The following is a 115,343-nucleotide window of genomic DNA, read 5'->3' on the forward strand; positions in this document are numbered from 1 at the left end:
CGCGAATGTCATCCAGCGCAAGATGCGTGCTGCCCTTCTTGAACTTGAGCTCGGGGGACCAGCGAGCAGCCAGTTCCTTGAGGGTCGAGACGTCGAGGTTGCGGTAGTGGAAGTAGTTTTCGAGCGTCGGCATGTGACGATAAAGGAAGCGACGATCCTGACAGATGCTGTTACCGCAGATCGGCGAACTGCGCTCGGGCACCCACAGCTTGATGAATTCCAGAGTCTGCGCCTCAGCGTCAGCCATGCTGATGGTGCTTTCGCGCACGCGCTGGGTCAGGCCAGAACCGCCGTGCTGGCGCGTATTCCACTCGTCCATCTTTGCCAGCGTCTCGTCGCTTTGATGCACGGCGATCACCGGCCCTTCGGCCAGTGTGTTGAGCTCACTGTCCGTGATAATCGTGGCCATTTCGATGATGACATCGGTATCAGGGTCCAGACCGGTCATTTCCAGATCGATCCAGATCAGGTTCTGCTTGTTCTGCATGTGTCGACTCCTCAGCGTAGGCGCGCAGTTTAGCTCACCCTGCCGTGCTAGACTCCTGCCGATCCAACGTACTGCTTAATTCATCGGTTACATCACATCGGAACACCCATGGCCAAACGCCAACTCAATCGACGTCAGAACTGGCGCATCGAAAAAATTCAGGGCGAGCGTGCTGCACGTGCAGCAAAACGCGAGTCCGTTACACTCGAAACACTGGAAGGCGGCGACCTCGGTCCCGAGCAGACAGGCCTGGTCATTGCCCACTTCGGCGTACAGGTTGAAGTAGAGGCCCAGGAAGGCGAGACAGCCGGCCAGATATTCCGCTGTCACCTGCGTGCCAACCTGCCTGCATTGGTTACTGGCGATCGCGTGGTCTGGCGGGCCGGCAATCAGGGCATCGGCGTGATCGTCGCGCAACTGCCCCGCTCCACCGAACTGCGCCGTCCGGATTCCCGCGGGCAGCTCAAGCCCGTGGCCGCCAACGTCGATCTGATTGTGATCGTCTTTGCGCCGATGCCCGAGCCGCATGCCAACCTGATTGACCGTTACCTTGTCGCCGCCGAGCATGCCGGGATTCATCCGCTGCTGCTGCTAAACAAAGCCGACCTCATCGACGAGCAGAACGCGCCGGCGCTGAATGCGCTGCTCGCGGTCTATCGCACGCTGGGCTATCCGGTGCTGGAAGTGTCCGCGCACCAAGGCGATGGCATGCAGAAGCTGCAAAGCCAGCTTGATGGCCATATCAGCGTATTCGTCGGGCAGTCCGGTGTCGGTAAGTCCTCGCTGGTCAACAGCCTGCTGCCGGAAACCGATACGCGGGTCGGGCCTTTGTCCGAGGTGTCCGGTCAGGGCACGCACACGACCACCACCGCACGCCTGTTTCACTTCCCGCGTGGTGGCGACTTGATCGACTCACCCGGTATTCGTGAGTTTGGCCTGGGCCACGTCAGCCGAGCCGACGTCGAAGCCGGTTTCATCGAGTTCAATGACCTGATCGGCACCTGCCGCTTCCGCGACTGCAAGCATGACCGCGAACCGGGTTGTGCCTTGCTCAAGGGTCTGGAAGACGGCCGCGTGCAACAGCAGCGCATGAACAGCTATCGCTCGATCATTGCCAGCCTGCCGCAAGACAGTTACTGACGGCTGAAACCGCACACACAAAAACGCCGCGATGATCGCGGCGTCTTTGTATCTGTGCGGATCAGTTCTGGGCCGGCTCTACTCGCAGCTTGCCATCATCGAAAATGTTCAGCTTCTGCCGAATCTCGTGCGGCTGAGCATACGCCTGCGGGTCGGCCGGTGTTGCTGTGGAAGCCCCCGGAATACCCGGAATACCCGGAGCAGCAGGCGCTGCGGGCGTAACCGGTGCTGCTGGCGCAGGCTTGGCTGGCGCTCCACCGGAGTTCTGATCACCTTCAATACGGTGCTGGGCCTTTTTGGTCAGGACCACGATATCGATGCGGCGGTTGACCGGATTGGTTGGGTTCTCGTGGTCATAAAGCGCCGACGAGGCATAACCCACCACCCTTGCCACCTGTGCATCCGGGTACGTCCCGGCGACCAATGCCCGGCGTGCAGCGTTCGCGCGGTTGGCCGACAGCTCCCAGTTGCCGAAGCCGCCACTGCCCACAAAAGGCGTTGCATCTGTATGACCGCTGATACTGACCTTGTTCGGCACGCTTTTGATGGTGTCGGCCAGCGCCAGCAGAATGTCCTCGAAATACGGTTTGAGCCGGGCGCTACCCGAGTCGAACATGGGCCGATTTTCGGCATCCATGATCTGGATACGCAAGCCGTCCTGCGTGATCTCGAACAGAATCTGGTCCTTGAACTTCTGCAGTTGCGGGTTTTCCTCGACCTTGTTCTGCAGTTCCTGCAGCAGCATCTCCAGACGCTCCTGCTCGACCGCTTCGGCCTTGGTCTCGGATGTCTCTGCCTCAATGGGCACAGTGTCCGGCGAAGGCGTGGTCTGCACCTCGGGATTGAGGGTCTGGTTCGGCGACATTTCCGGCGAACCACCCAGGTCGATCACATAGGGCGAACCACTGTCCGAGAAGCCGACCGGGTCCTTGAAGTAGCCAGCGACCGCGAGCAATTGCTCGGGCGTGGCAGACGACATCAGCCACAGCACCAGAAAGAACGCCATCATCGCAGTCGCGAAGTCGGCAAAGGCGATTTTCCAGGCGCCGCCGTGATGTCCGCCACCGAAGCGCTTTACGCGCTTGATGATAATCGGCTGATTATTTTCCATGACTTAGCGACCGCGAACCGCTTGTTCCAGCTCGCTGAAGCTGGGGCGATGCAGTGGATAAAGAACCTTGCGACCGAACTCGACGGCCAGCGAAGGCGGCATGCCGGAAGCCGAAGCCACCAGCGACGCCTTGATGCTTTCATAGACGTTCATTTCTTCCTTGGCATCGTGCGCAAGGCTGGTGGCCAGCGGACCGAAGAAGCCGTAAGCCGCGAGAATACCGAAGAATGTACCGACCAGCGCCGCACCTACGTGCATACCGATCGCAGCCTTGTCGCCCGAACCCAGCGACGCCATCGTTACTACGATACCCAGTACTGCCGCCACGATACCGAAACCGGGCATGCCATCTGCGACACCGGTGACGGCATGGGATGGATGCTCGAGCTCTTCTTTCATGCTCAGCAGTTCCATGTCGAACAGGCCTTCCAGCTCGTGGGGCGCCATGTTGCCGGACGACATGATGCGCAGGTAATCGCAGATGTACGCGGTCATGCGCTCATCTTTCAGGACACCCGGGTATTTGGTGAAAATCGGGCTGGAGGCGGCGTCTTCGATATCCCCTTCAATCGCCATCATGCCTTCACGACGGCTCTTGTTGAGGATCTCGTAGACCAGACCCAGCACCTCAAGGTAATAGGCGTGAGTGAAGCGACTGCCGAACATCTTCAGCGACTTCTTGAACACGTGCATGAACATGTAGCCAGGGTTGGCCTGGAGGAATGCGCCCAGCGCAGCACCGCCGATGATCAAGACCTCATAGGGCTGGAACAGCGCCATGATCTTGCCATGGGACAGCACGTATCCGCCGAGGATGCTCGCGATGACGACAATGATGCCGATGATTTTAGCCATAGGAGAAAATACTTTACTAAGAGTCGGGTTCAGGGACAGTGCGGAAGTTCATGAATCTCTTCTTCTCCTTATCGGCCCATCTGGGCCAGACTATAGCCGGTTCTCGTGAAAAACCCATTTCGCCTGCCGAATCAACAGGTGAAAATGGCCGTTCCACCCAGCACACTGGCAGTCTTCCCGCCCGGATAATCAGTCGCACAGGCCATCCAATGCCGACAGCACATACATCGCATCATCTTGTTCCGAAGACGCTCGACGCCTGGGTCAAACAGCTTGACGGTATCGCGTTGCCAGTCCCTGCCGCCAATCACGCGCATGTGCGTTCCGCACTCAACGACAGCCGCCGTTCGCTGCGTGACATTGCCGAGATGATGCAGGAAAGTCCTGCACTGGTGCTGAGCGTGATGCGCGAGGCAAACCATCACACGCACGGCATGACCGAGCAGGCCGAGAGCCTGGAAATCGCGATCAACCGTCTGGGCCTGGCGCGCACCGAAGTCCTTTTAGGACGCCTGCCGGCCAAACCACCTGAAGAGATTCCTGCCGCTTACCGCCAACTGATACTGGTCAGCCAACACGCCACGCAACAGGCCAACGGGCTGTTTGCCAGCCGTCTTGCGCGGCTGTGGCAGGACATCCATCTGGGCAGCCTGTTGTTTCTCGCGCCGCTCTGGCCAATGGCATTGGCGTACCCGAAACTGCTGGAAGAGCTTGAGTTGCGAGTTATCCACAAGGGGCACTCCAGCGTTGCAGTAGAAAAAGAGCTGTTCGGCGTCAACTTGCTGGAACTGTGTCTGGCGCTGGCCGAATTCTGGCGACTGCCGGTGTGGGTCACACGTGGCTACAAGTTGCTGATCAACGAACGTCACGAACTGGCCAGAGCGCTGCGCATTGCGCGCGAGGGCCGCAGCCCGCTGGAACAGCAACAGCTGATGGACGCCGACCCCAATCTTCGACGCTGGCTTAATCAGCCCGCCAATACCGTGCTGCTCGGCAACGGCCTGGCGCTGGCAGCACAACAGGCCTGGAACAGTCCGCATTGCCTGCGCTGGGAGCGCCTGACCAGCCTTTATCTGCAACAACCGCTCGATGAGGTGCAGCAACAGGCGCACCAGAACGCGGCTGGCAGTGCCCGCATTCATGCGGAGAACGATCTATGGCACCCTGCCGAATCATTGATCTGGCCCTGGGATGCGCGTCGCGTGAGACGCGATAACGAGCCCGCCCCGCCGCCCTCGGCAGACGCCTTGCAATTGTGGCGCAAGAACTGCGCAGAACTGCTCCAGGAGCCGACGCCGTTCATTAACGCCATGCACCTGACAACCTCGGCTCGCGATGCCTTCATGGCCTGCGGCATGGAGCGAGTCATGCTGTTGATGCTGGACAAGACGTCATCCGTGCTGCGCGTCAATCAACTTGCCGGCCTGCCCCAGGAAACAGCCGCCTTGCAGCTTTTCGTCAAGGAAAGCACGGTGTTGCAACGCCTGTTGACTCAGCCGACGCAACTGCGCATGACACCTGCCAACAATGCCCAATTCGCAGCGCTGCTGCCTGCATCGCTCAAGGCATTGTTCAACGGCCAGCACTGGTTGATTCGTTCGCTGAGCAACAATGGCAAAGTCATGCTGCTGGTCGTGGCCGATCAGGGCGGCGGCGCGCTGTCGGAAATTTCCGTTCAGGCGTTCGGAAAAACCGCGCAATGTATTGAACGGGCTCTTGGCATCTTTAGTCATCGCAAAGCATGAGGCCTGGCGTACAATTCGCGTCTTTCTATTCATCGGAGGCTGCAAATGTCCGAATTCACTGGCTTGTCGCTGGTCATCGAACCCAACGATCTGCTTGAGCGTCTCGACGCCCCAGAACTGATTCTCGTGGATCTGACCAGCAGCGCTCGCTACGAAGCCGGGCATATTCGCGGTGCTCGCTTCGTCGACCCCAAACGCACCCAACTGGGCAAGCCGCCCGCCCCCGGTCTGCTGCCTGACACGGCCGGGCTGGAGCAGTTGTTCGGCGAGCTGGGGCACAATCCCGATGCGGTCTATGTCGTCTACGATGACGAAGGCGGCGGCTGGGCCGGCCGTTTCATCTGGCTCCTTGATGTCATTGGCCATCATCGCTATCACTACCTGGACGGTGGCGTTCTGGCCTGGGAAGCAGAATCGCTGCCCATGAGCACCGAGACTCCGCCTGCCGCAGGCGGCCCGGTCACACTGACGCTGCACGATGAGCCAACCGCCACCCGCGAATACCTGCAGAGTCGCCTTGGTGCAGACGACCTGGCGATCTGGGACGCGCGCGCGCCCACCGAGTATTCGGGCGAAAAAGTGGTCGCAGCCAGAGGCGGCCACATACCTGGCGCAGTCAATTTTGAATGGACCGCCGGCATGGACAAGGCGCGCAACCTGCGTATTCGTCAGGACATGCCGCAAATCCTGCGTGATCTGGGCATCACTCCCGACAAGGAAGTGATTACCCATTGCCAGACCCACCACCGGTCGGGCTTTACCTATCTGGTGGCAAAAGCGCTTGGCTATCCGAGGGTCAAGGCCTACGCAGGCTCTTGGGGAGAGTGGGGCAACCTGGCAGACACGCCGGTCGAAGTGCCAAACGCGGTTTCGGCGCCCGTTGACACAATTGATCTCACCAAACCAGCGGCACCTGTGCAGCCAGCCGAAACCGTCGAGCCTGTGCGCTCCAGTGAACCGGGCCGGACCTCTCAGAAATTTTCAGGGCATTCCTCTTCAGGACACTCTTCTTCAGGGCTATCAATGAAAGACCGTTTGTTTATTCTCAGTCAGTACCTGCTGCCACATCATCTGTTGTCCCGACTGGCCGGCTGCGTTGCCGAATGCCGAGTGCGCTGGTTCAAGAATGCCTTCACCGCCTGGTTCGCCCGCCGCTATCAGGTCGACATGTCTCAGGCGCTGGTCGAGGACTTGACGTCGTACGAGCACTTCAATGCCTTCTTCACCCGCGCACTGAAAGCCGATGCCCGTCCGCTGGACACTACACCCGGCGCGATTCTTTCCCCGGCCGACGGGGCAATCAGCCAACTGGGCCCGATCGACCACGGTCGCATCTTCCAGGCCAAGGGCCACAGCTACAGTGTCCTCGAGCTACTGGGCGGCGATCCAAAACTGTCTGCGCCTTTCATGGGCGGTGAGTTCGCCACTGTTTATCTGTCGCCGAAGGATTACCACCGCGTACACATGCCGCTGTCCGGCACGCTGCGCGAAATGGTCTACGTCCCGGGCCGAATCTTTTCGGTCAACCAGACCACTGCTGAAAACGTTCCGGAGCTGTTCGCCCGTAACGAGCGCGTGGTTTGCCTGTTCGATACCGAGCGCGGGCCTATGGCTGTAGTGCTTGTGGGCGCGATGATTGTGGCATCGGTCGAAACGGTCTGGGCCGGTTTGGTGACGCCGCCCAAGCGCGAATTGAAGACATTCAGCTACGATGAAGCAGCGCGTGCACCTATCCATCTGAAGACTGGCGAAGAAATGGGCCGCTTCAAACTTGGCTCCACGGTCATCGTGCTGTTTGGACCAGACCAGGTGAAATGGGCAGAACAACTGAAGGCCACTTCCAAAGTGCAGATGGGTCAGGCACTGGCGTTCCCAAAGCAAGCCTGATACCTGGCACCTGCCTGGAACTGAAAAATACATGGGCGCTGTCTGGACGGCAGCCCCATGCAAGGTCAGACTGGAAAGGGTGGCACAAAGCCACGCCTACTGCGCGACTGCAATGATGCTGGTAAAGTCACTCATTCGGTGCTGTAGGATACCTCGCACAATTGTGGCGTACCTCTGACATATCTGTGCGGCACGATGATGTCGCTTGCCCACTTTTTGTCGCCGCCCGTTCCAGTGAGTCGTTGGAGTCAGCCTTTCACATGAGTAATTTTAGCCTCCCACTGTTGTTGCGTGCCCCCACGCCAGCGCAGTCGAGCCTGACATTCTGTGAAGCCACGCCCCGCGACCTCAAACGCTGGATATCCAGGCTGCCCAAGGCAAACCTGGGGGAAATGGCACGTCAGCTCTATCAAGGGCTGACCGAGCTGAACCAGCTGATCACACCGAGCGAGAACCGTTTGCAGTTGCTGGAGCTGCTGCGGCCCGAGGTGTATTTCGTCTGTAAACACCTCGAACGTCATTTTCTCAATCAGGCCATCGTGCTCGACGAACGGCCACGCAAGGTCGCCAACCTCTGCCAGGCCCTGCAAAACCATCTGGCCACCGGTTACAAACAGATCATCCAGCAGGTAGCGTCTCGCTACACAAAAGATCAAGCCACACTGTTCGGCACCGCGCTGCAAAGAGCACTGCACGGGCTCAACGGGCCGTTGATTCGCGCCAATCAGCTTTACTGTCCGGTTCAGGACGGCCTCTGGCTCGAGCTGCATCAGATCTACCAGATCGCTCGCCAATACCAGTTGCACAACACGCTGATCGACGAACCGATGGCGCATCACACCAAAGCATTGAGCGTCGAGCAGACGTATGTAATCGCGCTGCTGATGGGCTGCTCGCGCTGTAATCAGATGCGCCAATTGAACATTGGCAAACTGGCCGACGCGCTGGAGGCCTGGAGCCCGCTGGTCAGGCTGCAATCGCCTGCGCAGGAAAGCAGTCTGTTCGCACTCGACCCGACGGTCGACAAGCCGCCGTTGTACCGCACCCTGTTCACGGACGAGCAATCCCAAGGGCTGCTGGGCATCAACACTCAGGCGCTGGCGGAAGCGATCAACCAGTACCTGGCCCTGCCCGACGACCAGCGCTCCCCTTCCAGGCTGCTGATCCCGACCGGTATCAATACCGACCTGTTGCAGCATCTGGCGGCGGCATGGGGTGACGTGGCAGAGCGTACGTTTCAGCGCACCGCAGGTCAGGGTACGCTCAAGCTGTGTATCGGCATGAGCGCGCTGCATTTTTATGTCGCAGGCCAAAAGTCATTCAGCGAACTGCTGCAACTGAGCAATACCACCAGTGCTGCGGACTTTTCGCTGAAGATTGTCAACGAGGCCGAGGAAGATCCCTGGTCTTCCGCTTTTGACACGCAGCGAGGCAATACCTCATCCGTCCTGTTGCCATACGAAGAGATCGAGTACCCGAAAAACGACGGCGACAGCGAATCCTCGTCCAACAGCCAGCACTCATTCCCCACGTACGACCTGAATATCGTCAACCATAGCCCGGGCGGTTATTGTCTGGCGTGGCAGAGAGAGGTGCCGCAACAGTTGCAGGCTGGCGAGCTGGTGGGTATTCAGGATGATTCGGGCCATGGCTGGAGCATCGCCATCGTGCGCTGGGTTCGCCAGGTGCGTAGCGGCGGCACGCAAATGGGCATCGAGCTGATCGCCCCGTTCGCCCAGCCATGCGGCATGCAACTGATTCGCGAGCAGCAGAACAGCCAGTACCTGCGGACCCTTATGCTGCCGGAAGTGCGCGCCATGGAAAAACCGCCCACCGTACTCGCACCGCGCCTGCCGTTTATGGAAGGCAGCAAGGTGATGATCAACGTCAACGGTGAAGAGCGCCGTGCCTCACTGAGCAACCGGCGCATCAGCAGCGCCAGTTACAACCAGTTCGAGTATCAGATTTACGAGGCGCCCAAGGCAGCCGTCAACGAGAAGTCGAAGCCCGGCCAAGAGTTCGACTCGTTATGGGGCACGCTGTAATCGTCGCAACCTATTGCGGTGTCACGACGATCTTCGGCGCCCGACTCAGCGCCGCCCTTCGCGATCGCGAAAGCCCAGTAGGTACAGCACCCCGTCAAGCCCCAGTGTCGAGATTGCCTGCCTGGCCGACTGTTTGACCAGCGGCTTGGCCCGGAAGGCCACACCCAGCCCGGCAATCGCCAGCATAGGCAAATCATTGGCCCCGTCGCCGACCGCGATGGTCTGCTCCAGGCTCAGGCCTTCCTTGTGCGCCAGCTCGCGCAGCAAGTCTGCCTTGCGCTGGGCATCGACGATGGGCTCGATAGCAACCCCGGTGACTTTGCCGTCGACCACTTCAAGTTCGTTGGCATACACATAATCGATGCCCAGCTTCGCCTGCAATTGTTTGGCGAAGTAGGTAAACCCACCTGACAGAATCGCTGTTTTATAACCCAGACGCTTGAGCTCGGCGAACAGGGTTTCAGCGCCTTCGGTCAGCCGCAGCGAAGCGCCGATGTCATCCAGCACGCTGACGTCCAGCCCCTTGAGCAGCGCCAGGCGCTCCTTGAAGCTTGCGCTGAAATCCAGCTCGCCGCGCATCGCTCGCTCGGTAATCTCGGAAACCTGTTCGCCGACGCCGGCGGCCTTGGCCAGTTCGTCGATCACTTCGGCTTCGATCAGGGTCGAGTCCATGTCGAACACCGCCAGACGGCGGTTGCGACGGAACAGGGAGTCCTGCTGGAAGGCGATATCGACGTTCAGCGCCTGTGCCACTGCCAGAAACTCAGCCTGCATGGCTTTCGGATCGGCCGGCTCGCCGCGCACCGTGAACTCGATGCAGCCTTTGCCTTTGTCGGCAGGCGTATCGAGCGGCATGCGACCGGACAGGCGATCGATCTGATCGATGTTCAGCCCGTACTTTGCCGTGATGGCGCTGACAGACTGCAATTGCTCGGCAGTCACTTTGCGGGTCAGCAGCGTCACGATATGGCGCGCCTTGCCCTGGCCGTCGACCCAGTGCTGGTAATCCTTTTCGGACACCGCGGTGAAACGCACCTGCTGATCCAGCTTGTAGGCTGTGAACAGGATGTCCTTGAGCACGGAAGAACCTTCGACGGTATCCGGAATTTCAACCAGGATGCCGAAAGACAGAGCGTCGTGGATCACCGCCTGACCAATATCGAGAATGTTCACGCCACCCTGAGCGAGGACGCCGGTAATGGCAGCGGTGAGACCGGGACGGTCTGCACCAGTGATGTTAATCAGGACGATTTCGCGCAAGGCGCACCCCCGCAGTGGAAAAAAACCGCATTCTAACCACTTTCAACGACCATCGGGCACAGGCAGCGCTTTGCCGCCACTGGGTCGCTCGTTATACTGCGCGACAACTTCACCGAAAGAGCCGTGCTCTGTGAACCGGCCCACGCCTGTTAAAACCGATAATTTCTTCCTGCTCATCTTTCGTGCCCTGCGTCATCGCCGTGTACCGATCGCTTTGCGCATTGCCAGCCATAACGTGATCCTGGTCGCTTTGGCGTTGGTGATCTACGCCGGTGTCATGGGTCTGCAGTTCAAGCAGGCCATGCATGAACAGGCTGACGCACTGGGGCAGGCCCTGACCACGCAGACGGCCACGTCGGCTACCGAACTGCTGGTGTCAAACGACATCCTCAGTCTCAACGTGCTGCTGGGCAATCTGGTCAAAAACCCGCTGGTGGCGCATGCCGCCATCTACAGCGTGGATAACCGCATTCTTGCGGAAGCCGGCCAGCGCCCGAAAAACGGGATTCTGGGTGAGGCTCAGGGCCTGTATGAAATCAAGATCACGTTCCAGGATGTGATGGCAGGGCACCTGCGCATCAGCCTCGACATGTCGCAGTTCCAGCAGCCAATGACCATCAGCCTGCAAAGCATGGGCATTCTGGCCGGTATTCTGCTGGCACTGGCGCTGGCCCTGAGCCTGCGTCTTGGCCGTCATATCTCTACGCCACTGATGCAGATGCGTATCTGGTTGCGCAACATTGACCCGTACACGCCGGCTACCGATCGTCAGGATGAAATCGGCGATCTCGCCCGGCAGTTGCGCAGTTCGTTCGCACCACCGGAACCCGAACCGGCGCCTGAACCCGAGTACGACGAAGACGAAGGCGACGACCCGTATCTGGAGCCTGAAGAAAGACCTGCACCGCCAGTGACGACACGCACCTCGACAGTCAGCGAGCCAAAGCCTCGTTTGCCGGCGCCGCCTGTGCAGCGCCGCATCGTTGCCGAGGAGGATGAAGAGGACGAGGAAGACCCGTTCGCAGACCTGCGCGACACGTCCGGCAATTCGCCAGCAGAGCGTCCGGCGGCTGCTCCGGTTGTTCAGCGCGAACCGCATGACAGCGCCGTGCTGGCCGTGCAGCTTGGCTCACAGGATCAACTGCGCCGCCTGCCTCGTGCGCGACTGAGCGAATTGCTGCAACGTTACCGCGACTGCCTCGATCAGGCCGCCTCGGTGTATGAGGGTGAGCTGCACACCTTGAATGACGGCAGCACCTTGATGCTGTTCCACAGCCATGAAAGCGGCGACGATTACCTGACCAATGCAATCTGCTGCGGTGAGTTGCTGCGGGCACTGAGTCACGCCTTGCAGATCGAAGTGGCGGACAGCGGCATCACTCTGCAATTGCAGCTGGGCCTGACCCTGGGTGAAAACCTGAGCGACCTGAGTCAGATCGACCTGTTGCTGACCGAAACCGCGCAGGACGCATTGGCGCTGTCTCAGCACAGCCGCAATCTGCTGCTGGTCGAACGCCGCATCAACGATGACCCGCTGATCCGCCAACGCGCCCGCATCCGTCCCATCGCCAGCCCCGAAGGCGCATGCTGCGTGGAACGTCTGATGGAGCCCTACCCGTCAATGCTCGAACGCCAACTGGCGCGCATGCACGACGCCAACAAAGCCTGACACCGACAGACGCCCACCTGCGTGGGCGTCTGAAACTCAGCGTTGTAACAAACCTGACTGACTCTCGTGCCGCTGCTCTGCGGAGGCACGACAGCATGCGCAGATCAGCCCCCCGCGCGATGTCCAACAGCCCCGCCCTTGTGGGAGCGGACTTGTCCGCGAATGGACTGTCAGCCCCCAAAAAAAAACACACATCAAAACCAAGACATGTCCCCAACAAAAAGCCCGCATCGCTGCGGGCTCTTTTGTCTGTCCGGTGCTAGAAGCGGAACACTTCAAGATCGGTACGTATCGGCGATGCCATCGGGATCCGTGGCCTGTCAGGCTCTTTGGCCTTGGCGACCGGAGCCTTTTTCGGCTCTTCGAGCGGCTGCCATGAGATCGGCTTGATCGCGGTGCTGACCTGATCGGCCAAGCGTTGCAGCAGCATGCCTTGCGCTTTGACCTGATCAGCAGAACTGCCGGCGTGAACCTGCTCGAGGTGCACCAGCCGGCTGTCGCGCACATGGCCCTTGCGATCCAGAAGGCGCCATTGCGCATCCAGAACAGCAGGCTGTTTGGCGCCGGAGTCCAGTCGGGTGATCGATAGCACGACCTGGACATCCGGTGTGAAATTGGCAACCGCAGGCGCCATCACAACGCGCTGGCTGTCCAGCTTCCAGGCCAGTTGACGCAGAAGCAACTGGTCGATATCCGAAGACAGATTGCCCGCCCACCGCCCGTCGGACGATGCAGTCAGGGTGCCGTCAGGCTGGCGTTGCAGAAGGGTTTCGCGTTGCAGATAGTCGGCCACCGAAACAGGACCCAGCAATACTGCCAGACCACTACTCTGTTTCGGCTGACCAGGCTCACCGCTATCGAGCTGATAAAGCGCGGTCGGCTGGCGCATACTGCAACCAGCCAGACCCAGGACGCCTGTCATCAGCAAGATCAGGGGAAGGCGTAGAAAATTCATCATCCCATCCAAGTGGCCGCCCACGGACTGGCCACGGTATAAGTGCTTTCAAGACGCATGCAGGCACTGAGCCACGCATGCACCCCAAGACCCCATATCATCCGTGAATATGCCATCTGACTCCAGCGATTATGCATCGTACTTCATGGCAAAACGAAGAACGCTGGTGCCAGATCAATGTTTTCAGCTATTTTCCACCAATAATGCGTCGACCCGCTGGAAGCCCCTTGGCAGTTTATTACCACGACGACCGCGCTCTCCCTTGTAATGTTCAAGATCTTCGGGCTTGAGCGACAGGGTTCGTTTGCCCGCCTGAAGTACAAGCGTAGCGCCCTGCGCGATCACCGCAAGATCAGTTACATATTCCTCGCGACTGGCGACCCGCTCGCCCGGAATACCAATGATCTTGTTGCCCTTGCCTTTGCCCAGCTGCGGCAAATCACTGATCTTGAAGACCAGCAGGCGTCCCTCGGTGGTCACTGCTGCCAGCCAGTTCTGCTCGCGGTCAGGCACAGGTCGCGGCAGGATGACCTTGGCACCGGCGGGCAGGCTCAACAGCGCCTTGCCAGCCTTGTTCTTGGCTTGCAGGTCTTCGCCCTTGACCACAAAACCGTAGCCTGCGTCGGAAGCGATCACGTACAGCGCGTCGTCTTCCGGCATCAATACACACTCGAACGTCGCGCCCGGCGGCGGTTGCAGCTTGCCCGTCAACGGTTCGCCCTGGCCGCGTGCGGACGGCAGGGTGTGGGCAGGCACCGAATAACTGCGACCGGTCGAGTCGATGAACACGGCAAACTGGTTAGAACGCCCTATCGATGAGGTTTTGAAACCGTCGCCCGCCTTATAGGAAAGCCCAGTGGCATCGATGTCATGGCCCTTGGCGCAGCGTACCCAGCCTTTTTCCGACAACACGACGGTCACCGGCTCGGTCGGCATCAGTTCATTTTCGGACAGCGCCTTGGCTTCGGCGCGAGCAACGATAGGCGAACGGCGATCATCGCCGTACGTTTCGGCATCAGCGATCAATTCGGCGCGCACCAGCTTGCGCAGCTTGGACTCACTGCCCAGCAGCGCCAGAAGCTTGGCTTGCTCCTTGCGCAATGCATCCTGCTCGCTGCGCAGCTTCATTTCTTCCAGACGCGCCAATTGGCGCAGTCGGGTGTCGAGGATGTAATCGGCCTGGATTTCGGTCAGGCCGAAACGCGCAATCAACTCGGCCTTTGGATGCTCGGCAGTACGGATGATATGGATCACTTCATCCAGATTCAGGTACGCCGTGAGCAAACCGTCCAACAGGTGCAGGCGATGCTCGACCTTGTCCAGACGGAACTGCAGACGCCGACGCACTGTACCGATGCGGAAGGTCAGCCACTCACTGAGCAGAGTCTTGAGGTTCTTGAGCTGCGGCTTGCCGTCCAGGCCGATGATGTTGATGTTCACCCGGTAGCTGGATTCCAGCTCGGTGGTGGCGAACAGATGCTGCATCAGCTCGTCCAGTTCAACCCGGTTGGAACGCGGGATGATCACGATACGGCAAGGGTTCTCGTGGTCCGACTCGTCACGCAGGTCGGCGACCATCGGCAGTTTCTTGGCCTGCATCTGCGCTGCGATCTGCTCCAGCACCTTGGCACCGGAAACCTGATGCGGCAGAGAAGTCACGACAATATCGCCATCTTCAATGCGATACACAGCCCGCATGCGCACCGAGCCACGACCGGTTTCGTAGATTTTCAGCAGGTCCGCGCGCGGCGTGATGATTTCTGCTTCAGTCGGGTAATCAGGCCCCAGAATGTGTTCGCACAGTTCTGGAATCGTGGCCTTGGGCTCATCCAGCAGGCGAACGCAGGCGCTGGCCACTTCACGCAGGTTATGCGGCGGCACATCAGTAGCCATGCCGACTGCAATGCCGGTAGTGCCGTTGAGCAGGATATTCGGCAAACGAGCAGGCAAAACTGCAGGTTCATCGAGGGTGCCGTCAAAGTTCGGCACCCAGTCAGCCGTGCCCTGGCCCAGCTCGCTGAGCAGCACTTCGGAGTAGCGCGAAAGGCGCGCCTCGGTATAACGCATGGCGGCGAAGGATTTGGGATCGTCCGGCGCACCCCAGTTCCCCTGCCCGTCAACCAGTGTGTAGCGATAGCTGAACGGCTGAGCCATCAGCACCATCGCTTCATAGCAGGCGGAGTCGCCGTGCGGGTGAAACTTGCCGAGTACGTCACCGACGGTACGCGCCGACTTCTTGTGCTTGGCGTCGGCGCCCAGACCCAGCTCGCTCATCGCATAGATAATGCGTCGCTGCACTGGCTTCAGGCCGTCGCCAATGTGCGGCAAGGCACGGTCCATGATCACGTACATGGAATAGTTGAGGTAGGCCTGTTCGGTGAAGTCAGCCAGCGATCGGCGTTCTACGCCGTCCAGGCTGAGGTCAAGGGAGTCGCTCATGCGGGCCTCATCATTTCGTTGACTGGCGCAGCAGCAAGTTACCGCCACGCTGTGTGAATTCGAGTTGTTTCATTGCGCTCATGCCCAGCAGCACCTGCTCGCCATCAAGGCCGGGGGCTATCAGCGCGCGTACGTTGTTCAGGACAATATCGCCCAGCTGCAAGCGGTCCAGCGTGGTGCGAAAACCCTGGCTATTACCGTTGGCGGTACTGACCGTAACCGGCAGACCGCGCTTGAGCCCCATGCGGTCAGCCATGTCGCCGGGTACGGCGACATCGGTCGCGCCGGTATCGATCATGAACTCCACCTCTCGGCCATTGATCTGGCCAGTACTGACGAAATGCCCTTGGCGATTACCCATCAGCTGCACTTCGATATAGCCGTCTCCGTGTTGCGAGGTCACGACAGCATTAGGGTTTTGCTGCCTGTCTTCCCAATCGCCGAAAAAGCGTGTCGCCAGAAACAGGCCAGCCGCCCAGGCCATGATCATCAATACCTTGCCAGCGCGCTTGCCGGGCTGTATCTCGCTCACTGACCTGCGCTCCAGCCGTCCTGTGGCGCCGCGAAGCGCCAGACAATCGGGCGCTTCTCGCCATCGGCGCGGGCACCAAAATTGTTGTCTATGCCGACCCATGCGCCGGTCGCATCAACCACCAGCGCCTCCGTCAGGCCATAAGGCTGATCGTAGCGTCGAGATGGCACCATCGCTTCATCGGCGAACGACCAGCAGCGTTCGACTTGACCGCTCTGAAGGTCACGCCGACAGATTCGGTACACTGCGCGCTCCAGCGTGAAAAGCTTGTCGTTGTACAGCGACAGGTCGGAAAAGTCCGTGGATACACTCTTGCCCCCCTGCTCTGCCGGCAGCCTGTCCTGGCCTGACTCGGAGAGCAACACGCAGCTCTGCCCACAGCTCCATTGCCGCCCATCAAGCCGCGTCATGAGCAAGCCGCGCTTCTCGCGTTCAGCAGCCAGCCAGATGCGGTCACCGGCAGGGCTCACGGCGATCCCTTCGAAGATGGCGTTGAAATGCTGCAGCATGCCTTGAGCGCGAGCCTGTTCGACCAGATCCTCGGGCAACGGCAGCCATGACGGCGCACCGCTGACCGGTACTTTGAGGACCGTGCCATAGGCTTCGCTGACCAGGTAGCGATTACCGGCAGAGTCACAACTGACACCTTCGAAATCCAGATCGCCGCCGCGCACCAGCGCCGAAACACGAGCGAGCACGCGCAAATCCAGCGGCAGAAAGCTTTGCGGCGAAGGCACGTCGATGCTTTGCGGCTCGGCTTTCCAGGTGTTTTCAGAGACATCAAGGCTGTAAAGCAGGCTGTCGTCACGGTCCGAAACGGTCCAGAGCCGACCGTTGCACATGGCCAGGCCCGAAAGGTTACCACCCACCATGCCGTCCACGGGATGCTCGGATTGCAGCTTCAGGACTTCAAGAGGGGCGGCGAAAACCGGCGCGACCACAAGAACCAGAAGAGCGAGCCAGGCTCGCATCAAGTCAGAACCTCGGCGAGGTTGCCCTTGGATTCGAGCCAGGACTTGCGGTCACCTGCACGCTTCTTGGCCAACAGCATGTCCATCATTTCCGACGTTGCCGCGTAATCGTCCAGCGTGAGCTGCACCAGACGCCGCGTATTTGGGTCCATGGTGGTTTCGCGCAGCTGCGGCGGGTTCATTTCACCCAAGCCTTTGAATCGGGTGACCTGTGGCTTGCCGCGCTTCTTCTCGGCTACGAGACGGTCGAGAATCCCGTCGCGCTCGCTTTCGTCCAGCGCGTAGTAGATTTCCTTGCCCAGATCGATCCGGTACAACGGCGGCATGGCGACATAGACATGGCCAGCATCGACCAGCGGACGGAAGTGCTGGACGAACAGCGCGCACAGCAACGTGGCGATGTGCAGCCCGTCCGAGTCGGCGTCGGCAAGGATGCAGATCTTGCCGTAACGCAGCTGGCTGATATCGGCAGCCCCTGGGTCGACACCGATGGCGACCGCAATGTTGTGCACTTCCTGACTGGCAAGCACTTCGCCGCCGTCCACTTCCCACGTGTTCAGGATCTTGCCACGCAACGGCAGGATCGCCTGGAATTCCTTGTCGCGCGCTTGCTTGGCCGAACCGCCTGCGGAATCACCTTCGACCAGAAACAGCTCGGAGCGCGCCGGGTCCTGACCGGCACAGTCGGCCAGCTTGCCGGGCAGCGCCGGCCCTTGAGTGATGCGCTTGCGTTCGACTTTCTTGCTGGCCTTGAGGCGACGACCGGCGTTGTTGATCGCCAGATCGGCCAGTTGCAGGCCAAGTTCCGAGTGAGTGTTGAGCCACAGACTGAAGGCGTCCTTGACCACGCCCGAGACGAACGCTGCCGCTTCACGCGACGACAGACGCTCTTTGGTCTGGCCGGAAAACTGTGGCTCCTGCATCTTCATCGAGAGGACGAAGGCAATGCGCTCCCAGACGTCTTCCGGCGCGAGCTTCACGCCACGCGGCAGCAGATTGCGGAACTCGCAGAACTCGCGCATCGCATCCAGCAAGCCCTGGCGCAAACCATTGACGTGAGTACCGCCCTGCGCCGTCGGGATCAGGTTGACGTAGCTTTCCTGAACACTGTCGCCCCCTTCCGGCAGCCAGAGCAGTGCCCAGTCGACAGCTTCCTTGTTACCGGCAAAACTGCCGCAGAAAGGCTCATCCGGCAGACGCAGGAAGTCTGTGACCGAGTCCTGCAGATAAGAGCGCAGACCGTCTTCGTAATGCCACTCGACTTTCTCGCCGCTGGATTTGTCTTCGAAACTGACCAGCAGGCCCGGGCAAAGCACAGCTTTGGCCTTGAGCACGTGTTTGAGACGGCTGACCGAGAATTTCGGGGTGTCGAAATACTTGGGATCAGGCGCGAAATACACGCTGGTGCCGGTATTGCGCTTGCCGACGGTGCCGATGACTGCCAGCTCAGTGGCCTTGTAGCCATCAGCGAAAGTCATTTCGTATTCGTTGCCATCACGCTTGACCCGCACCCGGACCTGGGTGGAGAGCGCGTTGACCACCGAAATCCCCACGCCGTGCAGGCCGCCGGAGAATTGATAGTTCTTGTTGGAAAATTTGCCGCCGGCGTGAAGCTTGGTCAGGATCAGTTCAACACCGGACACGCCCTCTTCCGGGTGTATATCCACCGGCATGCCACGACCGTCGTCGGACACTTCGAGCGAATTGTCGGCATGCAGGATGACCTGCACCGAGCGCGCGTGACCGGCCAGGGCTTCGTCGACGCTGTTGTCGATGACTTCCTGAGCCAAGTGATTGGGCCGCGAGGTGTCGGTGTACATGCCCGGACGTTTACGAACCGGATCGAGGCCCGAGAGGACTTCGATGGCGTCTGCGTTATAAGAGCTAGCGCTGGGATTGGCCATGGGTTCTCGTTATCAAGCTTTCATGAAATTTCGGGATTCAATGTTCTTGCATTCATGTGACCGGGCATCGATCACCTACAGTGCCGACAGGTCGATCGTCTGCAGTAGATCGGGTGCAAAGCCGGCAAAACTCAACAGCGCAGGCAGCCGCTCGGCAAACCCCTGAAAGCTGTGGTCACCGCCCGCCTGAATGCGCAGGGCGCAGGCCCGGTAAAACTTCTCGGCGCGACGGTAATCGAGCGTCTCGTCACCGGTCTGCAGCCACACTTGAAAGCGCTGCGGGTCTTGCGGCGCCGGGACTTCCAGCTCCGCCAGCGCCTGAATATGGTCTTCGGTCAGCTGCCATTGTTCGCCGGTGTACAGGTTCTGCTGCGTGCCGAGAAACCCGTCGAACAGCTGATGCGGGTTAACCGCCGGGTTGATCAGCACGGCCCTGAGGCCATGGCGCTGCGCCAAGTGAGTCGCATAGTAGCCGCCGAGCGAGCTGCCGACCAGCAATGGGCGGCCCAGTGTCTTTAGGGCGGACTCGAGTTGAAGCATGGCCTGACGCGGATGGTGATGCAGTTCAGGCACTTGCAGGCGATCTGCCAGGCCCAGCGATTTCATCAGCGCCACCAGCTGGCAGGCCTTTCTCGACAGGGCCGAGCTGTTCAGACCGTGGATATACAGCAATGAAGGTGTGTCGCTGGTCACGCTATCGCTCCAGGGTGCAGGGCAAAGCCGTGTAGTTTACAGGGAGTCACGCTACAACACCCCACCGGAAACGTGTCGACCTGCGCATTCTTCAATACCCTGTGCCGCCGTAGTCCACTTCGAACGCCATACCGGTCACGCGCGAAACTGCGGTTTCCAGGCGTCCATCGTCATGCAGCCGCAACCAGCGATAGCCCGGCGCCGAGGTATCCACCTTGAAGTCCACGCTGCCCGGCGCGAACTGAATGCAGGTAGAAGGAGATGCCAGCAGACGCAAGCCATTGCGCATCTCGTCGAACTCCTGATGCACATGCCCCCAGAGCACGGCCTTCACCTGCGCAAAGCGATCCAGCACCGCAAACAACGCATCGGCGTTGCGCAGGCCGATGGGCGCCATCCATTCACAGCCGATGGCCACCGGATGGTGATGCAGGCAGACCAGATGATGCCGGTCAGGCGCTTCGCTCAGCGATTTTTCCAGCAGCTGTAATTGTCCGGCAGCCAGAAAACCCGGCACCGAGCCAGGCACTGCCGAGTCCAGCAGTGTTATCCGCCATTGGCCGATATCAATCACAGGGTCCAGCAGGCCGTCGCGCTGTGCAACATGCTCCATCTGCGGCAATTCGTCGTGATTACCGGCGAACCACCGCGCAGGGGCAGCAATTTTCCCGCTTATCTGGCGAAACGCTTCGTAAGACTCGACGCTGCCATCCTGAGAAATATCTCCGCTGGCCACGACCAGATCAATCTGCGGCTGCTCAGCCAGCACCCGCTCAACGACTTTTCCCAGACTGTCTCGGGTGCTCATGCCCAGCAACGCCCCGTCCGCCTCGGCGAACAGGTGGCTGTCGGATAACTGGACCAGCAGGACTGACGATTCGGGGGCTGCGCTTGGCAAGACCGTCTCCCAGAGAGGATTCAGCGCGATTATGTGATGTGCCAGCGGGCGGGTAAACCGGGAATGTGGGTGCGAGTGATGATTGGTTCACATTTGTTGAGGTGCCCGGAGTTTAAGAGCAACACAAACAACCAGCAAAGCCGCCACTGTGCCTGCCAGTCCAGCACCCAAGAGATGACCCAGCAAGTATTCATAGGGCATCTAGGGCCGGATACATCCCGCAAACACTAGAACCAAAGCGATGCTGAGAACCATTCCTGCCAAATGGACGGTCCACGGAATGAGCCTTAGCGAAAAAATGCCGATGACCGTGCCGACAATGGATGCACATATAAAGTGTTCCCGCCGCAGGGCGCTGCCGATAAGGGACATCAATCCAACATAAAGGAAAAGTTGAAAATAACTCCAGAGAGAGAGACGCTATCCGGGCCCGAAGTCACCCATCGTGATGTCACGACAAGCGAATCAAGCCAACAGCCATTCAGGTAAGTTTCCACATAATGCACAAGTGCCGCCCGACTATAAGTTCAGGATAAATATAGGCCGTGACATTTAAAATTAAATGCTGACAAGGTAAGTGCGAGGCATTTTCAGAAATAGCCTACCTATCCGGCGCAGGGTATCTGTCATGTGTAGATGACAGACAAGGACCATATGCTGCGATCCGGCCTATTCTTTTCACTTTGAAACCCAGCCGGCAATGGGTAAAGCCGGGTTATTGCTTACACAACGTAACCCACACCTCATCCAGGTCATCCTCAAGTATAAGCCTTGCTTCGAAACCCGAGTCAGAAAATTGTCGATTCAGCTTTGTATTCCAGCAGTCACGTATTACCGCACCTAGCTCGACTGCGTCTTCATAGCTAATATCACCTAACAAACTGGTAAGCTCAACCATATTAACCCAGAAAGCAACTCCAAGAGTACCTACCTCACCCAGCAAGATTTCCTTTCGTTTCAAATCAGTGTAATTTTCTTCAACAAAATACTCTCCCTCTCGGCAAAACAATGTCGGATTAAACAAAGCGGCAAAGCTCATAACAAAATCATCACTCAAGCCCTCATGGACTCTGATCATGTAAAAATAATCAAACCGCGAAAGCCCATTTTTATTAACAGCCAAATAATCTTCATAACTATTCTTAAGCATGGAATCACTCACCTTGGATACTCTTCATCTGTAGGATATCGGACAATTGGGCTATTGAGAGAGCGTAGACCGTCGCTGTGCTGATTAACTTTAGTAAACTTAACATTGGGTCGTTCATATGAGCCATGCGGCTTACCCGAGCCTCGATATTGTTTGAAGGTGCCATCTTCATGAGAGAAGTAATCTGTGCGCAGTCCGAGGGGCTGAAAACAGGGGAGCGAGTCTAAGGACTGGCGCTACGACGTCGAGCCTTGAACAGTGTCGGAGTATTGCCAGACAGGCAGTTGATACGGCCCTGCTGCAATGCCACCGGCGTCGGCGGCTGTCGCAAGCAATACGTGTTCAGAATGTTGCAGGGGGGTTTTAACGAACTGCTTCAAACTCATGCCCGCACGCCAGACAATGGCTCAGCCATTCGCCCAGAAACAGATTGAGCTGGGCTTTTTCGTCTGGCTGATGCATGTCGGCATTGGGGTATGGATAGATGCCGCGGAAGCGCCGTGCATGTTCGGCACCAATGACTTCGGCCATGCGTGCATCGTGATAGACCTGCACTTCGAGCACCGGCACCGGCAGCCAAGGCAGGCTGTGTTCCTGGCGGACTTGCAAGGTCGTGGTGTATGGGCAGTCGAGCAGCACTTCGACAGCCAGAACGCCCAGCATCTGGTCGCCCTGGGTGACTGCGACCCGGCGCGAACGCTGTTCGTTGCGCATGTCGGGCAGCAGGCGCATCAGGCGCGCGTAGTTCGCCTCGCACGCTGCCTGCAGCCCGGCAAGATCGACACGATAGCGGTCACGCAACAGATTCAAGACCATAGACCCCTTATCTCGGCACGGTTCAACGCCAGCCATTGCAAAGCGATGATCGTCGAAGCGTTTTTGATTCTTCCGTCCTTGACGGCTTCCAGTGCATCATCGAACGACCAGATCGTAACCCGGATGTCTTCGCCCTCAGATTCAAGGCCGTGCAATCCACCCGCCCCTTCGCTGCTGCAGCGCCCCATGAACAAGTGCACAAATTCATCACTGCCGCCCGGAGACGGGAAATATTTGGTGATCGGCCACAGAGCGTCGAACACCAGTCCAGCTTCCTCTTCTGCCTCGCGATGAGCAACTTCTTCCGGCTGTTCGTCCTTGTCTATAAGACCGGCGACCAGTTCTATCAGCCAGGGGTTTTCAGTCTTTTTCATGGCGCCGACGCGGAACTGTTCGATCAGCACCACCTCATCACGCTTGGCATCGTAAGGCAGCACGCAGACGGCATCGTGACGAACGAACAGCTCGCGGCTTATTTCCTTGCTCATGCCACCTGCAAACAGCTCATGGCGCACGTGCAACTTGTCCAGCCTGTAGAAGCCTTTGAAGCAGTTTTCACGGCTGATCGTTTCAAAAGCCGTGGGTGCAGTTCGTGTGGTCTGGGTCATGGAATTCTCGCTTGCCGCCATTTTTGACATCGGGCCATCCTAACGCGCATCGACGGTCGGATGCAGCCCCCTTGAACATGCAGGGTAGACGGTCGGGGCATAAAACAATTCTAATCTGCCACCTGGCGAACCGAAGTCGCCGTTTAGAGTCAAACCAGCCTTCACACGCACAACGCAACCGCCTTTTTTGACACTGCCAAGGATCAACATGTCGTTATTGAGGATCACTTCACTGGCTTGCCTGGCCCTTTTGCTCGGCGCCTGCCAAAGCCTCTTCACGCCCAACATGCGCACACCGCTGCAAGTCCAGCGCGATGCGTCCGAGCTGATCAAGCCGGGCTGCACAACCGCAGACTGCCCGCTGGTGAACATCGATACGGTGCATTTCCCCGATGAGCCGCGTCTGGACGCTATCGTCCAGAAGACGCTGCTGCAACTGACGGTCGGTGATACCAGCACCTCGGCGCCGCCATCAATCAAAGCCTATCAGGAGCAGTTTCTGAGCCAGGCCCAGGGTAAAAATGCCAGCTACCTGCAAGCCAAGGTACGCGAGCAGCATGACGGTATCGTGGTTGTAGAACTGTCCAGCTACTTGGATAACGGCGGCGCTCACGGCAATCCTGGTCGAGCGTTTATCAACTATTCGCGTCAGCAGCAGAAGGTCCTGACGCTGGCCGACATGATCATCCCGGGCAAGGAAAGCGAGTTCTGGCAGAAGGCCCAACTGGCCCATCAGAGCTGGCTGCTCTCGACCAAGATGAATGAAGACAGCGAGTTCATGAAGACTTGGCCCTTCAAGCGCACGCCGCATATTGCGCTGACTTACGGGGCCGTGATCCTCAAGTATCCGGTGGATACCATCGCGCCGTATTCGATGGGGCACATCGAGCTGAAGGTTCCTTATCCTCAGCTCAACGGCATCCTCAAGCCGGAACTGTTTCCCGGTCGGGGTTGATTGATAAGCCGATCAACAGCTGCAACACGCCAGCGACGATGAGCGCTGGCAGTGTTGCGCCCACCTCAGGCCAGAGATTGGCCAACAGGTGATAAGTGCTGATACCCCCCAGCCACGCCAGCAGGCTCATCCAGCGTAGCTCGTCCTTCCCGACCTGACCCGTGCGACGACACAGGATGAAATGGTCGACCAGCACGACGCCGAACAGCGGCGCAAACACCGAACCGATCAGCAACAGGAAATTCTGGTACTGGGCCAATGGCGCCAGACAGGCGATCAGGGTGCAGGTGATGCCAATGACCAAGGCCAGGTATTCGACCTTGATGCGTGACAGCAACGCACTGGATACCGCAGCCGAGTGAATATCGGCAAATGCGTTCTCGGTTTCATCCAGCAAAATCAGCAGCAAGGGGATCCCCATGCCCGCGCCAGCCAACGCCAACAACAAGGCATTGACCTCGCCACTCGGTGCGAACGCCAGGGTGTAGGCGACACCGAGGCTCATCAGCCAGAAATTGCCCATAAAAAAGCCTATTGCGGTGCCACCGAATACGCTTTTTGCGCGTCGGCCAAAACGCGAATAGTCGGCGATCAGTGGCAACCAAGACAGCGGCATGGCGATGGCAATGTCGAACCCGGAGGCAAACGGCATCGAACCGTCACCGGACGTTGCCCACAGCGCAGCCAGATCAGCCTTGGCGAGCAGGTTCCAGGTCAGCCATGAGCAGGCTGCCAGCAGAATCCACAGGCCCCATTTGCGCAAAAACCGCCGCACGAAGGTCAATGGTCCACTGACAGCCAGCAGCGTGGCCAGTGCGCCGAAAACCAGCGTCCAGAGCAGCGGGCTGGCCCAAAGGCTGCCGTCTGCAAAGGCCCGAGCGCCCAACAGACTGGCAGCATCGCGCATGACGATGATCTCGAACGAGCCCCAGCCGATCAGTTGCAGCAGGTTCAGGACCGCTGGCAGCGATGCACCTTTGCTGCCCAGGCTGAGTTTGAGCGCTGCCATGGATGACAAACCAGTGTCGCTGCCGATCACCGCGACACTGGCGAGCAGCAGAACCCCCACCAGCGTGCCGAGAAAAATCGCCAGCATCGAGCCGGACATGCCCAGACCCGGCGCCAACAAGGCCCCGGTTTGCAACACCATCAGGCCGATACCAAGGGAAAACCAAAGGGAAAACAGATCTCGCCCGCCGAATACCCGCTGGCTCGCGGGAACGGGAATGTCAGGTGAATAGGTGCCGGGTGTGTTCACGTTTGTGTCTCGTGCGAGGTGTTGATTCGGTGATTCGGGATCGGACGCAGAGCGTCCAGAACAGCGCTACCACGCAGAGCGTGGGAGCGATAACCGCTAGCGGTGTTCTGTCTGCACCTGTCGTTCCCTACACTTTCTTGTACAACTGGCTGCCTTCCTGTTTGAAGCGCTCGGCCTGTTCGGCCAGGCCTTTGGCAACATCTACATCCACTGCTTCAATCCGCTGGTTGGCGGCGTATTCACGCACTTCCTGGGTGATTTTCATCGAGCAGAATTTCGGCCCGCACATGGAACAGAAATGCGCGACCTTGGCAGAGTCCTTGGGCAGGGTTTCATCGTGATAAGAGCGCGCGGTATCAGGGTCCAGGCCGAGGTTGAACTGGTCTTCCCAGCGGAACTCGAAACGCGCCTTGCTCAGCGCATTGTCGCGAATCTGTGCGCCCGGATGACCTTTGGCCAGGTCAGCCGCATGGGCAGCGATCTTGTAGGTGATGATCCCGGTCTTCACGTCATCCTTGTTCGGCAACCCCAGGTGTTCCTTGGGCGTGACGTAACACAGCATGGCGCAACCGAACCAGCCGATCATCGCCGCACCAATGCCCGAGGTGATGTGGTCATAACCCGGCGCGATATCGGTGGTCAGCGGGCCGAGGGTGTAAAACGGTGCTTCATCGCAGCACTCCAGCTGCTTGTCCATGTTCTCTTTGATCAACTGCATAGGCACATGGCCCGGGCCTTCGATCATGGTCTGCACGTCGTGTTTCCAGGCAATCTTGGTCAGTTCGCCGAGGGTTTCCAGTTCACCGAATTGCGCCGCATCGTTGGCGTCGGCAATCGAGCCCGGACGCAGGCCATCGCCCAGCGAGAAGCTGACGTCGTAAGCCTTCATGATTTCGCAGATGTCTTCGAAATGCGTGTACAGGAAGTTTTCCTGGTGATGCGCCAGGCACCATTTGGCCATGATCGAACCGCCACGACTGACAATACCGGTCACACGCTTGGCGGTCAGCGGCACATAACGCAGCAGTACACCGGCGTGAATAGTGAAGTAATCGACGCCCTGCTCGGCCTGCTCGATCAGCGTGTCGCGGAACAGCTCCCAGGTCAGGTCTTCGGCGGCACCACCGACTTTTTCCAGCGCCTGATAAATCGGTACAGTGCCAATCGGCACCGGCGAATTGCGGATGATCCACTCGCGCGTTTCATGAATGTGCTTGCCTGTGGACAGGTCCATGACCGTGTCCGAACCCCAGCGAATGCCCCAGGTCAGTTTGGCGACTTCTTCTTCGATGGAAGAACCCAGCGCACTGTTGCCGATGTTGCCGTTGATCTTAACCAGGAAGTTACGGCCGATGATCATCGGCTCCAGCTCGACGTGGTTGATGTTGGCCGGGATGATCGCGCGGCCACGGGCGATCTCTTCACGCACGAACTCGGCGGTTATTTCCTTAGGAATGCTGGCTCCGAAGCTGTGCCCGGCATGCTGCTGGGTCAGCAGACCCGCGGCGCGGGCTTCCTGAAGCTTCATGTTTTCGCGGATGGCGACGTATTCCATCTCGGCGGTGATAATTCCCTGACGCGCGTAGTGCATCTGGCTGACGTTGGCGCCGGCCTTGGCGCGGCGCGGGTTGCGCACATGTGCAAAGCGCAGCGCGGTCAGCTCGGCATCGCTCAGGCGTTGCTGACCGAAGTTGGAGCTCAGGCCAGGCAGACGCTCGGTGTCATTGCGCGAGTCGATCCAAGGCGAACGGACGTCGGCCAGACCTTTGCGCACGTCGATAATCACGTTGGGGTCGGTGTAGGGGCCTGAGGTGTCGTAGACAGTTACTGGTGCGTTGATTTCGCCACCAAAATCGGTCGGCGTGATATCCAGGGTCACTTCGCGCATCGGCACGCGGATGTCCGGGCGTGAGCCCTGAACATAGATTTTCTGCGAACGGGTAAACGGCTGTACCGATCCGGAATCGACCTGCGCCGACTCGCTCAAATGGGCTGTGTTTTTTGGTTTTGTACTCATCACGGGCTCTCCAGACATCCGGTTGCGGATTTATTGTCGGAGTAACCTGAACATGACGGACGGACGCACCAGTGCTGGTGCCGAGTATCTAAAGGAGGCGAAACTGTTCATTATTTGAACAATCGACCCCGGACGATACTCAAGAGGACTCGCCGGGAGACGAGAAATCTTGTTCCCTACGCAGGCGCTAACCTGATCAGGTTCAACGGGATCCGGTTTAACCGATCTCAGCCTCATAGCAAGGCACCCCGACAAGAACGCGGCCAGTCTATGCCGGGGCGCGGTCGTAATGCCAGCCTATTTGCAAGGGGCTCGATAAATGGCGTAAATCGCCGATTGTTGAGTAAAGCGTCTGGCTCTACACTCGCTAACCCGGTTTTTCTTCAAACTGTGATTACTTTCTTCATGAACAGGGAATGCCTCATGTTGCGCAAACTTTCGTTGGTCGTGGCTGTTTCGTTTGCGTCCAGCGGGCTGACCTGGGCTGCCGACTTGCCAATGCCGACCAGGACTGGACTGTTGAACGTGTACCAGCAGGCGGTGGACAACAACGCAGACCTCGCTGCTTCTCGCGCCGACTACGACGCCCGCAAGGAAGCCGTGCCGCAGGCGCGAGCCGGTTTGCTGCCGAATATTTCCGGCAGCGTCCAGAACACCAACACCCGCACCAGTATTGACCGGCCCAGCGCCGTAGCCACCCGCAGCGGCACGGTTTACCAGGCCACCCTGAGCCAGCCGATCTTTCGCGCCGACCGCTGGTTCCAGCTGCAGGCTGCCGAAGCGGTCAACGAGCAGGCAGCGCTGGAGCTTTCGGCCACCGAACAGAACCTGATCCTGCAATCTGCACAGAGCTATTTCAGCGTTTTGCGAGCGCAAGACAACCTGGCGTCGACCAAGGCTGAGGAAGCAGCGTTCAAACGCCAGCTGGATCAGGCCAACGAGCGTTTCGATGTTGGTCTGTCGGACAAGACCGACGTGCTGCAGGCGCAGGCCAGCTATGACACATCACGCGCCAGCCGTTTGCTCGCCAAACGTCAGGTGGACGATGCCTTTCAGGCACTGGTGACGCTGACCAATCGCGAATACAACTCCATCGAAGGCATCGTGCATACCTTGCCGGTGCTCGCCCCCACACCCAATGACGCCAAGGCCTGGGTCGACACCGCCGCGCAGCAGAACCTCAACCTGCTGGCCAGCAATTACGCGGTCAGCGCTGCCGAAGAAACTCTGCGCCAGCGCAAGGCCGGGCATGCGCCGACACTCGATGCGGTCGCTACCTATCAGCGTGGCGACAACGATTCACTGGGTTTCAACAACCCCAACTACACTGGGCAGAATTACGGCGGTGATGTCGAGCAGCGCAGCATCGGCGTGCAGTTGAACATCCCGATCTACAGCGGCGGGCTGACCAGTTCGCAAGTGCGTGAGGCCTATTCGCGGTTGAGCCAGACTGAGCAACGCCGCGAAAGCCTGCGCCGTCAGGTGGTGGAAAACACCCGCAACCTGCACCGTGCAGTGAATACCGATGTCGAGCAGGTACAGGCTCGCAAGCAGTCGATAATCTCTAACCAGAGCGCGCTGGAAGCCACGGAAATCGGCTATCAGGTCGGTACCCGCAACATCGTCGACGTGCTGGACGCGCAGCGCCAGTTGTATGCCTCGGTGCGCGATTACAACAACACGCGCTACGACTACATCCTCGACAACCTGCGCCTGAAGCAGGCCGCAGGCACCCTCAACCCAGGCGATCTGCAGGACTTGTCACGCTACCTCAAGCCGGACTACAACCCGGACAAGGACTTCCTGCCGCCGGATTTGGCGACTGCGGCGCAGAAAAACTTCGAGCGGCCTGCACAGCGCTGACAAGATGGCGCAGAGCGTCACGGAATGCACTCCCACGCTGGAGTGAGGAATGAGAATCTCAACTATCGTGCCCATGCTCCGCGTGGGCACGCAGTTCTGGACGCTCCGCGTCCTTGCCGATTCAGCGCTTGGCCATCAAACGCCCGATCCCGTCCAGCAAGCGCTGCAAAGCGCCCTGATTGGCTTTCATCACCGCAAGCCCGGCATCGGCCATGCTGCGGGCCTGTTGTGGCTGGTCGATCAGGCGCTGCACCGCAGCGGCCAATGCGGTCGCATCGCTGACCTCTTGCAAGGCACCGGCATTGCGCAGCATTGCGGCTATCTCAAGGAAGTTGAACAGGTGCGGGCCGCTCAGTACCGGTTTGGTCAGTGCCGCAGGCTCCAACAGGTTGTGTCCGCCGTTGGGCACCAGGCTGCCGCCAACGAAGGCAATGTCGGCCAACGCATAGAGAAACAGCAATTCGCCCATGGTGTCGCCCATCAGCACCGAAACCTCCGGAGTGACAACCTGAGCGGATGAACGCCTAACGGTGACAAAACCCTGCTGGTTACACAGCGCATGTACGCTGTCGAACCGTTCGGGATGTCGTGGGACCAGAATCAGCAATGCATCGGGGTGCGTGGCCAGTAACCTACGATGCGCGGCCAAGGCAATTTCGTCTTCGCCTTCATGAGTGCTTGCCGCAATCCATACCGGACGCTGCGCTGCCTGCCATTGCTCGCGCAATTGCGCGGCGCGTGCCAGCAATTGCGGATCGACGCTCAGGTCGAATTTGATAGAACCGGTAACAGCCACGCACTCGGGACGCGCGCCCAGATCACGAAAACGCTGTGCTTCCACTTCGGTCTGCACCGCGAACCAGGCCATTTCCGCCAGCATCGGTCGCGTCAGTTTCGCAAAACGTGCATAACCCCGCGCCGACCGCTCGGACAGCCGCGCATTGGCAAGCACTACGGGGATCCCGCGCCTGGCGCACTGATGAATATGATTGGGCCACAGTTCGGTTTCCATGATGATGCCGAGCCGCGGCTGCACATGGTCAAGGAAACGGCCGGCGGCCCACGGCAGGTCGTATGGCAGGTAACAGTGCTGAATGCGCGGATCGCTGGCGAACATCGCCTTGATTCGCTCCGAACCTGTGGGCGTCATGCAAGTCACAGTGATCGGCAGTTGCGGATAGTGCGCCAGCAGCGCACGAATCATCGGCGCTGCAGCGATACTTTCGCCCACCGACACCGCATGCACCCATATCCCGCCGCGCTGCATGGCAGGCAAGCCACTGGCGAAACGCTCGCCGATGCGCTGGCGATACGCAGGGGCCTTGCGCGCACGCAGCCAGAGGCGCAGGGCCACTAGCGGCAGGCCAAGATGAAACAGCACGGTATAAAGGGTTCTATTCATGGCGCGGAGTTTATCAGCCCGCCATCACAAGCCGCTAGAATGCGCAGCCTGACGAAAAGGAATGCACCATGAACGCTTACTACCTGTTGGCTATCGCCGTCTGCGCGGAAGTCATTGCCACCACGTCCATGAAAGCCGTCAAGGGATTCAGCACACCCTTGCCCTTACTGTTGCTGATCACCGGCTATGCAATCGCGTTCTGGATGCCGATTCTGGTGATGCGCACTATCCCGGTCGGTATCACCTACGCCATCTGGTCGGGCATGGGCATCGTCCTGGTGAGCATCGCAGCGTACTTTATCTACGGCCAGAAACTCGACCTGCCGGCCCTGCTGGGCATGGGAATGATCGTGGCTGGTGTGGCGGTCATCCAGCTGTTCTCGAAAACCGCCGGGCATTGAAAACCTGATCCTTTATAATGCTGGTACTTTTTGCTCACTGAGGTGCTCATGCCATCGGTTATTTCCACTGACGTGCTGATTGTTGGGGCTGGCGTAGCCGGTCTCTGGCTCAATGCCAGGTTGCGTCGTCAAGGGTTCTCGACAGTGCTGGTAGAAAGCGCCAGCCTGGGTGGCGGGCAAAGTCTAAAGTCGCAGGGGATCATTCACGGCGGCGCCAAATACGCCCTGCACGGCGCGCTGTCCGGTGCCTCCGAGGCCATTGCCGACATGCCCCGCCGCTGGCGTGAAGCGCTCGACGGCAAGGGCGAGCTGGACCTGTCGGGGGTGCGCCTGCTGTCCGAAGCCCATTACCTGTGGTCGCCTGGCACCCTTGCCGGCAACCTGACCAGTTTCTTCGCCAGCAAGGCAGTGCGCGGCCGCGTGGATCAGGTCAAGGGCGAGCAATTGCCGCCCGCCCTGCAAAACCCGAAATTCAAGGGCAAGGTCTATCGGCTGGCCGAACTGGTGGTCGATGTGCCCAGCCTCATCGGACGACTTGCACAGCTGGCAGATGACAGCCTGCTGGCGGGGCAGAATATCGAGCCGCTTTACGAGACAGACGAGCTGGTCGGCCTGCGTGTCGATGGTCGCGCCATTCATGCCCAGCGCATTGTGCTCAGCGCAGGCGGAGGCACTGCCGACCTGCTGAACGCGCTTGGCGTGTCGCAGCCACAGATGCAGCGCCGTCCGCTGCACATGGTGCTGGTCAAGGGGCCCACCCTGAAACCGTTGTTCGCTCATTGCCTGGGCGGCGGCACCAAGCCACGCATCACGGTGACGACCCACCCCGCAGCCAATGGCCAATGGGTGTGGTATCTGGGTGGCGATCTGGCCGAAGCCGATGGCGTGGCCCGCGAACCGGACGCGCAGATTGCCGTCGCCCGCAAGGAGCTTGAAGCCTTGCTGCCGTGGATCGACCTGAGTCAGGCGCAATGGGCGACCCTGCGAGTGGACCGAGCCGAACCTGCCCAGTCAGGGCTAGTCCGCCCGGACAACGCCTTTCTCGACAGCCAGCATCGTCTGATGGTGGGTTGGCCAACCAAACTGGCGCTGGCTCCGGACTTCGCTGACCGGGTTCTGTCGCAGCTGTCGAGGGACGGCATCCACCCAACGCCACAAGCACCGCTGGTGGACGTGCCACGGCCGCCAATGGCCATACCTGTCTGGGATGAACTGCTGCCATGAGCCTGAAGACCCTGCACGACCTGCATCGCCCCCTCGGCAGCACCGGCCTGAGCGTCTCGCCGCTGGGCCTGGGCACAGTCAAACTAGGGCGCGACGTGGGCGTCAAATACCCCAGCGGTTTCAAAATTCCCGATGACCAGCAGGCGCAGATGCTGTTGCGCATGGCCCGCGACATGGGCATCAACCTGATCGACACCGCACCGGCTTACGGCACCAGCGAAGAACGCCTAGGCCCTTTGCTGCGTGGTCAACGCAATGACTGGGTGATCGTCAGCAAGGTTGGTGAGGAATTCAACAATGGCCAGTCCAGTCACGATTTCAGCGCGGCACACACCCGCAAGTCAGTCGAGCGCAGCCTGAAACGTCTTGAAACTGACTTTCTCGACCTGGTTCTGGTGCATTCGGACGGCAACGACCTGGCGATTCTCAATGAGGCAGAGGTGTACCAGACGCTCGCCGAACTCAAGCGCGAAGGCAAGATCCGTGGCTACGGTTTTTCTGGCAAAACGGTCGAGGGCGGCCTGCTGGCATTGCGCGAAGGCGACTGCGCGATGGTCACCTATAACCTCGCCGAACAGCACGAAAAACCGGTCCTGGACTACGCTGCCGCCCACGGCAAAGGCATTCTGGTCAAAAAGGCGCTGGCCAGCGGTCATGCCTGCCTGACGCCCGGCACCGACCCGGTGCAGGCCAGTTTTCAACTACTGTTTGAACACCCGGGAGTTGTCAGTGCTATTGTCGGGACCATCAACCCGCTGCACCTGGCGCATAACATTGCCACCGCCGCTGCCGTAATTTGCCGTCAAGCCTGATTTAAGGCGGCCGACCCCAACGCAAGAAGGAGCCGTTATGCCGCGAACACTGATCCGGAAAAACCCCAGCAACTTCAAGACTCTACCGCTGTTTGTCGAAGCCACTCCCGAAGGCCTGAGCTATCAGAGCGTCGGCATGCCGATGAACTTCGCCCAGACCTTGCAGCGGCGGCGCAAGATCGAAGTGCCGGACACCGAGCGCTTCTCTGCCGAACTGGCCAACCTGGGGGTTTCGGTGCGCCTGACCGTCAGTTGGCAGAATCGCGATTACTGGGTGCTGGTCCGTCAGCGTCGTCAGGACCGCGGTGACGTGGTACTCAAGCTGATTTCGGGCTACGTACCGGCCCACGAGCTGGCATTGCCTCTGCACACAGCTATTCAGGAAGTGGCCGAAGAATGCCTGATCGAAACGCCTCAAGGCTGGCTGAACGGCCTGTTCAAGGAAACCTGGCTGCCTGCGCCTTACGCTGCGGCGCTGCATTATCGTGATGCCCTGCCCTTTCGCCTGAGCCCGCTGTCCGGTGCCGCTCGCCCGGTACGCAGCGGCAACCTGACACTCATCGAACGGCCTCGGGCCTACGTGCATCTGCCCACGGCGTCACTGCAGCTGATTTACGACATGCGCCTGGAAATCCCCAAAGAGGCGCGCCCGATCAGCTTGTTCCACGTCGATGAGGCGCTGGAAAACAATGAACTCGTCGCCCGCTTGAACCGCAGCAAACCGGACCTGTACCTGATGCCGCTGGAAAACGGATCGCCGCTACCCGAGCTGTACACGCTGAAACGCGACAAGCTGAGCCCTGCAGGAACTCGCGGGCTGTATCTGGCAGAGAGTTTCGCTGCCCAGGATGGCTGGGTGGTGAGAGAGGAGCGGATTCGCTGGAAAGACTGGTTGCGCCAGCAAGGCATGGCCCCGCCACCAAAGAAAACCGGCTTCAAACGCCTGACCGTCAAGGCTCGGGAACTGTTGCAGATGGCTCGGGGCAGCCTGAGCAAGTAGCTGCAAGCTTGCGGCTTGCAGCTATATATTGCCGTTACTGACTGCGTATCTTCTCGACGATGGCCGTTGTCGAGCTGTTTTCTACCAGACCCAACACCCGCACCTCGCCGCCGTAGGCCTGAACGATATCGGCGCCGACCACCTGATCGACTCCGTAATCCCCACCTTTGACCAGCACGTCAGGCTTGACGTGAGTCAGCAGGTTCTCGGGCGTGCCTTCAGGGAAACTGATCACCCAGTCCACCGCGCCCAGCCCGGCCAATACGGCCATGCGCCGGTCAACGCTGTTGATCGGACGCCCCGGCCCTTTCAGGCGGCTGACAGAAGCGTCGTCATTGACCGCCACAATCAAGCGATCGCCCAGTGCCCGCGCCTGTTCCAGATAGGTTACGTGACCGGCATGGAGAATGTCGAAGCAGCCATTGGTGAAGACGATTCTTTCCTTGTGCGCACGCGCATCATCGACCGCCAGCAGCAACTGCTCCAGGCCCAGCACGCCACGCTCGGAGCCTTCTTCGCGCTGGATGGCACGGCGCAGCTCAGGGGCGCTGATTGCAGCAGTACCCAGCTTGCCAACCACGATGCCTGCCGCCAGGTTGGCCAGCGCAACGGCATGGGGCAATTCTTCGCCCGCCGCAATCGCCGCTGCCAACGTGGAAATGACGGTGTCGCCCGCGCCCGTCACGTCGAACACTTCGCGGGCTCTGGCGGGCAGGTGCAGCGCCTGTTGATCAGGACGCAGCAACGTCATGCCATGCTCGCCGCGAGTCACCAGCAAGGCGCCTAGATCGAGTTCCTGCATGAGTTGCGCCCCTTTGGTGACCAATTGGGCTTCATCGACGCAGTGACCGACAATGGCCTCGAACTCGCTCAGGTTCGGGGTGATCAGGCTGGCACCACGATAAATCGCGAAGTCCTTGCCCTTGGGGTCGGCCAGTACCGGGATGCCACGCTTGCGGGCGGCCTGAATCAGCGCCTGATGGTTTTTCAGTGCGCCCTTGCCGTAATCGGACAGGACCAGCACCTTGATGCCGTCCAGCAAACTGTAAACTTCTGCGCTCAGCGCCAGCGGGTCGGTGTTGAAGGGTTCTTCGAAGTCGATACGCAGCAACTGCTGGTGGCGACTCATGACGCGCAATTTGACGATGGTGGGCTGGTCGGCGATGCGCTGAAAACGCGCCAGAACGCCAGCTGCCTTAAGGCTGTTGGCTAGACTTTCGGCGGCCTCGTCGTCACCGGTCACACCGACCAGAGACGCCGGCGCGCCCAGCGCAGCGATGTTCAGGGCTACGTTGGCGGCACCGCCCGGACGGTCTTCGATCTGATCGACCTTGACCACAGGCACCGGCGCTTCAGGGGAAATACGCGAGGTACCACCATGCCAGTATCTGTCGAGCATGACATCACCGACCACCAGGACAGGGGCCTGATCAAAGCGCGGCATGGTTAGCTTCATGGAACAACCCGTACTAGAAAAATGGACAGGGGCGGAATCTTAGCACAGGGGTTTGCAACCGACAGGCTGTTGAGTTTCGCCGCCAAAAGGCAGGCGGGCTGCATCAGCCCGCCCGATAGTGAGGTCAGACAGCGCCGACAGGAGCAGGCTCATCCAGCCCCATTGCATGCAAACGAGCGTAGTAGCCGTTCTGCGCAAGCAGCTCTGCATGAGTGCCCCGCTCGACGATCTGCCCGGCGTCCATGACCAGGATCAGGTCGGCCTTTTCGATGGTCGAAAGGCGATGGGCGATGACCAGCGTGGTACGGCCCTTCATGACGTGATCCAGCGCCGCCTGGATGTGCCGCTCCGATTCGGTATCGAGGGCGGAAGTCGCCTCGTCGAGAATCAGCAGTGGCGCATTCTTGAGCAAGGCGCGAGCAATCGCCAGACGCTGCCGTTGACCACCGGACAGCAACACGCCGTTTTCGCCCACCTGAGTGTCGAACCCTTGCGGCAGTTGGTCGATGAATTCCTTGGCGTACGCATCGGCGGCAGCGGCCTCGATATCGGCACGCGGCGCCCCTGCCAGGTCGCCATAAGCGATGTTGTTGGCGATGCTGTCATTGAACAGCGTGACGTTCTGGTTGACCTGAGCAATATGCCTGCGCAGGTTGCGCAGCCGGTAATCATTGATCTCGACGCCATCGAGCAGGATATTGCCCAGATCGTGACCATAAAACCGCGGGATCAGGTTGGCCAGCGTCGACTTGCCGCTGCCAGAACGGCCTACCAGGGCGATCATCTGCCCCGGCGCCGCCGAAAAGCTGATGTCGTTCAGGACCTGACGCGCAGTTTCCGGATAGAAGAAGCTGAGGTTCTTCACCTCGAGATGGCCGGAGACACGCTCACGCTCGATAGAGCCGGTGTCGACCTCTTCTTCGACATCCAGCTGCTCGAAGATGCTTTCGGCACCTGCCACGCCCTTCTGAATGGTCGAACTGACTTCCGACAACTGACGGATCGGCTTGGGCAACAAGCCCGCAGCCGTGATGTACGCCACCAGATCGCCTGCGGTTGCATCGCCACGCAGAAACAGCACCAGAAACATCAGCACCGCCATGGCGGTGTAGATCACCAGTTGCAGCATCGGCGTATAGATTGCGCCGGTCTTGGTCATGCGCAGTTGTTTGCGGGTATTGCTGTCACTGGCCTGAGCGAAGCGCGCCTCTTCGTAGGACTCGCCGCCGAAACTGCGCACCACGCGATAGCCATGAATGGTTTCCGACGCAACGTGGGTCACGTCGCCCATCGCCACTTGAATCTTCTTGCTCTGCTTGCGGAATTTCTTGCTCGCACTGCCCACCATCACGGCAATCAGCGGCAGGATTGCCAGCATCACCAAGGTCAGCTTCCAGTTCATCATCAACAGGTAGATGAACAGGAACACCACAGTCAGGCCTTCGCGAATCACGACCTTGATAGCATCGGTGGCAGCACCGGTCACCATGGTGACGTTGAAGGTGATTCGCGAGATCAGGTGGCCAGAATTGGTCGTGTCGAAATAGCGGTTGGGCAGGACCAGCAGTTTGTTGAACAACTCGACCCGCAGATCATGCACCAGCCCCAGCGAGACCTTTGCCAGGAAATAGTTACCCAGAAACGAGCCAAGGCCCTGCCATGCGGCAATCAGAACGATCAGCAGCGGCACGGCCTGCAGCAGTTGCAGCTCCCGCAGGTAAGGCACATTGGGAAACAGCACGGCCTCGGGATTGGTCAGGCCATCGACAAAGTATTTCAGGATGCCCGCGAGCATCGGCTGGGTCGAGGCGAAAATCACGAAACCAATGATACTGAGCAGGAAAATGCCCACATACGGACGCACGTAAGACAACAGACGGAAATAGATTTTCACGCTGGAGGTTGCGGACGATTCGGAAGTTGTCATGAGAGTCCGTCGTGTTAAAAAGAGGCCGAATTGTATCACAGCAGTTTTCGTGGCTGCCTGCTGCGGTAACATAGGCAGCCCGTCCATTCCCGGGGGCTTCTGATCGCTGCCCGAAGCCTGCAAGCCTGGCTTCTGCCCGAAGGGCCAGAATCGAAGGCAGGCTTATGTATGACGATCATTGGGCCCTTGGGGCGTAAAAACCGGAGTATCGATGCAAGCGCTTGACCACGCCCACTACCTTGACCTGGTTCAAGGTGCCGAAGTGCTTGAAGCCGACGGCACGGGCGATAAAGTACTACGTCTGCGTGACGGGTCGATGTTGAAATTGTTTCGGCGCAAGCGCCTGGTCAGCTCGGCAGCCTGGTATCCCTATGCCCAGCGCTTCGCAGACAACTGCGTGACACTGGCCAATCGTGATATCCCCTGCCCGCGCGTACTCACGGTCTGCCGAATTGCCGAGATAGAGCGCGACGCCGTCCATTACGAACCGCTGGCCGGTTACACCCTGCGCCAACTGCTGGGCAGCGCGCTCGCCGACGACAAGCTGCGCACGCAACTGGGCCGTTTCATTGCCAGCCTGCACGAGAAAGGGGTGTACTTTCGCTCGGCCCACCTGGGCAACGTGATTCTTACGCCAGAGGGCAACCTGGGCTTGATCGATATCGCCGACATGAAGACCTACCGCCACTCTTTGCGCAAAAGCCTGCGCCTGCGAAATTTCAAGCACATGCTGCGCTATCAGGAAGACCGTCAGTGGCTGCTGGACAATGGTAACCCGGCATTTCTGGAAGGCTACATGAGCGCTCAGACCCTGTGTCGCACTGGTGAGCTTACCCAGGCAATGATCTGAAAAAAATGGCCGCTCAAAAGGCGGCCATTTTTCATCAAGCGCTGATATCAGACAGCCGCAGCACGTTCCAGTCGATACGTCTGCACCACACGTCCCAGCACCATGGTCGCCGGCAGCAACACCAGCACCCAGAGTTCGTCGGGGTTGCCCACCAGCTGGCCGCCGTCGAAATTGAGCATCACCAGCGCGCACGCCAGGTAGAGGCCCCACGCGTCGCCCTTGCGCAAGGCGTTCCACAGCGTCATTGCCATCACCACCAGAAACATCACCAGCGAAGCGGCACCGGTATAGAGCCCCAGCGACACAAAGATGTTGTGCGGGTGCTGGATCGGTATGCCGCCAGTCAGTGTCTGAGTGGTATAGAAATCGACACCACACCCTAGCAGCCAACCGCAGCGACGCCATTCGCCGGTCATGATTTCAAACAGCTCGATGCGGTAGGAGTCGCCTCTGACCATCAACAAGGTCACCCACTGCTCATCCTTCACGAACCAGAAACCTGCCGTCGCAACGATGCCCAGCACCACCAGGGCCGCGACGGTGCGCAACGGGAAGCGGTAGATCGAATACACAGTGCAGGCAAAAAACAGGAACCCGGCACCCACCAGAGCGGTGCGCGTCTGGACGACGAACGCCGTTATCACCAGCGTAAAAATGACGCCGCAGACCGCCTCGGCCCAGCGTTGCTCTCTGGCCCAGAGTGGCAGGGCCAGTGCAAGGCTGCACACCAGCCAGGCGCTAGCGTAAATCACGTTTTCCATGCGCCCCGGCAGGATCGCCACGCGCTGACCGAAGATGAACTGCCCGGTCACCCAGCTGTGAATCGAGCTGAGAAGGATGTACAGACCGACGGCCCAGAACATGCCGCGCACGAAAAGCCCGCGCCGGAAGAAGCCGTTGTCTGCGATACCGGCAACGACGAAGACAAACAGGCTGACGTATATGATGTGCTTGTAGTACTGAAACTCCTGCGCCTGCAGCGCCGGGACCAGAAAGCACGCCATGAACACAACCCAGGCAATGCCCAGCGGTTTGGCAAATACACCCGCGCCACGGTACTTGATCAAAAAGAACAAGCCCGGCAAGGCCGTGAGTGCATAGAACAGGTTATTTGTGATCTTGGCTGACGAGTTGAGGATAAAACTCAGCAGAAAGACAACAATCGCTGCGGTGAAATACGCTTGTACTTTGCTGCTGGGGATTCTGATACGGTCAACTGACATTATTGAGCAACCAACCTGCTACGAGACCTGCGAACACCGCCACGATCAGCTTGACGCGATCCCGGCGCTTGCGACGCTGTTTATCCAGCCGCTCCTGCGGCACCACCACATGCTCACCGAAACCGGTGTGCAACACGGCATCATTTTCCAGAATCAGAGCGTAACGGTTTTGCGAAGCGAATAATTGTGAAAGTTTCTTCTCTCCACCGTGGCCAGAATAAGGCGCATGCTGCCGGTAATCGGCCAGCCGACGCAACCCGGGGTTGAATGAAAACCCCTGCCATTCGGGCTTGCTCGAACCGAGCCGGTAAAACGGAATACCATCGACCACTTCGCGCTCATTCAGGTAGACATAAGGGCTGTGAATGCGCAGGTCGTGATTGTAGCTGCGCAACCAGACCTGCAGCGCCTGCGGGTCATGGGTGAGCAGGGTCATCGACTCTTCGATGAAATGCGGACGGTAGAAATCCCAGTCATCTTCGCAATGGAAAACCCATGACGTCTCGACCATCGAATAGGCGCTATCGACCGAGCGCATCTGCCCCAGCTTCGGGTTGTTGATGATGAACCGAGTGTGAGGACGCCAGTGTTCCGGAATGCACGCCTCGACCTGAACATCACCCGAGTCTTCGGTAATCAGCACCTGGCGCATGGGCGCAGTGTTGAAACGGTCGAACGTCTCCAGAGTGCGCTTCAACAAGTCGAAGCGACCACAACTGGTTACGACCAGTGTGATGTCGCTGTTTTCGCTGAAAACCATCATTCGTTCCCGCTCATTGAATATTCATAAAACATCACCAGCCCCAACGTGACCGCAAGCGATCAACCCAGCTGGCGGCTGGCATGCTGCGCAATGGCGCACGCATGGCCTCCACAATCGCATTGCCAAGGGCATGGAATGTAAAGCGTTCCTGAACCAAAGTCTGCCCGTTACGCGAGATTTCGCTGGCAAGTTCGGCGTTATCCCGCAATTGTGCCAGTTTTTCACGCAGTTCGGGAATGTCGCGGTAGAGCACGATATTGCGCATATCCTCAAAACCCAGTGCGCGGTTTTCTTCAGCACCCTGGTCAAAAGCGAACAGCACACACCCGCAGGCCATGGCTTCGAAATTCTTGATCATGTATTCGCCCATGCCGACATCGGCACTGACGAAAAAACGGATCCGGTTCAGGGTGTCGCAATATTCTTCCCCGGACTTGGTGCGCGTTACCAGCAGGTTTTCGACCTGCCCCAACTCATCCAGCAGAGCCTTGCGGCCACTGTAGGCGACGCTGTTGGTGCTGCCGACAAACGCCAGCTCGATGTCGCGCTCGCGGCTTTGCAACTGCAGCAGGCTCTGGTCATAGCCCTTAGGCACAAAGACTGCGTCGAAGCCCTCTTCACGCAGGCGTTCGCTGACCATGAACCCCGAGCAGATAACTCTGACCCACGGCAGCTTGCGATAGTGCGCGCTGAACTTGCCGGTGTATTTGCAAGGGATGTAGTTCTGGTAAGCGTCGTGCTCGAGGATGACCAGATTGGGAATCGTGCGGATGAACGCGACCTGGCGCACTTCCTGTTTGAAACGCAGAAAAAACACGATCCGGTCGTAACGGCCGACGTCCACTTCGCGACGGAAATAGCTGCGCAGGTTGCGCTGCTCGTCGGAACTCAGCCAGCGCACATCGCATTCGCAATGGGCGGCGATGCCCTCGTAAAGACGGTCCAGAATGGCACGCTGCTCTTTCTGGACCAGAAGTAGGACTTTCATGGTTTTCCTTGCAGTACTGCGCCTGCTGAATCAGATATCACGGCTGCACCAGAACAGCTCGTGTCGTCGCACAGCTTTACGGAAGAATTCGTTTTCACCTTCGGCCGGCCAGCGCCGCCCCGCCAGAACGCGCTGTAATGCACGGCGCATGCGGCGCTTGAAAGGCATGCGCGGCAGCAGGTCATGCATCATGCCCAGCGCCATCGCCTTGTCCCGTTGCGTCGCCACCGACAGCTGAAGGCTGTAAGGCACCAGCGGCAATCGGGCATCGAACACCGGGGGCAGGCTGATACCTGTGTACGCATCGCCCATCGGCCAGCGGTCATTGTCATGCAGGTGGTTGGCGTAACCGAGTATCAGCTGCGGCTGCCACTCAAGGCCGACCAGCGCCTCACGCACTGCTGCCTGGGCGCAGATATGATCGGGGTGTGGATCAATGGCCGGATGCGGCATGACAATTACTTCGGGACGGGCCTTGAGGATCAGCGCGCGCAGGTCGGCGAGCAGGTTGTTCCAGGTCGGCTGGCCGTCGTCGCCGGGCAATGGCAGTGTGTTGAATTGGCGGAATAACCGGGTATCGGTCAGATCAGCCTCTCGCGAGCCGACAGGCACATCCGGCGCCGCCTGCATGGCAGGCAGTTGCAGGCAGAAATAGCCCAATTGCACACACTGCGATTCCGGCACGCCACCCCAACGGGCAACGCCGATACTGTCCCATGCCCGCAAGCGGCCTTTCATGCGCGCAGCCTCGGCGCGCTCCATACCCATCTGCTGATAATGTTCGGCTTCAATTTCACCGGCAGTCAGCGTGACAATCCACGCTTCCTCGGCTTGGCTGTACAACCCGAAAGCGGCAAGTTCGGCATCGTCGGCGTGCGGCGCGATGACCATGACACGCTGTTTGCGTGCATCCGGCTGACGAAACAGCCAGAGACGCGGCGTGCCGGTCAAACGGCAGAAACGCCCACGCAGGTGCAGCGCACCGCCAGCCAGTGAATCCCCCAGACCAGTCAGGTTCAGGTACCGAACGCCGCCGACGCCGCGCTCGAAAGCCTGCCGGTCCTGCACATCAAACCCGCGAAGCTCGACGAACGGATCGAGAAAACGGCCCAGCCACGTACTGTCGATTGTCAGCGCCAGCACCAGCGTCTCGTCGCCGGTCAGTGACAGCGGCGCTTCCAGCAACAGCTTGCCACCCTGCAGGCGTACGCCGGGCACTTCGGCATCGGCCGGAAAATTGTACTGATAGTCATCGGCTGGCGAATAAAACAGATGGTCGGCGAACCACGCCTCGTGTGCGACCCATGCGCAAACGGCCAGAAGCGGCACCAGCCACCAGGCCACCAGTGCGCCAAGCACGATAAGCGCCAACAGCCCACCCAGCAGCACCAGCCGTTTGTTACGGCGATGGCGCTTGAGCAATTGCTGCTTGCGGCTCAAATCTGGAACACCGGAACGGGATTGCACCATCGATCCTTATACTCGCGGTCGGCACGGCCAAAGGAAAAACGTAGCGACTTGCCCAAGGCGCGAGCGTCTTCCCAGGCGGACTGGGTGTTGACGAAGCTCAGCACGCTGCCCGGACTGAAATCCCGGGTTTCAGGATCTACGCCGCCATTGACGTACTCGACGCTGACCCACTGCGGCGCTTCAACGCGATACACCAGTTGAATGGCGACCGGGGCATCGTTGAGAAACACCACAGAGCCGATCAGCAGTTCGCGCAGCAGTTCGATAACCTCGGCCTTGTGCCGGGCGCCAGTGGCCGCAAAGCCCCAGCGACGCTGAAACAGATCGCAATACATGCTTGCCAGTTCGGCACTGCCGAACTCGCTGACCGGCCGCACCGTACCACCCGCCTCTTCCAGCAAACGCAGTTCGCGACGCTGGTTGTAACGAAACTTTTTGGACAACTCTTCAGGCGTACGCGCCATCGCCAGCGATTCGGCCTGCGGCTTGAAGGTGCTGACCCGGCCTTCGTTAAGCGCGGAGACGTAGCGAGCCTGGTGGCGAACCGGCACCTGAACGTCTTCAGCCATCGGCAGAATCAGCTCGGCATTGCCCAGATCGAACAGACCTTTCTTGCCGTGACGTTTCAGCTCGTCCTTGGACAGCGCCATTGAGCGCCCCCAGGTAGCAATTGCTGCCTTCAACTCACCGCCCTGCTCCCACGCCAGATAGCGCACGGGTATACCGGCAAGCCCTGAAAGACGCTCAACCACCAGCGGGTGCGTGGCGACACTGCCGCCAAAACGTTGCCATGCCTGCTCGTAGGCGGCCGCATCGATTTGCACCCAGCCACGTTCACGCCAGCCTCTGAACCGGTTGAGCATCAGACCCCCGCCGTCAGGCTGGAGACTTGCGGCAAGCGCCAGAACACGTCGCGCACGGCATGGTCGGAAAACCGCTCGCGCAGACGCAGCAACATGCGTTCGGCACAATCCTGACGCTGCTCGGCATCCAGGCCAGCCATATGTACCAGGCCGTTTGCCAGGCTATGAATATCGCCGAGCGGGAACAACAGGCCGACATCCTCGACCACTTCCTTCGCGCCACCGCACGAGGTCGCCACCAGTGGCACACCGGCGACCATCGCCTCCAGCAAAACCATGCCGAACGGTTCGTGATCCGAGCTCAGGGCGAAGACGTCGAACGCCTTGAAGTAACGGCGTGCGTCAGCCACCTGTCCGAGAAACAGCACCTGCGCGCCGATGCCCAGCTCCAGGGCGAGTGCCTTGAGGTCTTCTTCAAGACGACCCTTGCCGAGAATCACCAGTTGGCTGTTCTCGGGAAGATTGGGCAACGCCTCGGCAAAACCGCGCAACAGCGTGGCCTGATCCTTGTCGGGATGCAGACGGCCGACGTTGGCCACGATCCACGCAGAAGGTGAAAGCCCCAGCTCGGCACGCGCATCTTCCGGGGAAAACTGGCTGCCTTGCAGTTGCTCGATATCAATACGGTTGTATAAGGTCTGAATACGCTCGGCCGGCCACTTGGGCAGGCTGCTGCGCATGTCGTCACGAACGGCGTCAGACACCCCGAGCAGGCTCAGGCGCTTGCGAAACAGCGTGGCGAACAGCTTGCGCGAACGGCGCTTGTAGTCGCCAAACGCATGGTGCACGCCGATCACCGGCAGACTCGTGGCCAGCAGTGCGATGTAGACCGGCTTGAAGCGATGCGCAATGCAAAAGCTGAAGCTGCGCGTGGCGGCGATCTTGCGCAAGTCACGGATGGCGCCCAGCTTGAGGCCACGAATGGCACTGGAGCTGTACTCCATGAACAGCACTTCGTCCGAACCGCAATCAGCGACCACATCGGGGTCGGCGGCACCGGTCAGAAATACCGTTGTGACCCGATATCCCTTGCCGGCGAACAGGCTGGCGTATTGCCGTGCGCAGTCCAGAAAAGGCCCGTCATAGCCATGACAGAACTGCAGTACGTGACGTTCAGCCGAGCGTGTCATAGGTTTCGACGCCCTCTTTGACCACCAGGATGTCTTCCATGATCAGGTACTCGAGGTCCGAGCCGAAGAACATGTTCAGGGCATCGGTGGGCGAGCAGATCATTGGCTCTCCTCGGCGGTTGAGCGAGGTGTTCAGCGACACGCCGTTACCGGTCAGGCCTTCCAGCGCCTTCATCATGTCGTAGTAGCGCGGGTTGTACTCGCGCTTGAGCACCTGAGCGCGAGAAGTCCCGTCTTCGTGGACGACTTCCGGCACGCGGGTCTTCCATTCTTCTGCGACTTCGAAGGTGAAGGTCATGAACGGCGCAGGGTGATCGATCTTGATCATCTGCGGCGCAACGGTGTCGAGCATCGACGGGCAGAAAGGCCTCCAGCGCTCGCGGAACTTGATCTGATGGTTGATGCGGTCGGCCACACCGGTCACGCTCGGGCAACCGATGATCGAACGACCGCCCAGCGCGCGCGGGCCGAACTCCATGCGCCCCTGGAACCAGGCAACCGGGTTGCCCTTGACCATGATCTCGGCAATACGCTCTGGCGTATTGTCGATCTGACGCCAGACCGGCTTGCTCGGGTGACGGGCGCAGGCCGCGATCACGTCCTCGTTGCTGTACGAGGGGCCGAGGTAGACGTGTTCCATCTTCTCGACCGGCACACCACGGGCATGCGACACATAGGCTGCAGCGCCCACTGCCGTACCGGCATCGCCCGAGGCTGGCTGAACGAACAGCTCCTTGACCTCGGGACGGGCAATGATGCGCTGGTTCAACTTGACGTTTAGCGCACAGCCACCAGCGAAAGCGATCTTGCCGGTTTCTTTGAGGATGTCACCCAGGTAGTGGTCCATCATCTGCAACGCCAGCTTTTCGAACAGCGCCTGCATGCTGGCGGCGTAGTGGATATACGGCTCATCAGCCACATCGCCGACACGCTTGGGGCCAAGCCATTCGATCAGCTTCGGCGAGAAGTAGAAGCCCTTGCCGTTCTCTTTATAGCGACGCAGGCCGATGACGTTGGCCAGTTCGGTATTGATGATCAGCTCGCCGTTTTCGAAGGTAGCCAGACGCGAGAAGTCGTACTTGCTGGCATCGCCATACGGCGCCATGCCCATCACCTTGAATTCGCCGTCGAGCATTTCGAAACCGAGAAATTCGGTGATCGCGCCGTACAGCCCGCCCAGCGAATCCGGGTCGAAGAATTCCTTGATCTTGTGGATCTTGCCGTTTTCGCCGTAGCCGAAGAAGGTCGTGGCGTATTCACCCTTGCCATCGATGCCCATGATCGCGGTTTTCTCGGTAAAACCGGAGCAGTGGTAAGCGCTGGAGGCGTGGGCCAAGTGGTGTTCGACCGGCTCGATCTTGATCTTTTTCGGATCGAAACCCAGTTGCTCCAGGCACCAGACGATCTTGTTGCGATAACGCTTGTAGCGGCGATTGCCCATCAGCAGCGCATCAAGTGCGCGATCCGGGGCGTACCAGTAACGCTTGGCGTAGTGCCAGCGTGCCTTGCCGAACAGGCTGATAGGGGCGAAGGGAATAGCCACCACATCGACGTCCGACGGCTTGATGCCTGCCTGTTCCAGACAGAACTTCGCCGACTCGTAGGGCATGCGGTTCTTTGCATGTTTATCACGAACGAAACGCTCTTCCTCGGCCGCTGCTATCAGCTTGCCGTCGATGTAAAGCGCTGCGGAAGGATCATGGCTAAGGGCGCCGGACAGGCCAAGGATCGTCAATGCCACTAGGGTCTAGCCTCTTTGTCTGCACACAGGCGCATCGCGCCCGAGAAAAGGTGTGCCCCCGCACAGCGGGCTGAGGGCAGCTAAAGGGCGGGATTATAACGTAATGGCCGAGGATTGGCTCGGCGGCCTGAAATGTCGCCGCTGACTCCCGCCAGGCGGTGTACGAAACGTCTCTTTCACTGCACTCAATATTTATCTACGACGTGCCGCCGCTTGCTTCTGATTAATTGAGGCCTTTAGTCGCTGGCCACGAAGGCCGCGCATCAAACCTCAGCGCATCAAGCGCAATGGAAAGCCTGTCATGACGCAAACGCTGCCCCTCTCATTCCCCGATCCATCTCCCCTGACGCCCGTTCCGCTTAAGCCCGCCGGCACCTGGCCTGCTGCTGCCGCTGCACTGCAAAGGCTCGATGAGCTGCGCACCGTTCTGGCCGGCGAACTGCAAGCGCTGCCCACACCTGCCGATTCCTTGCTGATCGCCCTGGAGGGCTCTGACGTTTCGGAGCGCGAGCTGGAAATCTTCAGCCTGCTGCAACAGGTCGATGACTACTGGACAGCCTCTGGCGAAACCGGTGAAAGCCGCCGCGAGCGGCTTGTACCTGCCTTACAGCGAGCCCTGCGCGATGAAGCCTGTGTGCGCATCCACGAGCGCGATATTGAGAGCGGCTACCTTGTTTGCCTGCCCGACTCGCCCGATAACCCGCAAGGCGCAGCGCTCACCTATTCCTCACTGCGGCTGCAGTTGCATGATGACGAACAGGTCGAAATGGCTGGTGTGCTGGCAATATCCAAGGAGCAAGGGCTTACGCTGCTCATGCTGCCAGGCCTTGGCATCATGGGGTTTGCCACGCAACCCATGATGCTCGCAACCCTCGCACGCTGGCTTAACACGCCGACCCTGCGGGATGCGCTGCTGAACAATGTGGAGAAACATCATCAGGATCGACTGGCCGAGATAAACCAGGACGCCGACCTGTTTCTGGAACCGTTCATTGCCGACGACGTGCATTTACAGCCCGTTACAAACGCACCCTTCACTCATGCTTTCGACAGGCTGCTCGACAAACAGCGCAACGACATCCGTTACGCCTGCGAACAGCCAGGCATCGCAGATAGCCAGACGCGCCAGTCGCTGATCAACGAGGCTATCAGCATGCCTGGCCTTTTTGGCCCTGCAGCAATGCTCGAACTGCGGGAGCTGACCAACACACAGCGTCAGTACCATCGGGCCATGCCGGAATGGATGAAGATTGCCAGCGAGGCCGACCTGCAGACTTATGCCGCACACCTGCAACGCTATGACGAAGCTCATACAGCGATGCTCAGTGTAATGGCCGGCGCTGCGTCCCCAGAGCAGTTTGCCGACATGCAATTGCGTGCGCGGATTGCCGATGACCTGGGCCATGACCTGGACCCACATGCGTTGACCATCGATACACTTCGCACAATACCGGCAACGAGCGAGACCTACCGCGTGAAACTCACGCTGGTCAAACTGGCACTCTACGGCCTGCATCCGGGTGACGAGGTTGCAGGTTCGAACTTCCTCGATCAGACCGTCATCACCCTCAATAGCCAACCGCTGGACACCGCGTACTCGTCCTTGAGCCCGGCCTACCTTGCAGAATTGATCGATGAACTCGACCTGCGGGCAAGTTTTGGCGATTTTCAGCGCACTGTCTGTCAGCAAGAGCACAGCCGGAAGACTCTACGCGCACTGGCGCGCTCCCGACTGACCACGCTTGGCTGGGCGGCCAGGATGCAGGGGCATATCCAGCCTGCTGATTTCACCATTGTCGCAGCGCTGACAAGCCCCACAGAGCGGGCTTCTGATCCCGCATTAAGTGTGCAGCAGATCCGATTGAACGACAGCAGCTTGATGGCCAGGTTATTGGTGTTTCGCAAGCAGGACGCCCAAGGCCAGACGCAGCGGCTGATCCTGGTCGCAACCGATGCACCCGGGCAGCAGTATTTCAAGGCCTTCGACACTGAAACCCAATTGCTCCACGAAGTGGTCGGCTGGACCGCATCGCCCTCAATGACAACCTATCTGCTCGATCAGGTAGAGGTCGCTGCCCGACCAGCCTTGGCAGAGCGGCTGACGGCCCTTGCGCTCAAGCCCCAGCCTTCGACAAATTTCATCCGGTTCATCGATCATGCCGACTGCGACTCGGCCCTGCTCGGTTTCATCGACGAACAAACTCGCGTGCTGCTCTCCGAAACCGCCCGCCACACCCCGGACTGGTATCTGCACGCCAGTCGCGCTCAGCGCCGTGAACTGCTGGCGCTCGAGCAAGCCATCGGCGGCGCACTCTACAACTATCAGGCCCAGCCGCACACACAGGTTCAGCCGTTCAAGGACTATGTACACCAGCGTGCCAGCCAGCAGATCGGCACCCTGTTGAACGTGCCTTCAGGCACGGTAGATCCCGACCTGATCGTGATCACCAGCGAGCGCGAAACACTGACTTACACACAAATGCTGCTCAATGGTTATGACGACAGCATCGACCCAATCCGCGCTGGCGCGGCCACCCACGCGACCTTCAGTGGCCCGACAGGCATCGACCTGAGCGCGCTGTCACCAGCAGCCGTAGCAGGTTCGGTACGCGGCCAGTGGCTGGCCGACGACTACATTGCCTTGATCAGAGGCACACTGCTGAACAGTGAAAGCGCTGGCTATGCCTACCGGCGGCAGTTCAGCGTGTTGATCACCCAGCTGCAGATGAAGGCTGCGGCACTGCGTAGCGTACTGAAGGGCCATATCGAAGCGGCGCACTATGCCTGGCTGAAACAATCGCTGGATAACGCCCACCTGAGCGACCCGGCATCACGCGAGCAATATCCGCTCTACCCCTTGCAAGTGCATGTGGATAAACCCCTTATTGGCTCGGGATTGAGCGATATAGACCAACTGGTTATCCCCAGCCCGCTACTCACCCACATAGAAACCGTTCAGGGCTGCCTGATAATCCTCCCGACCCGGATCCGACACGCTGCACTGCTCTACACGCCGCAGGCGCCTGACGGGATCGAGTTTCGTCTGTTCAGCGACTTCGTACGCTCGCTGGGCAGCGAAGGCATGATCGATTACTACAAGGACCGCTGCCGGATCAAGGCACGCAGGACGCTGGCTTTCTTCCTGCGCGACATGCAGCAAGGCAATGCCAACAAACCACCGGTCATTCCCAAGGCATTCATTTCAGACATGGCCGACACCTGCTTCAACCGGCCGCTGGAGCGCCGGTTGCGTGACGTGGAAGAGACCACCACTGGCCGCAACGACATGCTGGCCAGGCTGATATGGATCAGTGTCGAAATCATCGCCACCGCCCTGACCCTGCCCTTCCCGCCAGCAAGCTTTGCGGTTGGCAGTGTGCTTTCACTGCATGACAGCGGGCGGGCAATTGCCGCGCTGGCCGCCGGCGACCAGGAGCGCGCCACAACCTACATCCTGTCGGCACTGTTCAACGGCATCGGCGCGGGCAGCGATTTGCTGGTTGGCCTGAAAGGCTTTGGCGGCGTGCTGCATAAGCTTGAGCGCGGTAAGGGGCCGGCGTCGACAAAACGCGCGATCCAGCGGCGGCCTTCTCTGCCGCGTTACGAGGACTTGTACCCGGCAGAGCTGCAAGAACAGGTATTTCTGATCGGCAAGCCCAACACCAACGGGCACGCGGCTGTTTTCCACATACCCCACGTCACTTCGGCGCCCCCGATTGCGACCGGCCAGTTCGCCTTGCGAGAGGCTGGTGGTGCCTGGCAGCCCCTTCTCCCCATCGCTGACGCCAGGCCTCGTGCGCCATCCGGGCTGCGTATCGAGCTGGCCGTGAATGTTTCACTGGATAACGTGCCACGCATCGCCGACGGCCACGCGAAAGGCCTGTATGCAATAGACGGCAAACGCTACATCAGGTTGTCAGACAGGACCTTTCAGGTTCAATACGATGCGCAGCTGCGCTGCTGGCAAATCATCGACCCGGCCAACCCATTCGCGTTTTTCGGCAAACAGCCGGTCAGGCTGGGTGATCAGGGGGAGTGGCTGCTCGTCGAGCGGCAGCGTCTGCCTGGCGGGGGCCTGGACGGGCCGGCGAGCTACCGGCCACTGCCTGAAGAGCCTGCTGGAAACTCGATCGACCTGCTAAGCGATTACGAGATGCCACGCGCCATGCGGGCACATCTGGACATCATTATCAGCAAGGACGTTTTTGACCCGACCGGCGTAGGCCTAGAAGCCTATTTCGAGAGCTATTTCACGCAAGTGCGTGAGACTTTCGCAGCACGTCGGGAAAAACTCTATCAGGACGCTCAGGCATTTTTTGCCCGATTCTCTCCGCCGCCCAAGCCACCACTGCCCACCTATGACCTGCCCGGTAGCGTCGACACACTGATCAAACACGTGTTCGCCCACAACAACGGGCTGATCTTCAGCGAGGCACCTAAATCGGTGTCCAGCAAGCGTCTGCTCCTGTTGAACATGCCTTTGCTGGCAGAGCAGCGTGTCGAGATCCTGTACATCGAACACCTGCTGACAGACAAGCACATGCCCAAACTGGCTCGATACCGTCAACTGGGCAAGAAGAGTCGCTCAGGCTCCCATGAGCTCAAGTACTACCTGCACGACACCAATCGCGGAGCCCTGAATAATTCAAGCACCGAGTACGATTACTACCATCTGGTCAAGGAAGCCCATCGTTGCGGCATTGAGGTGCGTCCGTTCAGTTCGTCGATCAGCTACCCGTTTCTCGGCCACACGGTGCAGGCCGCTGCTGATGATCCAGCGGCCACCATAAAGATGAGCAACTTCTTTGGGCACAGGCTCATCAGCCACGACATCCCGCCCGGCGCCTCGAAGCGCTGGGTGGCTTTGCTCGACCAGAAAATAGCCACAACGCATGATCATGTGCCCGGCATTGCCGAAATGCACGGTGCAGTCAGTGTGCACGTACAGGACATCCCGGCAGGACGCCCGACCCGCATCAGGCAGGACGCTGGCTTGCTGCAGAGCGAAAACACCCCGAATCGCTGCGACTTCATCATTGCATTTGCCGACCCGGCGCTTACCGCCCCCCTGCCGTCGCCTGCCACCCCTCTGGACAACATGCTCATGCGCGAGCTTGGTAGCCCGACCGCTATCGCCGAAGGTGAGCAATGGGCAGGCGAGTACGGGTTCATCCTGAACGAAAACAATGCCTGGCAGCGCGTGGACCCGGAAGACTGGGGTGCCGACCGGCCAATGACAGCAATCCAGCAATCGTTGACTGACGCAACTTACGACATGCCACCGGATACCCGAACAACACTGCATACACTGGCGAACTTCGAAAAGAAGGGCCTCGATATGGAGTACTTCTTTGAAAACACCAAATTCGACACCGTTCGCCACACGTTCGGTCTGCGTCGCAAGAACCTGCAACAGGCCGCAGCGAACATCAGCGCAACAGCACTGCCACCTCGCCCGACATTGCCAGTCATACAGCCTCGGATAACCACTGCGGGGCTGCTTGAAACGCTCTTTCAGCACACCGATGGAGTTGTGGTAGGCGAGTCGCATTTTTCGGTGGCCAGTAAGAAGCTGATCATCGACAACCTGCCTCTGCTGTCGCAACAAAACGTCAAGACGCTGTACATGGAGCATCTGTTGACTGACCTTCATCAGGCGGACCTGGACCGTTTCCTCGAAACCGGGCAGATGAGCAAAACCCTGCTGCATGACCTGAAAACCCTGGACCGGGGGCATCTTACCGATCCGGACAAGGTGTATACCTTCGAACAGCTGATCATCAAGGCGCGGCAGCAAGGCCTGGAGATTCGGGCAATCGACTGCGCCAGCAGTTACCACCTCAAAGGCATAGCCAGTGAGGAATCCATCACCCGCCAGCAAATGATGAACTACTTTGCATCGCGCACGATGCGCAAGCATCAGGAGGTCATGGGGTCACACAAGTGGATCGCCTTGGTTGGCAATAGCCACTCCAACACCTATCAGGGCGTCGTGCCCGGTATTGCGGAACTGGAAGGCGGCATCGGCTTGCGGGTCGTGGACGTAGTGCCTGGGCAGTCCAAGGGCGTGATGGTAGACCCTGGAGAACTTGTTTCAGGGGATATCGCGACTTCCAACGTGTATCTAAAAGCCGATTATCGGGTGGAAATGGAGGTGCTGCGCACTCGGACGACCAGACCGCAGAGCATCGAACAACGCCTGTTCAAACCGGGAATGTTCATGGTGCAGCAAGGTGAAGACAACCTGCAGACCATCCTGCATCGTGCGCGCGACACGTGGGTTCACCGCACGCCGGTACACATCAATGCGGAGGGCAAACTGTATATCGAGCGTGTGCGCTGGCCGCGCCTGCATCTCAAGCCCTTCGAGGACATGGATGCACTGGTGAAAGCACTCGAGGCGATGAACCTCACCCGGGTCGACTGAGGTAGCACGCCGCCCGAAATGGGGCAGGCTCAGTCCGGTGCGATCTTCGGCAAGCGCTGCTCTAGCATCTGGTGCAGCGCGCTCTGCGCCGACCAGTTGCGCATGAAGCGCGCCCGGTCACGGGCATAGGCCGAAGCGAATGAAGATTGCGACCCGTGCTGCTGCATGGCATCCAGGTCGATCAGTGCCCAGCGATCGTTGTGCCAAAACAGGTTGTGCCCCTTGAGATCACCGTGACTGATGCGCTCCTCGATGAGCTGTGCGAACAGTTGATCCAGCGCCAGCAACTCGACCTCCGGGACATCGGCGGTGTCTACCCAGGGAGCAAAACGCTCGATGATGTCTGGCCCGTCGAGAAACTCGGTCACCAGCCAGGCCTTGCTGCGCAAACCCAGAAAACGTTGCTCCTGCACCGCCAGCGGTTTTGGCGTGGCGATGCCGAGGAACATCAGACGATTGCCTTCACGCCATGAATGCCAGGCACGGCTGGGGCGCCAGAAGCGCTTGAGCCAGTGGCTGAAATTCTTGATGTTGTAACGCTTGATGACCAACGCACGACCATTGACGTCGACACGGCCGACACTCGCGGCGCCACCCGTCTTGTACAGGTGCCCTTTGTCGAGCAAGGCATCAGCCTGAGTCAGCACGGGCAACATGGCGGCCTCTTCCTCGCGGCGACTGGCGCGAAACACCGAAGCGTCAGCCTTGACGCTGAAAAGGCTGCAGTCACGCACGGTCTTGCCCATGAAGTCCTTGAGCCGCCAGCTGCGAAAGCGGTCGATCTGCTTTTGCAGCGCCTCCATCGGCAGGCCATGCTCGCCATTGCTCAGGAGGTAATACACCAGCAGTTCTTCGGTGAAGGGCGCATAAGACCGTGGCAACTGGGCAAAGAAAACGCCCAGATTTTCCAGCACCTTTTGCCGGGACAGCGGTTGTCCGGCTTGTTCGGCACGAATGCCCGCACCGTCGATCAGGTACAGCTGGCCCTTGTGACGCAGCAGGTTGTCCAGGTGCAGGTCTTCCTGCCACAAGCCCTTGGCATGCTGCAGGGCGATGGCGGTCAACGCTTCGCCCAGCACCGCCTGCTGCTCATCTGCCAGCGGCGGCAGGTCCTTGACCGCATTCCAGGCATCGCCAAGACTCGATGACTGCTCCAAATATTCGAACAGCAGCCAGCCACCCTCACCTTCCTCCAAACCGTCGGCCAGTAATAGCGGCGTGGTCAGACCTTGCTCGGCAAGCAGACGTACCCCGGCCAGTTCACGTTGAAAGTGCCGTGCAGCCTTGTCGCCCACCAGCAGTTTCGCCAGCACCGTCCGCCCTCGCCATACGCCTGCGCCCACATACCGCTGCCCCGGCAGTACGCGCAGCAAGGTCAGCAATTGCAGCTCGGCCAGACCAGCAGCATCGGCCAGCGTCAGGCTGATCGGCAACTCGGGGTTACGGCCGACGTTCTTGAGTTCAGACAAGCGCATCAACGAGTCTCTTTATCATTGCGGTGTTGAAGGTCACGTTTATGGTCGCTGCGCCTGCCCAGCCGTACGCTCCAGGCATCGACCAGAGCGCTTTCCGGGCTGGCTTGCAGGTAGGCGGCCAGCAGCTCGCGCCGCTCGCTTTCATTCCATACCTGCGCACGCCGCAGCAGCGGTTCCAGATCGCGGGCAAGGTCACGTTTGCCGAAGATCACCGGCCGGGTTTTTTCCAGGTCGATCAGTTGCGCCTGATAGCCCGCGCCGCCCGGCCGGAGGAAGATATGCTTGGGGTAGAAGCAACCGTGCACCTGGCCTGCACCGTGCAGCGTATGCGCCAGTCGGCCGCAGGCCTGAAGGATCGCCAGGCGCTCACCCGCCTCAAGGCTGCTCCATTGCAACAGCAGCTCATCGAGATCGGTCCAGCCGTCCAGCGCCCGGGTCATCAGAATGGCGCGGTGCTCGCCTTCGACCTTTTGCTCGCCGTAGAACACCGCTTGCAGGGCCGGAATGCCCAGCTTGCGATAGCGGCTGATGTTACGAAACTCGCGAGAAAATGACGGCTCGCCAAAAGGGTGATGCAACGTATGCGTCAGGTAGTTGCTCTGGCGTTTGAGGTAAAAACCTTGTCCGTCCAGGTCAAGGCGAAACACACTGCTCCACCCGCCCCGCCCGGTGTTCGGCTCATCGACTGCATCGAGCCTGATGTTCCAAAGCGATTCAAAATCCGCCAGATGATGACGCGCCAGTAACGGCTGGTCGGCACTGGCAATAAAAACGCTCATTCACGGCCCTCGAAAAAGCTGACGATATGTCGAATACGTTTTTTGTCGGAGGCATTCAAACGCGTTCGCTGACGGTAAAGCAGATAGAAGCGCAGGCGCTGGGTGGCCGACAGGTGATACTTGGCAACCTTGTCCAGGCACGCCAGGTCCTTGGTGATCCGGTAGCGCAGCATGAAGCTCCACCAGAACGCACCGTTGGGGCAATCGATGAAGAACAGCCTGCCCTCGTCATCGACCAGCAAATTGCGCCATTTCAAATCGTTATGGGTGAAATGGTGGTCATGCATGATTCGGGTATAAGCAGCCAGCTGGCGGCTGATGCCTTCGACCCAATGCCTGTCGGCCAACCGGGAGTCCTTGCGCTGCGCAAGCGCGGACAGGTCTTCGGTGTTCGCCAACTCGCGAGTGATCAGCGCCCCGCGATCGTAGGCGGTGCCGTTGCGTTCAAGTCCCCAGGCCACGACCTCGGCTGTAGGGATGCCCCACTTGGCGAAACGCTTGAGGTTCTGCCACTCGGACCTGACCCTGGGCTTGCCCATGTAACGGCGCAAGCCTTTGCCCGCGCCCACGTAGCGCTTGACGTAATAGTTGACCCCGGCGCGCTCGACGCGGATCACTTCGGAAAGCGGGTCACGGGTCAATCGATGTCCTTCCAGAGCAAACACGGCATCCAGACTGCCGAAGTCCTGCGTCAGGAAGGCGTACTCGGGCTCCAGGTTCCAGCCCGCCATCAGAGCGCGTCCCCGTAGCGCACTTTGCGCTGATACAACTTGTCGGCTTTTTTATCCAGCCAGGTGAGTAGCTTCGCTTCCCTTAGCAGAATTTCGCGCAACGGTTTCTGGAAATAGACGTTGAGAAATCGCAGCTTGTCGCGCCGGGTCAGGCCGATGTCCAGCGCTGAAAAATACAGCGCGGCCAGGTCCTTGTTGCGCCAGCGTGGCGTAATCGCGCGCCGGGTCTGGGCACGATGCAGATCGATGACCGACAGCCTGAAATCATCGGCCGTCACAGGCTTGTCGGTGTGCAACAGAAAATGACAGATGTAACAGTCACGGTGGTTGACGCCCGCTCGGTGCATCATCCCGACCAGTCGGGCGACTTCGGCAATAAACGCTCTTTTCAGCCGTGGCTCGGGCGGCTCGTTACGCCAGTTGAGGCTGACATCTTCCAGGCTGGTGGTCGGTGCCAATTCTTCGGTAACGATAAACGAATGCTGCGCGGCGGGGTTGCTACCACATTCGCCATAAGCCACAGCGGTCATGGTCGGAACACCGACCTCGTGAAGACGCTCGATAGCGTCCCATTCCTTGCCGGCACCCAGCACTGGTAGCTTGGCGGTCGCCAGGTTCTTGGCAATCTCGCCCCAGCCGATACCCCGGTGGATCTTGACGAAGTAGCCGCGCCCGTCGACTTCGGTGCGCAGCGTGCGACGCCCTTCCAGCTCGCGATAGACCTCACCGCTCAGGCCCTCGACCTCGGCGAATGCATCGCGCCCGGCCCACAGGCTCTTGAACGGTTCAGCAAGGAACAGCTTCATCAATAGTGCTCCGCCAGAATCACATCCGCAGCGCGTTGCGGCATGCTGTAAAGGTCCGCCATGTCCGCAAAGGCCAGGCCATTGCGGCTCCAGGCGCTGCGCGCGGCATCGTCCTCGAGCATGCTCGCCAGGTAGCGATTGAGTTGTGCCTGATCGAACGGCTCATCCAGAACCCGCCCGCAATCGGCTTCGGCAATGTAGTGAGCGTAACCGCATACAGCGCTGACCAATACCGGCAAACCGGCCACCAGCGCCTCGAGCAGCACGGTCCCGGTGTTCTCGTTGTAGGCCGGATGGATCAACACGTCGGCGCCCAGCAGAAAACGCGGAATGTCACTGCGCCCTTTCATGAACGTCACTTGATCGCCCAAGCCCAGCGCGGCGCTCTGCAACTGGAATACTTTGGGGTCGTCCTGGCCGATTACAAACAGGCGCGTGCGTTTTTTCATGTCTGCAGGCAAGGCCGCCAGGGCTTTCAGGCTGCGATCTAAGCCCTTTGTCTTGAAACCGGAGCCGATCTGCACCAATAAAAGGTCATCATCGGCAAGACCAAACTCTTTGCGAAAGTCTGCGCGGATCTGCGGCGCATTGGGGGGCGCACGGCGATCCTGGGAAATACCCGGTGGCAGCAGGTGAAAACGCGACAGCGGCGTATCGTAATGCTTGATGAACAGCGGCTGCTGGACTTCAGAGATCATCAATACCTGGGTTTTCGAGTTCCTGGCGAATACCGCTCGCTCATAGTCGGCAAAATGACGATAACGCCCCCACTTGCGATACAGCGGGCTGCGCAGGTTCTGCGCCTTGTCCTCGAAGCAGCCATCGGCGGCGTAATACACATCCAGACCCGGCATCTTGTTGAAGCCGATCAGACGGTCCACCGGACGCTGGGCCAGGTCGGCTTCCATCCACGCCATGAGCTTCTCGTTGCGCCGATGATTGAAGAAAGCCTTGACCGGCGCAACCAGCACTTCAAAACCCGGCGGCACGTCGCCTTCCCAGATCAGGGTGTAAACACGAATCTGATGGCCGCGCTGCTGGCACTCCAGCGCGATGCGCATGAAGTCGCGTTGCAGACCGCCGAACGGGAAGTATTTGTAGAGCACGAAAGCCAGTTGCATCAGCCAGGTTCCTTTGCCAGCAACAGCGCGCCCAATTGGCTCGCTACTCGCTCGGGATTCAAACGAGTGAAGCACAGCGGCCACTCGCGTTTCAGGTCGAACCGGCGCTGATCATCGGCGCTCGGTTGGTAAGTGCATTTCTTTTGCAGGCAAGGCGCACAGGCAGGGTAATCGCTGGCCAGGTGCACCTGTGATTTGCCGTAGGCCCCGGTCAGCCCCGGGTTGGTGGGGCCGAACAGGGAAATGGTCGGCACGTCCAGCGCTGCCGCAAGGTGCCCGATTCCGGTGTCCACCGCAACGCAAGCCTGCGCACTGGCCAATATTCGCGCAACACCTGCCAGGTTCAGCTTAGGCAACACATGGGCGCTGTCCAGACCGTCGGCGATGCGCTCAGCTCGGGCCTTTTCCATCGGGTTGCCCCACGGCAACTGCACCTGCAAGCCGCGTGCAGCCATCAATTCAGCCAATTGCCGCCAATACAGCTCGGGCCAGTGCTTGGTGTCCCAGGTCGTGCCATGCAGAAACATCACAAAGGGCGCGCGCGGCGTATCGTCGAGCCCGGCCAGCAGCTTGAGACCGTAATCGCCCATGCCGGCGGGCAACTGATAACCCAGCGCCTGAGCGAACAACTGGCGCAACCGCTCGACTGCATGCTGCCCGCGCGCCACCGGCAAGGCGCGATCATAAAAGCGGCTGGCAACCGGCTCGCGAGCAGAGTCACGGTCCAGACCGGCCACCGGCGCATCGACGTAGCGTGTCAGCCAGGCACTTTTGAACAGGCCTTGAGCGTCGATCACCAGATCGTAACGCTGCTCGCGCACACGCTGCTTGAAGCGTCGCCATTCGCCTGACCTGACGGTCTGCCAGAGATTCTTGCGCCAGCGACGGATTGCCACCGGGATGACCGTATCGACCGCCGGATGCCAGCCGGGAATTTCAGCAAAACCTTCTTCCACCACCCAGTCGAAACGAATGCCGGGCAGCGCCCGTGCAGCGTCGGTCAGTGCGGGCAAGGCGTGAATCACATCACCCAGCGAGGAAGTCTTGATCAGCAGTACCCGCAAAATCAGGCCACCTCGACCGGCGTGCCACTCAGGCGAGCAAGCGCCTCAGTGACGGCGTCCGGCTCAAGCAGACGCATGCAGTTGTAATGGCCGAAACGGCAAGTGCGGTCGAAACACGGGCTGCATTCTATGCCGAGGCGCACCACTTCAACCTCGTCGGCCAGCGGCGGTGTGAAGCCTGGCGAAGTCGAGCCGTAGACCGCCACCAGTGGGCGGTTCAATGCCGCAGCAACGTGCATGAGGCCTGAATCATTGGAGACGACGGCATCGGCACACGACAGCAGATCAATGGCTTCGGCCAGCGAAGTTTCGCCGCTGAGGTTCACCGACTCCTCTCGCAAACCGGGGATCAGGTCTTGACGAATGCTTTCACCGACCGGGTGATCCTTCTTCGAACCGAACAGCCAGACCTGCCAGCCTTCACGAATCCTGGCTTCGGCGACCTGCGCGTAATGCTCGGCGGGCCAGCGTTTGGACTCGCCGAACTCGGCACCAGGGCAAAGCGCCAGCACCGGGCGATCAAGCATCAGGCCGAACTTGAGCAGTGCGGCATCGCGAGTCACAGGGTCGATACGCAAGCTCGGTTTGGGATAGGGCTGCGGCAGCTCGGCGCCCTTGTCGAAAGCCAGCGCCATGAAGCGTTCGATCATCAGCGGGTAGCGCTGTTTGTCGAGGCTGCGCACGTCGTTGAGCAGACCATAACGAAACTCGCCACGCCAGCCGGTGCGCTTCGCGATGCCGGCAAAGAACGGCACCAGCGCGGATTTCAGTGAATTGGGCAGCAGAATTGCCTGATCGTACTGGCCAGCGAGGGACTTGCCGATGCGCCGCCGGGTCGCCAGCTCAAGGGCGCCATGACCGAGCGGAAAGCTGAGCGCGGCACGAACCTCGGGCATGCGCTCCAGGATCGGACGGCTCCATTCCGGCGCCAGCACGTCGATTTCGCACTCGGGGTGACGCTGCTTCAGGCACTGGAACAGCGTTTGCGCCATCACCATGTCACCGACCCAGCTAGGCCCAACGATCAGAATTTTCATGTTCTATCCAAAAACGACCGGAAACGATCAGGGAGGCCGATCAGACTGCGTGACGTTCCCACACAACCCGTCGCCTCCCTGTCATAGCTTTATATAGTGTGCATAGGAGCATTGCGCAGCCTTGTGGCTCAGCTCAACCCCATCTGCGTCCAGATCCGCATCACCTCACGCCGCTGGGCATGAAACTGATCACCACTGACTACACCCGCCTGCTTCTGCAAAGCCTGACGGTGCGCCGCCGAGCGGTAGGCCTTGTAGGCTTCACGCAGCAGGCTGGCGTCCGCATCAGGCAACAGTCCGGCTTCTTCCAACCCTTCGAGAATCCGGATGTTATCGGTGTAGCGCAGCAGCGCAGGATGCTCTCTGGACCATGCCAAAGCGGCGTATTGCACCATAAATTCGATGTCGACGATACCACCGGCGTCCTGCTTGAGGTCGAATGGCATTGATGCTTCGAAGGCATTGGCCGCCCTGCCTGCGGCTGTCAGGCGGGTGCCGAGGTTGTCGCGCATCTTGGCACGCATCTCGCTGACTTCAGCCCGCAACGTGTCCGGATCGCGCTCGCGCCTCAATACATCGGCACGCACTTGCTCGAACTGCTCGCCCACATCGCGGCTGCCCGTCAGCACCCGGGCGCGTACCAGCGCCTGATGCTCCCAGGTCCAGGCTTCACCGGCCTGATAGCGGGCAAAGGCACCTACCGAGCTGACCAGCAGCCCGGAGGCTCCGGAAGGCCGCAGGCGCATATCGACGTCATACAGCTGACCGGAGTTGGTCTGCGTGGTCAGCAAATGGATGACTCGCTGACCGAGACGGGTGAAAAATTGCGCACTGTCGATAGGCTTGGCGCCGTCGGTCTCGGCCTGCAGATCACCGTCATGGATGAACACCAGATCCAGATCGGAACCGTGGCCCAGCTCGATGCCGCCGACCTTGCCGTAACCGACGATCACAAACCCCGGATCGCACAGCGAACCGTCGGGCCGCGAAGGCGTACCATGCCGTGCCACGCTGTAACGCCAGGCCAGCGCCAGTACCTGATCCAGAATCGCCTCGGCCAGCCAGGTCAGGTAATCGCTTACCTTCATCAGCGGCAGGCTTCCGGAGATTTCCGAGGCCGCCACGCGCAGGCTATGGGCCAGCTTGAAGTGTCGCAAGGCCTCCATCTGCTGTTCAAGGTCATCCTCGGGGATGCGGATCAACCGTTCACGCAATTCGGCGGCCAGCTCCGGGGCCAACGGCGGATTGAACAGGCGACCCTCGTTGAGCAATTCGTCCAGCAGCAGCGGGAAGCGCGCGATCTGCTCGGCAATCCACGGGCTGGCAGCGCACAGAGTCAGCAGTTGTCGCAGCGCATCCGGGTTCTCGGTCAGCAGCACCAGGTACGCCGAGCGCCTGGCCACCGCTTCGACCAGCGGCAGTACACGCTCAAGAACCAGATCAGGCTTGTCATGCTCTACCGCCTGCGCCAGCAACCTCGGGATGAACGCATCCAGACGTTCACGACTCAGGCGCTGCATCGAACGCAGGTTCGGGCTGCTGCGCAGATTGGCCAGATGTTTGAGTGCGCGGTCGGGGTCGACGAAACCAGCCTGCTGTAACTGACGGCCAGCGGCCTCTTCGTCCTGGGACTCTTCCCACAGTGGCAGCCACTCGCCGCCGACCACGACTTCGCCATCGTCCTCTTGCTCGTCGTCCGGGTCTGAATCGGGGTCAGCAATGACCTGGCGAAAATGCCAGGACACCCGACCGCGCCAGTACATCAGTCGCTCGTGGAAGCTGGCCCAGTCAGCGAAGCCCATGATCAACGCAATACGCGCCTGATCCTGCACGTTGTCGGGCAGCATTTGCGTCTGGCGGTCGGCAATGGCCTGAATGGCGTGTTCGGTGTAACGCAGAAATTCGTAGCCTTCGCGCAGCTCTTCAGTCACGGCAGACGGCAGATAACCCTGGCCTTCAAGGGTCTTCAACACCTTGAACAACGGACGCTGTTGCAGGCTCAGGTCGCGGCCACCGTGGATGAGCTGAAACGCCTGAGCGATGAACTCCACCTCACGAATCCCGCCCGCGCCGAGCTTGATGTTCTCGGCCATGCCCTTGCGTTTCACTTCCTGCTGAATCAACTGCTTCATTGTGCGCAGCGCTTCGATGGCCGAAAAGTCCAGATAGCGGCGGTACACAAACGGGCGCAGCATCTCCAGCAACTCGGCACCCGCGGCTTGATCACCGCCGACCACCCGCGCCTTGATCATCGCGTAACGCTCCCAGTCGCGCCCCTGATCCTGGTAATACTGCTCCAGCGCATTGAAGCTGAGCACCAGCGCCCCGGATGATCCGTAAGGCCGCAGGCGCATGTCGACGCGAAAAACAAAACCGTCGACTGTCACCGGGTCCAGCGCCTTGATCAATCGCTGCCCCAGGCGGATGAAAAATTCCTGATTATCCAGCGGGCGTTTGGTGCCGACCGTTTCTCCGCCCTCCGGGTAACCGAAGATCAGGTCAATGTCCGACGAAAGGTTCAGCTCGACCGCTCCGAGCTTGCCCATGCCCAGGATGACCATGTGCTGCGGCAACCCCGAGTGGCGGCCGGTCGGTGTACCGACTTGCTGACACAGGCGTGGATAAAGCCATTGGTAAGCGAGGTCGATCGAAGCATCGGCCATTTCCGAGAGATCTCGGCAGGTTTCGATCAGATCTGCCTGCCGGGTCAGGTCGCGCCAGATAATCCGGACTTGCTGACGCGCGCGCTGTCGACGTAGATTACGCCCCAGTTCATCTTCGCTGGCGGCGTCGAGCAGTGCGTCGGCAATCCGGGCGCGCAATTGGCCAGCAGAAAAGCTACGCTCCAGCTCGCCCGCATCGGCCAGTTGCAGCAGCATCTGCGGGTCACGGCAGATTTGTTCGGTTACAAAATCGCTGGCTGCACAGACCCGATCGAATGCCTGGCGGCGTGCCTCGGGCCAGGCCTTGAACGAGGCCAGCGCTTCGTCTGACACATCGGCCAGCGCGGCCTCGAAAGTTTGCCGGGCACGGCTGATCAACGGCAGCAGAATGGCCGGAAAATCGGCCAGTGAAGGTAGGCTCATGGTCTATCCTTGATCGGCGTGCAAACGCCCGCCCGTCGTGTGCCGGAGACGCGTCTGCCACCACCGCTTGTCGAACAAAGGTTATAAATTGCTGGAAAAATCAAATTAGAAGCATAAAAATCCGCTTTTTACCGGCAAGATATTCAATAGCGACCAACAGTAACGTTTTAAGTCACAACACAACAGAAGCGATTGAGTCGCTTCTCTGTAGTTTTACTACTGGGTCCATTACGTGGAGGGCTGAAATCGTCGTCGATTTGTAGTAAAACTACACGCCGCCGGATCCCACCCTCCGGTAATCCAAGAATTTATGTCGTCTGCCCACAAGGCCAGTCGCAAACTCAGGCAACCGATTCTGGAAGCCTTTCCGCCCTGGAGCAAGCCATGCAAGACCTCGATCCCGTCGAAACCCAGGAATGGCTGGACGCCCTGGAATCGGTTCTCGACAAAGAAGGCGAAGACCGCGCTCACTACCTGATGACCCGTCTGGGCGAGCTGGCCACCCGTAGTGGCTCGCAGCTGCCATACGCCATCACCACGCCATACCGCAACACGATTCCTGTCACCCACGAAGCACGCATGCCTGGCGACCTGTTCATGGAACGCCGCATTCGCTCGCTGGTGCGCTGGAACGCATTGGCCATGGTTGTCAAAACCAACATCGGCGACCCGGATCTGGGCGGCCACATCTCCAGCTTCGCCTCCAGCGCCACGTTGTATGACATCGGCTTCAACTATTTCTTCCAGGCCCCGACCGACGAACACGGCGGCGACCTGATCTACTTCCAGGGCCATGCATCGCCAGGCGTCTACGCCCGTGCATTCCTGGAAGGTCGCATCACTGAAGACCAGATGAACAACTTCCGTCAGGAAGTCGACGGCAATGGCCTGTCTTCTTACCCACACCCGTGGCTGATGAAGGATTTCTGGCAGTTCCCGACTGTATCGATGGGCCTTGGCCCGATTCAGGCAATCTACCAGGCACGCTTCATGAAGTACCTGGAGCACCGCGGTTACATTCCGGAAGGCAAGCAGAAGGTCTGGTGCTTCCTGGGTGACGGCGAGACCGACGAGCCGGAATCCCTGGGCGCCATCGCCCTGGCCGGTCGCGAGAAGCTCGACAACTTGATCTTCGTCGTCAACTGCAACCTGCAGCGCCTCGACGGCCCGGTTCGCGGCAACGCCAAGATCATCCAGGAACTGGAAGGCGTGTTCCGTGGCGCTCAGTGGAACGTCACCAAAGTCATCTGGGGCCGCTTCTGGGACCCGCTGCTGGCCAAGGACGTCGATGGTATCCTGCAACGTCGCATGGACGAAGTCATCGACGGCGAATACCAGAACTACAAGGCCAAGGACGGCGCGTTCGTCCGCGAGCACTTCTTCAATTCGCCTGAACTGAAAGCGATGGTTGCCGATCTGTCCGACGACGAGATCTGGAAGCTCAACCGTGGCGGTCACGACCCGTACAAGGTCTACGCGGCGTACCACGAAGCCGTCAACCACAAAGGTCAGCCGACCGTGGTTCTGGCCAAGACCATCAAAGGTTACGGCACAGGTGCTGGCGAAGCGAAAAACACTGCGCACAACACCAAAAAGGTCGATGTAGACAGTCTGCGTCACTTCCGTGATCGCTTCGACATCCCGGTCAAGGATTCCGAGCTGGAAGCCCTGCCGTTCTACAAGCCGGAAGAAGGCAGCGCCGAGGCCCGCTACCTGAGCGAGCGTCGCGCAGCACTGGGCGGCTTCGTGCCTCAGCGTCGCGCGCAGAGCTTCAGCCTGCCAACCCCGCCACTCGACACCCTCAAGGCCATCCTTGACGGCTCGGGCGACCGTGAAATCTCCACCACCATGGCGTTTGTGCGCATCCTGACGCAACTGGTCAAGGACAAGGAAATCGGCCAGCGCATCGTGCCGATCATCCCGGACGAAGCCCGTACCTTCGGCATGGAAGGCATGTTCCGCCAACTGGGCATCTACTCGTCTGTCGGCCAGCTCTACGAGCCAGTCGATAAAGAACAGGTGATGTTCTATCGCGAAGACAAGAAAGGCCAGATTCTCGAAGAAGGCATCAACGAAGCGGGCGCCATGTCCTCCTTCATCGCTGCCGGTACTTCGTACTCCAGCCACAACCAGCCGATGATTCCGTTCTACATCTTCTACTCGATGTTCGGTTTCCAGCGTATCGGCGACCTGGCCTGGGCCGCTGGCGACAGCCGCACCCGTGGCTTCCTGATTGGCGGCACCGCCGGGCGTACTACGCTGAACGGCGAAGGTCTGCAGCACGAAGACGGTCACAGCCATATCCTGGCATCGACCATCCCGAACTGCCGCACCTTCGACCCGACTTACGGCTACGAACTGGCAGTGATCATCCAGGACGGCATGCGCCGGATGTTCGAAGAACAGCAGGATGTTTTCTACTACCTGACCGTGATGAACGAGTCCTACGCTCAGCCAGCCATGCCGGCCGGTGTCGAGGAAGGTATCGTCAAGGGCATGTACCTGCTCGAAGAAGACACCCGGGAAGCGGCGCACCACGTCCAGTTGCTGGGCTCGGGCACCATCCTGCGTGAAGTACGCGAAGCGGCGAAGATTCTCCGTGACGAGTTCAACATCGGCGCTGACGTGTGGAGCGTTACCAGCTTCAACGAACTGCGCCGCGACGGCCTGGCTGTAGAGCGCAACAACCGCCTGCACCCTGGCCAGAAGCCGGAACTGAGCTATGTCGAGGAATGCCTCAACGGTCGCAAAGGTCCGGTCATCGCGTCGACTGACTACATGAAACTGTTCGCTGACCAGATTCGTCAGTGGGTTCCAACCAAGGAATACAAAGTCCTGGGCACCGACGGTTTCGGCCGTAGCGACAGCCGCAAGAAGCTGCGTCACTTCTTTGAAGTCGATCGTCACTTCGTGGTGCTGGCCGCCCTGGAAGCCTTGGCTGATCGTGGCGATATCGAACCCAAGGTCGTGGCGGAAGCCATTGCCAAGTTCGGCATCGATCCTGAAAAACGCAATCCACTGGACTGCTAAGAGTCTGCTTCAAGAGCGCTGATCAGAGCGTAGACAGCCGAGGATGCGGAATTTACCCACCGTAAATGAGCATCCAACGCTGTTTCGTTGTAACTGAACCAGCGTATTCGTGAGTGAACAGGTTCTCCTGAGGAGAGACATAGTGAGTGAGTTAATTCGCGTACCCGACATCGGCAACGGTGAAGGCGAAGTCATTGAGCTGATGGTCAAGGTCGGTGATCGCATCGAAGCTGACCAGAGCGTTCTGACGCTTGAATCGGACAAGGCGAGCATGGAAATCCCTGCTCCCAAGACTGGCGTCATCAAGGCCATGAAGGTCAAGCTGGGCGACCGCTTGAAAGAAGGCGACGAGCTGTTCGAACTGGAAGTGGAAGGTGAAGCATCTGCGGCGCCTGCCCCTGCTGCCGAACCTGCAGCTGCCGCCGCCCCTGCCGCTGCTGAAAAGCCTGCCGAAGCTGCGCCTGCTGCCGCCGAACCAGCGCCAGCTGCAGCTGCCACCGTTCAGGACATTCATGTCCCGGACATCGGCTCTTCGGGCAAGGCCAAGATCATCGAACTGATGGTCAAGGTCGGCGACTCCATTCAGGCTGATCAGTCACTGATCACCCTGGAGTCAGACAAGGCCAGCATGGAGATTCCATCTCCTGCGGCAGGCGTCGTTGAAAGCATTGAAGTCAAACTGGATCAGGAAGTCGGCACCGGCGACCTGATTCTGAAGCTGAAAGTCGAAGGCGCTGCGCCTGCCGCTGCACCGGCACCTGCTGCCAGCGCTCCAGCTGCTGCTCCGGCCAAGGCTGAAGCGGCTGCCCCGGCAGCAGCTCCTGCACCTAAAGCCGAAGCTGCACCCGCTCCGGCCGCACCAGCAAAAGACGGCGCCAAGGTTCATGCAGGCCCGGCCGTTCGTCAGCTGGCGCGCGAGTTCGGCGTCGAGCTGAACGCGGTCAGCGCCACCGGCCCTCACGGCCGCGTGCTGAAGGAAGACGTTCAGGCTTACGTCAAGACCATGATGCAGAAAGCCAAGGAAGCTCCAGCTGGCGGCGCAAGCGGCGGCTCGGGTATCCCGCCGATTCCGGAAGTCGATTTCAGCCGTTTCGGCGAAATCGAAGAAGTGCCGATGACGCGTCTGATGCAACTGGGCGCATCGGGTCTGCACCGCAGCTGGCTGAACATTCCGCACGTCACGCAATTCGATCAGGCCGACATCACCGACCTGGAAGCTTTCCGTGTTGCGCAGAAAGGCGCTGCCGAGAAGGCTGGCGTCAAGCTGACCGTGTTGCCTTTGCTGCTCAAGTCCTGCGCGCACCTGCTCAAGGAGCTGCCGGACTTCAACGCTTCGCTGGCACCAAGCGGCAAGGCTGTAATCCGCAAGAAATACGTGCACATCGGCTTCGCCGTGGACACCCCGGATGGCCTGCTGGTCCCGGTTATCCGCGACGTCGATCAGAAGAGCCTGCTGCAGTTGGCCGCTGAAGCCGCTGCACTGGCTGAAAAAGCGCGTAACAAGAAACTCACTGCGAACGACATGCAGGGCGCTTGCTTCACCATCTCCAGCCTCGGCCACATTGGCGGCACCGGCTTCACGCCGATCGTCAACGCGCCGGAAGTGGCGATCCTTGGTGTTTCCAAGGCAACCATCCAGCCAGTCTGGGACGGCAAAGCCTTCCAGCCGAAACTGATGCTGCCGCTGTCGCTGTCCTACGATCACCGCGTGATCAATGGCGCAGCTGCTGCACGCTTCACCAAGCGCTTGAGCGAATTGCTGGCGGACATCCGCACAATCCTGCTGTAAGCCAGGCAGGCCCGCCGCATGGCGGGCCTCGCTGTACACCTTTGCGAGCTGCCACGCTCGAACCTCAACCCCGCCCTCCAGCGGGGATTTTTTTGCCTCGCTATCGCGCCCCATGCTCCGCGCTCATTGCTGGATCCTGTGGGAGTGAGCTTGCTCACGAAGACCATGGTCCAGACGCCCCATCTTCTGGGGCTGTACGGGCCCCTTCGCGAGCAAGCTCGCTCCTACGATCTTCATCGCGGTGCCAGGTCTGGCTGGCGGGTGATACACTGCGCGACATTTTTGTTTTGCAGGTCCACCGTCGTGACTAACACCGCTTTCAATTCTCTGCCCCTGTCTGCTGCCATGCTGGCTAACCTGGAGTCGCTTGGTTATGCCGAGATGACGCCGATCCAGGCGCAGAGCCTGCCGGTGATCCTCAAGGGCATGGACCTGATCGCGCAAGCCAAGACCGGTAGCGGCAAGACCGCTGCGTTCGGCATCGGCCTGCTCAACCCGATCAACCCGCGCTTCTTCGGTTGCCAGGCACTGGTCATGTGCCCGACCCGCGAGCTGGCGGATCAGGTGGCCAAGGAAATTCGTCGTCTGGCCCGCTCGGAAGACAACATCAAGGTGCTGACCCTGTGTGGCGGCGTGTCTTTTGGCCCGCAGATCGGCTCGCTGGAGCACGGCGCGCATATTATCGTCGGCACGCCAGGCCGCATTCAGCAGCATCTGCGCAAAGGCTCGCTGGTGCTTGACGGCCTGAACACGCTGATTCTCGATGAAGCCGATCGCATGCTCGACATGGGCTTCTACGACTCCATCGCTGACATCATCGAGCAGACCCCACAACGTCGCCAGACCCTGCTGTTCTCGGCCACCTACCCGGTCGGCATCAAGCAGCTGTCCTCGAAGTTCATGCGTGACCCGCAGACAGTAAAAGTCGAAGCGCTGCACGCCGACAGCCAGATCGAGCAGATTTTCTACGAGATCTCCCCCGAGCAGCGTCTGGAAGCAGTGGTCAAGGTAATCGGCCATTTCCGCCCAACGTCCTGTGTTGCGTTCTGCTTCACCAAGCAGCAGGTTCAGGAAGTGGTTGATCACCTGACCGCCAAGGGCATGTCTGCAGTCGGCCTGCATGGCGACCTTGAGCAGCGTGACCGCGACCAGGTGCTGGCGATGTTCGCCAACCGCAGTACTTCGGTACTGGTCGCCACCGACGTAGCAGCACGCGGTCTGGACATCGATGCGCTGGACATGGTGCTCAACGTCGAACTGGCCCGCGATTCGGAAATTCACATTCACCGCGTGGGCCGTACCGGTCGCGCTGGCGAAAAAGGCATTGCGGTCAGCCTTGTGGCACCGTCCGAAAGCCAGCGTGCGCGCGCCATCGAAGAATTGCAGAAAGCCCCGTTGAACTGGCAGCAGTACGACAACCTGAGCATCAAGGAAGGCGGCAAGCTGCTGCCCGCCATGACCACGCTGTGCATCGGCTCGGGCCGCAAGGACAAATTGCGTCCGGGCGACATACTCGGCGCACTGACTGGCGAGGCCGGTATTGCGGGCACCCAGGTCGGCAAGATCGCGATCTTCGACTTCCAGGCCTATGTCGCCGTCGAACGCAGCATGGCCAAGCAGGCGCTGGAGCGTCTGAACAACGGCAAGATCAAAGGCAAGTCGTTGCGCGTGCGGATTCTCTGAAATAGTCGTCAGTTGCATTATCGTCCCCATGCTCAGCGTGGGGACGCAGCTCTGGACGCTCTGCGTCCAATTTTGAATATGTGACGCAGAGCGTCACGAGAGGTATTCCCACGCGGAGCATGGGAACGGTCGTGACCTAAAGTTCGAGGAAACACGCTGTGCCCGTTACTGACGTTGTAATCATTGGCGCTGGCGCCGCAGGTTTGATGTGTGCGTTCACTGCTGCCGCTCGCGGGCGCAAGGTGATGCTGATCGATCATGCCAACAAACCCGGCAAGAAAATCCTCATGTCCGGTGGCGGGCGCTGCAACTTCACCAATATGTACACCGAGCCGGCCAATTTCCTGTCGCAGAATTCGCACTTCTGCAAATCGGCTCTGGCCCGCTACACCCAGTGGGATTTCATTGCGATGGTCGCCAAACATGGCGTGCCGTATCACGAGAAAAAGCTCGGCCAGCTGTTCTGCGACAACAAGTCCAGCGACATTCTGGAGATGCTTCTGGAGGAATGTAGACAAGCCGGAGTCGACCTCCACATGGACACTTCCGTGCAGCAGATCGACAAGACCGAAGCCGGCTACAGCCTGCAAACCACACTGGGCACGCTGACCTGCGAATCACTGGTCATCGCCACGGGCGGCCTGTCGATCCCGACGCTGGGGGCAACAGGCTTCGGTTATCAGGTCGGCAAGCAGTTCGGCCACACGCTGCTGCCGACCCGCGCCGGGCTGGTGCCGTTCACCATCACCGACCAGCTCAAGGACCTGTGTACCGAGCTGTCCGGCACATCGGTCGATTGTCTGGTGAGCTGCAACGACACCAGCTTTCGTGAAAACATCCTGTTCACCCATCGCGGCCTCAGTGGCCCCGCGATTTTGCAGATATCCTCGTTCTGGCAGCCCGGCGACACAGTGGAAATCAACTTGCTGCCTGATCACGATGCCTCGGCCTGGCTGACGCAACAGCAGGCAGAGCGCCCCAACAGCGAACTGAAAACCCTGCTGGGTGAAATATTCACCAAGAAGATGGCCAACCTGATCGCCGAAAACTGGTTCGTGTCCAAACCCATGAAGCAGTACACCCACGCGGAACTGGCCGATATCGCCGAAAGGCTGGCGAGCTGGCAGCTGGTCCCGGCGGGCACCGAAGGCTATCGCACCGCCGAAGTAACGCTGGGTGGCATAGATACCCGTGAAGTGTCGTCCAAGACGATGGAGTCGCTGAAATCCCCCGGCCTTTATTTCGTTGGCGAAGTGCTGGACGTGAGCGGCCACCTGGGCGGCTTCAACTTCCAGTGGGCATGGGCATCGGCCTATGCGGCTGCGCAATACGTGTGACGCAGTACACGTGACGTAACATTGCGACACTGCAAACCGGTATAAATGTTGCGAAGCAGATGTACAGCCCGCCGTTTGGGCTGTACATATCCTCCTGCAGGATCGATCAATTGCGAACAGGGCCGTCAGCTTATCCATGGCATCGAAATCTCTCCGTCATACACTCCGTCGATTGTGGGCGCTGGATAAATTCAGCTATAGCGTTCGAGTCTTTATCGCGCTGACCGGCAGCATGGCGCTGTGCTGGTATCAAAACGAGATGGCCCTGCTGATCCCGCTGTTTCTGGGGATTATCGCCTGTGCCCTGGCCGAGACCGACGACAGCTGGCAGGGCCGGCTGAATGCCCTGGCAGTGACCCTGGTGTGTTTCAGTGTTGCCGCCCTCGCCGTCGAACTGCTGTTCCCCTACCCTTGGCTATTCGTCTGTTCACTGGCACTGGCCAGCTTTTGCCTGACCATGCTCGGCGCGCTGGGCGAACGTTATGGCGCAATCGCCTACGGCACGCTGATTCTGTCGGTCTACACCATGATCGGCGTCGATCAGCGTGGCGGCGAGGTACTGGACTTCTGGCATGAGCCAATGTTGCTGGTGGCAGGCGCAGCCTGGTACGGCCTGCTGTCGGTGCTCTGGCAGATGCTGTTTTCCAACCAGCCGGTGCAGCAGGCGCTGGCGCGACTGTTCCGTGAGCTGGGGCAGTACCTGAAGCTCAAATCGACGCTGTTCGAACCGTTGCGCACGCTCAACGTGGAGGCCCGTCGCCTGGAACTGGCGCAGCAGAACGGCCGGGTGGTTGCGGCGCTGAACGCCACTAAGGAAATCATCCTGCACCGCGTCGGCAGTGGCCGTCCCGGCTCGAAGGTCAGCCGCTACCTGAAGCTGTACTTCATCGCGCAGGATATCCACGAGCGTGCCAGCTCGTCGCATTACCCCTACAACTCCCTGGCTGAGGCCTTTTTCCACAGCGACGTGCTGTTCCGCTGCCAGCGCCTGCTGCGTCAGCAAGGTGTGGCCTGTCAGGCGCTCTCAGAGTCCATCCAGCTGCGTCAGCCGTTCGTTTATGACCCCAACTTTGCCGAAGCCATGGAAGACCTTCAGGCGTCCCTTGAGCATCTGCGTATCCAGAGCAACCCTGCGTGGCGTGGCCTGCTGCGCTCGCTGCGAGCGCTGGCCGCCAACCTCGGCACGCTGGACCGCCTGATCAGGGACGCCAGCAACCCGGACGCCGTCGCCGATGCCACCGACAGCAGCCTGCTGGACCGTTCACCGCGCAATCTCAAAGATGTCTGGACGCGCTTGCGCCTGCAGATGACCCCGACTTCGCTGCTGTTTCGCCATGCACTGCGCCTACCGCTGGCGCTGACCATCGGCTATGCGATGGTGCACCTGATACACCCCTCGCAAGGCTACTGGATCATCCTGACCACGGTGTTTGTCTGCCAGCCGAGTTACGGCGCAACCCGACGCAAGCTTGGGCAAAGGATTATCGGCACAGCGATTGGTCTGACGGTCGGCTGGGTACTGTTCGATCTGGTCACCAGCCCGATTCTGCAATCGATGTGCGCAGTACTGGCTGGCGTGGTGTTCTTCGTCAACCGCACCACCCGCTATACCCTGTCGACAGCCGCGATCACGGTGATGGTGTTGTTCTGCTTCAATCAGGTCGGGGACGGTTACGGCCTGTTTCTGCCAAGGCTGTTCGATACGCTGCTGGGCAGCCTCATCGCCGGCCTTGCGGTGTTCCTGTTCCTGCCCGACTGGCAAGGGCGACGCCTGAACAAGGTGCTGGCCAATACCCTGACCTGCAACAGCATCTACCTGCGCCAGATCATGCAGCAGTACGCCAGCGGCAAAAGCGACGATCTGGCCTACCGGCTTGCCAGGCGCAACGCCCACAACGCTGATGCCGCTTTGTCGACCACGCTGGCGAACATGCTCATGGAGCCCGGCCACTTCCGCAAGGAAGCAGATGTCGGCTTTCGCTTTCTGGTGCTGTCGCACACCTTGCTGAGCTACCTGTCAGGGCTAGGTGCGCATCGCGACACCCAGTTGCCGCCCGAGATCCGCGAGCACCTGATCGACAACGTCGGTCCCGCGCTGGCAGCGAGCATCGATGAAATCGCCTCCGGGCTGGCCGAGAAAAAACCCGTCGCGGTACAGAGTGATGCGGAGGAAGCGCTGGCCACACAACTCGAGCAACTTCCGGAAGAGATGGACGAAAGCCAGCGCCTGGTGCAAGCCCAACTGGCGCTGATCTGTCGTCAACTGGCGCCGCTGCGCACCCTCGCAGCACACTTGATCAAGGTTCCGGAGACGCTTGCAGACCGTGCAGTCTGAGCAGTTCCTCGTAAGTACCGTCGGCTTTCATCGCCGCGATTTCCCGGTCAAAATCAGCAACGATTCGCGCATGCTCCGGGTTTTTCAGACTGACCAGAATATGCAGGCTGTTTTCGCTCAACGAGCCCGGGACGAATGCGACGCGATTGCGCACCTCTTCAGACTCGAGCCCCAGGTTGTAACGGGCCACGTATTCGTCTTCAAGCGCAAGGTCGACACGGTCAGCCGCCAGCATGCGCACAGCCGAGGAGAAGTTCTGCACGAGAACTTTCTTGAGCAATGCGTCGTTATCGAATGCGGGTGAATAGGCGTACCCCCTCACGACAGCAATACGGTAATCATGCATCTGCTCAAGGGTCAGGCTGCCCATAGGCGATTCCTTGCGCTTGATGAGGCGAATCCGGTTGAGCAAGTACTCCGTTGAAAACTGGCCCACTTTCTCACGGTCTTCGCTGAACCACGCATTGATCAGCACGTCGTGACGCCCTTCACGCAACCCCAGCATGGCCCGCGCCCAAGGCACCTGTTCGTAGGCCGTGGAGTACCCGGCGCGGTGCAACGCGGTAGTGACAATATCGGTGGCCAGGCCGCCATTGAGCAGCAGCGCATCGGTAAAGGGCGGCCAGGGGTCCGCGACCAGACGCAGCTTTTCCGCCGCACCGGCTTGCGCCATCAGCAAGAAGACCAGCAACCCAACAGCGCGAAGCAAATTCGACATGCTCAGGTTCCTGAAGAGATCGACGAGGCCGATGCAATCCTATCGGCAGCAAAACCACTGTTCATTAACGTGCCTGCACATAATTGAAGCCCTGAAGCAGTCAGTAGACAGCCTGCAGGAAACACACATTCTGCAAAGCTTCACGCACTCGAATGACAGCGTTTATTGGGAATGTCGCCGGATACGTTTAGACTTCGCTTCTGGTTTATCTGCGAGTCTGCAACATGTCAATTGAATGGATCTGCAAACATCACACCGAACTGAGCATCCAGCAGCTCTATGCCGCGCTGCAACTGCGGGCGGAGGTGTTTGTGGTCGAGCAGAAATGCGTGTATCTGGACGTGGACGGACAAGACCTGACAGGCGATACCTGCCACTTGATGGCTTGGCAGGGCGACAAGCTGGTGGCTTACCTTCGCCTGCTCGATCCTATCCAGCAAGGCGGCGACGTGACCATTGGCCGCGTGGTGACCGCACCGTCGATCCGCAGCAGAGGCATCGGCCATGAATTGATGGTCCAGGCACTGGAAAACGCCGAACGAAAATGGCCAGACCAGCCCATATACCTGTCGGCTCAGGCCCACCTGCAGGGCTACTACAGCCGATACGGCTTCGACCCGATCGGCGAGATATATCTGGAAGACGACATCCCGCACATCGGCATGCGTCGCGATCTGGACTAGGGGCGGCCTTGAGTTGCAAGCGGCTCCTCAGGGATACCCGAGCACGGCCTTGATGCTGGCAAGGTTACTGGCAATCCAGGCCTTGTCGATGGCTCCCCAGTCGCGAATGCGATAGCTGCCGGCGTGATTGCGGGCGCCTTCCTGTTGTTCGAATTCACACTCGATGTCCAGATCGGCGAGCGCGCTGATGGTGTCCTGCGCAGTGCGACGTGGCATGCCGGTCACTGTGGTCAGCTCGGGAACGCTGCTGGCGATCTGCGAATCGATCAGGTACGCCACGTACAACCGGCGATAGAAACTGCTTTTGGTCTTGCTGACCTCCATCGACGAATCCTTTTTCCATACGTTGTTCAGAGGGCCACCCGGGCAGCCTGCAGGTCGCGATACGTCAGGTATACGCGCAGGTCGAACTCCAGCTGGTGATAGCCGGGCAACATGTGCTCGCATAACTGATAAAACGCTTTGTTATGGTCAGACTCGCGAAAATGAGCCAGCTCATGGACGACGATCATGTTCAGAAACTCCGGGGGCGCTTCCTTGAACAGGGCCGCTACACGAATCTCGTTGCTGGCCTTGAGCTTGCCGCCCTGCACTCTGGATATCTTGGTGTGCAACCCGAGCGCACGGTGGGTCAGGTCAAGGCGATTATCGAACAGCACTTTTTTAATGGCCGGCGCGTTGCGCAGGTGGTCCTGCTTCAACCCCAATGCATACGCGTAAAGCGCCTTGTCACTCTGAATCTGGTGACGCTCGGGGTAGCGTTGTTGCAGATAGTCCGCAAGGCGGCCCTGCTCGATCAGTTGCTGCACCTGATCCTGCAGGGCCTGCGGGTAAGCCTGCAAGTACTTCAGCGAGGCATGGCTAGACGCGGTCATAGGTCTCTGGCGCACTCATGAAAGTGCGCCATTCTACAGCAATCCGGCACGCTTCAAGGCGGGCAGCTCAAAGTGCGCCGGGAACTGCACGGCGTCGTCGGCAACCATCGGGTGAGAGATCAGAAACCCCTGCACGATCTGGCAGCCATTGTCGGCCAGCCACTGATACTGCTCATGGGTTTCTACACCCTCGGCAATGACCAGCATGTCGAGGTTGCGACTCAGATCGATGATGCTCCGGGCCAATGCCGACTCTCGCTTGGACCCTACAATATTGGCCACAAAGCGTCGGTCGAGCTTCAGCGTGTCCAGTTGCAGATTACGCAGGTGCGACAGTGAGCACTCCCCCGTGCCAAAGTCGTCCAGCGCGACGCGCACGCCGATATCGTGCAACAAACTCAGCTGTTTATGGCTGTGCGTCAGGTTGTTGACCAGTGAGCTTTCTGTGATCTCTACTTCCAGCTGCCCTGGTTCCAGTTCAAATCGGTCCATCGCACGCTTTAGTTCCGAGGCCAGATTGGGCATGCAGAACTGCGTAGGGCTCACGCAGACACTCACGACCACATCCGAAGCAAACACCCCGCTCCATATCTGGCGCTGCTCGGCACCCTGATCGAAGATCCAGCCGCCCAGCCTATTGATCAGTCGCGTTTCTTCCAGCAGGGGAATGAACAATGCAGGAGGCACCTCGCCTACCGCCGGATGCTGCCAGCGCAGCAGCGCTTCGAACCCGCGCAGCCGACCGTCCGCCATATTAATCTGTGGCTGATAGACCACCGAAAAGTCCTTGCCGTCGATGGCCGTGCGCACGCTTTCTTCTAGCATTAGCCGCGAGCGTGCGCGCCCGTTCATGTTCTGGTCATAGAACCGGTATTGCTGGCGTCCTGCGCGCTTGGCTTCGTACATGGCGATATCTGCTGCGCGCAGCAGGCCGTCCAGGTTTGAGCCGCAATCGGGAAAGGTCGCAATGCCTACACTCGCGCCCACGGTTATATCGACACCATCGACCTGCCGCCTGCCCGACACGCGATCGATGAGCTTTTCAGCAATTTTTGCGGCCTGCTCGGGGTAGTCGAGGCCATCGATAACAACGGTAAATTCGTCACCGCCAACCCGCGCCAGCACATCATAAGGGCGCATGCAGTCCTTGAATTGCTGCGCGACCCACAGCAACACCTGGTCCCCTGCATCGTGACCGAGCGCGTCGTTGATTTGCTTGAAGCCGTCCAGGTCCATGAACAGCACGACAAGGTATTTATCCGCCTGCTCATTACGCAACAGCATGCTTTCAACGGCTTGATACAGACCGCGTCTATTGAGCAGACCGGTCAAGGCGTCTGTAACGGCCTGTTTTTCCAGCTGCTGGTACAGATCACGGACCACCGACATGTCGAGCACCGTCAGCACCATTGCCTTCTGCTCAGCAGGCAGCGCGGCGCAGGACAACGCGACCGGCAACTGCGCCCCTTGGGCAGTGCGCAACACAGCATCGTGAACGCGGTAGGTGTCTGACTTGCGATAGTGTTGATAAAAACCCGAATCCAGCCACTCACCCACCTGCGGCTCGACGATATAGTCGAGCACCCGGGTCCCCCGTAGCTGCTCGACCGAAGCGTTCAGCAATTGGCAGATAGCGGGGTTGGCAAAGCTGATCAGCCCTGTTTCTTCCACCACCAAAATACCTTCAGCCACATTCGACAAGACCGATGCGTTGAAGGCCCTGGCCGACTCCAGCTCTTGGGAGAGCTGCTGCAGCGCACGACGATTACGCTGCTGCTCCAGCAAGGTCTGAACCTTGGGTTTGAGCACGTTGGGGTCGAACGGTTTGAAGAGGTAATCCGTCGCGCCGTTTGCGTATCCCTTCTGCACAGCGTCCTGGGTCTGCTCGTTGGCCGTCAGGAAGATAATGGGAGTAAGGCGGGTACGCTGACTGCCACGCATCAATCGCGCGACCTCGAAGCCGTCCATGCCCGGCATCTGTACGTCCAGCAATACCAGATCGACTTCCTGCTCCAGAAGCACCGTCAGCGCCTCGATGCCTGAGCTGGCGGTCACGATGTGCCAGTCCGTTCTTTGCAGAACAGCGCACATCGTCACCAGATTTTCCGGGTAATCGTCTACAACCAACAATACTGAAGAGCCATCATGTGGCTGGGGTGGCACGCGTTCCATGCTGCTTCTCTATGTGGGTATGACGCCTGTAAGCCAGGAAGACCGTCATACTTTGGTTCCAACTCTAGCCCCGTCTCGCCAAAAGCAGAAGCAAGGCACCTCTTCCCAACCATCAAAGTTCGATCTAACCGACTAACGGTCATTCTCTACAGCCCTTGAAATCCCTGCCCTGCAGAAAAAGTGACAGCACTTTGACGTCATTCGTTCGACAATTTTCCATTAACAAATTGTCTTACAAGACGTATAAAACCCTCCCCCCAAACCTTTCCCTACAGACCAGAGACCCATTCGCTGGCAAAACGTATTTATGGACGGATAAAAAATGGTAGATCTTGGATCGTGGAACCTCAGCATCCCGGTGGAGACACCCCCCAAGACCATCGAAACCTCTCAACTGGTAAAGGGCTACGACGGGAAATACTTCCAGTCTAAGTCTGATTCCATCGTGTTCTGGTCGCCGGTGACTGGCACCAAGACCGACAACGCCAAATACTCGCGTAGCGAACTACGAGAAACCTGGGCCGACGGATCACTACACAACTGGGTCTATCCAGACGCAGACAACCACCTGAATGCCAAACTGGAAGTGGATCAGGTACCGTCGACAGGCAAGGTCGTGATCGGCCAGATCCACGCCTATGAAAGCACCGAGCCTCTTCTGAAAGTCGAATACCAATACGATGAAGACACCAAGACCGGTGACATCGTTGCCAAAGTTCGCAACCGTTACGATGACGACGACAGCAAGGTCTATAAGATAGTAGAAGGTGTGAAGCTGAATGAGACATTCAACTACGCGATTAACCTGACCAAGGGCGGTAAATTGACTGTCTCCGTCAACAGTACCGACTGGAGCAAACGGATCAGCAAGACCTGGCGTGACAAGCCGCTTTACTTCAAAGCGGGCGTGTACACCCAAGACAATACGGGCTACACCTCGGAAGGTGGCAAGGCCACGTTCTACAACCTGGACATCGATCACAATAAAAGCTGAGCTTTTCAGCTTCCAGGCATAACCAGAACGGCCCGCACTTTCATTGAAAGGCGGGCCGTTTTTGTTTCAGGCGTTTGCTGTTAGCGGTTAGCTTTGAAGTCCTGCTCAGCCGCGAGGAAACGCGTCTGCATCGAAGCCGATGCTGGCTTGCCGATCAGGCTGAACACCACGATCGCGATGCTGGCGAGAATGAAACCGGGGATGATTTCATACAGCCCCATCGTGCTGAACTGCTTCCACAACACCACAGTCACCGCACCGACAACCACGCCAGCCAGAGCGCCGTTGCGCGTCATGCCTTTCCACAGTACCGAAATCAGCACCACAGGGCCGAATGCCGCACCGAAACCAGCCCAAGCGTAGCTCACCAGACCCAGCACACGGTTCTCAGGGTTGGCTGCCAGCAGAATGGCGATGATCGCAATCAGCAGCACCATTGCGCGACCGACCCAGACCAGTTCGACCTGGGAAGCGTCCTTGCGCAGATAAGCCTTGTAGAAGTCTTCGGTGAGTGCGCTGGAACACACCAGCAACTGACAGCTCAACGTGCTCATGACAGCAGCCAGAATCGCCGAGAGCAGCACGCCGGCAACCCAGGGATTGAACAGCAGTTTGGCCAGCTCGATGAACACCCGCTCGGGGTTTTCGACCACCGGGCCGGCCACATCCGGGTTGGCAGAGAAATAGGCGATCCCGAAGAAGCCGACCGCCACGGTACCGCCCAGGCACAGAATCATCCAGGCCATGGAGATGCGACGGGCGTTGGCAATCGATTTGACCGAATCCGCCGCCATGAAGCGCGCCAGAATATGCGGTTGACCGAAATAGCCCAGCCCCCAGCCCAGCAGTGAAATGATGCCGATGAAAGTAGTGTTCTTGAACATGTCGAAGCTGGTCGGATCTTTAGCTTCAATCGCCAGGAACGTCGCATCGACCCCGCCTGTCGCCAGCAGCACGATGATCGGCGTAAGGATCAGCGCGAAGATCATTAGCGTGGCCTGCACAGTGTCTGTCCAGCTGACAGCCAGGAAGCCACCGACAAACGTGTAGGCGATGGTCGCTGCGGCGCCGGCCCAAAGAGCGGTTTCGTAGGGCATGCCGAAGGTGCTTTCAAACAGGCGCGCACCGGCAACGATGCCGGAAGCGCAATAGATGGTGAAGAACACCAGAATCACAATGGCGGAAATGATGCGCAGCAGCCCGCTGCTGTCCTCGAAACGACTGCTGAAATAGTCCGGCAACGTCAATGCATCGCCATTGTGCTCGGTCTGAACACGCAGACGCCCCGCCACGAACAGCCAGTTGAGATAAGCACCGACGATCAGGCCGATGGCGATCCAGCTCTCCGACAGACCCGACATGTAGATGGCGCCCGGCAGCCCCATCAGTAGCCAGCCGCTCATGTCCGAAGCACCCGCCGACAGTGCAGTGACCACACTGCCCAGGCTGCGTCCGCCAAGAATGTAATCCGAAAGGTTGTTGGTCGAGCGATAGGCCATCAGGCCGATCAGTACCATTGCCGCGATGTAGATCACGAACGTGATCAAGGTAGGGTTGCTGACACTCATGAGTTCTGCCTTGGCATTGTTTTTATGTTGGCACCTGATGCACCCGTGAACCACCGGACCGGCGATATTCACCTGTGCACCCGACACCGCGCTGACTGATCCCCTGCGGAATGACAGTCACGGTTGCACCGAGGGGATGGATGCTATGAAACAAAGCAGACAAGGTGCAACCCATTTCATCGCACAAGTTGCACCTGTTACAAAAAAACAGGTCAGGGCGATTTTTCGCCCTATTTTAGGGCGTTTTCGACGCAATACACGAAAAAACGCGCACCAGCATTGAGCGCAGGGATCATTTCACTGACCGTTCCCTGTGAATGTCACAAAATATTCTCCAAACAGGGTTGCACTCGGTTGCACCTCGTCGACTCCAGCGCTAACCTGCGCCAAAGCCGATGCCACATTCGAGTGGCTATAAAGAGGACAACATATGGCCACCACCACTCTTGGCGTCAAACTCGACGACCCTACCCGCGAGCGATTGAAAGCTGCCGCGCAGTCCATCGACCGTACACCGCACTGGTTGATCAAGCAGGCGATCTTCAATTACCTGGAAAAGCTGGAGAGTGGTGCAACCTTGCTGGAGCTCGATGGCTCGACAGGCAAGGACAGCGATGACCGTGGCGAGCTGGCGGAAGACACCGGCCTGCAATGCTTCCTGGATTTTGCCGAAAGCATCCAGCCGCAATCAGTGCTCCGCGCCGCTATTACCTCGGCCTACCGACGCCCCGAACCCGAAGTGGTGCCCATGCTGCTTGAGCAGGCTCGCCTGACGGCGCCTGTTGCAGAAGCCACCAACAAGATGGCTGCATCGATTGCAGAGAAACTCCGCAATCAGAAAAGCGCCGGCGGTCGTGCCGGTATTGTTCAGGGTCTGCTGCAGGAGTTTTCGCTTTCGTCTCAGGAAGGCGTTGCCCTGATGTGTCTGGCCGAGGCGCTGCTGCGCATCCCGGACAAGGGCACGCGTGATGCCTTGATACGCGACAAGATCAGCAACGGTAACTGGCAGCCACACCTCGGCAACAGCCCGTCACTGTTCGTCAACGCGGCAACCTGGGGCCTGTTGCTGACCGGCAAGCTGGTCGCGACACACAACGAAGCAGGCCTTACCTCTTCGCTGAGCCGCATCATTGGCAGAAGCGGCGAACCGATGATCCGCAAGGGCGTCGACATGGCCATGCGCCTTATGGGCGAGCAGTTCGTCACCGGCGAAACCATCGGTGAAGCCCTGGCCAACGCCAGCCGGTTTGAAGCCAAGGGCTTCCGCTACTCCTATGACATGCTGGGTGAAGCAGCACTGACCGAGCACGACGCCCAGAAATATCTGGCGTCCTACGAGCAGGCCATTCACTCGATAGGCAAAGCGTCCCATGGCCGCGGCATCTACGAAGGCCCGGGCATTTCCATCAAGCTGTCGGCGCTGCACCCGCGCTACAGCCGCGCTCAATACGAGCGCGTGATGGAAGAGCTATATCCGCGCCTGCTGGCGCTCACCTTGCTGGCCAAACAATATGATATCGGCCTGAACATCGACGCCGAAGAAGCCGACCGCCTGGAGCTGTCGCTGGACCTGCTCGAACGCCTGTGCTTCGAACCGCAGCTGACTGGCTGGAATGGCATCGGCTTCGTGATTCAGGCTTATCAGAAGCGCTGCCCATATGTGATTGACTACGTGATCGACCTTGCACGTCGCAGTCGTCATCGCCTGATGATACGTCTGGTAAAAGGCGCCTACTGGGACAGCGAGATCAAACGCGCACAGGTCGAAGGCCTGGAAGGCTACCCGGTGTACACCCGCAAGGTGTACACCGACGTGTCGTACATCGCTTGCGCCCGCAAGTTGCTGGCGGCACCGGAAGTCATCTATCCGCAATTCGCCACGCACAACGCCCACACTCTGGCGGCCATCTACCAGATTGCCGGTCAGAACTACTACCCCGGCCAGTATGAGTTCCAGTGCCTGCACGGCATGGGCGAACCGCTTTACGAGCAAGTCGTAGGCAAAGTGGCCGATGGCAAGCTGAACCGTCCATGCCGCGTGTACGCACCGGTCGGCACCCACGAAACGCTACTGGCGTATCTGGTCCGCCGCCTGCTGGAAAACGGCGCCAACACCTCATTCGTCAACCGGATTGCCGACCACTCTATCTCCATTCAGGAACTGGTGGCCGACCCGGTCAGCCAGATCGAGCGCATGGCAACGCAGGAAGGCGGTTTCGGCCTGCCGCACCCGCGCATTCCGCTGCCGCGTGACCTTTATGGCTCAGAACGCGCCAACTCCAGCGGCATCGACATGGCCAACGAACATCGTCTGGCTTCGCTGTCTTCGGCACTGCTGGCTACCGCACACAACGACTGGAAAGCCGCGCCGATGCTCGGTTGCCCGGCAGGTGCAGGCAGCCTGACCGCTGCATTGAACCCTTCGGACCTGCGTGATGTGGTGGGTCATGTGCAGGAAGCCTCCCTGCAAGACGTGGATAACGCCATTCAGTGCGCCTTGAGCGCCGGCCCGATCTGGCAGGCCACACCGCCTGCCGAGCGAGCTGCAATTCTGGAGCGTGCTGCCGATCTTATGGAAGCCGAAATCCAGCCGCTGATGGGCTTGCTGGTCCGGGAAGCAGGCAAAACGTTCGCCAACGCCATCGCAGAAGTGCGAGAAGCGGTGGATTTCCTGCGCTACTACGCTGTGCAGGCACGAAATGATTTTACCAACGACGGCCACCGCCCTCTGGGACCTGTGGTGTGCATCAGCCCCTGGAACTTCCCGCTGGCGATTTTCAGTGGGCAGGTTGCCGCCGCACTCGCCGCTGGCAACCCGGTGCTGGCCAAGCCTGCCGAGCAGACGCCGTTGATCGCCGCTCAGGCCGTGCGCCTGTTGCTTGAGGCAGGAATTCCGGAAGGCGTGCTGCAACTGCTGCCAGGCCGTGGCGAAACCGTAGGTGCCGGGCTGGTGGGTGATGAGCGCATCAAGGGCGTGATGTTCACCGGTTCCACCGAGGTCGCCCGCCTGCTGCAACGCAATGTCGCAGGTCGCCTGGATTCTCAGGGCCGTCCTGTCCCGTTGATCGCCGAAACCGGTGGCCAGAACGCGATGATCGTCGACTCTTCGGCGCTGACCGAGCAGGTGGTGATCGACGTGGTGTCTTCGGCGTTCGACAGCGCCGGCCAACGCTGCTCGGCACTGCGCGTGCTGTGTCTGCAGGAAGACTCCGCCGACCGCGTCATCGAAATGCTCAAGGGCGCAATGGCCGAAAGCCGCTTGGGCAACCCGGAGCGCCTGTCCGTGGACATCGGCCCGGTCATCGATGCCGAGGCCAAGGCCGGGATCGAGAAACACATCCAGGCCATGCGCGACAAAGGCCGCACGGTTTACCAGGTGGCCATGGCCGACAGTGCCGAACTCAAGCGCGGCACCTATGTGATGCCTACCCTTATCGAGCTGGAAAGCTTCGATGAGCTGCAACGCGAAATCTTCGGCCCGGTGCTGCACGTGGTGCGCTACAAGCGTAAGGCGCTGGACCAGTTGATCGGCCAGATCAATGCGTCCGGCTATGGCCTGACACTCGGCGTACACACCCGCATCGACGAAACCATCGCCAAGGTCATCGACAACGTCAATGCCGGTAACGTCTACGTCAACCGCAACATTGTCGGTGCCGTGGTGGGTGTTCAACCGTTTGGCGGCGAAGGTTTGTCCGGCACAGGCCCAAAAGCCGGTGGTCCGCTGTATCTGTATCGCCTGCTGTCGACACGACCTCACGATGCCATCGAGAAATCGTTCGAGCGTGGCGACGCGCTGGTCGCTCCGGATACCCGTCTGCGCGAGGTGATGAGCAAACCGCTGCAGGCATTGAAAGCATGGGCCGCCAGCAGTCAAAACGCCGAACTGGATGCGCTGTGCAGCCAGTACGCCGAGCAGTCGCAAAGCGGCATTACCCGCCAGTTGGCAGGCCCTACCGGCGAGCGCAACAGCTATGCGATCCTGCCACGCGAGCACATCTTGTGCCTGGCCGATGACGAAGCCGACCTGCTGATTCAACTGGCGGCCGTTCTGGCTGTCGGCGGCTCGGCCGTCTGGCCGGAAACAGATGTCGGCAAACCACTGCGCGCGCGCCTGCCCAAAGAGGTGCAGGCACGTATCAAGCTCGTTCCGGACTGGAAAAAGGATGAAGTCACCATCGACGCCGTCCTGCACCACGGCGACTCGGACCAGCTACGCGCTATCTGCCAGCAGGTCGCGCGGCGCAACGGCGCGATAGTCGGCGTCAACGGCCTGTCCCACGGCGAAACCAGTGTTCCACTGGAGCGTCTGGTGATAGAACGCGCACTGAGCGTCAACACGGCGGCGGCTGGCGGCAATGCGAGCTTGATGACGATCGGGTGATACAACACGCTATCTCGTTGCCGCGCTCCAGCGTGGCAACGATGGCTGTTCGAAAGAGCACCTATCATCCGAATCAATCTTGCTACCGCCAACGCACAACGCGTCCTAGACTGAGCCTATTCCAATAATAGGTACGCCATTATGTCCGAGTCGCTGCTCAGTTCCCGAAATCTGGCTTTCGAGCTGTACGAAGTGCTGGACGCCGAGGGGCTGATCCGGCGTGAGCGGTTTGCCGAGCATTCGCGAGAAACCTTCGATGCTGCGCTGGGAACCGCGCGTACCATCGCGGAAAAATACTTCGCGCCGCACAATCGCAAGGCTGACGAGAACGAACCGCGCTACGAGAACGGAGAGGCCATTCTGATTCCAGAGGTCAAGCCGGCAGTAGACGCGTTCCTTGAAGCCGGTTTTCTCAACGCATCGCGTAATTTCGAAGCGGGCGGCATGCAGTTGCCTACCTTGCTCTCCCAAGCGTGTTTCGCGCACTTTCAGGCAGCCAATGTCGGGACCACCTCATACCCGTTCCTGACGATGGGCGCGGCCAATCTGATCGAAAGCTTTGGTAGCGACGAGCAGAAGCAGCGCTTTCTGCAGCCTATGATCGAGGGCCGTTTTTTCGGCACCATGGCGCTGACTGAACCCCATGCAGGTTCGTCCTTGTCTGACATACGCACACGTGCAGAACCCGCAGCGGACGGTACGTATAGACTGCGCGGCAACAAGATCTTCATTTCCGGAGGCGATCATTCGCTATCCGAGAACATCGTACACATGGTTCTGGCGAAACTGCCGGATGCGCCTGGCGGGGTCAAAGGCATCTCGCTGTTCATCGTGCCAAAATTTATGGTCAACGAAGATGGCAGCCTGGGTAAACGCAACGATGTATTGCTGGCCGGGCTGTTTCACAAGATGGGCTGGAAAGGCACCACGTCCACAGCGCTCAACTTCGGCGATAACGGCGAGTGTGTTGGCTATCTGGTGGGAAAAGCGCATCACGGTCTGAGCTACATGTTTCAGATGATGAACGAAGCGCGCATTGGCGTCGGCCTTGGCGCTGCGATGCTGGGTTATTCGGGTTATCTGTATTCACTTGAGTACGCCCGCGATCGCCCGCAGGGCCGTTTGCCAGACAGCAAAAGCCCGGAAAGCAAGCCTGTCCCGATCATTCAGCACGCTGACGTGCGGCGCATGCTATTGACCCAGAAAGCCTATGTGGAAGGCGCCTTTGACCTCTGCCTGTATGCCTCGCGGCTGTTCGACGATACCCAGACCGGCGAGACAGAAGATGTCCGCAAGCAGGCTCACGAGTTACTCGACCTGCTGACCCCTGTCGTCAAATCCTGGCCATCGGAGTTCTGTCTCAAGGCCAATGAACTGGCGATTCAAGTGCTCGGCGGTCACGGCTATACCCGCGAGTACCCGGTCGAGCAGTATTACCGGGATAACCGCCTTAACCCGATCCACGAGGGCACGCAAGGGATTCAGTCGCTGGACCTGCTGGGTCGCAAGCTGGCGCAAAACGGCGGGACCGGACTCAAGCAGTTGTTGCGTCTGATTTCCGGCACCTGCGAACGCGCCCAGGCACACGCCCCCATTGATGAACTGCGCCAGCCTCTCGAACATCTGGTGGCACGTCTGCAGGCCGTCACCCTTGGCCTGTTGACCGATATGGCTCAGGGCAGAATCACCAGCACCCTCGCCAATTCGGCGCTGTACCTCAAGGTATTCGGGCACACCATCGTCGGCTGGCGATGGCTGGAACAGGCCATCCGGTCAGAGGAAGGTTTGAGCAAAGGCAATGCGGCTGATAACGACTTTTACAGGGGCAAGCTGCAAGCAGCTCGGTACTTCCTGACATGGGAAGTACCGAGCTGCCATCACGAGCTGACAATACTGGAAAACCGTGATGACACGTGCCTGGCAATGCACGAGAACTGGTTTTGATCAAACCCCGGCTGGCACTTGCTCAGTGAGGGCTGAACAGGTTGGCCAGTGGGTCATGCGGAAAAAACCGGTCGACCAGCACCTTGGCGTCTGCACCCAGCTTGAGCGTATATTGCGCCCGGCTGAAGGGTTCACCCGTGCGCAGATCGTAAAGCGTCAGCCCTTGAGCCGGGCGGTCTACCTCCTGCATCTGGACTTTCATGATGCGGTAAAAATCACCGACGACTTCTTCGATGCTGTCGATCTGAAAATAGCATCCAGGCAGAAATATCGACTCGGCTTCCTCGGGCGAGGCTGAAAACGGCGCAATCGGAGTGGCCCTCAGATACCGCCCCTTGGGCAATACAAACACCACCGAAGTGTCATCAAACGTTACTGGCGCAATGAGCGCGTTGGTGGGAGCACCGGCACGACTGCTGGCGAAAGCGCCAACCACATAGGGGTTTTCACTGAACGAGGTGATATCGGTATTGACCAGAACATCACCGACCTTGATCTGCCCGCTGCGGAATACCGCACCCGAGGTGCCGCGATCGCCACTGCCGCCCCGATACAACTCGACATCATTGTTATAGCCCACCACATGGATGTCATCGGCAAGCCGCTCAATGAACCTGACCTGATGATTGACATCACGCTTGCCTGTACGCAGGAATCGATTGAACATCGCGTCCTCCTGAGTGTAGAGCTTGATGTTAGCGCCGCTATATTCGTCCTCGCCCAGCCTGAATACTCTGTGTTTTCCGTGCCACGGGTCTTTGTACACCTCATCGCCGTCGGACGAAGAGTCAGACTCCAAAACATCCTCCGGGGTGGGTTCCCAGATCGCCATGACTTGTTTCTGCCGGGCCAGGGCGCTGTCCGAATAGTACTGTTCGTTGAAGATGTCCGTTTGCAGGTACCGGTCCCAAAACGTCGAACGCACCGCCACGTAAGGTTTGCTTGCAGGGGCAAATGCGCTGGTTGACGGAACCTGCGGTTCCATAGGCGAGCCGCCCTGCAAGCCGAGTGGTTTCATTAACATCCACTCCCCGTCTGCACCGAGACGCACAGGCTGGCCGCCGATGAACGCAAAGGGATTGTCAGGGTTGACGATAAACCAGCAATGCTCTTGCTCATTGAACATCACGCGGTAAGGCAGTTGCCCAAGCTTGATCCAGGTTTCGCCATTGCTCAGCGAGTAAATACTACGAAACCTGCCTTCCGCGGCTGAAGGCGTGAGGCTGTCCAGCAGCAGGTTGCCTTCCATGTTATCCAGTAGATCAACAGGCACGCTGCCCTGCACAATTTCACCGGGCAGTGACACAACATCGGCACGCACTAATTGCGTGGGCTCGGGCGTGGCCCGAATGGACATCAGTAGTGGCAGATTAAAAAGCAGATAAAGGGTGTTGATAATGGCCCCCAACACACCAGCGCGGCGTTGCGCCGGGGTTTTGCCGTTGACCGCCTGTTCGATGTTCAAACCGGTGTTGGCAAAGCTTGCGCCAACCAGTGTCAGGGCAACAGGCCACCCCAATGGGGCAAGTCCGCCAAAAACCTGCATGAACGCACTTAGATATCCCATCCACATCTGCTTGCGCAGATCGGTATTGGACGTCAGCAATTGACGCGCATCGGCGCTCATGGCCTGGCGCGCAATATCACGCTGGTAAATAAACGGATCACCCACAATGGGTGCCTGGGATAGGTTGATAAGTCGAACATCGGCATGCCAGTCCTGCGCGAGCAACTCGCTCACACCACTGGAAAAGCTGGCGCTGTCTTTTATCAGTGCCGCTTGGCCTCGCAGGAAATGGCCTGTCAGCGCCTTGCCGGCCTGCTCGCTCAGGAACTGCTCTTTGAGCCAGTTGTACAAAGCGCGTTCGTTATCAAACACCCGAAAAGGCTGCTCGGCATCAGGCCAATAAATAACCTCCCGACCATCGGCGATAACAATGCGCAGCATGTCGTGGGCCTCGATGCCATTGATATCCAGCGTATGCACCGAAAGGCCAAGCGTTGCCGGAGGCGATTCCAGCAAGGCTTTCAACGTAAGAGGCTGTAAGGGGTCAGTGACCACGAAGCGAGTGACGTGTTTGAAGTCGTCTGGCGAAAGCTGGCCTTTGCGCAGGCAATTACCGGCTGCAACCAGATAGTGCGCTTTGGCAAATATGCAGAAATTCTCGCTGTGCGTGCTCCAGAAACGCTCCATACGGCGGGTGTACTGCTCGCTGAAATCGAGTGTCCACATGTCCTTGAGCACGTCCTGAGGCAGCATGGGCACCTCGTTGCGCTCGTCGAAAACCCCATGATCCGGGCCATCGGTGTAAAAACCGCCGTACAGGGAGAGCTCGTCGCTGGCTTCCTGGTCGTGGGCTTCGAAGCGCTGCATGAGCAGTTCGATCAACGTCATTGATTGCACCGGCTTACCGGAATGCTGCCAGCCGGTAAAGGTACGCGGACTGCTGCTCGCGCTGCCAAAACGATGCCAGTACACCCTGTCAGGATTGAACACCCTTTTCGTGTGCTGAAGCATGATATTGCTGGCTGCTTCATAGGCAAGATCGTGCAGGTCGGGATAATCGAGCACAAACTGCCGCGCGCGTTCGCGCAGCCGTTGCTGATCAGTCATAGGTATTTTCGAAGGTATGGATGTCATGACGTCTTCCTGTATGAGAGAAGTCATGCACGTAATCATCCAATAGCGCGCACGTGGCACTAACTATCTATAGAAAAACCTCTGATGGCTGAGGCCTGGACAATTGAGCGCCAGAAGCGCCTGACCTGCGCTGTACAAGTCGGTATCAGCCGCAGAGTTGCGACGAACCGTGTGCTCTGGAGCGCCGGTCTGCCGCAACCGCGTGAAATTGCACTTTGACAGCCAAGCAATTCAACAGGTTAAATCGCTTGGCACGCGGACTGCATGGTCAGTTTTCGCTCTTCCCGCTTTTGTTTCGTTTTCTTTGGAGTACCGCCCTTGGACGCCACCACCATCAACAGCCTGTTCCTGATCGGCGCGTTGCTGGTAGCCGCAAGCATCCTGGTCAGCTCTCTTTCGTCGCGTCTCGGCATCCCGATTCTGGTCATCATCCTGGCAGTGGGCATGGTGGCAGGCGTCGATGGCGGCGGGATTATCTTTGACAACTATGCAACGGCCTACCTGGTCGGCAACCTGGCGCTGGCGGTTATTCTGCTCGACGGCGGGCTGCGCACGCGGGTGTCCAGTTTCCGGGTAGCGCTCTGGCCAGCCCTGTCGCTGGCGACTGTCGGCGTCCTCATTACCACCGTCCTGACCGGCATGATGGCCGCCTGGCTGTTCAACCTGAGCGTCATTCAAGGCTTGCTGATCGGAGCCATCGTCGGTTCGACAGATGCAGCAGCCGTGTTCTCGCTGCTTGGCGGCAAAGGCCTGAACGAGCGGGTAACCGCCAGCCTGGAAATCGAATCGGGCAGTAACGACCCGATGGCGGTGTTTCTCACCGTGACCCTGATCGGCATGATTGCCAGTGGCCAGACCGGTCTGCACTGGGGGCTTCTGGGGCACCTGATTCAGGAATTCGGCATCGGCAGCGTCATCGGTCTTGGCGGTGGCTGGATTCTGTTGCAACTGGTCAATCGCATCAATCTGGCGGCAGGTCTGTACCCGATCCTGGTCATTGCCGGCGGTCTGGCGATCTTCGCGCTGACCAACGCCATTCACGGCAGCGGCTTTCTGGCGGTCTACCTGTGCGGCCTGGTACTTGGCAACCGGCCAATCCGTAGCCGCCACGGGATCCTGCACATGCTCGACGGCATGGCATGGCTGGCGCAGATCGGCATGTTTCTCGTGCTGGGCCTGCTGGTCACGCCTCATGACCTGCTCCCGATTGCCCTGCCGGCTTTGGGGCTCGCACTCTGGATGATCCTCGTCGCGCGGCCGCTGTCGGTGATGGTCGGCCTGCTGCCCTTCAAGGTATTTCATGGTCGCGAGAAAGCGTTCATCGCCTGGGTAGGCTTGCGCGGCGCGGTGCCGATCATTCTGGCCGTGTTCCCACTGATGGCCGGGCTGCCCAACGCTCAGCTGTATTTCAACCTGGCGTTCTTTATCGTCTTGGTCTCGCTGTTGCTGCAGGGTACCAGCCTGCCCTGGATGGCCAAGCTGCTGAAAGTCACGGTTCCGCCAGACCCTGCCCCTGTTTCCCGGGCAGCGCTGGAGGTACACGTCACCAGCGAATGGGAGCTGTTCGTTTACCGCCTTGGCGCCGAAAAATGGTGCATCGGCGCAGCGCTGCGGGAACTGAAAATGCCAGAAGGCACGCGCATCGCCGCACTGTTCCGCGGTCAGCAACTGCTCCACCCGTCGGGTAGCACAACGCTGGAAGTGGGTGATCTGCTGTGTGTCATCGGCCACGAGCATGACCTTCCGGCGTTGGGCAAACTCTTCAGTCAAGCGCCGCAGCGCGGTCAGGATCTGCGCTTCTTCGGCGATTTCGTGCTCGAAGGCGACGCACAACTGGGTGAAGTCGCGGCGTTGTATGGTCTGAAACTGGATGGCATTGACCCCAATATGCCGCTCAGTCAGTTCATCGTGCAGAAGAACCGAGGCGAGCCGGTGGTTGGCGACCAGATTGAATGGAACGGAACTATTTGGACTGTTGCCGTCATGGATGGGAACAAGATCCAGAAAGTCGGCGTCAAATTCCCAGAAGGAACCCGCCCGGGTCTCGGTCTGTTCCTTTAAACTGCCAACCCACACGTATCATCATGCGACCGGTGTCTATGTTTTCCCTGCGTTCCATTTGTGCTGCCGCACTGTTTGCGCTTTGCCTGTCCACCTTCCCGGCGCTGGCCGCCGACCCTCCGACCAGCGAGGCTGTGCAGCAAAGTCTCGACAAGATTGCCGACCGCAAGCTGCCTGATGCCGATCAGAAGGCATTGCAGCAGGTACTCGAACAGACATTGGCGTTTTTAGCCAGCAAGAAAGACAGCGAGCAGAAACTCGAAGCGCTCAAGCAACAACTGGCTCAGGCCCCCAAACAGACCTCGGAAAACCAGCGTGAACTGGCCCGCCTGAAAGAAAGCAAAGTGGTGCCCGTCGCCCAGCGCTACGGCGGCCTCGACGTGCCGCAACTGGAGCAGCTTCTCAGCCAGCGCAGCACCCAGCAAAGTGATTTGCAAAGCGAACTCAACGACGCTAACAGTCTGGCCATCACCGCGCAGACGCGACCGGAACGGGCACAGGCTGAGATCAGCGCCAATCAGACACGCATTCAGCAGATCAACGCCACCCTCAAAAGCGGCAAGGACAATGGAAAGACAATCAACGCCGACCAGCGCAACCTGCTCAATGCAGAACTGGCGTCGATCAATGCTCTGAACCTGTTGCGCCGCCAGGAACTGGCCGGTAACAGCCAGCTTCAGGATCTGGGCAATAGCCAGCATGATTTGCTGACTGAGAAAGTAGCGCGTCAGGAGCAGGAAATTCAGGACCTGCAAACCCTGATCAACGACAAGCGCCGCGCCCAGTCACAGAAAACCGTGGCCGACCTGTCTCTGGAAGCGCAGAAATCCGGGGGCAGCAGCCTGCTGGCAACCGAGAGTTCTGAAAACCTCAAGCTCTCCGACTACTTGCTGCGCGGTACCGATCGCCTCAACGAACTGACCCAGCAAAACCTCAAGACCAAGCAGCAACTCGACAACCTGACTCAGACCGATCAGGCCTTGAGCGAGCAGATCAACGTCTTGAGCGGCAGCCTGCTGCTGTCGAAGATTCTCTACAAACAGAAGCAGTCGCTGCCGCATCTGGAGCTGGACACTGGCCTGGCTGACGAAATCGCCAACATCCGCCTGTACCAGTTCGACATCAACCAGAAGCGGGAGCAGATGAGCACCCCGAGCGCGTACGTAGAACGCCTGCTGGCTACGCAAGCGCCGGAAAACGTCACCCCGCAACTGCGCCGAACCCTGTTGGACCTGGCCATCACCCGCAGTGACCTGCTAGAGCGCCTGAACCGCGAACTTAGCGCGTTGCTCAATGAATCCATCACACTGCAATTGAACCAGAAGCAGTTGACCAGTACCGCTCAGGGCCTGCGCTCCACGCTGGACGAGCAGATGTTCTGGATTCCCAGCAACAAGCCGCTGGACCTGGAGTGGTTTCAAAACATCTGGCCACGTCTGGAAAAACAGGTCGCGACCCTGCCCTGGACTTCCAGCCTCAGCGAGCTGTCGGACGGCCTGACGCAGCGGCCGCTGCTGTTTCTGCCACTGTTGCTGCTGATCGGTGTGCTCACCTGGAGACGCAAGGCGCTTTATCAGAAGCTCAACCGGTTGCACGCTGACATCGGTCACTTCAAGCGTGACAGCCAGTGGAAAACCCCGCTGGCGCTGTTGATCAACGTGCTGCTGGCCATGCCGGTCGCATTGGGGCTGGCGCTGTGCGGCTATGCCCTGCAGATCGACGCGCGCGGACAAAACGCCAATCTGGGCGAAGCGCTGCTGCAAATCGCCTTGGCCTGGCTGGTGTTCTACACCGCCTACCGCGTACTGGCACCCTCCGGCGTAGCGCAGCTGCATTTCCGCTGGGAACCAGCGCAGGTCGCGTTCCTGCGCGGCTGGGTTCGTCGCCTGGGGCTGGTGGTGCTGGCGCTGGTTGCCGTCGTAGCAGTCGCCGAGCACCAGCCTGCTGCGCTGTCTGACGACGTACTGGGTATCGGCGTCGTACTGACCTGCTACGCGCTGATGACCTGGCTGCTGGGCCGACTGCTGATCTCAAGCCCGACGCATCACAATGCTTCACTGTTCCGCAAAGCGATTGGCGTGGCATTCACGGCACTGCCCGTCGCGCTGTTTCTGGCGGTGTGCTTCGGTTATTACTACACAGCACTCAAGCTCAGCGACCGCCTGATCGACACGCTGTACCTGATGATGATCTGGCTGATGGTCGAAGCCACCTTCGTCCGTGGCCTCGGCGTAGCGGCAAGGCGACTGGCCTATCAGCGCGCACTGGCCAAGCGTCAGGCAGCCAGAGAAAACGGCGACAGCGATATCCCTGTCGAAGAGCCGAAGCTGGACATCGAACAGGTCAACCAGCAGTCGCTACGCCTGATCCGCCTGGCCTTGCTGGCCGGTTTCGTCGGCGCGCTGTATCTGGTATGGGCCGAGCTGATTACGGTATTCGCCTATCTGGACAACATCATCCTCTACGAATACACCAGCGGCACCGGCGCCAACATGAGCATGGTGCCCATCAGCCTCAGCGACTTCCTCGGCGCCGGGGTGATCATCGTCACCACTTTCGTGCTGGCGGGCAACCTGCCTGGCCTGCTGGAAGTGCTGGTGCTGTCCCGCATGAACCTGGCACAGGGCAGCGCCTACGCCACCACTACCCTGCTGTCCTACACCATCGCCGGCATCGGTTTCGTGACCACCCTGTCGACGCTGGGCGTGAGCTGGGACAAACTGCAGTGGCTGGTCGCAGCGCTGTCGGTAGGCCTGGGGTTCGGCATGCAGGAAATCTTCGCCAACTTCATCTCGGGGATCATGATCCTCTTCGAACGACCGGTGCGGATCGGCGACACCATCACCATCGGCGCCCTGTCGGGTACGGTCAGCAAGATCCGCATCCGCGCCACGACCATCACCGATTTCGACCGCAAGGACATCATCGTCCCGAACAAGACCTTCATCACCGGCCAGCTCATCAACTGGTCGCTGACCGACACCGTAACCCGCGTGACCCTCAAACTGGGCGTGGACTATGGCTCTGACCTGGACCTGGTGCGTTCGTTACTGCTGCAAGCGGCCCGCGAAAACCCTCGCGTCCTCAAGGACCCGGAGCCCATCGTCTACTTCCTGAACTTCGGCGAAAGCACTCTCGACCACGAACTGCGCATGCACGTACGCGACCTGGGCGACCGCAACCCGGTACTCGACGAGATCAACCGTTTCATCAACCGCGAGTTCAAGAAGCAGCACATCAACATCTCGTTCCGCCAGATGGAGATCTACCTCAAGAACACCCAAGGCCTGGAATACAAACTGGTGCCAGCCGAACCCGGCGACAAGAACAGCGCGCCTACCGGGCAAACAACACTGCAACCGGTAGACACCAAAGTGGCACCAGCCACCAAGGACGCGCCAGAGCCGCCTGAGTTGCGGCTGGACTGAGACAACCAACCCGACACGCGTCAACCGGGCAACAAAGCCCGGTTGTGCGTAACAGCGATTACATCAGGCCTCAACCCGCCCAATCACCACTTTTGCCTCCAGATACTCGCCAGGTTCCTTGCTCACCTTCAACTGCCCGGCACACGGTGCCAGTATCGATGTCTCCATTTTCATGGCTTCCATGATCGCGATTACCTGACCGGCTTCTACCGTCGCTCCGTCCTCGACCGCCCACGCATGCAGATTACCGGCTACTGGCGTAAGCACTGCGTGCGGGTCAGGCGCGTCTGTAGCTGGCTGACTGGCATCCGTCGGTGCGGCAGAGTTCAGGCTCATGCCATGTAGCAGCGCAGCAGGCAGGCCCAGTTCATGACGTTTGCCGTCGATTTCGACGAAGGTGCGCAGCACGCCCGGGTCGACCGGTGCGGCATTGCGCGGCGCGATAGTGACGTGTTCGGCGAAGTCGGTTTCGATCCAGCGAGTGTGTACGGCGAAGGTGCCGGCGGCGGTGAAGTCGTCGTGGTCCATGACGGCACGATGAAACGGCAGCACGGTGGCGACGCCTTCTACCTTGAACTCGGCCAGAGCGCGACGGGCGCGGCTGATGGCCTGTTCACGGGTTGCTCCGGTGACGATCAGTTTGGCGATCATCGAGTCGAAGTTGGGTGACACTCGCGAGCCGACTGTCACGCCGGTGTCCAGCCGCACACCCGGTCCGGACGGCGGCTGGAACACGTCGATGGTGCCCGGCGTCGGCAGGAAACCGTTGCCTGCATCTTCGGCGTTGATACGAAATTCGAAGCTGTGGCCGCGCGGCACAGGCGTGCCGTCGAACGACAGCGGCAGGCCGTCGGCCACGCGCAGTTGCTCGATGACCAAATCGATGCCGCTGGTTTCTTCGGTGACCGGGTGCTCCACCTGCAAGCGGGTGTTGACCTCCAGGAACGACAGCGTGCCATCACCGCTGAGCAGGAATTCGACTGTCCCGGCACCGACGTAACCGGCCTCGGCACACACCGCTCGTGCGGAATCGTGGATGCGCTGGCGCAGGTCGTCATTCAGGTAAGGCGCGGGTGCTTCTTCGATCAGCTTCTGGTTGCGACGTTGCAGCGAGCAATCACGGGTGCCGACAACGACTACCCGGCCGTGGCGGTCGGCGATAATCTGCGCTTCGATGTGCCGAGGGCGGTCCAGAAAGCGCTCGACGAAACACTCGCCGCGGCCAAACGCTGAAACCGCTTCACGCACGGCGGACTCGTACAGTTCGGCAACCTCTTCTAGCTTCCAGGCCACTTTAAGGCCGCGACCGCCACCGCCAAAGGCTGCCTTGATGGCAATCGGCAGGCCGTACTGCTCGGCGAACGCGACCACTTCAGAGGCATCTTTCACCGGGTTTTCGGTGCCTGCCACCAGCGGCGCACCAACTTTAAGCGCGATACGACGGGCCTGAACCTTGTCGCCCAGCGCATCGATGGTGGCTGGGTCAGGGCCGATCCAGGTCAGACCGGCGTCGATAACGGCCCGAGCAAAATCGGCGCGTTCCGAGAGGAAGCCATAGCCTGGATGGACCGCGTCGGCACCCGCGCGCGCTGCTACGGCCAGCAGTTTCTCGATACTCAGGTAGGTATCGGTGGGGCGCTCGCCTTGCAGGCCATAGGCTTCATCGGCCTGACGCACATGCAGCGCGTCGATATCGGCATCGGCATACACCGCCACCGAGGCGACGCCATAGTCACGGCAGGCTCGGGCAATACGAACGGCAATTTCGCCACGGTTGGCAATCAGAACCTTTTTCATCTGTTATCGGTCTCGTCTGAAGTGGCGGGGCGCACTGGCTCGAAGGCGCTCAGCGGGTTGAAACGAATGCGCGCATTGACCGGAATCTGCCCGGCCTTGTCGAGGTGATAGGTGGCAACTGCGCCGATCACCGGGTAGCCACCGGTCAGCGGGTGGTCAGCCAGGAACAGCACCGGCTGGCCGCTGGGCGGCACCTGAATGGCGCCAACCGTGGTGCCTTCGCTGGGCAGTTCGCCACTGACGGCACGCTCCAGCGACTGCTCGCCCGCCAGGCGGATGCCGATCCGGTTGGATTGCGGCGTCACCAACCAGGTCTGTTGCGCCAGCAGTTGCTGGGCATCGGCGGTGAACCAGTCGCTGCGCGGGCCCATGACCACATCCAGGGTGATGATCTGATCATTACGCGGCATCTCGAAGGCCGTTTGCTCGGCAGTCGATACTGCAAGGCCGCCGGTTTTGCGCTTGAACCCCAGCCGATCACCGGCTGCCAGCGCTGCGGGACCAACCTGCGCCAGTGTGTCGGTAGACAGGCTGCCGAGCACTGGTTCATGCACAAAACCACCCCGAACGGCCAGGTAGCTGCGCAGCCCGGCACTGGGCGAGCCGATGCTGACCTGATCGCCGCTCTGCAAAGAAAATGGCGCATAAAGCGGCGGCTGCAACTTTTGCCCATCGGCCGTCAACACGTCGACGATGAGTTGCGCACCTGTGACCGCAACAACTGTCTGGCCCTCACACGTGAACGTCAGGCCGCCCATGAGAATTTCCAGGCAAGCAGTTGCCGGATCATTGCCAACCGCGCGATTGGCCGCACGCAGTGCGCCACGGTCCAGCGCGCCAGAAGCCGAAACGCCCTGCCCGGCCTGACCGGGACGGCCCAGGTCCTGAAACAGGGTTTGCAGGCCCGGCGTGACGATGTGCAGATAGTCTTCGGTGACCGTTGAAACCTGCCGACGGACTGGCGCAGGCACCGAAACACCGGCCACGGGCAGAGGACCCGCGTCTTGAAAGCGCACCCGATAACCGGGCTGAAGCAAGGCTGGCTCGTCCCGGCCCAGGTCCCACATCGTCGATGGGGTCACACCAATGATCTGCCAACCACCAGGGCTGGCCTGTGGATAAACACCGCTGAAACCACCCGCCAATGCCACCGCGCCAGCCGGAATGCGGGTACGTGGCGTACTGCGGCGTGGCACCACGAAGCCCGCGCCGCCGCTCAGGTATGCGAAACCGGGCGCAAAGCCGCAGAACGCAACGTTGTAGTCGCTGCCAGTGTGGCGCTTGATCACTTCGTCGATGCTGATATCCAGCTCGCGGGCGACGTCGGCCAGGTCTTCGCCATTGTAATGCACGGGTATTTCAATGAGCTTGCCGGGCTCGCGAGCGGTGCCGCGGATGTCACGTGAGGCAATCTGCGCCGCCAGCGCATCGAAACCGATGGCGGAAGGACGAAAATGCACCAGCAGTGTTCGGGCCGCCGGGACGATCTCCTCAACGCCAGCGACAGGCTGCTGCTGCAGTGATTCGAACAGCGCAAGAGTCTCGTCCAGATTCGACAGTTCAACCAGCAGCGCGTCCAGGTTGGCCGGGTAGAAACGCATGAGCCTCTCCTATACGTGGTAGTAGCTGTCGGGAATATCGGTAATGAACATGTGGCCCGGCGCGTGGGAAATGGCAAACGGCACACGGGATGCCATGACCACCGCTTGTGGCGTTACACCACAGGCCCAGAACACCGGAATCTCGCCAGGTTTGATGGTCACCGCATCGCCGAAATCCGGACGCGCAAGGTCGCTGATGCCGAGCCGTTCAGGCTCACCGACATGCACTGGCGCGCCATGCACTCCGGGATAGCGTCCGGTTATTCTGGCCGCTTCTGCAACGCGGTCTGCTGCGATGGGACGCATCGACACCACCATGTTTCCCTGCAAGCGGCCGGCGGGCCTGCAGATACGATTGCTGCGATACATCGGCACGTTGCAGCCCTCGCTGATGTGTCGCACATCGATCCCGGCGTTCATCAGGTCGGTCTCGAAGGTGAAGCTGCAACCGATCAGAAAACTGACCAGATCACTGTGCTGAGCCCATATCTCGCGGGCGTCGCTGATTTCTTCGGCCAATTGGCCATCGCGCCAGACCCGATACAGCGGCAGGTCGGTGCGCAAGTCAGCATGTTCGGCAAGTAACGTGGTGTAGCTGCCGGGTTCGGTCACGTCCAGCACCGGGCAGGCTTGCGGGTTGCGCTGAGCGAACAGCAGAAAGTCATAGGCCCAGTCGCGTGGCAGTGTGATCATGTTGCATTGGGTCAACCCAGGCGCCTGGCCAGCAGTCGGCGAGACAAACCCTTCGCGGTAACGGGTACGGGCTTCGATGGCCGCCTGGCGGGCGTGTTGCAGTGTGCTGTTCATGATCAGCCTCGACTGAATGCGCGGACGGTAACGCCTGCTTCGTGCAAGCGGTCTTTCAGGATGCGGGCAATATTTACCGCGCCGGGGCTGTCGCCATGTACACAGATCGAATCAGCTTGCAGGCTGATCTCGCTACCGTCCTCGGCTTCGATGATGCCCTCGCGCACCAGGCGCAGCATGCGATCGGCGATCAGGCCGGCGTCGTGAAGTACGGCACCGGGCCGCGAGCGAGACACCAGCGTGCCTTCGACGGTATAGGCTCGGTCGGCGAATGCTTCGGCGACGCAAGACAGGCCCGCCTCCCGCGCCCAGCCGAGCAAGGGTGAATTGGCCAGGCACACAAGCTTCAGCGTGGGGTCAATGCGCAACAACGCCTGAATGACCGCCGCTGCCTGACGCTGATCGCCAGCAATGGTGTTATATAGCGCGCCGTGGGGTTTGACGTAACTCACGGTTGTTCCGGCGCTGCGGGCCAGGCCTTGCAATGCGCCGATCTGGTAGATGACATCGGCCATCAACTGATCGGTCGGAATGTCCATGTTGCGACGGCCAAATCCGACCAGGTCCGGATACGCCACGTGAGCACCGACCGAGACGCCGCGTGCGGCAGCGGCTTCAAGGGTGCGCAGGATTCCGGCCGGGTCGCCGGCATGAAAGCCACACGCCACATTGGCGCTGCTGACCACATCGAGAATGGCCTCGTCGTCGCCCATGCTCCAGGCGCCGAAGCTTTCGCCGAGGTCACTGTTCAGGTCTATCGCAGGCATTTGCTGTTCTCCGAAATCAGGCTGCATTGATGAAGGCAAAGATAGGACCTACCGACATGAACGCCATGTACCACGACAGCAGGCAAGTCAGTACGCCCAGCACCAACAACCAGCGTGGATAGTGGTAGCCGTCCATCATGTCGGAACGGCGCCAGCCGACGTACATGAAAATACTCAGGCCCAGCGGCAGGATCAGGCCATTGAAGCCACCGGCAAACACCAGTAGCGCAGCCGGTGGTTTGCCCCACATTACGTATACGACCACGGTAATCAGAATAAAGCCGACCGTGGCCAGGTTGCGCCCGCGTTCGGTGATATGTTTTGAAAACACCGTGATGAACGACATCGATGTATAGGAAGCGCCGATCACGCTGCTGATACCCGCGGCCCAGAGCACCAGACCAAACATGATCAGACCGAAGTTGCCGGCAGCTGCGGTAAACGCCTGGGCTGCCGGGTTTGCGCCCTTGCCGGACACATCGATGACGACACCACTGGCGACCACGCCAAGGATCGCCAGAAACAACACGTAACGAACAATCCCCGTGACCAAAATACCGGTCAGCGCAGCTCTGGACACCACGTCGATGTTCTCGACGCCGACTGTGCCGCGATCAAGCAAGCGATGCGCACCAGCATAGGTGATGTAACCGCCGACGGTGCCACCGACAATGGTGGTGATGGCCGCGAAATCGATCAGGTCCGGCAGAACGGTCTGGCGCAGCGCCTCCCCCAGCGGAGGATGTGACGCAAACGCGACAAACAGGATCAGGCCGACTTTCAGGGTGCCCAGCACCATCATGATGCGATCCATCGCGATGCCTGCCCGATGGGAGGAGAAGATCGCGATGGCGATCAACGCGCTCAACGCACCGCCCCACCTGGGGTCAAGGCCGGTCAGCGCATTCAAGCCCAGGCCCGCGCCGGCAATGTTGCCGAGGCTGAACACCAGCCCGCCAAAGATCACCAGCACCGCCAACAGATAGCCGCTGCCCGGAATCGCCGTATTGGCCAGATCGGCCGCGCGCATTCTGGTCAGAGTGACGATACGCCAGACGTTCAGTTGCACCACGAAGTCGATCAGGATCGATGCCAGAATGCCGAAGGCAAATGCCGCCCCCAAGGTCGCGGTGAAGGTAGCGGTCTGGGTCAGAAAGCCGGGGCCGATGGCAGAGGTCGCCATCATGAAGATCGCAGCTATCAAAGAAGCGCGGCGCGCCTTGGTGAACTCATTGGCAGTCTGTGTCACGGCGGCATTCCTGAGGTAGGGGGTAATCTGCCAGAGCAATGACCATGCCAAAGCTCAATCAAACAAGGCAACCTATAGATACATAACGATAATATTGTTGAACAATCTAATCAGCCTAGGTCACTCATTCGCACCATATTGTTACGCACGAACTCAAGAGTGCTACCTGATGAAGCATCTGGTGACCTTCGTCCTTGCCAGCCAATACGCTGTCGTGGAATATCGACCTGGCTTTTTTCTCTCTGGACCCTTTATGAACGATGCTGCTTCTGCCCTTCCTCGTACGCTTGGAGAATCAATCACCGCAGAGCTTCGCAGGATGCTGGTTGAGGGCGAGCTGGTCCCCGGTCAACGCCTCTCGGAAGCGACTCTGGCCGAGAGCCTGCAGATTTCTCGCAACACCTTGAGAGAAGCCTTCAGAATACTGACCCGCGAAGGGTTGCTCACTCATGAGCCCAACCGTGGCGTGACCGTGGCCAAGCCTGACATCGCTTCGATCATCGATATCTATCGCATCCGGCGCTTTATCGAATGCAGGGCGATCTCCCAGGCTTATCCACAGCACCCAGGTGTGCTGCACATGCGCAATGCGGTCGAGGCCGGCGTGCAGGCGCGTGAAGCCAGTGACTGGATTGCCGTGGGCACCGCTAACATGATGTTTCACAAGGCCATCGTCGAGCTGTCCGACAGCCCGCGACTGGTGGCCTTCTATGCGCAGATATCGGCAGAGTTGCGCTTGGCCTTCGGGCTGCTCAACAATCCCGAGCTGCTTCACTCCCCGTACCTCGACATGAACGCCGCCGTTCTCGGCTGTCTCGATGCAGGCAAGCCCTACGAGGCGATGCGCATGCTGGAGGATTACCTGGTGCAATCGGAGCGTACGGTGCTGGCCGCTTACGAGCGCAGCCGAAACCGATAGTCAGGGCCGATACCTGATCGCCAGAACTCCCGCTGATGGCCTGGGTCTACGGTTTCTGATCGTTGAAAACCGCCGACGAGCCCGACAGGCCGCCGTTCCGTTGCAAGCCTGACATTCTCCTCTGGAGGCGAAACGCTGTGAAAGCACTCGACGAACTCATTTTCGACAACCGCTTTGCCCGCCTGGGCGACGCGTTTTCCACCCACGTACTGCCCGAGCCAATCGACGCACCGCGTCTGGTGGTTGCCAGCCAGTCCGCCCTGGCGCTGCTGGACCTGGCCCCTGAACAGGCTGACCTGCCGCTGTTCGCGGAAATCTTCAGCGGCCACAAACTGTGGGCCGAAGCCGAGCCGCGGGCGATGGTTTATTCAGGCCACCAGTTTGGCTCCTATAACCCGCGTCTGGGTGATGGCCGTGGCCTGTTGCTTGGTGAGGTTTACAACGATGCAGGTGAGCATTGGGACCTGCACCTCAAGGGCGCGGGCCGCACGCCGTATTCGCGCATGGGCGATGGTCGCGCAGTGCTGCGCTCGTCGATTCGGGAGTTTCTGGCCTCTGAAGCGCTGCACGCGCTTGGCATTCCCAGTAGCCGCGCCGCTTGTGTGGTCAGCTCCAGCACGCCGGTTTGGCGAGAGACCCAGGAACACGCGGCTATGGTGTTGAGGCTGGCGCAGAGCCATGTGCGTTTTGGCAGTCTTGAGTACTTTTTCTACACCAAACAGCCCGAGCACCTGAAGACGCTGGCCGAACATGTGCTGACCATGCATTACCCGCAGTGTCAGGAGCAGCCTGAGCCGTATCTGGCGATGTTCCGGGAAATCGTCGAGCGCAATGCCGAGCTGATTGCCAAGTGGCAGGCTTACGGTTTTTGCCACGGTGTCATGAACACCGACAACATGTCGATTCTGGGCATTACCTTCGACTTCGGCCCGTTTGCGTTTCTGGACGATTTCGATGAGCACTTCATCTGCAACCACTCTGATCACGAAGGTCGTTACTCCTTCAGCAATCAAGTGCCTATTGCTCAGTGGAACCTCAGTGCGCTGGCGCAGGCATTGACGCCATTTGTGAGTGTGGAAGCATTGCGCGAGACAATCGGCCTGTTTTTGCCGCTGTATCAGGCGCACTACCTGGACCTGATGCGGCGCCGGCTGGGCCTGACGGTTGCCGAAGAACAGGACGACAAACTGATCAGTCAGCTACTGCAACTGATGCAGAACAGCGGCGTGGATTACACTCTGTTCTTCCGCCGCCTGGGCGATCAACCTGCTGCCGAAGCACTGCGCTCCTTGCGTGACGACTTTGTGGACATCAAGGGCTTCGACGGCTGGGCCGAGAAGTATCAGGCGCGTATCGCCCTTGAAGAAAGCGGCACCGAGCAGGACCGTCAGGCGCGCATGCACGCGGTCAATCCGCTGTACATTTTGCGCAACTACCTGGCCCAGAATGCCATCGCAGCGGCTGAAAAGGGTGACTACGAAGAAGTTCGCCGCCTGCATCAGGTGCTCTGCACGCCCTTCACCGAGCAACCCGGCATGCAAGGCTACGCCCAGCGCCCACCGGACTGGGGCAAGCATCTGGAGATCAGTTGTTCGTCATGAGGTTTTTGATCCTCATACCCATAGCTCCCGGGCGTCCGCTCTTGATGTGTCCGAAGATCGACGCTAGGGCGCCAGCCCCGCATCCACCAACCACTGCTCCAGACCTTCCAGGTCGGGAATGCGCGCGACGGTTTCACCGATCTGTACGGCGGCCAGCTCCAGCTCGGCCAGCGGCACGTCGACGTAGCTCAACTGGCTGTCGACCTTGCACGACCTCGGAATGCCCTGGGTCAGCAGCGCGATGAACCTGATACCGTTGCGCCCGCCCAGCGCGTTAAGCACCACGATCCGGGCGCGACCGCCCACTCGCGTGCGCCCACCGCAGGTAGCTTCGAAGCTGAGCAGCGGCAAGCTCAGTTCGCGCCAACTGATCAACCCCAGAAACCATTCGGGTGCGCCGGGTTCAGCGCTGCTGTCCTGGTAGTCGATCAGTTCGGCGACCGCGACATTAGGCAGCAGCAGGTGGCGGTCGCTCAGCGGCAACAGGAGGCCTGTCAGGCTGGTGAGCCGACTGGTCTGAAACGTACCTTCAGACATTTACCTGACTCCAGTAAGCGATGCTTTCCAGCAGCACGTTCTCCTGATAAGGCTTGCTCAGGTACTCGTTGACGCCCAGCGCCATTGCCCGGTCGCGGTGCTTCTGGCCGGAACGGGAAGTGATCATGATGATAGGCAGCTCCTTGAGCTGATCGTCCTGGCGGATCTGGCTGACCACCTCGAAGCCGTCCATGCGCGGCATTTCTATATCCAGCAACATGATATCGGGTGTGTGTTCCTGCAACAGGCTCATCGCGTCGATCCCGTCTTTGGCAGTCAACACATGCATGCCATTGCGCTCAAGCAACCGGCCGGTCACCTTGCGTACCGTCACCGAGTCGTCCACCACCATCACCAGCAACGGCCTGGCATGCTCGATCTCGGTGTATGCCGCAGGCGTGAACCCTTTGAAAGGCAGGCGCTGCAACGTACGAATCTGCGCCATCAGGTCGAGAATCAATACCACGCGGCCATCACCCAGAATGGTTGCCCCGGAAATCCCCTGCACTCTGGAAAACTGCGTCCCGAGGTTCTTGACCACAATTTCCCGCGAGCCTGCCAGCGCATCGACCTGCACTGCCACCCACTGATCCTGCAGATGCACCAGCAGCACCGGCAGAGGCTGCAGTTGCCCGACCAGCCTGGGCGGGCTGTTACCCAGTAGCTCGCCCAGGTAGCGCAGCTCGTAGCTGCGTCCGCCGTATTGATAACGCGGTGGAACGGTCTGGTAATAGCCATCCAGTTCGTTGGCCATCACCCGTACGATGCCATCGACCGTGTTGAGCGGCACTGCGTACTGCTCTTCGCCACACGCAACCATCAGCGCCCGATTGACCGAAACCGAAATCGGCAGACGGATACGGAACCGCGTGCCTTTGCCTGGCACCGAGTCGATGACCATCGAGCCGCCCAGCTGCTTGACCTCGGCATGCACGACATCCATGCCAACGCCGCGCCCGGAAATCTGGGTGATGATATCGCTGGTGGAAAACCCGGCCTGCAAAATGAACGGCAAAACTTCATGATCGGACAGGTCTGCATCCGGGTGGATCATGCCGCGCTTGATGGCCTTGCGGCGCACTGCGGCCAGGTCGACCCCCGAACCATCGTCGCTCAGCTCGATCAGGATGTCGCCGCCCTCGTGCATCAGCTCAAGCGTGATGCAACCCTCCTCAGACTTTCCGGCAGCGATACGTTTTTCAGTGCTTTCAAGACCGTGATCGACGGCGTTACGCAGCATGTGCTCAAGCGGCGCGACCATTCGTTCCAGCACATTGCGGTCCATTTCACCTTCGGCATTGCCAACCTCGAAACGCACCTTCTTGTGCAGCTCGGACGCCACCTGGCGCACCACCCGGCGCAAGCGCGGCACCAGCCTCTCGAATGGCACCATGCGCGTGCGCATCAAGCCTTCCTGCAACTGGGTATTGACCCTTGCCTGCTGCGACAGCAGCGTTTCGGCATCTCGATTGCGTGCGCCGAGGGTCTCCTTGATATCCATCAGGTCGGAGGCAGACTCGAACAGCGCGCGCGACAATTGCTGTAACTGGGAATGGCGGTCCATTTCCAGCGGGTCGAATTCTTCATAGCCCAGCCGCTCGGCCTGCACCTGCTCGCGACTGAGAATGCGGCCCTGGGTTTCCATGTCCAGACGGCGCAACTGATCACGCATACGCTCGATGGTGGTTTCCAGCTCGACCAGCGTGATTTGCGAGTCGAGAATCTGCTGTTCGATGCGGCCACGGAATATCGACGTTTCACCCGCCAGGTTGACAAGGTCCTCCAATTGCTCGGCAGGCACCTTGACCATTTCCGGCCCGCTGCGCTCAGCCTCGCCGTCGGCGACCGGCGCTACCACCACGACAGGTTCCTGGCCAGACACCGAAGCCTGCGAAGGCAACGGCTCGCCTGCCGGCTCGTGGCGAGCCAGTTTGCGGATATTTTCGATCAGCAACGCAGCGTCGGGCAATTGCTTGTCGTTTCGCACCGCGTCCAGCATGTCGGCCAGCACATCGTGGCCGCTTTGCAACAGGCTGATCGTCAAGGGAGCGGGTTGCAGACTGCCGGCGGAAAGCCCTTCGTAGAGGGTTTCCAGCTCATGAGCCAGGTCGCCGATCGGGGCGATCTCGACCATTCGGGCGCCACCCTTGAGGGTGTGCAGGTCGCGCAGCAGGTTTTCGACCTCCAGCAGGTTATGCGGGTCGCTTTGCCAGCGGGCCAGCGCCGCACCGGAGCTTTCTATAATGTCGAAGCCTTCCTCGAGAAAAACCTCACGCAGCTCGTTGTCATGCTCTGGCGGGTCTTCACTGGGGACGGGCGGCGCCTGCACGTCCGGTGCGGCACTCTCGGCATTGCGGCAGCGGCCCAGTGCTTCGATCAGGGCCGAGGGATCGCTGAGCGGCTCGTGCCGATACAGCTGTTCCAGCAGAATCGCCAGATGATCGTGACTTTCGTGCAGCAGCTCTGCCAATGCTGCTGAATGGTGGAAGCGCCGGTCGATCAAGCCTTCGTAAAGGTTTTCCAGTTCATGGGCGAGGTCGCCGACTTCCGCCACTTCAGCCATCCGCGCACCACCCTTGAGGGTGTGCAGGTCGCGCTGCAACGAAGCCAGTGGCGCCGGGTTTTCCGGATCAGCCAGCCAGCGCTGCAAGGCCTGTCCCGCGCTGTCGAGGATATCGACGGCTTCTTCCAGAAATATTTCGACAATTTCATCGTCCGCATCGGCAGTGTCAGCAGGCGCAGCCTCGCTGGCCAGTTGCTCGGTCGCAGCATTGAGTTCGGTGACACTCAGGGTCTGGTGGCCGTCACTCTTGACCAGCCCGGTCGCCGACGGGTCGAGCGCTTGATCCAGCAGTTGGTGCAGGGCGCGCACGCATTCCGGACGAGGCTCGACATCCTGACCGGCAGCCACCTGATCAAGCATGTTGATCAGGGCCTCGTGGGCGTTTTCCGCCACATCGAAAAAGCGCTCGCTGACTGCCAGGCTGCTTTCCTCGACCGAACCATAAAGGTCGAGCAAGGCTTCACACAATTCGTCGACCTGCGGCAGATCGGCCAGGTGGGCGCCATGCCCCAAGGTCGTCAGTTCGTCGAGCAGCGCGCTCAGCTCCTGCCGCTCGCCGGGGTGCTGACGCCAGCGCCGCAGGAGGTTTTCGGCGTCCAGCACAATGTCCATGCCTTCAGCCAGAAAGCTGGCAATCAGCTGGGGATTACGCTTGATTCGCAAGCCACTGTCCGACTCGCGCAGCACCGCGGCGAGCCGGTCGTTGAGCAGCGAGAAGGCTGCTTCGATCAGTTGCGGTGCGCCCGGAATTTCAGCCAGCGGGGTAGTGTCCAGCTGCTCCAGCCCCTTGTGCAGCAAGGGCTCGGCACTGCGCAGCAGGCTGAGTTCAGGCGGTCCGATATCGATCAGGTTGGCCTTGTATTCGCGCACCAGTTGATCGAGCGGGTTCGCCAGCTCGGCAATCGACAGCACGTCGGCCATGTGCGCGCTGCCCTTGAGCGTATGCAGGGCGCGCAATACCGCGTCACTGATCGAAGGCGACAGTGACTGTTCGGCGACGTCGAGGAATCGGCCAAGCGTACTCAGATGCCCAAGCGCTTCCTGACGGAAAATTTCCAGCAACTGCGGATCCAGCGCCTTGTCTGCCTCAGGTTCATCGCGAGCGGCAAGCGTCGGCGCTTCCAGGCCGTTGGCGAGCGCATGGGCTCGGGCCGCCAACAGGTCGACATCGTTGCGCTGGCACTGCGCACCGTCGGCAAAATCGCGGATCACCGACGGCAACAACGTCAGCACTTCGCTCATCAACTGCTGCACTTCTAGCCCCGGCAACACCTCGCCTTCCAGAACCCGATTGAGCAGGTTCTCCACCGACCATGCCAGCTCGCTGAGGATCAGCGCCCGTACCATGCGGCCGCTACCCTTGAGAGTATGAAAAGCCCGGCGTACTTCGGTGAGCGCAGCGCTGTCCCACTGGGGGCCTTTGCCAAGCGACGCAAACCAGCGCGGCAGGTACTCGCCCAAGGCATCGAGCACCTCGTCGGCCTCCTCTAGAAACACATCGCGCAATTCGTCGTCTACCGCCTCCTCTTCAGTAGAAGGTGGCAGCAGGCTGGCCGGTACGTTGCGCGCAGGCGGATTGACCGCAGACAGCGGGCTGGCGAGGACTTGCGCGATGGTTTGCGTCGGGCTTACCAGCGCCTGGCGATCATCAAGTTCCAGTAACTCGTCCTGAGTGATGATTTCGTCGAGCAGCGGTACCTCAAGGGTGTCCGTGACCGGGGTATAACCCAGACGGGCGAGGCTCTGCTGGGCCATGACCAGCACCTGATCGCCCGGCGCCTCGTGGTCCTCGAGCATGCGCTCAAGGTAGTACTCGATGCCGGTGATGGTATCGGCCAGACAATCGAGCTGCACAGGAGTCGGACGGGTTTCGTCAACCAGCAGGTGTTCCTGAATGTATTCGTTACAGGCAGCCAGCAGGCTTGCCGCACGGGCCAGCGGGATCATTGCCAGCGCACCACGCACCTGCACCAGCAAGGCACAGAGCGGGTCGAGTCGCTGTCGGTCCCACTTGCCATCAATGTAATCGAGAATGACGTCCTTGGCCTGCTGCAACACATTGCGCGCTTCGCGGATCACCAATTGGTGGATCTGTGTCAGGTCGGTGGTCGGCAGTCGGCTCTCTTCGCGGCTTGACTGCTCGTGGCTGCCGGCCATGCCCGCCAGGGTCGATTCGACATACAACAATGCGCCCGCGACATCCATCAGCGCGCCATCAGTAGGCTCACGCTGCCCCTGCGCCAGCCCCAGAACAACGGAAAGCTGATCGATGATCACCTTGCGCGGCTGACCAAAACCGAGCACCGCCAGAGTGTCGGCGATCTGGCGCAGCGGTGGCAACAGCGCATTGAGCTCGCTGACGTGCTGGCGATCGCCGCGCACGAACACATCCAGGCGCTCCTTGACCCGCACCAGTCCCTCGCACAACGCCGTGATCACCGAGCGCATCGCGTCCCGGTCCGGGCCGGCCATGCGCGCACGCTCTTCGTCGACCACATCGCTGCCGGGCAAGGCGTCGGCCAGCGCGTACTGATCCTTGAGGTCGAGCATCTTCGGCGCCAAGCTGTCTGACTTGGCGATATAGAACAGCAGGCTTTTCAGCAATTCTTCGGGCGCAGGCTGATTGATGCCTGTCACACCCTGTTCCGCCAGGCGCTTGAGCTCCTTGTCGGCATCCTTCAACAGGCTGCGCAAGGCCGGACTGTTGGTGAAATTGCCGTTGAGCATGGTTTCGACCAGAGCCGTGGAAATACGCCACAGCGGCCCTAGCGGTGCGTCTTCGCACAATTGCTCCAGCCGGGCAAAGACCTTGGCCATGTAACCGAGCTGGGTCTGCACGCCCTGCTCGCGCATCAGCCCCGCCAGCGCAGCCTGCAAGGTCTGACGCAGCTTGCGCAGCAGGTTGGGCAGGTCCGGGGTATTGCGGCGAGCCAGTTCGTCATCATCAAGCGGAGGAACGTTGACCAGTTGCGGAGCGAACAGGCTGGTCTCCGACAACAGGCTTTCGCCCCGCGCACTGCGCAGGTCGTTGAGCAACGGCAGCACCACCAGCGGCAGATCACGACGCGCCGAGTGAATACGCTCCAGATAGATCGGCAGCTGGCTCATGGCCTGGATGAGCAACTGCTCGGACTCGACCGGATGAGTAACGCGGTTCTGTTGAACGGCCAGCACCAGTTGCTCGATTTCCTCGGCCAGCAAAGCGGCACCGTAGAACTCGATCATCTGCAGGCTGCCGTGAACCTGATGCACCAGGTTCAGACACTCAGCCATCGCCGCGCTGTCGGACGGGTCTTCGATAAACGCGTCCAGTGCCTCTCGGGCCTGTCGCAGCGTCTCGGCGATCTCGCCCTTGAGCCATTCAAGGGCCACGTAGTCGTGACGATCAGCCATGACGAATCCCGCCTGTTGTCCCGCCAAGAGTGTTCATGTCTTGAACATCATCCGATTTTCTTCGAGGGCGGCAAGGTGAATCCCGACACCGAGCGGCGCATTTCGCTGGCCATCTTCGCCAGATTGCCGATGCTCTCGGCGGTGGCCGCTGTGCCCGAGGTGGTCTGGGACGTGGTCTGTTGAATCACGGTCATGGTCTTGGAAATCTGTCCGGCAGACTCGGCCTGTTGATGGGCGGCCTCGGTGATACTTTCGATCAGTTCGGCCAGCACTCTGGAAACCCCTTCGATTTCCCCCAGCGCCACACCGGCGTCCTGCGCCAGCCGCGCACCGCGCACCACTTCGCTGGTGGTCTGCTCCATGGAGATGACCGCCTCGTTGGTGTCGTTCTGGATGGCGCGCACCAGCGTTTCGATCTGCTTGGTGGCGGACGAAGATCGCTCGGCCAGCCGCTGTACTTCGTCGGCGACCACTGCAAAGCCGCGCCCCGCATCTCCGGCCATCGACGCCTGAATGGCCGCATTGAGCGCCAGAATGTTTGTCTGGTCGGCAATATCGTCAATCAGGCTGACTATGTCGCCGATTTCCTGCGAAGACTCGCCAAGCCGCTTGATACGCTTGGATGTATCCTGAATCTGTTCGCGAATGTTGTCCATGCCGTGGATGGTGTTATGCACCACCTCGTTGCCTTTGTTGGCGATTGCCACCGAACGCGCTGCCACCGTCGAGGATTCCGACGCATTGGCCGAGACCTGATCGATAGAGGCTGCCATGTCGTTGATCGACGTCGAGGCTGCACTGATCTGCAACGCCTGATGCTCGGATGCAGCAGACAGTTGCATCGCCGTGGCCTGGGTCTCGGCCACTGCGGCAGCCACCTGCTCGGCGGTCAGGTTGATGGTCACCACCAGTTCGCGCAGTTGGTCAATGGAGTAGTTGATGGAGTCGGCAATCGCGCCGGTAAAGTCTTCGGTGACCGAGGCGGTCACGGTCAGGTCGCCATCGGCCAGGCTTTCGATCTCGTCCAGCAGGCGCATGATCGCGGTCTGGTTGCGCTCGCTTTTCTGTGCGGTTTCGCGCAGCTGACGGTTGGTTTCGCGGACCATGACCAGACCGATCAGGATGATCGACATCAGCGCCAGCAGCCCCAGCACGTAACCCCCGACAGTATTTATCGTGCGGCGTTTGGCGAGGTTTTCCAGACTATTGGCGAGTACCGAGGTTTCATCCAGCAGGGTCTGCGAGGTGTTGAAGATATTGCCGGACGCCTCGCGCACCTGGTAAAGCTCAGGCGACGTCTCCAGAATTTCGTCCACCGAGCCGGACACAAACTCGAACAGCTCGGCAATTTCTGCCAGTCGAGCGCGGGCATCGCGGTCCTCGACCTGGGTGATTCGCAGCGTGGCGTTGCCTTCCAGCATGCCATTCAGCACCCGGCCGAACTGGCTGGCATCACGGCCAAACGCGTCCGCAGCCTGTACCGCGGTTTCGTCACCGGCCAGTACCGTATTGACCGAGCCGAGAATACGCTCAGCCAGCAGTGCCTGACGCTGTGCGACGACAACCTGGGCTGCGGGCGCACGACTTTGAAGAAGGTTCTCGACAACCTTTTCGTATTCGGCCTGCAGTTGCGGAATGGTTTCGGCCAGTGTCGCAGCCACCTGATGCAGCGACAGCACAGTCTGCTCGCTGGCAAGAATCACGTCGGTGCTCTTGCGCAGCCCCTCCCAATCCTTCTGCACAGTGCGCAATTCTTCACGGATCAGGTCGGGGGCGGCGGGCAGGCCGGTGGCCGGGTCGCCTTTCTTCAAATAACCCCAACGCACGTCGAAATCATTGCGCGCGTCAGCCAGCAGCTTGAACGCCTGAGTTTTCCCGGCTGCCGCTTCAGTGGCGTTTTTCGCGATTCGCTGGGACAGGACACGCAGCTCACCGGCATGTCCGATGTACTGCTTGTCGTAATTCGACTGTGTATTGAGGTACGCGAAATTGGCGAACAGCAACACGATGAAAACGATAAGCGCGACGAACAGCAGGATGATCTGCGTCCGGCTTCGTGCGCCCTCCAGTGACCTGCCTGTATTACTCATTAATCAGGCCCCCGCCTGGATCAATTGTGAAACATAACAAACCAGAGCCTAGGCTCTGTACGAAAGTCGGCGAGCGAAGGTCAGGCAAGGCAAAACAGGTAAGGAAGCGGAATCTACTGATTGTAAATGAGCATTCCGAGCCTGTTTTAACGCAGCATCAACGAGCGCAGCCACTTCTCGTACAGAGCCTAAGATGCCAGGTCCATGAAATCTGCAGACTGCACCACCGCCCAAGGACTGAACACTTGCCATGCCTGTTCACGAATGAACTGCCCGCGCAGGAACGGCGCGATACCTTGATCGACATCTTGCGGGGTCTGAGGTATGAGGCTCAACTGACTGAAACGTTGCATGCCGAACACCTCATCGACCAGCAGACCGGCGAATACTTCGTTGTGCTCGACCACCAGCACCCGCCGCTGCTTGCGCGCGGTCATCGCTTCAAGGCCGAAGAACCCGCACAGGTCCATGAGCGGCAACAGCCGGCCGCGCAGGTTGGCGACGCCCGACACCCAGGACTTTACGCCTGGCATCACGGCATGACGCGGCTCGTGAAGAATTTCGGCAATTTCGCGGATAGGCGCAACGAAACGCTGCTCGCCCATCCGGAATCCGATCCCTACCCAGTCCTGCTGATGGGCTTCCTGCAATGGCAGGCCGGCCGCGAGCGAACGACAGCGTCGGTCCATGTCCAGCAGCAATTCGAAGGCGGTACGTGGCTCGGCCATGACGATTCCGGCAATCAGCCGGCCAGCACCGCATTCAGGGTTTTCATCAGGGTTTCTTCATCCACCGGCTTGGTCAGGTAATCCTGAGCGCCCTGGCGTTTGCCCCAGACCTTGTCGGTTTCCTGATCCTTGGTGGTGATCATGATCACCGGGATCATGCTGGTGTCGGGATCCTTGGTCAGCTGGCGGGTGGCCTGAAAACCGTTGAGCCCCGGCATGACGATGTCCATCAACACGGCATCGGGCTTTTCCTGACGGGCCAGCGCCACACCATCGGCACCGTTTTCGGCCTTGAGCACTTCATGACCGTACTTTTCAAGCATGCCGGTGAGTTTGTACATTTCAGTCGGCGAGTCATCGACGATCAATATTCGAGCCATGGGTGTTCCCCGTCAGTTTACGAGCGCGCGACATCAGGCGCGGGCATCACGATAGATGGTGTTCTGCGGCAACGAAGCCGGGCACATGGGCCTTGATTGCGTTGAGCAGTTCTTCCTTGCTGAAAGGCTTTGTCAGAAATTGGTCGGAACCGACGATCCGCCCCTTGGCCTTGTCGAACAGGCCGTCCTTGGAGGACAGCATGATGACCGGCGTCGATTTGAATGCGCGGTTGTTCTTGATCAGTGCGCAGGTCTGATAACCGTCCAGGCGCGGCATCATGATATCGACGAATATGATGCGCGGGTGGTTATCGGCAATTTTGGCCAGTGCGTCGAAACCGTCTATCGCCGTGATGACTTCACAGCCAGCGTTTTTAAGCAGCGTTTCGGCGGTGCGGCGGATAGTCTTCGAGTCATCGATGACCATGACTTTCAAGGCGGAGGCGTGTTGTTCCATAAGCTGCTCTTCCATCGCCGCAGCGAATTTTTGCGCATTCTGCGAGTCACCGGGAGCCTGACTTTATCGCTTCATTGATCCAAAGGGATTGAAGCCCGGATGCGCAGTCTTTTTAGCACACTCTCCAGACTCAATCCATAAACTGCACCGTGGCGGACATGCCCCTTGACCGGGAGCAATCGGAACGCCACCCTGATGCCAATTTTACGGCCGTCACGGCCCTTACCGATCAGAGGATATTGCCCATGAGCGTTCGCCTAGGGATTGTCATGGACCCCATTGAGCGCATCTCTTATAAAAAGGACAGCTCGCTGGCCATGCTCCTTGCCGCCCAGAATCGCGGCTGGTCGCTGTTCTACATGGAACAGAAAGACCTGTACCAGAACGCTGGCCAGGCCCGCGCGCGCATGAAGCCGCTCAAGGTGTTTGCCGATCCGGCCAAGTGGTTTGAATTTGAGGCTGAAGTCGACGCTAGCCTGGACGATCTGGACGTGATCCTGATGCGCAAGGACCCGCCGTTCGACATGGAGTTCGTCTACGCCACTTACCTGCTGGAGCAGGCCGAGCGCGCCGGCGTGCTGGTGGTCAACAAGCCGCAAAGCCTGCGCGACTGCAACGAAAAGCTGTTTGCCACGCTGTTTCCGCAATGCACCCCGCCGACCCTGGTCAGCCGCCGTGCCGATATCATTCGCGAGTTCGCCGAACAGCAGGGCGACGTGATCCTCAAGCCGCTGGACGGCATGGGTGGCGCATCGATCTTTCGCCACCGTGCAGGCGATCCTAATCTGTCAGTCATCCTTGAAACACTGACGGCTCACGGCACTCAACAGATCATGGCGCAGGGCTATCTGCCAGCCATCAAGGACGGCGACAAACGCATCTTGATGGTTGACGGCGAGCCGGTGCCGTACTGCCTGGCGCGTATCCCGGCAGCGGGAGAAACACGCGGCAACCTGGCCGCTGGTGGCCGCGGCGAAGCCCGCCCGCTGAGTGACAAGGACCGCTGGATCGCCGAACAGATCGGCCCTACGCTGCGCGAAAAAGGCCTGTTGTTCGTCGGTCTAGACGTGATCGGCGAGCACCTGACCGAAATCAACGTGACCAGCCCGACCTGTATCCGCGAAATCGACAACGCCTACGGCACCGACATTGGTGGCCTGTTGATGGATGCCATCGAGAAGAAACTCGAAGCGCGCAAGGGCTGATCAAACGCTGACGCTGCTGGCTGCGATCAAACCGTACGCCACGGCGTCCCTTCGTCCGATCCTCCGTAAAGCCGCACTACACATTGCGTTATCATGCGCCACCTGTAACACGACACGGATTTTGACATGCAGGCTGACGAGATGCTGAACCGCCAATGACATCCATGGCCAAGAACGACCTCCCCCTAGAGCTCTCCACTGCGGGTGTGCGCCCTGCCGATCGTCTGGGTTTCACCATGATGATCGCGGCGCTGATCCACCTGGCAGTGATCCTTGGCGTGGGCTTTACCTACGTCAAGCCGGAGCATATCTCGCAGACCCTGGAAATCACCCTCGCCACCTTCAAGAGCGAAGAAAAGCCCAAACAGGCGGATTTTCTGGCGCAGGACGACCAGCAGGGCAGCGGCACCCTCGACAAGGCCGAGACGCTCAAGACCACCGAACTGGCGCCCTATCAGGACACCAAGGTCAATAAGGTCACCCCGCCCCCAGCCAGCAAGCCCGTGGTCAGGCAGGAGGCACCCAAGACCGCCGTGGCGACCACAGCGCCCAGCCAGCAGAAAACCGTTGCCA

The 115,343-nt window shown here is 59.7% G+C and carries 79 protein-coding genes, 2 pseudogenes and 1 riboswitch (2 of these 82 cut by a window edge); of the genes and pseudogenes, 29 read left to right on the forward strand and 52 right to left on the reverse strand.

What is annotated here, in order from left to right; genetic code table 11:
* Positions 1-487, reverse strand: partial view of an oligoribonuclease gene (orn, locus tag ALO43_RS10540; RefSeq protein WP_005888500.1) — the 5' portion only. 50 nt of this gene lie to the left of the window's left edge; the window shows 487 of its 537 coding nt (coding positions 1-487); it begins with the start codon at positions 485-487; the stop codon falls past the left edge of the window.
* Between the two features lie 108 nt (positions 488-595).
* On the opposite strand from orn, the gene rsgA reads away from it, so the two are divergent.
* Positions 596-1,627, forward strand: coding sequence for a small ribosomal subunit biogenesis GTPase RsgA (gene rsgA / locus ALO43_RS10545; RefSeq protein WP_024670389.1), 1,032 nt, complete (start codon positions 596-598; stop codon positions 1,625-1,627).
* A gap of 61 nt (positions 1,628-1,688) precedes the next feature.
* On the opposite strand, the gene motB is transcribed toward rsgA, so the two are convergent.
* Together motB and motA are read right to left on the reverse strand one after the other, a co-directional pair.
* Positions 1,689-2,738, reverse strand: a complete 1,050-nt coding sequence (gene motB / locus ALO43_RS10550; protein ID WP_054989097.1) for a flagellar motor protein MotB — start codon at positions 2,736-2,738, stop codon at positions 1,689-1,691.
* Between the two features lie 3 nt (positions 2,739-2,741).
* The gene (gene motA, locus ALO43_RS10555) at positions 2,742-3,593 is read right to left on the reverse strand and encodes a flagellar motor stator protein MotA (RefSeq protein WP_005888494.1); all 852 of its coding nucleotides are present in this window, start codon (positions 3,591-3,593) and stop codon (positions 2,742-2,744) included.
* 209 nt (positions 3,594-3,802) lie between these two features.
* Here motA and ALO43_RS10560 point away from each other — a divergent pair, with 209 nt between their 5' ends.
* From ALO43_RS10560 to ALO43_RS10570, 4 genes and pseudogenes are all read left to right on the forward strand, one after another.
* On the forward strand, positions 3,803-5,338 hold the full coding sequence (locus ALO43_RS10560; RefSeq protein ID WP_005888492.1) for an HDOD domain-containing protein: 1,536 nt from the start codon (positions 3,803-3,805) through the stop codon (positions 5,336-5,338).
* Between the two features lie 45 nt (positions 5,339-5,383).
* Positions 5,384-6,196, forward strand: a pseudogene (locus ALO43_RS31395) (rhodanese-like domain-containing protein); the annotation flags it as partial.
* Positions 6,197-6,361: 165 nt separating this feature from the next.
* Positions 6,362-7,225, forward strand: coding sequence for an archaetidylserine decarboxylase (gene asd, locus ALO43_RS31400; RefSeq protein WP_005888490.1), 864 nt, complete (start codon positions 6,362-6,364; stop codon positions 7,223-7,225).
* 260 nt (positions 7,226-7,485) lie between these two features.
* Positions 7,486-9,270 carry a hypothetical protein gene (locus ALO43_RS10570; protein WP_024670390.1) on the forward strand — a complete coding sequence of 595 codons (1,785 nt, stop codon included), beginning with the start codon at positions 7,486-7,488 and terminating at the stop codon, positions 9,268-9,270.
* Between the two features lie 45 nt (positions 9,271-9,315).
* On the opposite strand, the gene serB is transcribed toward ALO43_RS10570, so the two are convergent.
* A complete protein-coding gene (gene serB / locus ALO43_RS10575; RefSeq protein WP_005888487.1) occupies positions 9,316-10,530 on the reverse strand; it encodes a phosphoserine phosphatase SerB in 1,215 nt (404 codons plus the stop codon).
* A gap of 130 nt (positions 10,531-10,660) precedes the next feature.
* On the opposite strand from serB, the gene ALO43_RS10580 reads away from it, so the two are divergent.
* The gene (locus ALO43_RS10580) at positions 10,661-12,199 is read left to right on the forward strand and encodes a HAMP domain-containing protein (protein WP_005888485.1); all 1,539 of its coding nucleotides are present in this window, start codon (positions 10,661-10,663) and stop codon (positions 12,197-12,199) included.
* Between the two features lie 259 nt (positions 12,200-12,458).
* Here the strand turns inward: ALO43_RS10580 and ALO43_RS10585 are convergent, their stop codons facing one another.
* The 11 genes and pseudogenes from ALO43_RS10585 to ALO43_RS10630 form a co-directional block, all read right to left on the reverse strand.
* The gene (locus ALO43_RS10585) at positions 12,459-13,154 is read right to left on the reverse strand and encodes a PqiC family protein (RefSeq protein ID WP_024670392.1); all 696 of its coding nucleotides are present in this window, start codon (positions 13,152-13,154) and stop codon (positions 12,459-12,461) included.
* A gap of 183 nt (positions 13,155-13,337) precedes the next feature.
* A complete protein-coding gene (gene parC, locus ALO43_RS10590) occupies positions 13,338-15,593 on the reverse strand; it encodes a DNA topoisomerase IV subunit A (protein WP_005888481.1) in 2,256 nt (751 codons plus the stop codon).
* A 10-nt stretch (positions 15,594-15,603) separates the two neighbouring features.
* The gene (locus ALO43_RS10595) at positions 15,604-16,083 is read right to left on the reverse strand and encodes a retropepsin-like aspartic protease family protein (RefSeq protein ID WP_162010119.1); all 480 of its coding nucleotides are present in this window, start codon (positions 16,081-16,083) and stop codon (positions 15,604-15,606) included.
* Positions 16,084-16,121: 38 nt separating this feature from the next.
* The gene (locus ALO43_RS10600; RefSeq protein WP_005888478.1) at positions 16,122-17,096 is read right to left on the reverse strand and encodes an esterase-like activity of phytase family protein; all 975 of its coding nucleotides are present in this window, start codon (positions 17,094-17,096) and stop codon (positions 16,122-16,124) included.
* Positions 17,096-19,000 (reverse strand): DNA topoisomerase IV subunit B, encoded by a 1,905-nt coding sequence (parE, locus tag ALO43_RS10605; protein WP_005888477.1) that lies wholly within the window; start codon positions 18,998-19,000, stop codon positions 17,096-17,098. Before parE ends, ALO43_RS10600 begins: the two co-directional genes overlap by 1 nt.
* 75 nt (positions 19,001-19,075) lie before the next feature.
* Positions 19,076-19,693 carry a YqiA/YcfP family alpha/beta fold hydrolase gene (locus ALO43_RS10610; protein WP_054997474.1) on the reverse strand — a complete coding sequence of 206 codons (618 nt, stop codon included), beginning with the start codon at positions 19,691-19,693 and terminating at the stop codon, positions 19,076-19,078.
* A 91-nt stretch (positions 19,694-19,784) separates the two neighbouring features.
* Entirely contained in the window at positions 19,785-20,591 is an 807-nt protein-coding gene (cpdA, locus tag ALO43_RS10615) for a 3',5'-cyclic-AMP phosphodiesterase (protein ID WP_083492151.1), read from the reverse strand.
* 87 nt (positions 20,592-20,678) lie between these two features.
* Positions 20,679-20,984, reverse strand: a pseudogene (locus ALO43_RS31405) (hypothetical protein); the annotation flags it as partial.
* A gap of 322 nt (positions 20,985-21,306) precedes the next feature.
* On the reverse strand, positions 21,307-21,753 hold the full coding sequence (locus ALO43_RS10620) for a hypothetical protein (protein ID WP_053479890.1): 447 nt from the start codon (positions 21,751-21,753) through the stop codon (positions 21,307-21,309).
* A gap of 351 nt (positions 21,754-22,104) precedes the next feature.
* Entirely contained in the window at positions 22,105-22,557 is a 453-nt protein-coding gene (locus ALO43_RS10625; RefSeq protein ID WP_024670395.1) for a DUF1249 domain-containing protein, read from the reverse strand.
* The gene (locus tag ALO43_RS10630) at positions 22,548-23,165 is read right to left on the reverse strand and encodes an NUDIX domain-containing protein (RefSeq protein ID WP_005888467.1); all 618 of its coding nucleotides are present in this window, start codon (positions 23,163-23,165) and stop codon (positions 22,548-22,550) included. Before ALO43_RS10630 ends, ALO43_RS10625 begins: the two co-directional genes overlap by 10 nt.
* Positions 23,166-23,373: 208 nt before the next feature.
* On the opposite strand from ALO43_RS10630, the gene ALO43_RS10635 reads away from it, so the two are divergent.
* The gene (locus tag ALO43_RS10635) at positions 23,374-24,120 is read left to right on the forward strand and encodes an RsiV family protein (RefSeq protein ID WP_053479888.1); all 747 of its coding nucleotides are present in this window, start codon (positions 23,374-23,376) and stop codon (positions 24,118-24,120) included.
* On the opposite strand, the gene cytX is transcribed toward ALO43_RS10635, so the two are convergent.
* A complete protein-coding gene (gene cytX / locus ALO43_RS10640) occupies positions 24,089-25,378 on the reverse strand; it encodes a putative hydroxymethylpyrimidine transporter CytX (protein WP_005888464.1) in 1,290 nt (429 codons plus the stop codon). The two genes, ALO43_RS10635 and cytX, sit on opposite strands and share 32 nt — an antisense overlap.
* 127 nt (positions 25,379-25,505) lie before the next feature.
* Positions 25,506-27,395, reverse strand: coding sequence for a phosphomethylpyrimidine synthase ThiC (gene thiC, locus ALO43_RS10645; protein ID WP_005888462.1), 1,890 nt, complete (start codon positions 27,393-27,395; stop codon positions 25,506-25,508).
* Positions 27,396-27,551: 156 nt separating this feature from the next.
* Positions 27,552-27,656, reverse strand: a riboswitch (TPP riboswitch).
* 162 nt (positions 27,657-27,818) lie between these two features.
* Between thiC and ALO43_RS10650 the strand changes: the two genes are divergently transcribed.
* Positions 27,819-29,258, forward strand: coding sequence for a TolC family outer membrane protein (locus ALO43_RS10650; RefSeq protein ID WP_024668688.1), 1,440 nt, complete (start codon positions 27,819-27,821; stop codon positions 29,256-29,258).
* A gap of 121 nt (positions 29,259-29,379) precedes the next feature.
* Here the strand turns inward: ALO43_RS10650 and waaA are convergent, their stop codons facing one another.
* A complete protein-coding gene (gene waaA, locus ALO43_RS10655; protein WP_054997475.1) occupies positions 29,380-30,660 on the reverse strand; it encodes a lipid IV(A) 3-deoxy-D-manno-octulosonic acid transferase in 1,281 nt (426 codons plus the stop codon).
* Between the two features lie 68 nt (positions 30,661-30,728).
* Between waaA and ALO43_RS10660 the strand changes: the two genes are divergently transcribed.
* From ALO43_RS10660 to ALO43_RS10675, 4 genes are read left to right on the forward strand one after another with little or no spacing between them, the layout of a single operon-like run.
* On the forward strand, positions 30,729-31,061 hold the full coding sequence (locus tag ALO43_RS10660) for an SMR family transporter (RefSeq protein ID WP_054997476.1): 333 nt from the start codon (positions 30,729-30,731) through the stop codon (positions 31,059-31,061).
* A 48-nt stretch (positions 31,062-31,109) separates the two neighbouring features.
* Positions 31,110-32,285 (forward strand): NAD(P)/FAD-dependent oxidoreductase, encoded by a 1,176-nt coding sequence (locus ALO43_RS10665; protein WP_005888454.1) that lies wholly within the window; start codon positions 31,110-31,112, stop codon positions 32,283-32,285.
* The gene (locus ALO43_RS10670) at positions 32,282-33,097 is read left to right on the forward strand and encodes an aldo/keto reductase (protein WP_053479886.1); all 816 of its coding nucleotides are present in this window, start codon (positions 32,282-32,284) and stop codon (positions 33,095-33,097) included. Before ALO43_RS10665 ends, ALO43_RS10670 begins: the two co-directional genes overlap by 4 nt.
* 37 nt (positions 33,098-33,134) lie before the next feature.
* Positions 33,135-34,097 carry a hypothetical protein gene (locus ALO43_RS10675; protein WP_005888450.1) on the forward strand — a complete coding sequence of 321 codons (963 nt, stop codon included), beginning with the start codon at positions 33,135-33,137 and terminating at the stop codon, positions 34,095-34,097.
* 34 nt (positions 34,098-34,131) lie between these two features.
* On the opposite strand, the gene hldE is transcribed toward ALO43_RS10675, so the two are convergent.
* Together hldE and msbA are read right to left on the reverse strand one after the other, a co-directional pair.
* Positions 34,132-35,553 (reverse strand): bifunctional D-glycero-beta-D-manno-heptose-7-phosphate kinase/D-glycero-beta-D-manno-heptose 1-phosphate adenylyltransferase HldE, encoded by a 1,422-nt coding sequence (gene hldE, locus ALO43_RS10680; protein WP_024668649.1) that lies wholly within the window; start codon positions 35,551-35,553, stop codon positions 34,132-34,134.
* A gap of 124 nt (positions 35,554-35,677) precedes the next feature.
* Complete coding sequence (msbA, locus tag ALO43_RS10685; RefSeq protein ID WP_053479884.1) at positions 35,678-37,480, reverse strand: lipid A export permease/ATP-binding protein MsbA; 1,803 nt, start codon at positions 37,478-37,480, stop codon at positions 35,678-35,680.
* 211 nt (positions 37,481-37,691) lie between these two features.
* On the opposite strand from msbA, the gene ALO43_RS10690 reads away from it, so the two are divergent.
* A complete protein-coding gene (locus tag ALO43_RS10690; RefSeq protein WP_005888443.1) occupies positions 37,692-38,330 on the forward strand; it encodes a BUD32 family EKC/KEOPS complex subunit in 639 nt (212 codons plus the stop codon).
* A 47-nt stretch (positions 38,331-38,377) separates the two neighbouring features.
* On the opposite strand, the gene ALO43_RS10695 is transcribed toward ALO43_RS10690, so the two are convergent.
* From ALO43_RS10695 to ALO43_RS10725, 7 genes are read right to left on the reverse strand one after another with little or no spacing between them, the layout of a single operon-like run.
* The gene (locus tag ALO43_RS10695) at positions 38,378-39,553 is read right to left on the reverse strand and encodes a hypothetical protein (protein WP_054997477.1); all 1,176 of its coding nucleotides are present in this window, start codon (positions 39,551-39,553) and stop codon (positions 38,378-38,380) included.
* Positions 39,543-40,316 carry a hypothetical protein gene (locus tag ALO43_RS10700; protein ID WP_053479882.1) on the reverse strand — a complete coding sequence of 258 codons (774 nt, stop codon included), beginning with the start codon at positions 40,314-40,316 and terminating at the stop codon, positions 39,543-39,545. The genes ALO43_RS10695 and ALO43_RS10700 overlap by 11 nt, the downstream gene beginning before the upstream one ends.
* 31 nt (positions 40,317-40,347) lie before the next feature.
* Positions 40,348-41,304 (reverse strand): glycosyltransferase family protein, encoded by a 957-nt coding sequence (locus tag ALO43_RS10705; RefSeq protein WP_005888437.1) that lies wholly within the window; start codon positions 41,302-41,304, stop codon positions 40,348-40,350.
* Positions 41,305-41,334: 30 nt separating this feature from the next.
* Positions 41,335-42,744, reverse strand: coding sequence for a PIG-L deacetylase family protein (locus tag ALO43_RS10710; protein ID WP_054997478.1), 1,410 nt, complete (start codon positions 42,742-42,744; stop codon positions 41,335-41,337).
* A complete protein-coding gene (locus ALO43_RS10715; RefSeq protein ID WP_053479881.1) occupies positions 42,741-43,637 on the reverse strand; it encodes an antimicrobial resistance protein Mig-14 in 897 nt (298 codons plus the stop codon). Before ALO43_RS10715 ends, ALO43_RS10710 begins: the two co-directional genes overlap by 4 nt.
* The gene (locus ALO43_RS10720) at positions 43,637-44,767 is read right to left on the reverse strand and encodes a glycosyltransferase (protein ID WP_005888429.1); all 1,131 of its coding nucleotides are present in this window, start codon (positions 44,765-44,767) and stop codon (positions 43,637-43,639) included. Before ALO43_RS10720 ends, ALO43_RS10715 begins: the two co-directional genes overlap by 1 nt.
* Positions 44,751-46,508: a carbamoyltransferase family protein gene (locus tag ALO43_RS10725; RefSeq protein WP_005888427.1), complete on the reverse strand. Its 1,758-nt coding sequence runs from the start codon at positions 46,506-46,508 to the stop codon at positions 44,751-44,753. Before ALO43_RS10725 ends, ALO43_RS10720 begins: the two co-directional genes overlap by 17 nt.
* A gap of 301 nt (positions 46,509-46,809) precedes the next feature.
* Between ALO43_RS10725 and ALO43_RS10730 the strand changes: the two genes are divergently transcribed.
* A complete protein-coding gene (locus tag ALO43_RS10730) occupies positions 46,810-52,935 on the forward strand; it encodes a membrane-targeted effector domain-containing toxin (protein WP_054997479.1) in 6,126 nt (2,041 codons plus the stop codon).
* A gap of 29 nt (positions 52,936-52,964) precedes the next feature.
* On the opposite strand, the gene ALO43_RS10735 is transcribed toward ALO43_RS10730, so the two are convergent.
* The 8 genes from ALO43_RS10735 to glnE form a co-directional block, all read right to left on the reverse strand.
* Entirely contained in the window at positions 52,965-54,410 is a 1,446-nt protein-coding gene (locus ALO43_RS10735) for a lipopolysaccharide kinase InaA family protein (protein WP_054997480.1), read from the reverse strand.
* Positions 54,410-55,189, reverse strand: a complete 780-nt coding sequence (locus tag ALO43_RS10740) for a lipopolysaccharide kinase InaA family protein (protein WP_005888421.1) — start codon at positions 55,187-55,189, stop codon at positions 54,410-54,412. Before ALO43_RS10740 ends, ALO43_RS10735 begins: the two co-directional genes overlap by 1 nt.
* A complete protein-coding gene (locus ALO43_RS10745) occupies positions 55,186-55,920 on the reverse strand; it encodes a lipopolysaccharide kinase InaA family protein (protein WP_005888418.1) in 735 nt (244 codons plus the stop codon). The genes ALO43_RS10740 and ALO43_RS10745 overlap by 4 nt, the downstream gene beginning before the upstream one ends.
* A complete protein-coding gene (gene rfaP / locus ALO43_RS10750; protein ID WP_054997481.1) occupies positions 55,920-56,726 on the reverse strand; it encodes a lipopolysaccharide core heptose(I) kinase RfaP in 807 nt (268 codons plus the stop codon). Before rfaP ends, ALO43_RS10745 begins: the two co-directional genes overlap by 1 nt.
* On the reverse strand, positions 56,726-57,847 hold the full coding sequence (locus ALO43_RS10755) for a glycosyltransferase family 4 protein (protein ID WP_054997482.1): 1,122 nt from the start codon (positions 57,845-57,847) through the stop codon (positions 56,726-56,728). Before ALO43_RS10755 ends, rfaP begins: the two co-directional genes overlap by 1 nt.
* Positions 57,847-58,911: a lipopolysaccharide heptosyltransferase I gene (waaC, locus tag ALO43_RS10760; protein ID WP_005888413.1), complete on the reverse strand. Its 1,065-nt coding sequence runs from the start codon at positions 58,909-58,911 to the stop codon at positions 57,847-57,849. The genes ALO43_RS10755 and waaC overlap by 1 nt, the downstream gene beginning before the upstream one ends.
* A gap of 2 nt (positions 58,912-58,913) precedes the next feature.
* Positions 58,914-59,948 carry a lipopolysaccharide heptosyltransferase II gene (gene waaF / locus ALO43_RS10765; protein ID WP_024690405.1) on the reverse strand — a complete coding sequence of 345 codons (1,035 nt, stop codon included), beginning with the start codon at positions 59,946-59,948 and terminating at the stop codon, positions 58,914-58,916.
* A 128-nt stretch (positions 59,949-60,076) separates the two neighbouring features.
* Complete coding sequence (gene glnE / locus ALO43_RS10770) at positions 60,077-63,034, reverse strand: bifunctional [glutamate--ammonia ligase]-adenylyl-L-tyrosine phosphorylase/[glutamate--ammonia-ligase] adenylyltransferase (protein WP_054997483.1); 2,958 nt, start codon at positions 63,032-63,034, stop codon at positions 60,077-60,079.
* Between the two features lie 384 nt (positions 63,035-63,418).
* Here glnE and aceE point away from each other — a divergent pair, with 384 nt between their 5' ends.
* From aceE to yccS, 5 genes are all read left to right on the forward strand, one after another.
* Positions 63,419-66,064: a pyruvate dehydrogenase (acetyl-transferring), homodimeric type gene (gene aceE, locus ALO43_RS10775; protein ID WP_024668635.1), complete on the forward strand. Its 2,646-nt coding sequence runs from the start codon at positions 63,419-63,421 to the stop codon at positions 66,062-66,064.
* A gap of 142 nt (positions 66,065-66,206) precedes the next feature.
* Positions 66,207-67,853 carry a dihydrolipoyllysine-residue acetyltransferase gene (aceF, locus tag ALO43_RS10780; RefSeq protein WP_024668634.1) on the forward strand — a complete coding sequence of 549 codons (1,647 nt, stop codon included), beginning with the start codon at positions 66,207-66,209 and terminating at the stop codon, positions 67,851-67,853.
* Between the two features lie 303 nt (positions 67,854-68,156).
* Positions 68,157-69,536 carry an ATP-dependent RNA helicase DbpA gene (gene dbpA, locus ALO43_RS10785; protein WP_024668633.1) on the forward strand — a complete coding sequence of 460 codons (1,380 nt, stop codon included), beginning with the start codon at positions 68,157-68,159 and terminating at the stop codon, positions 69,534-69,536.
* A gap of 158 nt (positions 69,537-69,694) precedes the next feature.
* Entirely contained in the window at positions 69,695-70,873 is a 1,179-nt protein-coding gene (locus ALO43_RS10790; protein WP_005888405.1) for a BaiN/RdsA family NAD(P)/FAD-dependent oxidoreductase, read from the forward strand.
* A 136-nt stretch (positions 70,874-71,009) separates the two neighbouring features.
* A complete protein-coding gene (gene yccS / locus ALO43_RS10795) occupies positions 71,010-73,208 on the forward strand; it encodes a YccS family putative transporter (protein ID WP_032618265.1) in 2,199 nt (732 codons plus the stop codon).
* On the opposite strand, the gene ALO43_RS10800 is transcribed toward yccS, so the two are convergent.
* A complete protein-coding gene (locus ALO43_RS10800) occupies positions 73,171-73,926 on the reverse strand; it encodes a substrate-binding periplasmic protein (RefSeq protein WP_005888400.1) in 756 nt (251 codons plus the stop codon). The two genes, yccS and ALO43_RS10800, sit on opposite strands and share 38 nt — an antisense overlap.
* A gap of 224 nt (positions 73,927-74,150) precedes the next feature.
* Here ALO43_RS10800 and ALO43_RS10805 point away from each other — a divergent pair, with 224 nt between their 5' ends.
* Entirely contained in the window at positions 74,151-74,609 is a 459-nt protein-coding gene (locus ALO43_RS10805) for a GNAT family N-acetyltransferase (RefSeq protein ID WP_005888399.1), read from the forward strand.
* 27 nt (positions 74,610-74,636) lie between these two features.
* On the opposite strand, the gene ALO43_RS10810 is transcribed toward ALO43_RS10805, so the two are convergent.
* The 3 genes from ALO43_RS10810 to ALO43_RS10820 are packed head-to-tail and all read right to left on the reverse strand — an operon-like array spanning position 74,637 to position 77,656.
* Positions 74,637-74,933 carry a winged helix-turn-helix domain-containing protein gene (locus ALO43_RS10810; protein ID WP_005888396.1) on the reverse strand — a complete coding sequence of 99 codons (297 nt, stop codon included), beginning with the start codon at positions 74,931-74,933 and terminating at the stop codon, positions 74,637-74,639.
* 26 nt (positions 74,934-74,959) lie between these two features.
* On the reverse strand, positions 74,960-75,484 hold the full coding sequence (locus ALO43_RS10815) for a M48 metallopeptidase family protein (RefSeq protein WP_005888394.1): 525 nt from the start codon (positions 75,482-75,484) through the stop codon (positions 74,960-74,962).
* 33 nt (positions 75,485-75,517) lie between these two features.
* Positions 75,518-77,656 carry an EAL domain-containing protein gene (locus ALO43_RS10820; RefSeq protein ID WP_024668632.1) on the reverse strand — a complete coding sequence of 713 codons (2,139 nt, stop codon included), beginning with the start codon at positions 77,654-77,656 and terminating at the stop codon, positions 75,518-75,520.
* Between the two features lie 322 nt (positions 77,657-77,978).
* Between ALO43_RS10820 and ALO43_RS10825 the strand changes: the two genes are divergently transcribed.
* Positions 77,979-78,650, forward strand: a complete 672-nt coding sequence (locus ALO43_RS10825) for a polysaccharide lyase family 7 protein (protein WP_054997484.1) — start codon at positions 77,979-77,981, stop codon at positions 78,648-78,650.
* An 80-nt stretch (positions 78,651-78,730) separates the two neighbouring features.
* Here the strand turns inward: ALO43_RS10825 and putP are convergent, their stop codons facing one another.
* Positions 78,731-80,218, reverse strand: a complete 1,488-nt coding sequence (gene putP / locus ALO43_RS10830) for a sodium/proline symporter PutP (RefSeq protein WP_024689965.1) — start codon at positions 80,216-80,218, stop codon at positions 78,731-78,733.
* 430 nt (positions 80,219-80,648) lie between these two features.
* On the opposite strand from putP, the gene putA reads away from it, so the two are divergent.
* Together putA and ALO43_RS10840 are read left to right on the forward strand one after the other, a co-directional pair.
* Positions 80,649-84,602, forward strand: coding sequence for a trifunctional transcriptional regulator/proline dehydrogenase/L-glutamate gamma-semialdehyde dehydrogenase (putA, locus tag ALO43_RS10835; protein WP_024668630.1), 3,954 nt, complete (start codon positions 80,649-80,651; stop codon positions 84,600-84,602).
* Positions 84,603-84,743: 141 nt separating this feature from the next.
* Positions 84,744-86,546 carry an acyl-CoA dehydrogenase gene (locus ALO43_RS10840; RefSeq protein WP_054997485.1) on the forward strand — a complete coding sequence of 601 codons (1,803 nt, stop codon included), beginning with the start codon at positions 84,744-84,746 and terminating at the stop codon, positions 86,544-86,546.
* 22 nt (positions 86,547-86,568) lie between these two features.
* On the opposite strand, the gene ALO43_RS10845 is transcribed toward ALO43_RS10840, so the two are convergent.
* Positions 86,569-89,187 (reverse strand): dermonecrotic toxin domain-containing protein, encoded by a 2,619-nt coding sequence (locus ALO43_RS10845; RefSeq protein ID WP_054997486.1) that lies wholly within the window; start codon positions 89,185-89,187, stop codon positions 86,569-86,571.
* A gap of 318 nt (positions 89,188-89,505) precedes the next feature.
* Here ALO43_RS10845 and ALO43_RS10850 point away from each other — a divergent pair, with 318 nt between their 5' ends.
* Both ALO43_RS10850 and mscK read left to right on the forward strand, forming a co-directional pair.
* Positions 89,506-91,248: a potassium/proton antiporter gene (locus tag ALO43_RS10850; RefSeq protein WP_053479869.1), complete on the forward strand. Its 1,743-nt coding sequence runs from the start codon at positions 89,506-89,508 to the stop codon at positions 91,246-91,248.
* A gap of 38 nt (positions 91,249-91,286) precedes the next feature.
* Complete coding sequence (mscK, locus tag ALO43_RS10855) at positions 91,287-94,676, forward strand: mechanosensitive channel MscK (RefSeq protein ID WP_005888379.1); 3,390 nt, start codon at positions 91,287-91,289, stop codon at positions 94,674-94,676.
* Positions 94,677-94,739: 63 nt separating this feature from the next.
* Here mscK and ALO43_RS10860 read toward each other — a convergent pair whose 3' ends face one another.
* Genes ALO43_RS10860 through ALO43_RS10880 form a run of 5 tightly spaced genes read right to left on the reverse strand, consistent with a single transcriptional unit; the run spans position 94,740 to position 100,897 of the window.
* A complete protein-coding gene (locus tag ALO43_RS10860) occupies positions 94,740-96,473 on the reverse strand; it encodes an acetyl/propionyl/methylcrotonyl-CoA carboxylase subunit alpha (protein WP_054997487.1) in 1,734 nt (577 codons plus the stop codon).
* On the reverse strand, positions 96,470-98,074 hold the full coding sequence (locus ALO43_RS10865; protein WP_054997488.1) for a 5-oxoprolinase subunit B/C family protein: 1,605 nt from the start codon (positions 98,072-98,074) through the stop codon (positions 96,470-96,472). Before ALO43_RS10865 ends, ALO43_RS10860 begins: the two co-directional genes overlap by 4 nt.
* 9 nt (positions 98,075-98,083) lie before the next feature.
* The gene (locus tag ALO43_RS10870; RefSeq protein WP_054997489.1) at positions 98,084-98,881 is read right to left on the reverse strand and encodes a putative hydro-lyase; all 798 of its coding nucleotides are present in this window, start codon (positions 98,879-98,881) and stop codon (positions 98,084-98,086) included.
* A gap of 2 nt (positions 98,882-98,883) precedes the next feature.
* Positions 98,884-99,648 carry a LamB/YcsF family protein gene (locus ALO43_RS10875; RefSeq protein WP_024668627.1) on the reverse strand — a complete coding sequence of 255 codons (765 nt, stop codon included), beginning with the start codon at positions 99,646-99,648 and terminating at the stop codon, positions 98,884-98,886.
* Between the two features lie 16 nt (positions 99,649-99,664).
* A complete protein-coding gene (locus tag ALO43_RS10880) occupies positions 99,665-100,897 on the reverse strand; it encodes an NRAMP family divalent metal transporter (RefSeq protein WP_054997490.1) in 1,233 nt (410 codons plus the stop codon).
* Between the two features lie 253 nt (positions 100,898-101,150).
* Between ALO43_RS10880 and ALO43_RS10885 the strand changes: the two genes are divergently transcribed.
* Complete coding sequence (locus ALO43_RS10885; protein WP_081004301.1) at positions 101,151-101,816, forward strand: GntR family transcriptional regulator; 666 nt, start codon at positions 101,151-101,153, stop codon at positions 101,814-101,816.
* A 137-nt stretch (positions 101,817-101,953) separates the two neighbouring features.
* Positions 101,954-103,417 carry a protein adenylyltransferase SelO gene (selO, locus tag ALO43_RS10890; protein WP_054997491.1) on the forward strand — a complete coding sequence of 488 codons (1,464 nt, stop codon included), beginning with the start codon at positions 101,954-101,956 and terminating at the stop codon, positions 103,415-103,417.
* 63 nt (positions 103,418-103,480) lie between these two features.
* Here selO and ALO43_RS10895 read toward each other — a convergent pair whose 3' ends face one another.
* The 6 genes from ALO43_RS10895 to pilG form a co-directional block, all read right to left on the reverse strand.
* Positions 103,481-103,954: a chemotaxis protein CheW gene (locus ALO43_RS10895; protein WP_054997492.1), complete on the reverse strand. Its 474-nt coding sequence runs from the start codon at positions 103,952-103,954 to the stop codon at positions 103,481-103,483.
* On the reverse strand, positions 103,947-109,910 hold the full coding sequence (locus tag ALO43_RS10900; RefSeq protein WP_054997493.1) for an Hpt domain-containing protein: 5,964 nt from the start codon (positions 109,908-109,910) through the stop codon (positions 103,947-103,949). Before ALO43_RS10900 ends, ALO43_RS10895 begins: the two co-directional genes overlap by 8 nt.
* A gap of 47 nt (positions 109,911-109,957) precedes the next feature.
* Positions 109,958-112,000, reverse strand: a complete 2,043-nt coding sequence (locus ALO43_RS10905; protein ID WP_053931607.1) for a methyl-accepting chemotaxis protein — start codon at positions 111,998-112,000, stop codon at positions 109,958-109,960.
* Between the two features lie 188 nt (positions 112,001-112,188).
* Complete coding sequence (locus ALO43_RS10910; RefSeq protein ID WP_005888350.1) at positions 112,189-112,728, reverse strand: chemotaxis protein CheW; 540 nt, start codon at positions 112,726-112,728, stop codon at positions 112,189-112,191.
* 14 nt (positions 112,729-112,742) lie between these two features.
* Entirely contained in the window at positions 112,743-113,108 is a 366-nt protein-coding gene (gene pilH, locus ALO43_RS10915) for a twitching motility response regulator PilH (protein ID WP_005888349.1), read from the reverse strand.
* Positions 113,109-113,154: 46 nt separating this feature from the next.
* Complete coding sequence (pilG, locus tag ALO43_RS10920; RefSeq protein WP_005888348.1) at positions 113,155-113,565, reverse strand: twitching motility response regulator PilG; 411 nt, start codon at positions 113,563-113,565, stop codon at positions 113,155-113,157.
* 245 nt (positions 113,566-113,810) lie between these two features.
* Here pilG and gshB point away from each other — a divergent pair, with 245 nt between their 5' ends.
* Positions 113,811-114,770 (forward strand): glutathione synthase, encoded by a 960-nt coding sequence (gene gshB, locus ALO43_RS10925; protein ID WP_024668621.1) that lies wholly within the window; start codon positions 113,811-113,813, stop codon positions 114,768-114,770.
* Positions 114,771-114,925: 155 nt separating this feature from the next.
* Positions 114,926-115,343: the 5' end (the start) of an energy transducer TonB gene (locus ALO43_RS10930; RefSeq protein WP_024668620.1), read on the forward strand. 485 nt of this gene lie beyond the right edge of the window; the window shows 418 of its 903 coding nt (coding positions 1-418); the start codon lies at positions 114,926-114,928; the stop codon falls past the right edge of the window.

It is taken from the genome of Pseudomonas tremae (assembly GCF_001401155.1).
In the GTDB taxonomy this organism is placed as follows: domain Bacteria; phylum Pseudomonadota; class Gammaproteobacteria; order Pseudomonadales; family Pseudomonadaceae; genus Aquipseudomonas; species Aquipseudomonas tremae.

Excerpts from the sequence above, each read along its gene's own strand:
- motB (WP_054989097.1), bottom strand. The coding sequence starts at position 2,738 with ATGGAAAATAATCAGCCGATTATCATCAAGCGCGTAAAGCGCTTCGGT.
- ALO43_RS10740 (WP_005888421.1), bottom strand. The coding sequence starts at position 55,189 with ATGAGCGTTTTTATTGCCAGTGCCGACCAGCCGTTACTGGCGCGTCAT.
- pilG (WP_005888348.1), bottom strand. The coding sequence starts at position 113,565 with ATGGAACAACACGCCTCCGCCTTGAAAGTCATGGTCATCGATGACTCG.
- ALO43_RS10825 (WP_054997484.1), top strand. The coding sequence starts at position 77,979 with ATGGTAGATCTTGGATCGTGGAACCTCAGCATCCCGGTGGAGACACCC.
- glnE (WP_054997483.1), bottom strand. The coding sequence starts at position 63,034 with ATGAGCCTACCTTCACTGGCCGATTTTCCGGCCATTCTGCTGCCGTTG.
- ALO43_RS10865 (WP_054997488.1), bottom strand. The coding sequence starts at position 98,074 with ATGCGTTTCTACCCGGCCAACCTGGACGCGCTGCTGGTTGAACTGTCG.
- parE (WP_005888477.1), bottom strand. The coding sequence starts at position 19,000 with ATGGCCAATCCCAGCGCTAGCTCTTATAACGCAGACGCCATCGAAGTC.
- hldE (WP_024668649.1), bottom strand. The coding sequence starts at position 35,553 with ATGAAGCTAACCATGCCGCGCTTTGATCAGGCCCCTGTCCTGGTGGTC.
- ALO43_RS10695 (WP_054997477.1), bottom strand. The coding sequence starts at position 39,553 with ATGTCAGTTGACCGTATCAGAATCCCCAGCAGCAAAGTACAAGCGTAT.
- waaF (WP_024690405.1), bottom strand. The coding sequence starts at position 59,948 with ATGAAAATTCTGATCGTTGGGCCTAGCTGGGTCGGTGACATGGTGATG.
- asd (WP_005888490.1), top strand. The coding sequence starts at position 6,362 with ATGAAAGACCGTTTGTTTATTCTCAGTCAGTACCTGCTGCCACATCAT.
- ALO43_RS10635 (WP_053479888.1), top strand. The coding sequence starts at position 23,374 with ATGTCGTTATTGAGGATCACTTCACTGGCTTGCCTGGCCCTTTTGCTC.
- yccS (WP_032618265.1), top strand. The coding sequence starts at position 71,010 with ATGGCATCGAAATCTCTCCGTCATACACTCCGTCGATTGTGGGCGCTG.
- ALO43_RS10755 (WP_054997482.1), bottom strand. The coding sequence starts at position 57,847 with ATGCAACTGGCTTTCGTGCTCTACAAATACTTCCCGTTCGGCGGTCTG.
- ALO43_RS10900 (WP_054997493.1), bottom strand. The coding sequence starts at position 109,910 with ATGGCTGATCGTCACGACTACGTGGCCCTTGAATGGCTCAAGGGCGAG.
- ALO43_RS10585 (WP_024670392.1), bottom strand. The coding sequence starts at position 13,154 with ATGAATTTTCTACGCCTTCCCCTGATCTTGCTGATGACAGGCGTCCTG.
- putA (WP_024668630.1), top strand. The coding sequence starts at position 80,649 with ATGGCCACCACCACTCTTGGCGTCAAACTCGACGACCCTACCCGCGAG.
- ALO43_RS10885 (WP_081004301.1), top strand. The coding sequence starts at position 101,151 with ATGAACGATGCTGCTTCTGCCCTTCCTCGTACGCTTGGAGAATCAATC.
- ALO43_RS10805 (WP_005888399.1), top strand. The coding sequence starts at position 74,151 with ATGTCAATTGAATGGATCTGCAAACATCACACCGAACTGAGCATCCAG.
- ALO43_RS10690 (WP_005888443.1), top strand. The coding sequence starts at position 37,692 with ATGCAAGCGCTTGACCACGCCCACTACCTTGACCTGGTTCAAGGTGCC.
- ALO43_RS10810 (WP_005888396.1), bottom strand. The coding sequence starts at position 74,933 with ATGGAGGTCAGCAAGACCAAAAGCAGTTTCTATCGCCGGTTGTACGTG.
- ALO43_RS10905 (WP_053931607.1), bottom strand. The coding sequence starts at position 112,000 with ATGAGTAATACAGGCAGGTCACTGGAGGGCGCACGAAGCCGGACGCAG.
- ALO43_RS10670 (WP_053479886.1), top strand. The coding sequence starts at position 32,282 with ATGAGCCTGAAGACCCTGCACGACCTGCATCGCCCCCTCGGCAGCACC.
- ALO43_RS10700 (WP_053479882.1), bottom strand. The coding sequence starts at position 40,316 with ATGATGGTTTTCAGCGAAAACAGCGACATCACACTGGTCGTAACCAGT.
- ALO43_RS10840 (WP_054997485.1), top strand. The coding sequence starts at position 84,744 with ATGTCCGAGTCGCTGCTCAGTTCCCGAAATCTGGCTTTCGAGCTGTAC.
- ALO43_RS10745 (WP_005888418.1), bottom strand. The coding sequence starts at position 55,920 with ATGGCGGGCTGGAACCTGGAGCCCGAGTACGCCTTCCTGACGCAGGAC.
- ALO43_RS10895 (WP_054997492.1), bottom strand. The coding sequence starts at position 103,954 with ATGTCTGAAGGTACGTTTCAGACCAGTCGGCTCACCAGCCTGACAGGC.
- thiC (WP_005888462.1), bottom strand. The coding sequence starts at position 27,395 with ATGAGTACAAAACCAAAAAACACAGCCCATTTGAGCGAGTCGGCGCAG.
- ALO43_RS10705 (WP_005888437.1), bottom strand. The coding sequence starts at position 41,304 with ATGAAAGTCCTACTTCTGGTCCAGAAAGAGCAGCGTGCCATTCTGGAC.
- ALO43_RS10570 (WP_024670390.1), top strand. The coding sequence starts at position 7,486 with ATGAGTAATTTTAGCCTCCCACTGTTGTTGCGTGCCCCCACGCCAGCG.
- motA (WP_005888494.1), bottom strand. The coding sequence starts at position 3,593 with ATGGCTAAAATCATCGGCATCATTGTCGTCATCGCGAGCATCCTCGGC.
- ALO43_RS10820 (WP_024668632.1), bottom strand. The coding sequence starts at position 77,656 with ATGGAACGCGTGCCACCCCAGCCACATGATGGCTCTTCAGTATTGTTG.
- parC (WP_005888481.1), bottom strand. The coding sequence starts at position 15,593 with ATGAGCGACTCCCTTGACCTCAGCCTGGACGGCGTAGAACGCCGATCG.
- ALO43_RS10870 (WP_054997489.1), bottom strand. The coding sequence starts at position 98,881 with ATGAACAGCACACTGCAACACGCCCGCCAGGCGGCCATCGAAGCCCGT.
- ALO43_RS10650 (WP_024668688.1), top strand. The coding sequence starts at position 27,819 with ATGTTGCGCAAACTTTCGTTGGTCGTGGCTGTTTCGTTTGCGTCCAGC.
- ALO43_RS10800 (WP_005888400.1), bottom strand. The coding sequence starts at position 73,926 with ATGTCGAATTTGCTTCGCGCTGTTGGGTTGCTGGTCTTCTTGCTGATG.
- putP (WP_024689965.1), bottom strand. The coding sequence starts at position 80,218 with ATGAGTGTCAGCAACCCTACCTTGATCACGTTCGTGATCTACATCGCG.
- rfaP (WP_054997481.1), bottom strand. The coding sequence starts at position 56,726 with ATGAAGCTGTTCCTTGCTGAACCGTTCAAGAGCCTGTGGGCCGGGCGC.
- ALO43_RS10625 (WP_024670395.1), bottom strand. The coding sequence starts at position 22,557 with ATGGTCTTGAATCTGTTGCGTGACCGCTATCGTGTCGATCTTGCCGGG.
- ALO43_RS10715 (WP_053479881.1), bottom strand. The coding sequence starts at position 43,637 with ATGCTCAACCGGTTCAGAGGCTGGCGTGAACGTGGCTGGGTGCAAATC.
- mscK (WP_005888379.1), top strand. The coding sequence starts at position 91,287 with ATGTTTTCCCTGCGTTCCATTTGTGCTGCCGCACTGTTTGCGCTTTGC.
- ALO43_RS10730 (WP_054997479.1), top strand. The coding sequence starts at position 46,810 with ATGACGCAAACGCTGCCCCTCTCATTCCCCGATCCATCTCCCCTGACG.
- ALO43_RS10595 (WP_162010119.1), bottom strand. The coding sequence starts at position 16,083 with ATGATCATGGCCTGGGCGGCTGGCCTGTTTCTGGCGACACGCTTTTTC.
- ALO43_RS10860 (WP_054997487.1), bottom strand. The coding sequence starts at position 96,473 with ATGAAAAAGGTTCTGATTGCCAACCGTGGCGAAATTGCCGTTCGTATT.
- ALO43_RS10735 (WP_054997480.1), bottom strand. The coding sequence starts at position 54,410 with ATGCGCTTGTCTGAACTCAAGAACGTCGGCCGTAACCCCGAGTTGCCG.
- ALO43_RS10665 (WP_005888454.1), top strand. The coding sequence starts at position 31,110 with ATGCCATCGGTTATTTCCACTGACGTGCTGATTGTTGGGGCTGGCGTA.
- ALO43_RS10660 (WP_054997476.1), top strand. The coding sequence starts at position 30,729 with ATGAACGCTTACTACCTGTTGGCTATCGCCGTCTGCGCGGAAGTCATT.
- ALO43_RS10600 (WP_005888478.1), bottom strand. The coding sequence starts at position 17,096 with ATGCGAGCCTGGCTCGCTCTTCTGGTTCTTGTGGTCGCGCCGGTTTTC.
- aceE (WP_024668635.1), top strand. The coding sequence starts at position 63,419 with ATGCAAGACCTCGATCCCGTCGAAACCCAGGAATGGCTGGACGCCCTG.
- ALO43_RS10845 (WP_054997486.1), bottom strand. The coding sequence starts at position 89,187 with ATGACATCCATACCTTCGAAAATACCTATGACTGATCAGCAACGGCTG.
- ALO43_RS10720 (WP_005888429.1), bottom strand. The coding sequence starts at position 44,767 with ATGACACGCTCGGCTGAACGTCACGTACTGCAGTTCTGTCATGGCTAT.
- ALO43_RS10815 (WP_005888394.1), bottom strand. The coding sequence starts at position 75,484 with ATGACCGCGTCTAGCCATGCCTCGCTGAAGTACTTGCAGGCTTACCCG.
- gshB (WP_024668621.1), top strand. The coding sequence starts at position 113,811 with ATGAGCGTTCGCCTAGGGATTGTCATGGACCCCATTGAGCGCATCTCT.
- ALO43_RS10875 (WP_024668627.1), bottom strand. The coding sequence starts at position 99,648 with ATGCCTGCGATAGACCTGAACAGTGACCTCGGCGAAAGCTTCGGCGCC.
- pilH (WP_005888349.1), bottom strand. The coding sequence starts at position 113,108 with ATGGCTCGAATATTGATCGTCGATGACTCGCCGACTGAAATGTACAAA.
- waaA (WP_054997475.1), bottom strand. The coding sequence starts at position 30,660 with ATGAATAGAACCCTTTATACCGTGCTGTTTCATCTTGGCCTGCCGCTA.
- rsgA (WP_024670389.1), top strand. The coding sequence starts at position 596 with ATGGCCAAACGCCAACTCAATCGACGTCAGAACTGGCGCATCGAAAAA.
- ALO43_RS10560 (WP_005888492.1), top strand. The coding sequence starts at position 3,803 with ATGCCGACAGCACATACATCGCATCATCTTGTTCCGAAGACGCTCGAC.
- ALO43_RS10675 (WP_005888450.1), top strand. The coding sequence starts at position 33,135 with ATGCCGCGAACACTGATCCGGAAAAACCCCAGCAACTTCAAGACTCTA.
- msbA (WP_053479884.1), bottom strand. The coding sequence starts at position 37,480 with ATGACAACTTCCGAATCGTCCGCAACCTCCAGCGTGAAAATCTATTTC.
- ALO43_RS10630 (WP_005888467.1), bottom strand. The coding sequence starts at position 23,165 with ATGACCCAGACCACACGAACTGCACCCACGGCTTTTGAAACGATCAGC.
- ALO43_RS10910 (WP_005888350.1), bottom strand. The coding sequence starts at position 112,728 with ATGGCCGAGCCACGTACCGCCTTCGAATTGCTGCTGGACATGGACCGA.